Origin of the sequence: Pseudodesulfovibrio thermohalotolerans, assembly GCF_021353295.2 — a bacterium.
GTDB lineage: Bacteria > Desulfobacterota > Desulfovibrionia > Desulfovibrionales > Desulfovibrionaceae > Pseudodesulfovibrio > Pseudodesulfovibrio thermohalotolerans.
Map to the genome: position 1 here is coordinate 226,904 of NZ_CP120635.1, position 113,540 is coordinate 340,443.

The window sequence follows — 113,540 nt, forward strand, 5'->3', positions numbered from 1 at the left end:
AAATCCGACGACGTTCAGGCCGCTGTGGCCCGCATCCCGTTCGAGCGGCTGCTCCTGGAGACCGACTGCCCATACCTCGCCCCCGAGCCCTGGCGCGGCAAGCGAAATCACCCGGCTCTGAGCGTTTTCACGGCCCGCCGTGTAGCCCAGATCAAGGGCCGTCCCGTTGAGGATGTGTGGCGCACGGCAGGCGACAACGCCCGCCGGTTCTTCGGTCTCTAGCCCCGTCTTCGCAGCCCCTTGTCTTCGCTTGACTTGGGGTTGGAAAGGCATAGTGTGCGCTCATGAATTTCCTCACTCCGGGCATGAGGCTCATGCTCCTCGGCACCTTCTTTTTCTCCGTCGGCTCACTGTTCGTGAAGATGGCCGGAAGCCGTTTGCCCACCATGGAGGTGCTCTTCGTGCGCGGGCTTGTCGGCGTGGTGCTCTGCCTCATCATGCTGCGCAAGTCCGGGGCGGGCATGTTCGGCAAACGGAAAATCCTGCTTGCCGCACGCGGTATCCTTGGGTTCGGAGCCATGTTCGCCGACTTTTACGCCATCGTGCATCTTCCCCTTGCGGACGCCCTGGTGCTGATCTTTTCCCACCCCGTGACCGTGGCCCTGCTCGCCTGGGCGCTCATGGGCGAGCGGCTGTCCAAGAGCGCCATGTTTTCGATCATCATGTCCCTGGCGGGCGTGACGCTGGTCTGTCGGCCGGGTTTCCTGTTCGGCGGGGCTCCCGAGCTTGACCCTCTGGGGTTGCTGGCCGCCCTGGTCAGCGTGTTCCTGACTTCCTGGGCCATTCTGTCCGTGCGGGTGCTGGCCAAGACAGAGCCCCCGGCGGTGGTCATGCTCTATCCGCCTATCGCCATCAGCCTGCTCGCGCCGCTTTTCATCGACGGCTGGGTGATGCCGACCGCTTTTGAATGGGGCGTGCTTGTCGGGGTGGGGGTGTTCATGAACATCGGCCAGTTCTTCATGACCAAGGGGTATGCCATCGAGTCCGCGGCGCGCATCAGCGGCGTGTCCACTCTGGAAATAGTGTTTGCGGCCATGTGGGGGATGCTCTTCCTGGGCGAAATCCCCGACCTTTGGACCGTGGGCGGAGGGTCGCTTATCATCTTCGGCGTGCTGGCCCTCGGGCGCAGCGGTATGCGCGAACGGGCCGCCGCCCTGAGAAAGGGAGTGGCGGGCTAAAGCCTCTCGAACACGCGCAGCAGCTCCTCGTCCACCTTTTCGGGACGTTCGGCGTTGAGGGTCACCAGGCGGTGCAGGAAGGTGAAACTCAGCTCGTCCATCTCCCTGAACGACATGGCCGCGGAGTCTCCCTTTGCGCGGACGATCTTACCCGACACCACGATGCGGATGCCCGGCGAAAGCGGCAGGTGCAGTTCGCAGGCGGTCCCCTCGGCGCAGTCTCCGCAACCGTCGAGGAGCGCGCCCTTGAGGCTCAGGTTCCTGGTGGACACGGGGGTGACCACGTCGCCGACGGTTATGTACGCTTCGAAACCGGCGTCGATGCGGGTATTGCGCCGTTTATTGCTGTCCATGCGGCTCTCCTTTCTTGGCGGATCATATCACAACAGTCGTTGGGGGCTCAATCGTATCAATGAATGATTGACTGGTTTTCGATATCGGTTTTATTGGAAGTCATGAATATCAACCAACTTTCTTCCATTGTTGCCGAGTGGATGGCCGTCCCCGGGAACAATTCCATCGCCCCCGGAATGCCGCTGCCCGCCTTCGACACCCCGCTGATCGGGTGTGCCGCAGGCGACGATTCGCTTTTCGATTTCCTTAAGCGGGATATCGGGCCGGATTTCTACTGGACCCCGGCGGAAGCCTTTGCCCTGGCTTTTCCCGAGGCCGGAGCGACCGGCGCGGATCTCAGCGTGGTATCCTGGGTGCTGCCTCAGACGAAGAATACCCGCCAGGCGCACGCCCTCAACAAGGAGTTTCCGAGCATCGAGTGGAGCCGCGCCCGTCATTACGGCGAGAAGGTCAACGAAGCGTTGCGCCGGTTCGTGGTCCGGTCGTTTGAGGGGGAAGGGGTGCGCGCTTGCGCGCCCGCGCTGCTGCCCACGTGGACGCGGGCCGAATCCCCCAAATACGGATTCGCTTCCACCTGGTCCGAGCGGCACACGGCCCATGTGTGCGGGCTGGGCACCTTCGGTCTTTCGGACGGCCTGATTACGGCCAGGGGAAAGGCCATTCGCGTCGGATCGGTCATCGTGCAGGCGCGGCTGACTCCCACTCCCCGGACCTATACCCATCACAACGAATGGTGTCTTTTTCACGCCAAGGGGAAATGCCGGGCGTGCATCAAGCGGTGTCCGGCCGGAGCCATTTCCGAGAAAGGTCACGACAAGGCCAAGTGCAAGGCGTATATCCGCACCATTACGGCCGCGCACGTGGAGGAGCATCAACTCGGCTTCCGCGTCAACAGTTGCGGCCTGTGCCAGGTCAAGGTCCCGTGCGAGAGCAGGAACCCCACGGCCCCGAAATCGGAATAGCCCAGCACTATGGCATAGCCGCTTCGGAAGTTGCCTCTTCGAACAGGGGCTCCCCTGGTAGCTGGCTTTCGCGCGCGGAATGCGGCCGAGAAAGTTCGCAAAAAAAGGCCGGACCCCGTACAGGGTCCGGCCTTTTGATGTCTTGTCGAATGCGGCCTAGTCGTATTCCACGGCGGAGAAGCGCATCAGCGCATCCCAGTTGTGGATGGCTTCGACGTAGCGGATGGTGCCGGTCTTGCCGCGCATGACCAGGGAAGAGGTCTCGGCTCCGTGGCCGTGGTAGGTGACGCCCTTGAGGAAGGTGCCGCCGGAGATGCCGGTTGCGGCGAAGAAGAGGTCCTCGGACTTCACCAGGTCGGATACGGTGAGCACCCGGCGGATGTCCATGCCGAATTCGGCCAGGGCGTTCTTTTCCTTCTGCTTCTGCGGGTCGAGCTTGGCGAACATCTCGCCGCCCATGATACGGATGGCGATGGCCGAGAGCACGCCCTCGGGGGTGCCGCCGGTGCCCATCATGACGTCAACCTCGCTGCGCGGGTCGATGGCCATGAGAGAGCCGGTGATGTCGCCGTCGGTGTGCAGCTGGATGCGTGCGCCCGCCTCGCGGATTTCAGAGATGAGCTTCTTGTGGCGCGGCTTGTCCAGCACGAAGACGACCAGGTCGTCCACGTCCTTGTCCAGGGCGCGCGCGATGAGCTTGAGGTTGTGGCCGGTGGGGGCTTCGATATCCACCACGTCCTTGGCGTGGGCCGGGACGACCAGCTTCTGCATGTAGAAGCTCGGGCCCGGATCGAACATGGCGCCCGCCGGGCAGACGCCCACGACGGAGATGGCGTTGGGGCGGCCGTTGGCAAGCAGGTTGGTGCCCTCCAGCGGGTCCACGGCGATGTCCACCTTGGGGCCGATGCCCAGGCCGAGCTTTTCACCGGCGTAGAGCATGGGCGCTTCGTCCTTCTCGCCTTCGCCGATCTTGATCTCGCCTTCGATTTCCAGGGTGTTGAAGCACAGGCGCATGGCGTCGACGGCCGCCTGATCGGCGGCTATCTTGTCGCCTTTGCCGAGCCAGCGGGCGCAGGCCAGGGCAGCGGCTTCAGTGACACGGACCAGGTCCAGTGCGAGGTTTTTCTGTGGGGCTTCCATGTTCGTCTCCTAGTATTTCTCCCGGATCATCCGGGCGAAGTTCTCCGGGGTGAACCCGTACTTGTCGGACAGGATCTTGCCGGGGGCGCTGGCGCCGAAGTGGTCAACGCCGAGAACGACGCCGTCCAGGCCGACATATTTGTGCCAGAGGGTCGTCCGTCCGGCTTCGGCCGCGGCGCGTGCGGTGACTTCCGGCGGCAAAACTTCATTTTTATACGATTCAGGCTGATCGTCAAACAGTTTGGTCGACGGCATGGATACCACGCGGACCTTGCGCTTGAGGAGCTTGGCCGTTTCGAGGCAGAGGGAGACCTCCGAGCCGGAGGCGATGAGAATCAGGTCCGGGGTGCCTTCGCAGTCCTTGAGCACGTAACCGCCGCGGCGCGGGCCGTCGGCAAGCGCCGGGTATTCGGCCGGATCGAGGATGGGCAGGCCCTGGCGGGTCAGGAACAGGGTGGAGGGCATCTTCTCCTGCTTGAGCGCGATGTCCAGGCAGGTCCGGGTCTCGTTGGCGTCGGCGGGACGCAGATCGATGAGGTCCGGGATGAGCCGCAGGGAGCTGACATGCTCGATGGGCTGGTGCGTGGGACCGTCCTCGCCCACCCAGAAAGAGTCGTGGGTGAAGACGTACAGGACGGGCAGCTCCTGCAGGGCGGACATGCGGATGGCATTGCGGCAGTAGTCGGAGAAGGTCAGGAAGGTGGCGCCGAACGGGAGCAGGCCGCCGTGCAGCTGCATACCGTTCATGATCGCCGCCATGTTGAACTCGCGCACGCCGAAGGCGAGGTTGCGCGCTCCGTAGCCGTCCACGGCGAAGTCGCCGTAGGTGTTCCGGAAATTGGCGGTCTGGTTGGACGGGTCGAGGTCGGCGGAGCCGCCCACCAGGGTGGGCAGGGAGTCCATGACGGCGTCCAGGCAGGTGCCCCACGCCTTGCGGGTGGCCATGCTTTCGCCGGGGGTGAACTCGGGCCAGTCGATGGACAGCTCGGAGCGGGAGCGGATTACGTGGGCCCACATCTCGGCGAAGGCCGTGTCGTTCAACTTGGCGTCCAGCATGGACTGCCAGTCGGCGGCGTTCTTGCGCAGGCCGTCGAACCGGGCGCGGTAGGAGGCGACCACGTCCTCGGGGACATGGAAGGACTCTTCGGGCAGGCCGAGCTTCTTCTTGGTGGCCGCGATCTCGTCGGCCTTGAGGGGCTCGCCGTGGGTCTTGTGGCTGCCTTCCAGGGAGGCGCAGCCCTTGGCCATGACCGTGTGGCCGATAATCAGGGTGGGCTTGCCGGTTTCGAGCTGCGCGGCCTTGATGGCTTCGCGGATTTCATCGTGGTTGTGGCCGTCCACTTCCAGGACCTGCCAGCAGAGTCCCTCGAAGACCTTGCGATGGTCGGTGCAGTCCGCCTTGCAGGTGGGACCGGCCAACTGGATCTTGTTGGAGTCGTAAAAAACGATGAGCTTGCCCAGCTTCCACAGACCGGCCAGGGAGGCCGCGCCCATGGCGATGGGCTCCTGGAGATCGCCGTCGGAGGAGAGTACGTAGGTGTAGTGGTCCATGACGTCCGCGCCGAGCTTGTCGCGCAGGTACGCCTCGGCCGAGGCGAAGCCCACGGACATGGCGAGGCCCTGGCCCAGCGGGCCGGTGGTGGCTTCGACGCCGGGAGTCAGGTGCACCTCGGGGTGGCCCGGGGTCAGGGAACCGAACTGGCGGAAATTCTTGATGTCGTCCATGGAGATGAAGCCGTTCAGGTGCAGAAGGCTATAGAGCAGCATGGACTCGTGTCCGGCGGAGAGGATGAAGCGGTCGCGGTTGAACCACTGGGAATCGTCGGGGTTGAAGTTCAGGAATTCGGAAAAGAGGATGGTGGCGTAGTCGGCCGAGGACATGGCCCCGCCCGGGTGGCCCGAGTTGGCCTTGGCCACGCCGTCCATGATCAGTCCCTTGACCACGGCGATGGTCTTGTCCGTCTGTGTCATTGTTGGATACCTTTTTTTAGTGAGGTTATTGGGAGACAGTGTCGATGAGGTCGATGCGCCGCTTGTGCCGCTCGCCACCAAACTGCGTGTCGAGAAAGGCCTTCAGGATCTCCAGGGCGAGGCCCTGGCCGGTGACGCGTTCGCCCATGCACAGGCAGCGGGCGTCATTGTGCTCGCGGGCCATGCGGGCGAGAAATTCGTTGGTGCACAGGGCCGCCCGGACGCCCATGCGGTTGGCGGTCATGGTCATGCCCTGGCCCGTGCCGCAGATGAGCACGCCGAGCTTTTCGTCGTCCGCCTTGAGCTTGTTGCACACCTTGGCCGCAAAGACCGGGTAGTCGCAGGAGTCCAGGCAGTCCGGCCCTTCGTCCTCCACGGCAAAGCCCCATTCCTTGAGAGCCTTGATGCAGGCGGTCTTGAGATGATAGCCCCCGTGATCGGAGCCGATGACGATGGTCTTGCTCACAGTTCTCCCCCTTGGGATGCGTCGCCTTCCCGGCGGACGCGCTTCATGCGTTCTTCGCGGTCGTTGGACAGTTCTTCCCTGAGGGCCGCGATCTCCTCCTTGAGGAAGCTGATCTGCTTGAGGCAGAGTTCCTTTTCGTCCTTTCTGCCGCGGGGCGCCTCGGCGATGCGACCGAGGATGCCATATTCCCGATCCAGTTCTTTTTCAAGCCTGCCGACCTCGAAGCGTCCCGATATGGACCGGGCAAGCCATTTCATCTCGGCAAGCCACGTCTTCAGTCCGAGCAGAAAAATGTCCAAGACCGTTTCCTTCGGCTGTGTGCTCATTGCTCGTCCTCGCGGATAGTGGGGAGTTCCCCTGTTTTTTCGTCAGTGTATCCGTTGTCCAGACGGATGGGGGTGATGTTCCCGGGCAGTTCCAGGGCCAGGGACCGGGCAGGCCAGGGGGCAATCATAAGCTCCCGGCTCTTTATGTGCAAGACGCCCTGCTCCCCGTTATCCAGCGACAGGGTCAGCCTGTCGGGCAGGGCGATCACGCCGGGCGCGGCGTCCTCGAAGCGGTCCATGGTGAAGGACCACCGGACTTCCCCGCCGGTTTGGTTGATAGTCCCTTCCAGCAGAAGCGGGCGGCCGAGGCGGTCCAGCTCGATGCGGCGGACAGCCCCCTTGTCGAATTCGTAGACGTAGCGTTCGCCGTCCTGTGCGGCCTGCGCGTAGCGGCGCGGGGCCAGTCCCGAGAAGTAGCCCATGACGGCGTGGGCGAGCCGGGACAGGGAAAAGGGAAAGGGCATCCCCAGGCGGGTGGCCCCGAGAACCGGGTTGCGGTGGGCGTATGCCTCGCCTTCGGCCGGATAGAAGACCAGCAGGCCGTCCCCGTCCTCGCGGATATGCGCCAGGAGCTTGCCGATGGAGGCGGATACGTCGAGCCGCATGGGGCCGTCAAAGTCTCCCCACAGGGAGACCAGGGTGCGGTTGGTTCGCCGGATGGGTTCGGTCCTGGAATAGTGCAGGCTGGCCCGGACCTTGAGCGCTTCGCCCTCCGGCCGGATGCAGTAGTGCTGTCGGAAGGCGTTCCAGGCGGCTCGGGGAGTGTCCAGTTCCATGCCGGGCGGTATCCTGGTGGCGCAACCCGAGAGGACCGTCAGGATCAAGACGGCCACGGTCGCCGCCGGAACGTGCGTCGATCCGAGTCGGCTCATAGCTTTTTCAGCTTCTCCCTGACGGCGTCGGATTGGGGCGAATGGTATTTCAGGGCGAAATTGTACCCCTTGCGCGCTTCCTTGGTCTTGCCAAGGGCAGCGGCGATGTCGCCGTAGTGTTCCCAGATGGTCGGGTCCTTCTCGATCACGTCCACGGCGTAGCCGATGTACTCCCAGGCCTTTTCCAGGTTCCGTTTCTTGAAGTGGACCCACGCAACGGAATCGAGGATGTAGCCGTTCTCGGGATCGAGGGAGGAGGCCTTGGTCACCAGAACCAGGGCGCGGTCCAGCTCGCGGTTTTCCTCGGCCAGGGTGTAGCCTACGTAGTTGAGCGCGTTGGCGTGGTCGGTGTGGGTGCGGATCAGGCTTTCCATCAGGGCCATCCCTTCGGGACGGCGGCCCATGGCCTCGTAGACCATGGCCAGCTCGTAGGTCAGTTCGGGGTTGTCCTCAAGCAGCGACAGCCCTTCCTTGAGAGAGGCTTCGGCACCGGGCAGGTCGCCCGTCTGCCTGCGCAGTCCGGCTTCGAGGATGTAGAAAACTTCGGCCCTGGGATAGAGCTTCTTGCCCTTGGCGGCCACGGCGAGCGCCTCGTCTGTCTTGCCTTGCGCCGCGAGTAGTTGCGCCTTGAAGCGCAGGGCGTGGGGGTAGAGTCGGTCCGTCTCCTTGACCTCGCCGAGGTAGGACATGGCCTTTGCCGGATCGTTTTCACCCTCGTCGGCGATGACCGCCTTGTAGAAGTAGTATTCGGCGGGCACCGTGCCGCCGGCGGTGAGCATGTCGAGGACGGTGGAGCCCTGGGCGAAGAAGCCCTCGTTGATGAACATGAGCACCGCGTCCAGGATGAAGCTCTTGGAGGGCGGGCCGGACAGGGCCAGATCAAGAGCCTTGTCCGGGTCGTTCAGCTTGAGGTTCAGATTGATGAGCCGGAGTCGCGCCTCGGGAAAGGAATCGCTCTGTTCCAGGATCGTGCCGTAAATGCCTTCGGCGGCCACGTAGTCCTTGGCCAGCTCATACTGGTAGGCCAGTTCCACCATGGCCTCGGTGAACTCCGGGTCCATGGCCACGGCCTTCTTCAGGTTGGCGATGGCCGCATTGCGCATTCCCAGGTTGCCCTGGACCCGTCCCATTGCGTAAAGGGCGTCGGCGGAGCGTTCCTTTTCGGGAATCTGCGTGAGCACGTCCAAAGCCCTGGCGTCCTGCCCTGCGTCCATGAGCATCTGGCCCAGCCGCTCGCGGGCCTCAAGGTCGTCGGGATGGCGTTCGAGGAAGCCGTCCATGATCGAGATGGCGTCGTTCGCGCGGTGGTCGGCGACGTAGGAATTGGCCAGGTACAAGGTCAGCAGCCGGTTGTCCGGAAATTTGTCGAGCCCCTCCTTGAGGGCGGCGCGGGACCGGCTCGTGCCGTCGGGATGGTTCCAGTACAGGCCCGCTTTTTCCACATAGAGATGGGGGGAGGGCGCCTGGGCCAGGATACGGTCCAGCGCGGCTGCGGCCCGGGCATGGATTTCGGCGGCCTCCTTGGTGGTCATGGTGCTGCGGGGGCCCTCCTGGGCGCGGCGCTGCAACTGATGAAGGAGGTCCTGATAGACCAGATAGTCGTAGTCGAGTTGGGCCGATTCGGTCATGGGCGGCGCGGGCATGGGCTCGGCCGTGTGCCTTCCGGCGGCGCATCCGGCAACGGCCAGGAGCGCGAGGAGCGCCAGGGCAGCCAGTGCGGTGTGAGAGTCATGCCTAGAAAGTCGTTTCATCCGTCCGTCCCGGTTGGCGTCGCCGCCGATTAATCGTGCTCCAGCACCCAATCGCTGGAAAAATCCTTGACCTTGTCCGTCAGATGCTCGCGAATCTTGGCCATGAGCCGGGCTTCGATTTGCCGGACGCGCTCTCTGGTGACGCCGAATTCCTCGCCGATTTCCCGCAGGGTCACGGGATCGTCGGAGAGCAGCCTGCGGTCCAGGATGGCCACTTCCTTTTCGTTCAGGGACGAGCGGATTTCCCTGATGTTGTTCAGGAGCAGTTCGACGATCTGGTCGTTGGCGATGGATTCCTCCACACCCGGCGCCAGAGAGGGCAGAAAGTCCATCTTGGTGGCGTCGGAGTCGTCGGCCAGCGGGGTGTTCAGGGACATGTCGTTCTTGGACAGCCGCTGGTCCATCTCGTCGATCTCGGCCTCGGACACGCCGAGCCGCTCGCTCAGGGCCTCGGTGGAGGGGTCGAACCCCAGGGTCTGGAGGCGCTGACGCTCCTTGTTCAGGTTGTAGAACAGCTTGCGTTGGGTCTGGGTGGTCCCGATCTTGACCATGCGCCAGTTGTCCATGATGTACTTCAGGATGTACGCCTTGATCCAGAAGGCCGCGTAGTAGGAGAACTTGATCCCCTTCTCCGGGTCGAACTTGGTCACGGCCTTGAGCAGCCCCACGTTGCCCTCCTGGATGAGGTCGAGGCCGTTCTGCATCCATCGCCGCTGGAAGTCCATGGCGATTTTGACCACCAGGCGGAGGTGCGAGGACACCAGCTTGAAGGCCGCGTCCTGGTCGTTGTCCTCCTGGACCCGCTTGGCCAGGGCGTATTCCTCTTCCGGGGCCAGCATGGGAAACCTGGCGATTTCCTTGAGGTACAGCTGCAACGGATCACGAATCCGCACCGCCTTGGATGAAGGAGCGGGATTCAGCGCCGGGAGCTTGTTCCTCCGTTCATCGACTTTGGCGGGAGGGCTGGAGGGAGTGTCGGCCGTCACGTCCTCGCAGTCGTCGCCGAAGTCGTCTTCGTTGAAGTCGGTCTCTTCGAAATCGTCTTCTTCGACGATTTCCGGTTCGACCACCTCGGTCGTTTTTTCAGATGTCATCGCAAATTATGGATTCGGCGCCGCAGCGCACGGTTCAATACAAATTATAAGAGCAAGAAGGCCACACTATAGATTTTGACCGACCTTATCAATGATTTTCAGGGAAGCGCAACTTGTGCAAGACCCTGCGCAGCCGTAGCCGGAAAACACCGAATTTCGCCTCAATAAAAGGCTTGATTTCCGCCCGGGTCGCCGCTATATCGAGATATCTTGATATATGAATACATCGGCCGGGGCGCAATCTCTGCGCATCCCGCCCGTGCGGAGGGTACCAGTGCGCGATTTCAGGTCAATACTCGACGACGACAGAATTTATTACTTTGACGGCGGCTACGGTACGCTGCTTCAGGGCAGGGGGCTGCCCGCCGGGCTTTCCCCCGAGTTGTGGGGGCTCAAGGAGCCCGACGTCATCCGCTCCGTGCATCGCGATTACCTGGAGGCCGGGGCGGACATTCTGACCACCAACACCTTTGGCGGGTCCAAGCCCAAACTCGGCTTGAACGCCGATCCCTTCGAGCTGAACCGGGCCATGACCGCCATCGCCCGCGAAGTGGCGGGCGACCGCGCCTTTGTGGCGGCCTCCATCGGCCCCACCGGGCATTTTGTCAAGCCGCTGGGCGACATGACTTTCCGCGAGCTGGTGGAAATCTTCAAGGAACAGATCAAGGGCTGCGTGGCCGGAGGCGCGGACTTCATCCTGGGCGAGACCCTTTTCGACCTGGCCGAAGCCAAGGCCGTGGTCATCGCCGCGCGCATGGTCTGCGACCTGCCCGTGGCCGTCTCCATGACCTTCGAGGGTGAAGCGTCCCTGACCGGCACCTCGCCGCAGACCTTTGTGGACACCATGCAGAACATGGGCGTGGACCTCATCGGCACCAACTGTTCCGCCGGGCCGGAGCAGATGCGCGACACCCTGCGCGCCTGGGCTCCCCGGCTGGAGACGCCGACCTTTGCCGAGGCCAACGCCGGACTGCCCGAGCTGGACGGAGACGGCAACACCGTGTTCCGTCTGCAACCGGAACCGTTCGCCGAGCAGGCGGCCGGGTTCGCGGAGCTGGGGGTCAAGTTCATCGGCGGCTGCTGCGGCACCACCCCTGACCATATCCGCGCCTTGCGCAAGCGCGTCGGCGACGTCCGCTGGCAACGGCCCGAGAAGACCGACAACGCCCAACTGGTCCTCACCTCGCGTTCCGTCTCCGTGCCCATCGGTTTTGACCACCCCGGCGTCATTATCGGCGAGCGCATCAACCCCACAGGCAAGAAGCAGCTCACCGCCGAGCTTCAGGATTCCATTTTCGCCGAGGCGCACCGTTTCGCCGCCGAACAGGTGGAGCAGGGCGCGCCGGTGCTCGACGTCAATGTGGGCGCGCCCCTGGTCGACGAAGTCCAGCTCCTGCCCGAGTTGATCGTCTCCCTGCTGGGCCGGACGACCGCGCCGCTCTCCATCGACTCCAACGATCCGGCGGCAGTCGAGGCCGGGCTGTGGGCCTATCCCGGCTCTCCCCTGGTCAACTCCATCTCCGGCGAGCCCGGCAAGATGGAACGGCTCGGTCCGCTGTGCAAGCTCTTCGGCGCGCCGTTCATTCTCCTGCCCATTGTGGGCAAGAAGCTCCCGGTGACAGCGTCCGAACGGCTCAAGGTCATCGAGGACCTCCTGGCCCGGGCGGACGCCCTGGGCATTCCACGCCGCCTCATCATGGTCGACGCCCTGGCCCTGACCGTTTCGTCCAAGCCCGAGGCCGCCCGTCACTCCATGGAGGTCATGCGCCATTGCCGTGACGAGTGGGGCCTGCCCACCACCATCGGCCTGTCCAACATCTCTTTCGGCCTCCCGGCGCGTGAGCTTCTCAACTCCACCTTCCTCGCCCTGTCCATGGGCGCGGGGCTGTGCTCGTTCATCTCCAACCCCAACTCCGCGCGCATCCAGGAGTCCCTGCACGCCGCCGAAGTCCTGCTCGGCCGCGATCCCCAGGCCGCCCGCTACATCGACAAGTTCTCCGGCTGGGTCGGGGGAGGCGGGGCGCAGGCCGGTTCGGCTCCGGCCGCCAAGCCCGGCGAGCCGTCCCTGCCGCCGGTCCAGGCCGCCGTGGTCAAGGGCGACAAGGACAATGTCGTCAAGCTGGTGGAGGGGGAGCTGGAAAAGGGCATGACCGCCATGGACATTGTCAACGACCTGCTCATCCCCGGCATCCTCGTGGTCGGCGACAAGTACGAGGCCAAGGAATACTTTCTGCCCCAGCTCCTGCAGTCCGCCGAGACCATGCAGACCGCTTTTCAGCGGCTCAAGCCGCTTCTTGAGGAGGACGGCGGGGCTGGAGAGCGGCCGGTGGTGATAATGGCCACGGTGGAGGGCGACATTCACGACATCGGCAAGAATATCGTCTGCCTCATGCTCAAGAACTACGGCTTCGAGGTCGTGGACCTGGGCAAGGACGTGCCCGCCGCCAGGATCGTGGACGCTGCCGAGGAACACAACGCCGCCCTCATCGGGCTGTCCGCGCTCATGACCACCACCATGGTCCGCATGGAGGACACCGTGAAGATGGTCGCCGAACGCGGTCTCTCCGCCAAGGTCATCATCGGCGGGGCCGTGGTCACCGAAAAATTCTGCAACGCCATCGGCGCGCACGGCTGGTCCACGGACGCCGTGGCCGCCGTCAAGCTCGCGCAACGGCTGACGCAGTAGCCCCCGTGTCCGGGAAGGGCGGCTGAGCCTCTTTGCGAAAAGGTTCTCATCCGCTTCCCGGCCCCATCCCCCCGTATGGCGGATGGTTTCCGCCGGTCCGGCCCGAAGCTGATCGGCGGGAAGGATGGGGAGAGCCGGGTGGATTTCGTTCGTTCGGCGTTGTGTTGCGTGAAAGTTTCTTGACCTCTGCCGCCCCAAGTGTTTTGAGAGAGGGCCTCTCGCTTTTATTTGGCATTCAACTCTGCTAGAGTGCCGAAAATTCACTCCCGAGGTGTTTCATGAAAAGAATGTGGCTCTCCTTCGCCCTTGCCCTGGGTCTTTTGGCCATGACGGCGTGTTCGGGCGAATCCGGCAACGATGCCGACAAGACGGGCGGCGAGGCCCAGTCCTCCGCCGCGAAGAGCGTTCCGGCGGACTCCGGCTCCATCCCCTTCATGGGACGGGCCGAGCTTGACCAGTATCTCAAGGACAATGCCGAAAGGCCCACCATGCTTTTCTTCTGGGCCACATGGTGCCCCTCCTGCAAGCAGCAGATTCCCGAGTTGGAGGCGTTGCGCAAGGTCAGGGGAGACAAGGTGAACATCATCGCCCTGTCCATGGATGAGCGCGTCGAAGCGCTGGAGCGGTATTTGGAGAAGAACCCCATGGACGTTTCCGTCTACCTGGGCGACCGGGAGCTGGCGCGCGAATTCCGCGTCGAGGCCATCCCGACCCTGGTGATCTTCGACAAGACCGGCAAGCATATCTTCTCCCAGGCCGGTGTCTTCCCTGGCTCCATGCTTGGAGCCATGGTGGACAAGCTGAACTAGCAGGAAGTCATGATACGCAAGGCACGCATCGAGGACGTCAAGTCCATCCACGGGCTGCTCATGTTGACCGATCAGCATGACGGCCTGGTCCTTCCCCGCTCCTTCAGTCAACTGTATTCCCATCTGCGGGACTTCGTGATCGCCCTTGACGATGACGGCACGGTCATCGGCTGCTGCGCCCTGAACATAATCTGGGACAACCTGGCGGAAATCCGCTCCCTGGTGGTGGAATCCTCCCATCGGGGCAAGAAGCTCGGCCGCAAGCTGGTCGAGACCTGCCTGTCCGAAGCCGTGACCCTCGGCATTTACCGGGTGTACACCCTGACCGAGGTGCCCGGCTTTTTCGAGCGGGTGGGCTTCGAGCCCGAGGAAATGGACAACCTGAACCAGAAGATATTTCTGGACTGTCTCAACTGCCCGAGGTTCCCCGACCTCTGCAACGAGGTGGCCATGACAATCAACCTGTAACCCGAACAGCGCAATGGCACACAAACTGAAACCTTTCATCACCGACGAGCAGATCGCAGGACGCAATGCGGAGCTTGGCCGTGAAATCACCGAGTCCTACTCCGGCGAAGGTCCGCTGGTCTGCATCTGCGTGCTCAAGGGCGCGTTTCTCTTTTTTGCGGACATCATCCGCCGTATCGAACGTGAGATCGAGATCGATTTCGTGAGGCTGGCCAGCTACGGCTCGGCCACTTCCCGCTCCGAGGACATCGTCTTTTCCAAGGACCTGGAAATTTCCATCGAGGGCAAGGATGTCCTGGTCATCGAGGATATCGTGGACACCGGGCATTCCATGGACTTTCTGCTTCATGTACTCAAGCGTAGAAATCCAAAGAGTTTGAAAATTTGTGCGCTTATTGATAAACAGGAACGACGGGAAAAGGCCGTGACCGTCGATTTCGCCGGTTTCAAGCTGAACGACGGGTTCATCGTCGGCTATGGCCTGGATTATGCCGAGCGGTACAGGGAACTGGGCGGCATTTTCGAGCTGTCCAACGAATCTTAGAGCCAACCAACCGGACTTTCTGGAGATCGAATTATGATCGTCACCTGCCCGAATTGCGAGACCAGCTACAACCTGCCCGATGAAAAAGTTCCGGCCGGCGGGGCCAAGGTCAAGTGCTCAAAGTGCGCGCACGTATTCAAGGTGGAGTTGCCTCCGGCCACTCCCGAGGAAGAGGTCGAGGCGCTGCTTGAGGACAACGAGCGAGGTGTGGACACCGCTGCGGGCGAGGATTTCGACAAGACGTTCGACGACGTTGCCGCCGGTGACGCCGAAGTCGCCGCCGAGGCTGCCGAAGTGGCCGGGGCGCCCGACGAGGAAGAGTTCCCGGCATCGGATGCGGCCGACGAGATCGTCGAGGAAATGCCCGATACGGACGATCTGTTCGAAGAGGAAGCCCCCGCCGCCGATGGCGTGGAGGTTCCGGCCGAAGCGGAGGACGACCTGTTCGCCGACCTGGGCGGCGGAAAGGACGAAGAATCCGACGACCTGTTCGCCGAAGAGGAAGACGTGGAAGACGCCGAGTCCGACGGTCTGTTCGTCGACGAGGGCGAACGCGGCGACGATCTGTTCGCGGACGAGGGCGACGAGGATGACGGAGACCTGTTCGAGGACGCCGACGAGGCGGAGATCGATGATTCACGGGCGCTTTTCCCTTCCGAAGACGAGGGGGACGAGGCGGCCGCCGACCTGGGCGGAAGCCTGGAGCTCGACGAGAAGTCGAAGCCCGGCAGCAGCAAGTCCCTGGGCTGTTTGATCGTTCTGCTTATCCTTGCCGTGGCCATCGGCGCGGCCATCTATTTCCGGGTCTGGACCTTCGCGGGCGTCAACCTTGGCGCCATGCTCAAGGACGTGCCCTTCGTGGGGCAGTTGTTCGCGGAGGACAACGGCGGCGAAGCGCCCGCTCCGGGCGAGTCCCCGGCCGAGCGAGTGCGCAAGATCGAGCTGAAGAACGTCAAGCAGTATTACGTGGCCAACGAGAAGGTGGGCAACCTGTTCGTGGTCGAGGGCAAGGCCGTCAACAAGTTTTCCAAGCCCAAGGAAAGGGTCGAGGTCGAGGTGGTTCTCTACGACGCGGGAAACAACGTCCTGACCTCCCAGTCGCTCCTGTGCGGCAATGTGCTGTCGCAGTTCCAGCTTCAGGTGCAGAGCGAAAATGAGATCAAGGAGGGGTTGGCCTCGGATGTGGGCATTCTCTCCAACAACACGTTCATCAGGCCCGGCGCGTCCACGCCCTTCATGGCCGTATTCTTCGAGCCCCCGGCAGGGGTCAAGGAGTTCCTGGTCAAGGTTGTGGACGTGAGCGACCCGAAATAGGGGAGTCCGAGCCTTGAGAAACGGACGATTCAGCGGATGGATACGCCACTCCATCCGCTTTTTCATGGGGCCGTTACAAAAATCGGGATATTTTTCACATATAGGGTGTGCGTATGCCCCAAACTGCCGGATTTTAGGTCTTTTTAGCTATTGCGGAAAGTTCGAAAAAGGGTCATCGTTTCTGAAAAAGACGTTGACGGGAATTGGCGGCGTATGCTACTCCTCCTCCACTTGTGAAGGATTGCACGAAATGCCTGAGCGGGGTGGCAAGCCACTGCCGACGCTCGTGTATCCCAGCCTTTGCGAGGTGTAAACATGTTCTTTTCAAAAGACGATCGGTGGGTGAACATCACTCAGCTGGGGGGCACCGCCGGAACGATGGGGCTGCACATCGTATCGGCAACCGTCGTCGGCCTGACCTTCGGGTATTTTCTGGATAAATACTTCGGGACCAGGCCTTGGCTGATAATGATCTTTTTCTTTCTGGGGATCATCGCCGGGTTCAAGATGGTTTTCGAGGATTTCAGGCGTCTCCAGAGGCGTGAAGAAGCTAAAAGAGCTGGTTCTTTGAAACAGGACGGAGAAAAGAGTGCTGGGCAGGATGAACCAAGGGCTTGAACGGCTGCTTGTCAGAAGCGGCTTCGCCAAGCCGGATGTGCGCATCGTTGTCCGCAACCAGATTTATGTGTCGCTGGGGACCTCTCTAGTGATCATGCTGGCAACACTGTTTTCCCGGTGGTCTCTGGCCTATCTGGCGGGGGCGGTAATCGCCCTGGTCAACTTCTGGACGCTCGCCCGCGTGACCCAGTCGTTGGTCTACGACCAGAAGAGGGGACCATATCTGCTGTTTGTCATATTCATGGGAAAGATGGCTCTGAGCGGGCTGGCCCTGTGGTGGCTGATCGGAGTCGAACGAGTTCCTCACTGGGGGTTGATTGCGGGGCTCGGCACCGTGGTGGTCAACATCACCGCGACCGGCCTGAGTCAGTTGGGGAAGAAATAGCCGAACTGCTTAAGGAGGCTTTGATATGGGTTTTTCGGGCGGATTGCCGCATCCTCTCTTGTACATGGACATGCTGAAAAGCATCGGCCATTGGGGCGCCCAAGTTGAACACGCTCTCGGCGTGGAAAGCATCAACCACGTGCTCTACATGTGGCTGGTCATGGCCATCATCCTGGGTCTGGGCCTGATGGTCCGCAGCCGCCTGCAGTTGGTTCCCGGCGGCCTCCAGAACGTCTTCGAGACGATCATCGGGGGGCTGGAGGACTTTGTCGTCGCCAACCTCGGCGAGGAAGGCCGTCAGTTCATGCCGCTGCTGTGCACCATTTTCATTTTCATCCTGGGCATGAACTGGCTTGGCCTCGTGCCGGGCTGCGACGCGCCCACCGCGAACATCAACACGCCGGCTTCCATGGCCATCATCGTGTTCTGTTTCTATCAGTTCGTCGGCATCAAGAAATGGGGCTTCGGCTACATCAAGCATTTCATGGGCCCGGTCGGCTTCCTGGCTCCGCTCATGCTTATCCTTGAGCCCATTTCTCACCTTGCCCGTCCGCTCAGCCTGACTCTTCGTCTTTTCGGTAATATCCGCGGCGAGGAAATCGTTTTGATCCTGATGTTCTTCCTGGCGCCGATCCTCGGCTCCCTGCCGATGTACTTCCTGTTCATCCTGGCGAAGACCATCCAGGCATTCATCTTCTTCATGCTGACCATGCTGTACCTGCAGGGTGCCATCGAGCACGCTCACTAGACGAAGTCTGCTTAATTTGGGGAAATGGTCCTTGGACCACAACAATATTACGTAATCCATTTGGAGGATTAACATGAAAATCGCGAAGATTCTGTTTTCCACCCTGGCAATGGTTCTGGTCGCGTCCGTCGCCTTCGCCGCTGAAGGTGCCGATCCCGTCATGTCCGCCAAGGCCTACGCCACCGCCATCGGCATGGGCATCGCCGCCGGTCTCTGCGGTATCGGTCAGGGCATGGGTGTGAAGGGCGCCTGTGAAGGCATCGCCCGCAACCCCGAAGCCGGTGGTCAGCTGTCCACTACCCTGATTCTCGGCCTGGCCTTCATCGAGTCCCTGGCCATTTACGCCCTGGTCGTCAACCTGATCCTGCTCTTCGTCGTCTAGTTTCAGGTTTACGGAGTCCTTTCAAAGGGAGGCCTCGGCCTCCCTTTTTCAGCCTCTTTCATGTTAAGAATTTCACATACCGGAAAGCCTCTTGACCGGAAAGAGCCCAAAGTTATGAAAAGCGAACACATCCCTAAAGCAACCATCGGACGGCTCGCCGTCTACATTCAGGTCCTCGAAAACCTCCTTCGGGACGGCAACGATGTCGTATCCTCGGAGCGCCTGGCCCGGGCCTGCTCGGTCAACTCCTCCCAGATCCGAAAGGACCTTGCGTACTTCGGTGAATTCGGCGTACGCGGCGTTGGCTACTACGTTCAGGAATTGATTACTTCCATCAAGCAGTCGCTCGGCATCGACCGACTCTGGAAGTGCGCCCTCATCGGCGTGGGCAACATGGGCAGCGCCCTGCTTCGGCATCATGATTTCGAGAAGCGCGGGTTCAAGATCTGCGCGGCCTTCGACTGCGACCCGGACAAGATCGGGCTTGAGTTCGAGGGCATGGAGATCGTCTGCCCCACCCATCTCAAGGAACGTGCGCCCGAGCTGAACCTCGAGATCGGTATTATCGCCACGCCGCCGGACCGCGCCCAGCGTGCGGCCAACCACCTGGTGGAGGCCAACATCCGCGGTATCATCAACTTCGCGCCGTCGAGGATCAACGTGCCCAAGCACATCCCCGTCGAGTACGTAGACTTTTTTGACCACCTATACTCCATTGCATTCCAGATAACGCTCGGTAGCGATTAGGGTAGAAGACACCCATTCCTTTGTAGGAGTTTGTCCCGACAGCGGGGCAGGCGTCTTGTGTTTGTGGAAAGCCGTCACGCGGCTGGGTCCATAGGCACTGTATTGTCTTGCGCCAGGTATGCGCCTGTCACGGACGTTGCCATTGCCCGTTCATCTCGCGGATTGCCGCTCCTCCTCGCGCCGGACTCCAGTAGGCATCGTTTTGCCTTGTGCTCCGGGTTAGTCGGACACGGCCCTTCAGAAGTCCTGGATGATCTCAGGCTTGGTCCTCATGCTTGGGGAGAGCCGTCACGCGGCTGAGCCCTCAAGCCCGACATTCCCCTGCTGCAATGTAATGAAATATCTTCTCGCCGCGGCCCCATCCCGCAGAGCGGCACCAACAAGGATGGGAAGGGAGAAGAGGCGGGAGACTGAGAGTAGAGGAGAGGGCTAGCCCTTTTCAAAGGGTATCCACCATGTTTCTACGCTCTCTTTTCAAGAAGGAAGCGGGCAGTCACCTTTGACCTATTGGGGAGTCAAACGGAGCTATGCGTAATTCACACATGCCGTCTGAAAATACCCCTTGTTCACTGATGGTCGTGTGGACCTCATTTCGGGTCAATTCAACACGCCCATGACGGTCTTTATGGTGCGAAGAAACATTTGATCTAGGCCGATGTTAATATCCTGAAAAGGGCCATTCGGCCTGGAGCGTACTTTTCGGGTGAAAAGTACGATGGGGCTGTCTCTGTTGCAGAGCTACTCGCTTCTTGGCGTACACGGCTGGCCATCCAATATTCCGCATATTGAGTGAGTTGATACAACTGTGAGAGCGTGACAAATGGGATGGCCGCCCCGAGCTTGTTTCGGAAGCAGTTCATTTATGGGGCCATCGACCCGGCGTCGGCTATTATAAGAGGAAAAAAAGCACCTGCCCTGCGGCCGTTTCCCTGGCCGCAGGGCAGGTGCGGATAAAACGGCTATTCTCCGTCCCAGATGTTTTCAAGGGTGTAGGGCGACCCTTTTAGCATCCAGTGTGAACCATCAAGGAAACGGTAGCTCATATCCATAGCCGAAATGATGGCCATGTCGGCCTCGGCAAGTTCAAGATCGGCGGCGGCAAGGTTTTGCCGAAGCCGCTCAGGATTTGTCGACTTGGGAATGACGGACGTTCCCCGGGAGACGGCCCAGCCGAGCAGTATTGACGCCGGCGTGGTGCCGAGTCTTTCCGCCATGGCCAGGATATCCGGATGATTGAGCAGCCCTGGCTCTCCTTCTTTGTGTTGGTGGGCCGGACGGTGCTTGGACCCCAAGGGTGCAAAGCCGGTGATGCCCATGCCGTTGGCCTGGCAATAGGCGCGCATCTTGTTTTGCTGGAGATAGGGATGCATTTCCACTTGGCTGACGGCTGGCAGAATCGAGCCCTTGTCCAGCAGAACCTGAATCTTTTTCATGCTGAAATTGGATGTGCCGATGTGCCGCACGAGTCCCGCTCGTACACAGTCCTCCAGGGCGCTCCACGTCTCCAATGCGTGTTCTTCGGTCCAGGCTATAAGATCACTCCCGGACTGAGGATACATGACCGTGTGTGAAAGCTGCACGGGCCAATGGATGAGATAAAGATCCAGGTAGTCAAGACCGAGAGCCTCAAGGGACCGCTCCAGGGCTGGCCGGACGTCCTTCGGGCACTGGGAGTTGTTCCAGAGCTTGGAAGTGATCCAAAGCTCACGTCGCGGAACAGGCGTTGCGGCAAGGGCCTCGCCGACTTCGTTTTCATTGCCGTATACGTGGGCACAATCCACGTGCCGGTAGCCGATGCGCAAAGCCTCGGTCACGGCGCGGGCGACTTCACCTTTGGCTGCCTGCCATGTCCCCAGACCGAGAGCGGGCATTTTCGCTCCCGTATGCAACATGATGTATTTCATGATGACCTCGACAAAGCGGCTCCGCCAGAGACTGACGGAGCCGGTTGTAATCATTGACGGATAAGGCTACTGCCCTGCGCCGATGGCTGCTGGGAGCCATGTGCTGAGGAACGGGCAGTAAACCACGATAATGATGCATATCGTCAGGACCAGCAGATACGGCAGAACGGCCAGCGAGATCTTTTCCACCGACAGGTTCGCGATACGTGAGGCCACAAAGAGGTTAACGCCCAATGGCGGGGTAAGCATGGCCACCTCGTTGGTGATGACCATAATCACACCGAAGTGGATCGGGTCGATGCCGAGGCCGGTCACCATGGGGAGAAGCACCGGGGCCAGGATAATCATGGTGGACAGCGTCTCCATGAACATGCCCAGGAAGTACAGGATGCCCACGATCATCAGCAGGACGATCGCCGGGTCCTTGGAAACCCCGAGGACCATGTTCGCCAGGCGCAGGGGAGCCTGCTCGTAGGTCAGAATCTTTCCAAAGAGCGTGGATGCGCCCACGATAAGCAGGACCGTACCGGAAAGCATGGCTCCTTCCAGCAGGGACAGCTTTATATGTTTCCATCTCAGGGCCTTGTTGATGACTATGCCGACAAACAGGGCCCAAACGATGGCGATAACCGAAGCCTCAACAGGCGTAGCCATGCCCGAATAGATGGACCCCAGGATGATGAAGGGAGTCGCCAGGGCAAAGCCGCCTTTGGAAAGACTTTTCAAAAAGACTTTCAAATTGAACGGGGGCTGTTCCTCGTTGACTTTGACCCCTTCAAGCTTCGCCTTGATCATGGCCATGGAGGTCATGAAGACGGCGACCATCAGGCCGGGAACGATGCCCGCCGTGAACATGGCGGTCACGGACACGTTGGCCAGAATGGCAAAAATGATCATGGGGTTGCTCGGCGGCAACAAAATGCCGATGGTGCCGCCCGATGATGCCGAAGCAGCGGCATAAGACGGTGTGTACCCGCTGCGCACCATGGACGGAATCATCAGGGTGCCGATGGCTGCCACGGTTCCCGGTCCGGAGCCAGAGATGGCGGCGAAGAAGGTGCAGGCCATGATGGTGGTGATGCCGAGGCCGCCGGGCAGGCGTCCGACAAGCTGCTTCACCACGTCGATGATCTGCTTGGTGATGTTGCCGTGCTCCATGAGGGTACCGGCAATGACGAAGCAGGGAATGGCCAGAAGCGGGAACAGGTTCACGCCGTCGAACAGCGAGTTGTGGATAATGGACAGCGGGAGATAGCCGCAGGTCATGATGGCGACGATGGCTGAAATGATCAACGACATGAAGATGGGCATGCCGATGAAGAAACAGACAACCAAAGACACGATGGTTATGGAGAGAGTGGACATTACGCATCCCCTCCAGTGATTTTAGCAAGACTCATCAATTCATGGTTTTTGATAAGGTGCCAATATTTTATGATCAATCTTACGTTCATCAGCAAAAAGCTGGCGGGCAGCATGGCTTCCACATAGCCCTTGACGATCCCCAGTGTCGGGGAGACCTCGGGAAACGCGAAGGCATCCCGGAGAACCAGAACCGACTGATAAGCGATAAAGAAGTTTGCCACCATCCAGAGCGTGTCCGTGAACATGAGGAGAGCCACTCTGCACTTGGGCGGTAGGACCATAAACTGGGCGCTGATGCGTACGTGTTGGGAATGTTTTACGGCCAGTACGCCCCCCATGTACACGGACCAGATGAAGCTGTAGCGGGACAACTCCTCGGTCCATGCCAGGGACGAACTGAGTACAAAACGCATAAAGACCTGCAACGTGAGGGCAAACACCATTGTCGCAATCAAAATCATGCAGGCGCCTTCCTCAAAGTTGGTAAAGAATTTTTTAATCATAGACATTCTCGAATTACCATTGGGGGAGATTATGGGCGGGCCGCAACCCGCCCGTTTGCTTTCAAGTCTAGTCCTGGCCCATGATCTTCAATGCGTTGTCGATCTTGTCCTTTCCACCCACGGTTTCATAATATTCAGGCCACAAGGACCGCGCCTTGTTCATCCATACGTCCTCGTCGCTGAGTTCCTTGAGGACCATGCCGTGCTTGAGACAGTTGTCCAGAGCGGTCTTGTTCTGCTGGGCAACCCATTCCCATTCATGCTCGCAGGCTTCTTTGGCGGCCTTCTTGACCAGGGCCTGGGTGTTGGCGGGCAAGCGTTGGAACCATTTTTCCGAAACCAGCAGGGGGCCCACCCAGAGCATGTAATGCAGATCGGTAATATACTTTTGCACTTCCCAAAACTTCTGGTCCTGGTTGATGGAGTGGGGATTTTCCTGACCGTCGGCAACGCCTTGTTGCAAGGCGTTGAAGGTCTCAGACCACGCCAACGGATGCGGCTCTACGCCCCAGGAGCGGAAAGAGTCGAGCTGGATACGCACCTTGGGCACCCGAATCTTGAGGCCTTGGAGGTCGTCAATCTTGGTGATGTCGTGCTTGGAGTTGGTCAGCACGCGGTAGCCGCCGATGAGCCAGCCCAAGGGGCGGGTCATGCTCTGAGTGGCGACCGTGTCGCCCAGATCTGAAACAAAGCCGTCATTTCTGAAGAGGCTGTATGCATTTTCAATCTGGGGGAAGAGGTAGGGCAGAATGGTAATGGTGGCTGCGGGCGCAAAGGGGGTCAGGTTGCCTGCCGCCAGGACTGCAACGTGGAGCTCGGCGTCGCGGAGCTGCTTCACATTCGCTTGTTCCGATCCCATGGAGCCGCCCAGGAATAGATTTACCCGAACCTTGCCGCCCGACTCCTTTTCAACGATTTCCTTGAATTTTTCCAATGCGACGGCATGAAGGCTTCCGGAGGGATTGGCCGTAGCGGCCATGATCATGGTTCCCTTGTAGTTTTCCGCAAAAGCTGAGGTGGAAAATAGGAACAATGCTGCGGTCATAATCAGGATCAATGTTTTTTTCATTATAGGCTCCAGATTGACAGGTTTTGAGCGGGCTTATGGAAAAGCCCCTTGGCTGCGATGCCTGGGCATCGCGGGCCATCCAGTCGTTTCATTGGTTGACGATTTTACATTTGATTTTCGAAAAGGCTGTAAAATCACAATCTGACTGTATTTAAATAGAACTTACCAGTAGCCATACTGAGCTATGGTCAGAGTCGCGTCTTGAATTGGGCTCCACACCAATTGAGGATACGACGGCAACTCCAGTTCGGCAGAACCCTCACCCGCACGAACTGGTTTATAAATTTGCAAGGAGGGTGCCTCTCTTGTGAAAACAAGAACAATAGCTTGCACAAAGTGTGTGGCTAAGCCACAGCTAATAAGGATAACTACAAGCGTTATTTATACAACATACTAAAAGACTTAGACTATGAATGAGAAAAGGAGTTTCCAAGTCTTTAATAAAAATTTTGAATTTTTCAGATCGTCCAGAATCATCACTTGTGAATTGTAAAACAATTTGAAAAAGGCAAAGGCGACCGTATGTTTCCGCAGTGCAACAAATAGTTTTTTTGCCCGGAAACTAAGTTGTATCCTACTGTTTTTTAGGAATAAAACGTTGGAATGTTGCACGGCGGAAACGGTTGCGCGGCAGCAACAGACAGCTAGAATTTTGGCGTATCAGACTCAGGCGGGGCAAGCAACTTTACCCCTTTCCTGAGACAAATTTCACATGGATGCAGGTGCCGATCCCGGATTGCTTGTCTTTGCTTCGGGCACAAAAAAGGGACGTTTTCACGTCCCTTTGGATAGTGGGTGGGTGCTGGACCTCTATAGGCCGAGCACCTTCTTGGCGTTTTTGAACATGATGGCTTCAAAGACATCATCAGGCAGGCCGAAACCCTTGTACATGGCTATGGCATCGCGGAAGTCGGCCCCGGGATGGGCGCTGGCGAAAAGCAGCTTGTCGCCTATAAGATTGACCGCTGCCTTCACGTACGCTTCTCCGCCGGGATGGCGCTCGTATTCGGACAACTCCATGTACACATTCTCATTGCGCTCGGTGACCATGATGGCCTCTTCGACCCAGGGGTATCCGCCGTGGCTGATGACAATCTTCAGTTCAGGGAAATCGCGCGCGACGTAGTCGATATAACGGGGGGCGGCGTGCTCCATGACGGCGCCCGGCACCAGCGTGCCCGGGCCGGTGGAGACGACAATGGGGATATCCAATTCGCAACACTTGGCATAGATCGGATAATACTTGGCGTCATTCACGAAAAGTTTGGCCAGGTATGGGTCGATGGCCGCGCCATGCATCCCTTCTTCCTTGATCTGGCGAGTCAGCTCGTAAACGCCGTCCATGCCTTTGTGGGGATCTACGCCCATGAATCCGAGGAACATGTCGGGAAATTCCTTAACGAATGACATGACTCCGGCGTTGTTGGCTGCCGCATCATAGGTCATGGAGCAGTCCCGGCCGGTAATGACGGCCTTTACGACATTGTGCTTCTTGATCATTTCCACAACATCAGGGACTTCCTGGGCCACGAGGCGGGTCAGGTCTATTTTGGCAAACATGCCTTTGAACATGGTGCTGTTTGTAAAGCCGTCAATGGTGGCCTGGGTATTCGGCCGAAAACGAAAATCGATAATCTGCACGAGTATTCTCCTTTGAACGAGTGCGTTCGATTGTTCCAGCCCGTTTTGCAAAGGCAGTGCCATGACTTTTCTCGTCAAGGCGCGGTTTATGAAGCAGGGCGCAGGCAAATCGAGAATGTCTGGCAGTGGAACACCGTGCCCATTTCTTTAAAGAAAGCTCAAAGCGTTCTGACGAAGTGAAAATTCATGTTGAAGGCAAGTCGGGACTTTGTGCTCAATTGCAACAAGCGACTTTGTGCGCAACTGCAACAAGCTTGGTAATCAAATGAAATAAAAGAATAAAAATTGATTATGTTGTCGGTGCGCAACAAGATGGCTGGTTTGCTGTTTTTCCCGTCAATAGGGGTTTTAAACGGATAGGTTAGTAAAAACAGTATGTTGAGTGTTTGGCATGATCGATGCTTATTGTGAAGTGCGCTCTGAGCGCGTGGCTCCACAACCATTATTTTAAGAATAAGCACCAGCTAACATTCATTATTTAGGAGTACTGAAATGACCAATTGTGACTGCTGCCTGTCGCCCCAGGAGGCACGGATTGCGAACAGCGTCGACACCCGTGCCGGCCGCGAACGCATCTATGAAATTCTTGATTCTTTCCACATGACCACGCCTTTTATCGACATTGAGCGCGCCCGGTACTTCACCGAGTCCATGAAGGCCACCGAAGGCCAGCCCATGGTCCTGCGTTGGGCCAAGGCTCTGATGAACTGCGCTGAGAAAATGACCGTATATATTACTCCCGGCTCCCTGATCGCCGGTCGTGCAGGCAAGCTTGGCCGTTACGGCATCCTGTACCCGGAGATCGACGGCGACTTCTATTCCATCCTCGGTGAGCTGGACAAACGCGAAAAGAGCCCCTTCAAGATCACTCCTGAGGAAGTCGATATCGTTGTCAACGAAATCGCTCCTTTCTGGAAGGGCAAGACCTACCACGAGCACCTGAACGGAGCCATGCCCGACGACCTGCGTGGCGTGACTTACGACGATGACATGGGCCTGAAGTCTAAGTTCGTTGTCTCCGAAACTTCCTCTTACCGCTCCGCCCTGCAGTGGGTCCACGATTACGACAAGGTTCTGAAGCGCGGTTTCAATGACATCAAGCGTGAAGCCGAGGAACATCTGGCCGAACTCGACGATCAGAGCCCGGTCCAGATGTGGGAAAAGCGTCCCTTCTACGAGGCCATGGTCATCATCTGCGATGCCATCACGCTGTGGGCCCGCCGCCACGCCGATCTCGCCCGCGATCTGGCCGCCAAGGAGACCGACAAGATCCGCAAGGCCGAGCTGCTGGCCATGGCGGACCGTTGTGAGCGTATGCCCGCCGAGCCCGCCAAGGACTTCCGCGACGCCATCCAGTCCCAGTGGTTCGTGCAGATGTTCTCTCGCATCGAGCAGAAGGCTTCCGCCATCATCTCCAACGGCCGCATGGACCAGTACCTGTTCCCGTACTACGAGCAGGACCTCGAAGCCGGTACCTTGACCCGCGAACAGGCCAAGGAGCTGCTGGAAATGATGTGGGTTGAGATGGCTCAGTTCATCGACCTCTACATCAACCCCACCGGCAATGAGTTCAATGAAGGCTATGCCCACTGGGAAGCCGTCACCATCGGCGGCCAGACCCCGCAGGGCGAGGACGCCACCAATGACCTGTCCTACCTCTTCCTGGAGTCCAAGCGTGAGTTTCCGTTGAACTACCCCGACCTGGCCGCCCGTATCCACTCCTGTTCCCCGGAGCGGTTCCTGGCCGAAATAGCCGAGACCATCAAGGACGGCTCCGGTTTTCCGAAGCTTATCAACGATGAGGAAGTCATTCCCCTGTACACCGCCAAGGGTGCTCCTTACGACCAGGCCATGGACTACTCCGTCTCCGGCTGCACCGAAGCCCGTATGCCCAACATCGAGACCTACACCTCCGGTTGTGTGTACGTTAACTTCGCCACGGCCGTTGAAATGACCATGCACAACGGACGTATGCTCAAGTACGGTGACGAAGTCATCGGCCTTGAAACCGGCGACGTCACTGAGATGAAGACCTGGGACGAGTTCTACGACGCCTACATCAAGCAGCACAACAACCTGCTCGTGAAGGCCTTCCGCCAGCAGTACATCGTTGACTCCCTGCGCCCCGAGCACTTCGCTACTCCGCTGGCTTCCGTCCTGCACGACCTGTGCATGAAGGAAGGTCTGGACCTCCAGAACCAGTTCATTCCCGGCGGCCTTGAGTACTCCTACTTCGAGTTCCTGGGCTACGGTACCGTGGTCGATTGTCTGTCCGCCATCAAGAAGGTCGTCTTCGAAGACAAGAAGCTGACCATGGAAGAAGTCCTCAAGGCCATCACCGCCAATTTCGATGGATACGAAGACATCCGCGAGATCCTGCGTTCGGCTCCGAGCTACGGCAACAATGATCCGTACGCCGACGCCATCGCCAAGGAAATCGACGCGGTCTGCCAGCGTTACGCCGCGAAGTACTCCAAGGAGCGCGGCGTGAACCTGGATGTGCGCTACGTGCCCATCACCTCCCACGTTCCCTTCGGCAAGGTCGTTTCCGCTCTGCCCAACGGCCGCGAAGCCTGGACCGCTCTTTCCGATGGTTCCTCCGCTTCCCACGGCGCCGACCACATGGGTCCCACTGCCGTCCTGATGTCCAACTACCACTCCAAGAATCGCGGCATGAAAAACCGTGCTTCCCGCCTGTTGAACGTCAAGCTCTCCCCGAAGGTTGTCGAAGGCGAGGCCGGCACCCAGAAGATCGTGGATATGATCCGTTCTTGGTGCGACCTGCATCTGTGGCACATTCAGTTCAACATCATCAACAAGCAGACCCTGCTGGCCGCTCAGAAAGATCCTGACAAGTACCGCAGCCTGCTCGTTCGTATCGCCGGATACTCCGCATACTTCTGCGACCTGTCCCGCGACCTGCAGAACGACATCATCAACCGTACTGAACACGAACATATGTAGTTTGTGAAAAACACGCGGGGAACGGGATTTCCCGTTCCCCGCATTTCACGAACACGACTCTTTCAATTCACAACTTTTCCAAAGGACCCCGCAATGAGCGCCAATGAAGGTATCGTTTTCAACATCCAGAATTTTTCCGTCCACGACGGCACCGGCATTCGTACCATTGTTTTTTTGAAAGGATGTCCACTTCGTTGCGCCTGGTGCAGCAACCCTGAATCGCAGATGAGGAAGCCCCAGCTGGGCTTCAACCCGATGAAGTGCCTGACCACCGATAAGTGTACGCGTTGCATAGATAATTGTCCCCAGGGAGCCATTTCCCCCGCGGAAGGCGGCCTTATCGCCATGGATCCGGAAAAATGCGTCCGGTGCCACACCTGCGCCGAACATTGCGCGGCAAATGCGCTGAATGTTTATGGTAAGACGATGACCGTCAAGGAGGTCATCCGCGAGGTGGAAAAGGAAGCGGCCTTCTACGCCAGATCCGGCGGCGGGATGACGCTGAGCGGCGGCGAAGCCATGTCTCAGCCCAAGTTTGCCGTGGCCCTGCTCAAGGAGGCCAAGAGGCATCGTATCAAGACGGCCATGGAGACATGCAGCTATGCGCACTATGACGATCTGAAGGCCGCCTGCGAGTATCTTGACGAAGTGATCATGGACATCAAGGCCATTGATGACGGGAAGCACAAGCAGGGCACCGGGGTCAGCAACCAGCGCATCTTGGAAAACATCAAATGCGTAGTGGCTGAGTTCCCCAATAAACCCATCTTGATACGCACGCCGGTCATTCCCGGATTCAACGATACCGAGGAAGAGATTCGCGGCATTGTTGACTTTATCCCTGTGCAGTCCAACATCAGATACGAACTGTTGCCCTATCACCGCATGGGGCAGCCCAAGTACTCCTACCTGGGCATGGAGTATCCTTATGAGGGCAAGGCGCTCGATAAGGGCGTGATGGAAAGGTTGCGTGTTCTGGAACGGGAAGCCAACGAACGATTTAAAAATGCACAATAACTACCCCCTGCGGTAGCAGAGGAAAGCCTCCTCCCCTAAACAGATGTGCCCTCGGTTCGATCAGACCCGGGGGCACACTGCTTTGAGTGGTTCGTCAAATCTATTCGGCTTCGTATTTCTTGAGCTTGCGGAAGACCGTGGTTCGGTCGAGTTTCAGCTCCTCGGCCAGCTTGGCAATATTGCCAACGCGTTTCATACCATTCAGAATTATGGCTTTTTCCACTTCGCCCAGGATTTCCTTCATGGATTTTCCGGAAACCTCCATGCCCGTGAGCCCGTCCTTGGCTCCCACACAAATCTTCGTGGAGGGGGAAAAGGGGAGATCCGCCACGTCGATCACGTTTTTCTTGGAGGTGACCACGCAACCGAGCACCAGATTTTCCAGCTCCCGGACGTTACCGGGCCAGGAATGCTTGAGCAGGGCATTTTCGGCTTCCTGGGAAAAGGTGATTTCACGCCGATACTTCTGGCAGAAGAATTTCAGAAAGGTTTTGACGAACGGCAGAATATCCACCTTGCGCTTCCTGAGCGGCGGAATGTCGATGACGGCAACCTTGAGCCGGTAATATAGGTCACTGCGGAATCGGCCCGCTTCGACTTCCTTTTCCAAATTTTTGTTGGTGGCGGCAACAATGCGGACCTTCACCTTTTGGGGAACCGTCGCCCCCACTCGCACAATCTCGCGGTCCTGCAACAAGCGCAGCAACCGGGTTTGCATGAGCAATGGCAACTCGCCTATTTCGTCGAGAAAAAGGGTTCCACCGGAAGCGGCCTCGATAAGGCCTATCTTCCCTCCTTTGTTGCCACCGGAAAATGTGCCGGGCGCATAGCCGAACAGTTCGGTTTCAATAAGATTTTTCGGCATGCTGCCGCAGTCGGCCTTGATGAAGGCCTTGTCCGCGTGGGGGCTGAGCTTGTGCAGCCGCCTGGCAAAGACATCCTTGCCGACTCCGGTTTCCCCCAAAAGCAGCACCGTCGCATCGGTTTCCGCAATAATGCTCAGTTGGCCGAAGAGCTGCTTCATGGTCTTGCTTTGGACCATGATCGGCATGTGATCCGCCGTCATGTCGATGCCTTGCATCTTTTGAAAGGCCTTGAGCAGTTCCTGCTGAGACGACAACTGCTCTCGCAGTTCCGAGAGCTTGGTGACGTCGCGAAGATAGGTGATTACAAGGGCGACATTGCCGTCCTCGTCAAAAACGGGATGGCCTTCCAGGACGAGTTTCTGTCCGCTGGCCAGTTCCTGGACCTGGGTTTCCGGCTGTTTGCTGCGGAGAATGCCTGGATTAAGGACAACGTCGAACAGGCCGCGTCGCACAAGGTCATGTACCGATTTGCCGATGAGTTCTTGCCTCGGGATGCCGGTCAACTCCTCATGGCGTTTATTGGCATATAGGATGATCCCGTCAGGATCACTAATGGAAACAGCCTCATCAAACGTTTCGATAATTTGTGACCAATATTTTTTTACAGTCATAAAAGCCCTTATTTTAAGGGGGGAATGTGTCATTTATTGATGTAAATGGTAAACCTGAAAAATCTAAGTTAAGCCTCTCACAAACAGTAGTCTAGGGTAAAAAATGATGCCTCTGTGAGGCTGTTTGGCAAATTCCTTGCTGTCCAGCACACCCTGTGCAGGGTGCTTCCGGTTTTTTACCGGCGCATGGTTCTTTGCCCCACAGGTAAACAACACAACCGGATTTGGAGCGGCCCTGGCGGCCATGTTCTTTAAAGCAAATTTTGTGCCTTTTGAGATCGCAATTTCGGCATCCAAGACATCCAAACCGTCACCGAATATATGGACTGCCCAGTGCTTGTTGGACTACTCCGGCAAGGTGTCGATGACGGGAAAGCTAGACGAGATTCTTTTGGACCTCTGAGCAAAACATGATCCCGGCAAGAAATGGGTGTCCCTCTCGTTTTTCCCTGTCGCCGACGGCACAACAAGGCCCCCGCAAGGGTTGCTTGCGGGGGCCTTGTTCTTGGCAATGAAAGGTCGCGATTCGGGCTATGCCTTGAAGCGGTAGCCCACGCCGCGGATGGTTTCGATCCAGGAGGCGTAGGGGCCGAGTTTCTGGCGCAGGCGTCGAACGTGGGTGTCGACGGTGCGGGAGTAGCCCTCGAAATGGGTGTCCCAGACGGTGTCCAGGAGGTTGTCGCGGGTCTGGACTTTGCCCGCGCCCGAGACGAGAACGGTCAGAAGCTTGAATTCGGTGGCGGTGAGGGCTGTTTCCTCGCCGTCGATGGTGATTTGGTGCGCTTCGAAGTCGATGCGCAGGCCTTCGCGTTCCCAGAGTTTGGGGGCGTTGGGCTCGGGCGCGCCGTAGCGGCGCAGGATGGCCTTGATGCGCAGGACGAGTTCGCGCGGAGAGAAGGGTTTGACCACGTAGTCGTCGGCGCCGAGCTCCAGGCCGACGATCTTGTCGACTTCTTCGCCCTTAGCCGTGAGCATGATGACGGGAATGCGGGCCGTGGCAGGATCGCCTTTGAGCTGGCGACAGACCTCAAGGCCGTCGGTGCCGGGCATCATCAGGTCCAGCAGGATGATGTCGGGCTTGAAGGCGTGGGCCAGGTTGAGGCCGAGTTGACCGTCTTCTGCGGCGGCCACGTCGAACCCGGCGGCGGTGAGGTTGTATTTCAGCAGTTCACGCGTGTCTCTGTGGTCTTCGACCACCAGGATTTTCTGGGCTGACACTGTAGGCTCCTTTCGGTGTGATTGGGACTGCTATACCCCATGTCTGTAACATTCAGTGTTACATGTGGGCAACAATTTCGCAACTTGGCGGTCCTGTGGGGACCCGTTCGGAATGCGTGGGAGTGGGACTGGACGTAACGGATGGGGTTGGGCAACCTGTTGAATTAATATGGCGACAATCTTGTTTCAAGGCATAAAGCGACGGGACCGCATGGCCGATAAGTAGGCAACGGAAGGAACCCTTCAGCCACCACCGGAGCGACGATGTATTACCACGGATTCGATAAGAAATTTCCCTCTGGGAGCAAATACTGGACCTTGTATGATGACCAGCTCATCGGGATGTTGTTCTTCAAGATCGTGAACAAGACCGTCAGCGTCGAAGCAGGGGATGCGGGTCCTGAAGGCATGGTGGACGAAATGGTGCAGAATCTGTTCGACCTCTGTTTCTACATCAACAAGGACTTCCACGACTGTTAGACGCTCCCGGACTGGAAATATCGTCGCAACGGCCCGGTCATCCGGGCCTTTTTTGTGGGGAAGCGTGTGGTTATTGACTCGTCGATGGGATTAGTGAAGTATAGGCATCATTGGGATAGCCTTATCTATAGTCAGCCGGGAGGCTCCTTAAATGCATATGCAATCCAAATTGACCGTGAGCTACGTAGTCGTCGGCCTTGTAGGCTGTCTGGCGGCAATTCTCGTCGCCCGGCAGCTTATTCGGAGCGATTTTACGGAGTATGTCTCGGCCCGCGAGTTCGCATTGTTCAAATCGGACCTCGCCGATTATGCCGCCCGGCACGGCGGACTGGACAAGGCCATGCTCGCCGAACCGTTCGGCGTTTTTTTATCTCCGGTCGATGGGGCGTCCAAGCTGTGGCAGGGCGGACCGTTTCGTTTTCTTGTGATGGATGAACGCGGCACTGTTTTGCATCCGGCCGGTCCCTTCAAGGTCGGGCAGACCGTGTCCGGCGAAGTGCTGGAACGCGCCGAGCCCGTGACTGTGGGCGGGCGCGTGGCGGCGTTGGTCGCGCAAACTGGCGCGGAGCGGCTGACCGAGGCTGACGCGGCTTTCATGGGCATGACGGACGCGTCCATGGGCGTGGGAATGGCGGTGGCGGCGGCGTTTGTCGGGCTGTTCGGTCTGGGCCTGGCATGGCGGCAATCCGCTGCGGCCCGCGATCTGGTCGCGGCCGTCCGCCTGGGGCGCGAGCAGGGCGGAGAGCCCCATCGCGTCGAGGCGATGTCGGACGACGAACTGGGAGAGCTGGCCGACGCCTACAACGCCGTGAACGAGGAGTTGGCCCGTTGCCGGGGCGAACTCGACGAACTGGCCGTGACCGATCCGCAGACGAATTTGTACAACCGCCGCCATTTCGACGAGCAGGCGCGGCAGTTTTTCGAGAGCGCGAAGCGGTACGATCAGCCCCTGTCCGTCATGATGGGCAGCCTGGACAGGTTCCGGGCCCTGAACGAAACCTTCACCAGAGAGGTGGGCGACCTGGTCCTGGAGAAGGTCGCGGAGCTGTTTTCCCGGCATACCCGCAAGAGCGACGTGGTCGCGCGATACGGTGACGAGGATTTCGTGGTTCTGTTCACCAATACCGCCCGGGAACGGGCGGCCGTGGCCTGCGAAAACATACGGCAGGCCGTGGAGCGGTATCCGTGGGACGAAATCCATCCCGAGCTGACGGTGACCGTCTCCATGGGCCTCGCGGGCAACGGGGAACTGAGCAGCGCGGCGTCCATGGTCGCCAGGGCGGAGCAATATCTGGCCGCGGCCAAGGCGGGCGGGCGCAACAGGCTGGCCGGGGACGAGTAGCGGGCCGGAGCCGGGGGCTTTTACGCCCCCAGGCAGATATTCACGGCTTTTATAACGTCGGCCACGTCGTCGTCGGTAAGTTTCGCGGACAGCGGCAGGCTGATGGTCTCGCGGCCCAGGGCGACGGCGTGCGGGGTGTCTTCCAGCTTCCAGCCGTACCGCTCCTGGTAGTAGGGATGCTCGGGGATGGCCAGGTAGTGGACGCCTGCCCCGATGTTCTCCTTGGTCAGCCGCACCAGGAACTGGTCGCGGTCGATGCCGCAGGCCACGGGGTCGAGCATAATGGTGTACAGATGCCGCGCGTGGCGGGTGTCCGGCTCCTCGGGGGCGGGGATGCCCACGGGCAGGGCGCGGAACGCCTCCTGATACATGTCCCAGATTTCGCAGCGCCGCTTGAAGTTTTCTTCCACCCGGTTGAGCTGATGGATGCCGATGGCGGCCTGGATGTCCATCATGTTGTACTTGAACCCGGCGTGGACCACCTCGTAATGCTTGTATCCCTCGTCAGAGAACCGTTTCCACGCGTCGGCGGACATGCCGTGGAGACCGAGCACCTTGACGGTGCGGATGTCCTCCTCGTCGCGGGCGATAACCATGCCGCCCTCGCCGGTGCAGACGTTCTTGGTCACGTAGAAGGAGAAGCAACCGAAGTTGCCGAACGTGCCGGCGTGGCGGCCCTTGTAGGTGGTCTCGATGGCGTGGGCGCAGTCCTCCACCACCTTGAGGCCGTGCTGGTCGGCGATGGCCATGATGGAATCCATGTCGCAGGGCCGTCCCGCGAAGTGCACGGGCAGGATGGCCCGGGTGCGCGGGGTGATCTTCTCTCGGATGCTGACCGGGTCGATGTTCTGGGTGACCGGGTCCACATCGGCCAGCACGGGCGTGCACCCGGCGTGGATGATTGCGTTGACCGAGGCGCAGAAGGTAAGCGGCGTGGTGATGACCTCGTCGCCGGGCTTGAGGCCGAGGGCAACCAGGGAGAGGTGCAGGGCGGCGGTGCAGGAGTTGCAAGCCGCGGCGTAGGGGGCGTCCACGTATTGCGAGAAGTCCTTCTCGAACCGGGCCACCTTGGGGCCGGTGCCGATCCAGCCCGACTTCATGGAGGCCACTACCTCGTCGATCTCGTCCTGCTCTATGCGGGGTGCGCCGAAAACCAGAAAATTATCTTTGGAACGAACGGGCATGTCCGTGTTCTCCTTGTATGGGTTACGTGTGGCGAGGTGTAGCAGATAATGATTCGGCGGTAAATGTCGACAGCGTCGCGGGCGGCAGGGACGCGCCCGGCAAAGGGAGGGGATGGGCCCCGCGCGAACCGTCTGTGGGAGGCCTTATCCTCAGCCTGTCCGACGCGTCAAACGGCATTGACCGCACGGTGCGCGGTCGGCTATCCAATATGGGTCGCAAACAAACCTGACGAGGCCCTCCGTGGAAATCCTGCTCTTCCTCATGGCCGTGGTGCCGTCCGCCGTGCTCCTGTGGCTGTTCCTGTCGAACGACAGGTATCCCGAACCGGCCGGGGCGTTGATCTCGACCTTTCTTCTCGGGGTTCTCATCGTCCTCGGCATCTACCTGCTTTATCCGTTTCTCTCCCTGATAGCCTCGGCCCTGCCTTCGGACAATCCCTACCTCATGGGCGCGGGGCAGGCGTTTCTCATGGCCGCCCTGCCCGAGGAGTGCTTCAAGCTCATCGCGCTCAGGCGGTACTGCGTCAATCATCCGGCTTTTGACGAGCCCATGGACGGTATCGTCTACGGGGTGACCGTGTCGCTTGGCTTCGCCACGGCCGAAAACCTTCTCTACGTCCTGGACGGCGGCTTGAACGTGGCCGTTGGGCGCGCGTTTCTGGCCGTGCCGTGCCACGCGCTGGTGGGAGCGGTGATGGGCTACCACGTGGGCTTGGCCGCATTCTCGCGCGGTGAGCGCGCGGGGCGGTATCTCAAGGCCCTGGGGCTGGCCGTCCTGTTCCATGGCTTGTACGATTTCGTCCCGCTGACCTTCCGGGCCGCCGATTCCATGAACGTGGCCGTTCCGGGAACCGTGACCGTGGGGTTGAATGTGTTTTTCGGCGTGGTCATGTTCGTGCTGATCCGCTACGTGGCGGTGCTGACCCGCTCCATGCGGACCATGCAGCGTGAGGACGCGCCTCCGAGCTTCGGTTTCAGCCGGGTTTTGCCCAACAGGCAGCGCACCCTGGACCCCGCCCTCAAGCGCAGCCGCTTCCGGCGTTGGCTCAAGGCGTGTCGCGACGAGACCGGCCCCATGGACCTGCTGTTCGCCGCATTGTGTCTGGTGGGCGTGTTCTGCGCCCTGGCGGGAGCGGCCCATTTGGGCAATCCGGGCGACCCCATGTCCAGCATATCTCTCGCCGTGGCCGTGATTTTTTTCGTTTACGGCCTCGGGTTCGCGGCTCGCGGCATGGGCAAGCTGACGGCCGGACTGCTCCGGAACCGGGACGGCAAATGACAATCGGGTGACGTCCGGGCGCGCCGGTTGCGCTTTGGCACGGTATTGGCTATATAGCCCCCGGCCCAATCCCGGGCCCAGAAACACCATCTGATACGAGGTACCGCAAGTGATCAGACCAGATTTCGAAAAGATGAATGGGCTTGTGCCCGCCATCGCTCAGGACGCCGAAACCGGCGAGGTCCTGATGATGGCCTACATGAACGAAGAGTCATGGGACAAAACACTGGAAACCGGCGAGGCCCATTACTGGAGCCGCAGCCGACAGGAGCTGTGGCATAAGGGCGGTACCTCGGGCCATACGCAGAAGGTGAAGTCCATCCGCATTGACTGCGACGACGACACCTTGGTACTTCTCATCGAACAGATCGGCGGCGCGGCCTGCCACAAGGGCTACCGCTCCTGCTTCTACCGCGAACTCAAGGACGGCGAGGAGAGCTTGTGCTCGCCCCTCGTCTTCGACCCCAAAGAGGTTTATAAATAATGAGTGAACAGTTCCTTCGACTCGGCGTACCCAAAGGCTCCCTTCAGGATGCGACCCTCAAGCTCTTCGAAAAGGCGGGCTGGAAGATCAAGTTGCACGAGCGCAACTACTTCCCCGACATCGACGACAACCGCATTAAATGTTCTCTGGCGCGTGCCCAGGAAATGTCCATGTACGTCGAAAACGGCACGTTTGACGTCGGCCTGACCGGCATGGACTGGATTCGCGAGAACAAGTCCGACGTGGTGGTGGTCGACGACCTCATCTACTCCAAGGTCTCCAACCGCAAGGCCCGCTGGGTCCTGTGCGTGCGCGGCGACTCCCCGTACAAGCGGCCCGAGGATCTTGAAGGCAAGAAGATATCCACCGAGCTCATGGGCTTCACCAAGGAGTATTTCGAGTCCATCGGCGTGAACGTGGACGTTTCCTTCTCCTGGGGCACCACCGAGGCCAAGGTGGTCGAAGGGTTGTGCGACGGCATCGTCGAGATCACCGAGACCGGCACGACCATCAAGGCCAACGGGCTGCGGATCATCGCCGAGCTGATGCAGACCAATACCCAGATCATCGCCAACAAGGATGCCTGGGCCAACCCGGAAAAGCGGCAGCTTATCGAGGAGATCAACATGCTCCTCCAGGGCGCGCTGCGCGCGGGCAAGATGGTCGGGCTCAAGATGAACCTGCCCAAGGACAAGCTGTCCGAACTCAACGGCACCCTGCCCTCCCTGAACTCGCCCACCGTGGCCGAGTTGCAGGACCCCAACTGGCTGTCCGTCGAGGTCATGGTCGAGGAGAAGATCGTTCGCGAGCTTATCCCGAAACTGGTCAGCTTCGGTGCCGAGGGCATCATTGAATATCCGCTGAACAAGGTTATCTAGCCGTTCGGCGCGGCAACGCGAAATCAAGACGCGGTCCATTGCGGGCCGCGTCTTTTTTTGCGCTCGAACAACGAGGCGGGAAGCGTCCGCCGGATGCGAAGTCACCCGACACCACGCCAAAGGCGGCTTCCTTCTTTTTTCTGTCTTTCCCCGCGCCGGCTAAGACCCGGAGGCCGCCCTCCGCCGCTTGCGGACCTTCAGGTTCAGGAATTCAACGAACAGTGAAAACGCCATGGCGAAGTAGATGTAGCCCCGGTCGATGTGCTTGTGCATCCCCTCGGCCATAAGGAAGATGCCCACCAGGAGCAGGAAGGAGAAGGCGAGCATTTGCACTGTGGGGTGGGCGGAGACGAAGTCCGAGACAGGCCCGGCGAAGATGAGCATGACGCCCACGGCGATGACGATGGCCGCGATCATGACGGTCAGGTGCTGGGCCATGCCCACGGCGGTGATGACGGAATCGAGGGAGAAGACCACGTCCAGGAGCACGATCTGGACGATGGCCCCTGCGTAGGAGTGCACGGCCTTGGCCACGCCTTTGCCCGGGGGCGGCCCTTCGAGCTTGTCGTGAATCTCGTGGGTGGCCTTGGCCAGCAGGAACAGGCCGCCCGTGAGCAGCACCAGATCGCGGCCCGAGACCACGTGGCCGAGGACGGAAAAGATCGGCGCGGTCAATCCCATGATGGCCGAGATGGCCAGCAGGAGCACGATACGGGTCAGCATGGCCAGCCCTATGCCGAGCCTTCTGGCCGTGTCCCGCGATGCCTCGGGCAGCTTGTTGGTGACCACCACAACAAAGACGATGTTGTCGATGCCGAGCACGATCTCCAGCCCGGAAAGGGTAATCAGCGCGATAAGGTTTTCCAGTGTCCAGAGTCCTTCGAACATGACGCTCCCTCGGGTCGTGGGTTGTTATCCGCAACTATGAAGAAAGCCAATGGCGAAATCAATGCGCTCGGGCCGGGACCGCCGCGTAAAGTCCGACCCAGCCGCCCATGAAGGTCCGCTCGCAACCGGCGGAAAGCCCCGCGTTCTTGAGGAGCGGGACCGCGCCGCCGCCGTCCATGTACCGGTGGAACAGGTCGTGATGGGAACGCCCGGCCAGCCGTTCGACAATGCGGATGGCCGCGCCCGTGAGCAGGGACCGGCCAGGCGCGGGCGGCAGATAGTCGGCCACGAGGATGAAGCCGCCCGGACGGACCGCGCGGCGCGCCTCGGCCAGGATGGCGCGGGCGGTGGGGAGGGGCTTCTCGTGCAGAGCGAAGCTTACGGTCGCGCAGGCGAATGCGTTGTCCGGCAGGGGCAGGGCCGAGGCGTCGGCCAGGATGTAGCGCGCGCCGGGCCGTTTCCTCCGCGCCACGGCCAGCATGTGCGGCGAGATGTCCACGCCGGTCACGGCCAGTCCCATCCGAAGGGCCTGCGCCGCCAGCAATCCCGTGCCGCAGCACAGGTCCAGGACCGGGCCGCCGCATGGGGCCAGCCGCTCGGCCATGGCCCGATGGATCGGGAGCAGGGCCGGGCCCACGATAGGGTCGTACAGGGCGGCGATGGAACCGTATTCATCCATGCCGCGCACGATAGCATCCCCTGCGCGTCGCGTCATCAGTTCCGGCGACCCGCGCGGTCCGAACCGGCAGCGCCGTCATGAAGGAGGGGAGAGAATGTTCCCGAAAAAGCGGAAAACCCCCGGAATATTCTTCGCGGGGGTTTTGTCCGGGATCGCATGGCGGGACCGTAGCGGACCGCCTGGCAGCGCGGTGCCGTTACGGCTTGATGTACTTGAAGCCCTTGTCTTGCAATTCCACGATTTCCACGATTCCGGCAGGGACCACAACGCACTCGGAACAGAGCTGTTCCGGATCGATCTTGAAGCTGTTCAGGGCGTTGTTGCAGACCTTGATTTCCGCGCCAAGCTCGTGGACCTCACGGATTTGCCCGGCGTATTCGCCGTCCTTGAGCAGGAGCTGCACGCCCGGGCCGTTGACGACCAGCGACACCGCAGGCTTGTCCCCGGTGAAATGCGCCATGTAGTTCTTGATGTTGTTGAAGGATATCTTCAACGCCTTCGGGTCATGGTCGAAATGAAAAACAACATCGTAACTCATACGGACTCCTTGGCTATATTGGGTGGAGGAATTGGATTCTATACGGAAAAAAGATGATCGTCTCAATCCGCTCCGGGACCTGCCCCGGAGGAAAATGAGTCTGTACCCGCTTTGCCGGGTCTGTCCAGTGGTTAGGCCGCGGCGGGGGCGGATTTCTGGAGAAGAAGTCCTGTGAGGGCTTTCTCCCTTTTCAGGCGCGTGTCAGCTCCCATCTGTGAGCAAGGTTTCCGGCACCTTGGCGGGGCAGATTTGGCTGGCTGCCTCAAAGGCGGCTGCTTTTGTCTTTTTGCTTATGACAGCCTGCTTTCCCTGGAAGTTGTCCGAGGCCGGGGCGTCGCTTCGGATGGGTTTTCCATTAGCCGATATCTGCACATGCCTGATGATGAAACGGCATCCATCAACCATGAACGGCGTCTCCTCGGTAGATGCATAGACCTTGGCCATTCGTTCCTGCGCCTCTTTCGTAAGGTAGACGATGACGGCATAGCTATACCCCTCTTTGGAGGGGCAGTGCCAAGCCTCCCCGCGCAAACGCCATATTTCGATTTTGGTTACGTCGGAGCAGGAGAGCGGCAGGATGGACTGAGCCCAGGCGTTGAGGGGCAGCAGCAAAATGATGCTTAAAAGGATGGCTGAACGTTTCAATTTAACCTCGGCAGGAGTTTTCCTGACAAATCGAAAGGTCCTAAAAAGTATTTCTTGAAGCTTCTTCAGTCTGTTTGCACACAGATAATATATAGCAAAATCAAAGCGGTTACGACAGAATGCCGTAACCGCTTAAAATGTTTGGTGCGCCAGGTAGGATTCGAACCCACGGCCGTCGGCTTAGAAGGCCGATGCTCTATCCACCTGAGCTACTGGCGCGCGTGGGACATTCCATAATCAAGGGGGGCGGCTGAGGTCAAGGATATTCGTTGGGAGGTGCCCGCCTGTGATCCCGGCCCGGAGCCGTTTTTGGCGGCTACAGCCGGGGAGGCGGGTTAGCCGGCGGCGATCTCCTCCCAGAGAAGCTCCATGATCTGCGACTTGACCCGCGAGAATTCCGGGGTCAGCGAGGCCTTGTGGTCGCGGGGGCGCGGAATGTTCACAGGGACGCGCGCCTTGAGACGGCCCGGCCGCCTGGACATGATGTAGACGTTGTCGGCCAGCAGGATGGCTTCGTCGATGTCGTGGGTGATGAACAGGATGGTGCTGGACTCTTTGCGCCAGACGTCAAGGAGTAGCTCCTGAAGCAGCAGCCGGGTCTGGGCGTCCAGGGCTCCGAACGGTTCGTCCATGAGCAGCATGGCCGGTTTGTTGGCCAATACGCGGGCGATGGCCACGCGCTGCTTCATGCCGCCCGAGAGTTCCTTGGGCAGGGAGTTCTCGAACCCGGACAGGCCGACCATTTCGATATAGCGTCTGGCGGTCTGGGCGCGTTCGGCCGTGGGCACTCCCTTGAGGCGCAGGCCGAACTCCACGTTCTTTTGCACGGTCAGCCAGGGGAAAAGCGTGTAGGACTGGAAGACCATGCCCCGATCCGCGCCCGGCTCGGTGATGGGGCTGCCTTCGAGTGCGGCTTCGCCCGACGAGGCGTGTTCCAGTCCGGCCACGATGTTCAGCAGCGTGGACTTGCCGCAGCCGCTCGGTCCGACGATGACCGCCAGCTCGCCCCGGTCCACGGTCAGGTTGATGTCTTCAAGCGCGGTCACGACCCCCTTGTTGGAGTCGAAGACCTTGCCCAGGTTGGTTATGGAGAGCATGGTCATTGCTTGTCGCTCCAGGGGGTTATGATGCGGCCGAGCAGTTTGAACAGGTAGTCGGTCAGCAGGCCGAGCACGCCGATGATGATGAGTCCGGCGAATATCCGGTCAATGGCCAGGAAGCGTTGGGCGCGCAGGATCATGTAGCCCAGGCCCGAGTTGGCGGCTACCAGTTCGGCCACCACCAGATAGGTCCAGGCCCAGCCAACGGTGATGCGCAGGTCGTCCATGATGCCCGGCAGCGCGCCGGGGAACAGGACCAGCCGGTACGTCTGCATCCGGTTCGCGCCGAGGGTGGCCGCTGCCCGGCTCAGGTCGGCGGGCACGGAGGCTACGCTGTCCGCGACCATCAGGACCAGTTGGAAAAAGGTGCCCAAAAAGATGATGGCGAATTTTTGGGCGTCGCCGATGCCGAAATAGAGCAGGGTGAGCGGCACCAGGGCGACCACCGGCAGGTATCGGGCGAATTCCATGACCGGGGCGATCATGTGCGAGGCCCGGCGCGACGTGCCGATAAACAGCCCCAGGGGAACTGCGGTCACGGCCGCCAGGGACCAGCCGACCATGACCCGATACACGCTGTCCCAGGTGTAGGAGAAGAGAATCCCTTCGTCGAACATTTCCCCAAAGGAAAGGAAGACCTTGTGGGGCGGCGGAAGAAACAGCGGCTTGACCGAACCCGTGTAGGCCAGGCCGGCCCAGATGCAGAAGACGGCGGACAGGGACGCGGCCGCCAGCCACGCCCCTTTTCGCACCGGATTTTTTTGTCTCATGTTAATCGGCGTTGACGTAGTCGGCGCTGATGAGCTTGTCCACGCTCACGTCCTTGGTGATGATTCCCTTGGACTTCCAGAAGGAGATGGCGCGTTCGGCGACTTCGTAGATGCTGTTGGCCTTGGTCTTGTCGAAGAAGGCCTTGTTGTCGTCCTTGCCGATGAAGGTCACGCCCGCGGCCATGTCGGCCATTTCCTGGATTTTGAGGCCCATGGCCTTGGCCATGATTTCGTTGCCCTTTTCCGGGTTCTGGGCGTACCAGGCGATGGCTTCGTTCCAGCACTTGGTCATCTTGGCCGGGACCTCGGGGTGCTCGGCGACGTAGTCGGCGTTGAGCACGAAGACGTCCACGATGGTCTTGGGCATGTCCTTGGAGGAGACGAGCACGTGGCCGCCTTCGCGCTGGCCAGCGTTGGCCAGCCAGGGCTCCCAGGTCACGGCGGCGTCGATGCGTCCCGCCACGAAAGCCGCGCCAGCGTCAGAAGCGCCCATTTCCATGATGGTGATGTCCTTTTCGTCCACGCCGTACTTGGCGAGGATGGACAGGAAGAAGAAATAGGAAGTGGAGGACTTGTCCATGCCCACGGTCTTGCCCTTGAGGTCGGCCACGGTCTTGATCTCGCCGGAGGCGATCACGCCGTCTCCGCCCGAGGACTCGTCCATGCCGAAGACCACTATTTCGGGAGTGCCCTTGGCGTAGTGGATGACCTCGCGGTCGAGCACGTTGCCCAAACCGTCGATGTTGCCGGAGGCGAGCGCCGCGGCGTACTGGGCCTCATCTTCGATGATGACCATGTCCACATCCAGGCCTTCCCTGTCGAAGCACCCGAGCTCCTTGGCTATGTAGAGCGGGCCGTAGCCGACCCAGGTGGCGTGGGCCACTTTGACGGGTGTGCCGGCAAAGGCGGTGGAAGCACAGAGAACGAGTGCGCAGGCCAACAGGACAATGCGTTTCATAGTATCCCCCTCCAGGGCGTTCGGGTCGAGAAATTCTCACGACAGGGCGTCGCCGGAAATCCTCTATGCACGTATCGGCCCGGATTTCCGGCAAGCCGCATTTTGTCACGTGATAGTTCACTTCCGTTTCACGTGCAACAATTTCGATCATTAGCCGTCGATATGGGCTATGTGAAAAGCGCGAAAATCACGAATTTCGCATTTTCGACGGAATTGTCATGGCCGCGACGGCCTGAACGGTGTTGGGGGGCTAGCGGATCTCCCAGTCCCGCACGTCTCCGGCTTCGAGGACGAAGAGGGGGTGGGGTGCCGGGCTCTGGTCGCGCAGTTCCTCGAAGCGGTCCGGGGCGCGCCGCTGGAGCTTTTCGAGCAGGTGCCGCCATTCGTAGTCGAGCTGTCCGGTGGTTTCCGCAATGGGGATCGCGCGGGCGCGTTCATCTATTTTGGAGGCGTCAAAGTTGTAGCCCCGTTCGCGAGCCTCGCCGAGGATGCCCGCGAGATAGGCGTCGATGGCGGCCAACGGGTCGGGGTGGGCGCGGAAACGGATGAGCTGAGGGTGTCTCGTGTACCCCTTGGTCCCGCCGCGAAGGACCTTGCGGGCGAGGAGTCCCTCGCGCCAGACGGCGGTCAGCCCCTTGGTGTCGAGGAAGCGGGGATGGAGGGTCCACAGCCGCAAGGAGGCGCTACCTCGTCTCGGCCAGGTAGCCCAGCTCGCGGGAAAAGTCGTTGGTGTCGACCGAACGGTCGTGGAGCAGGTGGCCCAGGCGCATCATGTCCCCGGCCGGGAAATCCTTCTGCCACCGGGCATAATAGCCGGTGAAGCCGTACATCCAGAGCATTTCCGAGGCCTGGGTGAAGACCTGCGCGGCAAGCTCGTTCCAGGTGGTCGAAGTCTCGATCTTCCAGACCGGGTATTCCTCGCCGCCCACTTCGCGCTTGCCTTTGAAATCAACCGCGATGTCGAGCACGCCGTTTGGCCTGGGGGTGATGATCCAGTAGTAGAGCCATCCCTCGCCGCCCCATTCGAATTCGGTGTGTCGATAGTCCACTTCCATATCGGTGGGCGCATCCAGGCCGTGGACGTCACACAGGCAGCGGAAGAGGTCCTTGATGGGCTCGGAGAAATTGGAGTTGACGCTCAGGTCGAAATGGGAATCGCCCGAAACCAGGCGGGCTTCCAGCCATCCGGCCCGCGCTTCGGTCAGGAAGATTTGAAATTGATCGTCAGACATTCCGCCCTCCATATCTCGTTACGACGGCATATTACATGACTCGCCCCGGTTAGGCAAAGGGTGCGTGTCCGGAAGGTTGTCGTGTGCCGGAACCTTGTCAAAAAAAGGTTTACAGGGTGCGCTATTTCCGATACGTACATGGCTCTTCTTATAATGGGAGAATGACTGTTTTATAACTTGTTTGAATTGCAGGTTTTCCTATTAAAGAACGTAAGGATGTCGGGATCGGCCGCAAGTGCCGACCGTGCGAACGGGGCTCGCCTGCCTCGGAAACGATGACCCGCCAGCACGGAACCCTCATCTTGAAAATATACGTTAATACTACTTTGTCCGAGGTCCGTTGTGGAGGTAACCCATGGAAAAAACTAATGAATCTGTTGAAATGCCCGAAATGGAGATGAATTTCGCCGATGCTCTTGACGAGTATCTGAATTCCGATTTCGGTGATCTGGACGAAGGGACTATTGTTTCCGGTGAAGTCGTCAAGGTCGACAAGGACTACGTGCTCGTCGACGTGAACTTCAAGTCCGAAGGACAAATCCCCGTTTCCGAATTCACCGAGGCTGACGGCACCGTGACCGTGTCCGTCGGCGAGAAGGTCGACGTTTTCGTCGCCCGCAAGAACGAAGCCGAAGGCACCATCTACTTGTCCCGCGACAAGGCCAAGCGGATGCAGCTTTTTGATAAACTGGAAGAACTCCAGGAGAAGGACGGCGAAGTCGTCGGCCGGATCATTCGCCGCATCAAGGGCGGCTACACCGTCGACCTGGGTGGCGTCGAGGCGTTCCTGCCCGGTTCCCACGTCGACCTGCGTCCCGTCCCCGACATGGACGCCCTGGTCAACCAGGAGTTCGATTTCAAGATCCTCAAGATCAACCGCCGCCGTTCCAACGTCATCGTGTCCCGCCGCGTGCTTCTCGAAGAGATGCGCAGCGAACAGCGCGAGAAGCTGCTGGAAACCCTCGAAGAGGGTCAGGTTGTGCAGGGCAAGGTCAAGAACATCACCGAGTACGGCGTGTTCATCGACCTGGGCGGTCTCGACGGCCTGCTGCACATCACCGACATGTCCTGGAAGCGCATCAAGCATCCCAAGGAAATGGTCGGCCTGGGCGACGATCTCGAACTGAAGATCCTGAACTTCGACCGCGAAGGCCAGAAGGTTTCCCTCGGCCTCAAGCAGCTCGTTCCCGATCCGTGGGAGAACATCGCCGAGAAGTACCCCGAGGGTTCCCGCTTCACCGGCGTCATCACCAACCTGGCCGACTACGGCGCATTCGTCGAGCTGGAGAACGGCGTCGAGGGCCTGGTCCACATCTCCGAGATGTCCTGGACCCGCAAGCTCCGTCACCCGTCCCAGATGGTCAAGGTCGGCGAGGAAGTCGACGTTGTCGTCCTCGGCGTGGACCCGGACAAGAAGCGCATCTCCCTCGGCATGAAGCAGATCTCCCCGAACCCGTGGGATGTCGTGGCCGAGAAGTACCCCGAGGGCACCGTCCTTGAGGGCGCCATCAAGAACATCACCGAGTTCGGTGTGTTCATCGGCATCGAGGAAGGCATCGACGGCCTGATCCACGTGTCCGACATCTCCTGGACCAAGAAGATCCGCCACCCCTCCGAGGTCTACAAGGTCGGTGATTCCGTCCAGGCCAAGGTCCTCACCGTGGACAAGGAGAACGAGAAGTTCACCCTGGGCGTGAAGCAGCTCACCGAAGACCCGTGGACCCATGTCCCGGCCAAGTACCCCGTGGGCCAGAAGGTCTCCGGCGTTGTCACCAACATCACCGACTTCGGTCTCTTCGTCGAGGTCGAGGAAGGTATCGAAGGCCTGGTTCACGTTTCCGAGATCAGCCGCAAGAAGATCAAGTCCCCCTCCGAGATGTTCAAGGAAGGCGACACCATCGAAGCCAAGGTCATCCACGTGTCCGCCGACGAGCGTCGTCTGGGCCTGTCCATCAAGCAGACCAAGGAAGAGCCTGTCCGCTCCGGCGGCGGCAAGTCCAAGTCCTTTGGCGGCGACAGCGTGAGCGCTGGCTCCACCCTGGGCGACCTGCTCCGCGAAAAGCTTGAGGAAGCCGCCGGCGATGCCCTGGCCGCTGCCGAAAAGGAAGAAGCCGCTGCAGCCGAAGAGGTTGTCGAAGCCGAGGCTCCGGCCGAGGAAGAAGAAACCAAGTAGGTTGAAGTGTCATGCGCATGGCAGGAACCAAAGACCGTTTCTCCCAGCGCCACCCCTTCTTGTTTGGGGTGATGATGATTATATTGGCCATGGCCCTCATAACGGGGGTCATGGCCTTTTTCCGCGCCATGGGGTGGATGCCCGGCTCCTTCGCCCTGTCCGGCGACAAGATCGGCGTCGTCCATGTGGACGGCATGATCCTCGACTCTTCGCGGGTCGTCGATTTCATCCGCACGCTTGAGGATGACGGTTCCGTCAAGGGCGTGCTTTTGCGCGTCGATTCACCCGGCGGGGCCATCGCGCCCTCCCAGGAAATATACGCGGCGGTCAAGAAGTTGAACGCCATCAAGCCGGTAATCGCTTCCTACGGCTCCATGGCCGCGTCCGGCGGCTATTACTGTTCCTGTCCGGCCCGGATCATCTACGCCAACTCCGGGTCCATCACCGCGTCCATCGGCGTCATGGCCGAGTTTGTCACCGTGGCGGACGCCATGGAAAAATTCGGCATCAAGCCGGAGGTCCTCACCACCGGCAAGTACAAGGCCGCGGGCACTCCTCTGCGGAATCTGACCGACGCGCAGCGTGAACAGATGCTCGACCTCATGCACGACCTTCACGATCAGTTCGTGGATCACGTCGCCGAGGCGCGCGGTATGGACCGGGCCCGCGTGGCCGCCATTGCCGACGGCCGGGCCGTCACCGGCAGGCAGGCCCTCTCCCTGGGGCTCGTGGACCGCATCGGCACCCAGTCGGACGCCATCGCCGAACTCAAGCGGGAAGCGGGCATCGAAGGCCGCGCCGCTCTCCTCGAAGGCCCCGTCACCAAACAATCCTTTGTTCGGGAACTTATGGGCGCCTTCAAGATCGATCTCACCTCCAGCCTTCAGCAGGGCTGGACCTTCTCCTTTAAATAAGCCGGTCGTCCGGCGGTGAGGGGCGTCAGGCCCCGATGGGCCAGTTCCCCGACGGGGCGAGCCCCTTTTCCGTTTGCCACAGACAGCCGGACCCCGGGGTGCGCCGGATGAACGCATTGCCCTTTGTCCTGCCCATGGCGAACAGGGCCGTGGCCAGGGCGTCCGCCTGGACGCAGGAGGACGAGACCACTGTGACGGCGCGCGCCGCAGCGTTGTCGGAAGCGACCGGGACCAGATGGTCATATCCCCTGGACGCCCGGCTCTCGTAGTTGCCGGATGTCGCGACCGCGCCCGAGCGCAGGCGGAAGACCGTGAGGTTTCGGGCTGGATCGGACGCGTTCTGGATGCCCACAGCCCAACCGCTATGGGCGTTGGCTGAGCCGGTTCGCATGTCGCCGCCCGCGTCGACCAGAAAGTCGGTTACGCCGTGTTTCTCCAGTTCCCCGGCCGCCATGTCCACGATGTGCCCCTTGGCGATGCCGTCCAGGGAGAGGCCCATGCCGGGCTGAGCCAGGCGGATGGCCAATCCGTCCATGATGACGCCCTTGGGGGAAGCCAGGACGCCGACGTCTTTGCGCACCGAGGCGGGAAGCTCCTCGATGGTCCGTGCGCCGTAGGCCGAGAGGGCTTCGAGGACGGGAGCCGTCGCCGGATTGAATCCGCCCCGGGTCTGCTCCGACAGGCGAAGTGCGTGCCTGAGCAGTTCGGCCACGGGCTCGGGAGCGTCCCGCAATATGCCCTGGCCGTTGAGCACTCCCAGCGGCGAGGAGCCGCTGCGACGGGTGAACAGCGTCTCTGCGCGGCTCATCGCCGCAAAGGCGCGCTCCATTGCCTCGTCCAGCCGGGCGCGGCTTTCGCTGCGGGCAGAAATCGCCGCATAGGTGCCCATCATCAACCGGGTTTCGGTGCGTTTGTGAAGCGGCCGTCCTTGGGCCGCGCTGGTCAGCCCGGCGATGGGGGCGGCGCAGGCGAGCGCGCCGAGTGCGCCGATCGCGCCGAGAAATCCGCGTCTGCTAACCATCGAGATCGGTCTCCTTCAAGATGTCATCCAAGTTGAAATCCTGGTTTTTTTTCGGCGTGGCGCCGGATGGGGCCTGTCCCTGTGCGGGAGCGTCCGTCTCCGAGGCGATGCCGCGCACATAGCGAACTGACGCCAGGTCCCGCTCCGCGCTTTCCCTGATCTGGTTCGTCAGCTCGAAGCCGCAGAGGCCGACAAAGGCGATGAATATCGCCAGGCTGAACACTTTTTTGAAAGTCATGACTGTTTCTCCTTCTTCCTGCCGCGCGTGAGCCAGTTGCGCATGAAGGCGAGGTAATCGAACACGGGCGTGGCCGGGCACAGGAGCGCGCACCAGGGCCGCTTCACTACGAGGGAGGCCACCAGGATCAGAACGGTGAGGGCGAAGATCGCCGTGGAGCCGATGAAGGAGAAGGCCATCCCGAACGGCGTGTACTCGGCGTCGGACGGATTGCGGAAGTAGAGCGCGGCGCTCAGGGCCGTCAGGGCGAAGCCGCGCGAAATCCATTTCATCCAGGCGGTTCTCTCGGGCGGTGAGCGTTTGGTGATTCTGCCCAGCCCTTCCTGCAGGCCGCCGAAGGGGCAGATCATGGCGCAGTACAAATTCTTTTTCGTGGCGAAGAATACGACGAAGGCCAGGACGAGGCAGATCAGTGCCGTATAGGACGCCAACCCCTTGGTCCAGAAACCGGCCAGAAGCAGTGCGAGGGAGGCGAGGGACGGCTGGGTGCCGTACAGGAAACCGAGTATCACGGTGGCCGCTGTCAGCAGGCCCAGCCGGGCGTATGTCTTGTTCCATCGGAAGAATCGGCTGGAGATGAGGAGTGCGGCGAGGAACAGCGCAGCGGTCAGGCCCGCCTTCACCATTTCGTCGGGAGAGACCGCGACCGGGCCGCTTTCCCCGGCGGTGCCCTTGATGTGCGCGGCGGCTTTGTTGGCGGCTTTTATCATGGCCGTGGAGGACAGGGTTGCGCCGGTGACGGCGTCGACCTTGGGCGGCCGGGACGCGCTCGTGCCGAGGAAGGCGTCCAGTACGCCCGCATCCAGCACGCGGCTGACGTAGGTGGTGGTGTCGGTGGTGTCGACGAGAGCGATCCGCTCAATTATCCCGGCCGAGTTCATCACCACTGCGACCTGGACCGGCCCGCCGTAGCCGGGATGTTCGGCGACGGCGATGCAGAGCTTGTCCCCGGCGTCGCCACGGCGGTGTCCTTCGTAGACCGAGGGGCCGACCTGCCTGACGTCGACGATTTCCTCGGAAATGTTTCCGATGCGCTCCAGGGTCGCCCCCTTGGAGCGCACCCCGCCCGCGATCCAGGCCGCGAGCAGGATGATGAGGGCGGCGATGGCCGATATGCGTTCGACGGTCTTTCCGGACAATCTCGCGTCTCCTTGGGAAAATGTCGGCGGCCCGCACGAGGGGCGGGCCGCCGGTTGTGTTTTTAGCCCTGGGTCGGTTTTTTCATGACGAAGAGGCGGACGGCGATGGCCAGGCAAATGACCACCGGCAGGCCGAGGACGCCGATGAAGTACCATCCCGCGATGGTTTCGAATTCGCCCATGAGGGTCGTGCCCCCCGCGACGACGGCGCACAGGAAGGCGAAGCCTGCGTAGAGCAGGGCCACCTGCCACCAGACCGGCTTGCGGCCGCGGGATTTGAGCCACTCCACAAGTCCCATGACAATCAGGACCTGCAACGCGCCCATGACCATCCAGAATATGTAGTTGAGCATCGTGGTTCCGGGAAACATATGTTGACTCCTTGTTGATTTCGTCCCGATGGAAGCCCTGCGGCCTACTCCATCCCGTGGTATTCCCAATCCTTTTCGATTTCGAGGAAGTTTTCGGCCCGCATCCACCACGGCGGATTGTGGTACGAGGCTTCCTTGCCGCCGTCCCAGTCGGAGCGGTAGTCCTCGGCCTCATGGAACTTGAAGAAGTTCTTCTGCATGGCCAGCAACCCCTGGGAAACCAGTCCCGTGGGGTCGCGGGGCTCCATCTCGCGCGAGATGGCGTGAATCCAGGTGTTTTTGCGCGAATACGGGCAGACGCCGATGCAGACGCGGCAGCCGAGGCCGTCCTGGGTGGGACCGCTGGCCCACTGCTGGTAGCACTTCTCTTCGTTGAGCTTCCAACGCTTGAAGCCGCGCACCACGGTCTGTGGTTCGTCGTCGAAGGGGATGGCCCCTGACGGGCATTGCTCGGCGCAGATCTTACATTTCTTGCAGAAGTCGGCCATCTTGACGTCGATGGGCTTGTCGTACTCGAACTCGATGTTGGTCACGATGGCGGCCGGGCGGAAGTTGGCGCCCAGCTCCGGCACCATGACCACGCCCGCGCGGCTGTACTGGCCGAGACCGGCGAGCTGGACATATGGGCTCATCATGATCTCGTAGTTGGAGCCGGGGAACTGCGCCCGCGCCGGGTAGCCGAGTTCGCGTATGAACCGCTCCATGAGGCTTGCCGCCACGCGAGAGCGGAAGTACGCGTCGAACGAGGTGGAATACCCCACGGCCGCGTATGTGCCGTCCCAGTTCATGGGCACGCCGAAGATGATGATGGACTTCCAGTGTTCGGGCACCTTGTCGCCCCAGGTGTAGTGTCCCTTGTCGGGCATACCGCGCATGACGCCCTTGAACATGAAGCGCGGGTCGAACTTGGTGATGCCCACCAGGGACATGCCGAATTGGTGCGCCATGCGCTTGATGAGCACGGACGCGTGTTTGGGCGACTTGAACTCCATCGGCTTCTCACGCCAGATGCCCCGGTAGTCCCAGTCCTCGGGCGGAATGGGCTTGCCGGTGCGCATGTGCTCGTCATGCGGGTCCTCCGGGATGCGCTGGACGTGGCCGGGCAACTCCATGCCGCCGAGGCGCAGGGCCATGTTGTAGGCTCCGGCCAGGGCGTACCGCTTGTTCTTCCCCTTCTTCCACGCTTCGGCGCGCTTGACGTTGCGCTGGAGGGATTCGAGCATGATCTCCAGCTCGCCGGGGCGCGCGCGGTAGTGGTCGCCGACCGGGCCGGGCAACGCCTCCACGCCCATGTCCGGGGTCCACTTTCCGCTCTTGATGATGTCCACCAGCGCCCGCAGCCGCAGGAAGAGATACTCGGTCCATTCGGGCCGCACCACCTTGCCCACCGGCTCCATCATCACCGGGACATCGCAGCGGAACGGTTCGCGGTTGAAGAACTGGTCGCCGCCCTGGAAGGTGCGCCCGTACCCTGTGTAGGCGTCGTCGGAGCGGCCCACCGCGAACCCCGCGCCGGCGGCTCCGGCCATGGTGGCCGCTGCCGCTGCCACGCCGCCGAATTTCAGGAAGTTGCGTCGGGAGACCCCCTTGTTCTCCCCGCTGGGTTCACCGACGTCGTTTCCGTTTTCCCCGGCTCCCGCGTTGCCGGCGTCCGTCACGCGGTTTTTCGGGTCGTTGATGATATCCAATGCGTTGTGCTCATTTGCCATGTCGTACCTCCTGGGCAAAATGAAGTCGGCATCTCTGCGTTCGAAGTTCTATTGTTGTTCCGGGAGCAGTTCGAGAAAATCGGCGTCCATCCCCCGGAGATGGTCGGCGATGGTTTTGGCGTATATCTCCGCTTGATCGCTGCCTTGTTCGGCAAGGTCTCTTGAACGGAGATGCAGGTATTCGCGGGCGTCGAAGTCGAGTTCGGCCATGCCGAGGTGGCACAATGCGGCCTTTTCGCCCTGGCCCAGAGCCAGGAGCACGTCGCCCTTGACGCGCAGGGCTAGGTATTCGGCTCCGCCGCCCCGTGCGATGAGCGTGTCGCAGGCGGTCAGCGCCTCCGTGTATTCCCTGGTCTCGTACAGGCAGATGGCCAGCCCCCGGATGGATTCCGTGTGGTCGGGCATGATTTCCAGGGCGCGCCTGAAATGGGGAAGAGCGCGTTCGAAGTTGCCGAGCCGGACAAGGCATTCCCCGGCCCAGAAGTCCGGCCCCATGACGCCGGGCGCGGCTTCGGCGCTGCGCTCGAAGTAGGGCAGGGCCTCCTCGAACCGGTCCTGCATGGCGCAGCACAGCCCGGCGTGGTGCAGCGCGCCCGCATGGGCCGGGTCGATTTCGAGAATTTTCCGGAACAGCTCCAGTCCTCGGATATAGTTGCGGGCGTATAGAGCGAGGTTGGCCAGGTTGAAGCGCGGATTCACGCTCTGCGGGTTGCGCTCGATGGCGGCGTGGAAGGCCCTTGCCGCTTCGGCGGGTTTTTCCAGTTGCAGCTCGGCCAGGCCAAGCTCGTTGTATGCCTTGGCCTGCGTTGCGGTCGGCATGTCATCCGAGGCCAGGGTGTCGGCCAGGAATGCCGCCAGTCCGGCGAAGTCCCGCCGCGACTTGAAGTTTTGGACGGCCTCGCCGAATCGTTGTTCGCCAATAAATGATTGAAGTGTTTGCATCGTCTCCTCTCTGTGAATGTATTAACAAACAACATGCCATAAAATATAGTCAACAAATACAAGATATTGTAATGGCGATGGGCCAGGAAAGCTACTTATTGCGTGAAATGAGACGAATTGTGATGTGGTATTTAACGGGATTACGTTATATAAAACGATGGCGTGATCTATTTTTCACAAAGGAGCGCACAAAGTGGTTTGGACCAATTCCGATGATCTCGCCTTTCTCCGCAAGACGATGGACTGCATGGCCGGGAGCCTGAATATCCCGGAGGCCCTGGTGAACACCTTCGGCCACCTGCAAAAGTATTTCCCCATCGACGCTATATCCCTGCATCAGTATTCCGTGCCGTTGAAAAGCCTGAAGCTTTTCTTTCTGATTACCAAGGGCCGGTTCCATTTCGTGGAAACGACGGTCCCCGTGGACGAGGCGCATATTCCCATACAGATACTGCATCAGCGGGGGCTGGAGCTTTTCAAGTCGATTCCGGTGAACCGGGACAATGCGGTGACCTACGCCCACAGCAAGGCGCTCGAATCGTTCCTGCCCTACAAGGACCGGGCCTATCTCATCGCCATGATGCAGTCCGAGGGCGAGGTCATTGGCCACCTGTGCCTGATGGGTGCGCATGTGGGCTGTTTCAACGAGGAACACCTGAAAAAGCTCGCCCTGCTCGTCAAGCCGTTCACCCTGGTCATGTCGAACCTGTTGAAGGACAAGCGGAGCATTTATTTTCAGGAGAAGCTGTATTCGGGGGGAGACCGGCCGGAATCGGACGCGGGCTGTTTCCGGGAGAAGCGCATTCTGGGCGAGCAGGCGGGGCTCAAGGCCACCATGGATACGGTCTATCAACTGCGCGGCAGCGAGATTCCGGCGTTGATTCTCGGGGAGACGGGCACGGGCAAGGAACTCATCGCCGATGTCATTCAACGCATTTCGCCCCGCAAGGACAAGCCGTTCATCAAGGTCAACTGCGGGGCCATACCGGACACGCTCGTGGACAGCGAACTGTTCGGCTATGAGAAGGGCGCGTTCACCGGAGCCACCGCGTCCCGGCCGGGCAAGTTCGAGCAGGCGCACGGCGGCACGCTGTTTCTGGATGAAATAGGCGAATTGCCCATGTCGGTGCAGGTCCGCCTTCTGCGGGTGCTCCAGGACAACGTGGTCGTCCGGTTGGGCAGCACCCGGTCCATTGCGGTGGACGTCCGAATCATCGCGGCCACCAACCGGAACCTTGAGCAGATGATGCAGGAGGGCACGTTCCGGGAGGACCTCTACTACCGTCTGTACGTTTACCCCGTGCGCGTACCGCCGCTCCGGGACCGGCCGCACGATCTGCCGGAGCTGATCCATTTCTTTGCCCAACGCGCGTACGCCAAGCTCGGGGTGAAGGGGTATCCCGTGGTGCCTACCCAGACGCTCCAGCGTATGCTCCAGTACTCTTGGCCCGGGAACGTCCGGGAATTGGAAAACCTGGTCAAGCGCGGCGTGACCATGAACCCGGGCGCTCCCCTGCTTCTGGACAAGCTTCTCCCGGAGGACGAGGGCTGGTACCTCTCCCCGGAAGAGGAGCCGAGCTATTTCGAGAAGGCCATCGACGCCCGGGTGCAGGCCGCATTGGACAGGCATCTCGTTTCGATGCACGGCGTCAAGGGCGAAACCGATCCGTGCGCCGTTGCCCCGGCCGAGACTGTCGGGATGCGTACCCTTGCCGAGACCGTCAGGGAAGCCATCCTCGCGGCGCTTGAACGCGCGGGCGGCAAGATCAGCGGTCCCGGGGGAGCCGCCGAGCTGCTGGATGTCAATCCGAGTACGCTGCGGAGCAAGATGCGCAGGTTGGGGCTGCTGGACGCGCCGCCGGAGTAGGAGTCGTCTTCCGGGCGGCCGCGAATGGCCGTTTGGGTCGCACGCCCGTTAGGCGATGTCGGGAAATCGGGAAAGGATGGCGGGGCCGGGAGGAAGGGCTTGCGCCTTCCCCCCGGCCGCCGGGAATGTTTTTAGAATCCGTACCGGACGTATTCCTTGTCCAGCCGGTTGATGAGCTGGGTGTATCGGTAGGCGCCCTTGACCTGGGCGTCCTCGATGGCCTTGTAGCCCATGTCCCGGCAGTGCGGGCAGGCGTCGATGGGAATTTCGACGCCGAGGCACAGCGGGCCGGAGTCGGCGCGGGTTTCGACCTTGTAGAGGCCCCGGCAGTGCTTGCACAGGGTAACGGACTCCTGCTGGACTTCGTTGATGCCGTCGGTGTCGTAATAGATCTGCTTGTGGCGGATGAACTTGTCGCCGGAGATGACGCCCTGGCGGCTGTCGTCCTTGGAGACGAATTTTGGCGGATCGAAGTAGAGCTTCGGGAGCTGCTTGCAGAGTTCGTCGATGTAGGCGGTGGTGCGGGCGTCCTGGCGGATGCGCTCGGCGTTGTAGTTGGGCTCGCGCACGTGGGAGTAGTCCACTCCGGCCATGGCGAGGCAGATGCCGAGGTTGATGTAGGGCAGGGCTCCCTGGATGGAGTAGCCGCCTTCGAGCACGGCGATGTCCGGCTTGAGCATGTCGTTCATGGCCGCATAGCCGCCCGCCGAAAAGTTCATGTTGGTGATCGGGTCGGTGTAGTGGTTGTCCTGTCCGGCGGAATTGATAATCAGGTCGGGCTTGAAGTCTTCGAGGATGGGCATGACCACGCGCTCGACGGCCATGAGAAACCCTTCGTCCGAGGTGCCGGGAGGCAAGGGGATGTTCAGGGTGCGGCCCATGGCGTTCGGTCCGCCCAGATCGCGGGGGAAGCCGGTGCCGGGATAGAGGGTCCTGCCGTCCTGGTGCAGCGAGATGAACAGGGTGTCCGGGTCGTGCCAGTAGATGTCCTGGGTGCCGTCGCCGTGGTGGCAGTCGGTATCCACGATGGCGATGCGCTTGCGGCCGTATTTTTCCCGGATGCGCTCGATCATGATCGCTTCGATGTTGATGGTGCAGAAGCCCCGCGAGCCGTGGACCACCTTCATGGCGTGGTGGCCGGGCGGGCGGACCATGGCGAAGGCGCGTTCGCAGACGCCCTCCATAATCAGGTCGGCGGCCTTCATGGCTCCGCCAGCCGAAATGAGATGGGAGCGCGTGGCCACGGAGGGCACGTCCGGAAAGCAGAAATGGACTCGCTCGACGTCTTCGACCGAAGCCACGTCCGGTTTGTATTCGCTGATGCCTTCGATGTCGAAGAGGCCTTCCTCGCGCAGTTGGTCCTGGGTGTAGAGCAGCCGCTCCTGCCGTTCCGGGTGGGTCGGCGAGATGGCCCAGTCAAAGGCCGGGAAGAAGATGATGCCGAGGGTGTTCTTGGATTTGAGCATGGGTTAGCGCCCCTCCCCGAAAGTCTTGATTACGCCGGGACGGACCTGGCACTTGACGCGGATGTTCCGGCCCACCTGGTCGTAGCCTTCGACCATGTTGAAGCTTGACGCGTGGGTGATCTGGGCGTCCTCGGTCTTGAGGAACACGCCCATGGAGTCGAGCTGCATGGTGAGTTGGTTGACGGCGTCGCGTTTGGCGTCCTCCAGGTCGTAGCTGGAGGGAACGTTTTCCCTGTACGAAAGGGTGGGGATGAACAGGACGTGCCGCTGGGTGTCCGCGAAGAGCTCCAGTTCCCAGGTGGTCCGCGTGAGGGCCGCGCCGATGGCGTTGGCCACGTCGAAGTTGGCAGGCACTTCGGTGGAGAGCTGGAAGCAGTCGCGGAGTTCGTCCTTGAGGGCTTCGGCCGGTCCGCCCATGAGGTAGACCTTTTTGGGCACGATCTTCTTGCCTTCGAGAAGCTCGTGGATGGTGTAGACGGGCTTGGAGTTGATCTCCTCCACCAGGTCGCGGGTGGCGTTCTGGATCGTCTTGGCCGCGTACATCACGGCGTCTCCGGCGAGTTTTTCGACGCTCAGGCCGCGGGCCGAGGCGTAAGCTTCCATGGCGGCTCGGGAAGCCTGGACGTCGCCCACGGCGCAAGCGCCCTTGCAGTTCAGGGCGTCGGTCAGGGTGACGTGTTCTCCGCCCAGACAGACGGATGGGCCGAGCCGGTTGGGACCGACGCGGACGTCCTTTCCGGCCACGGAAATGGCCGAATCGCCGCCGATGCCGATGGAGTGGACCTTCAGCGCGGAGACCAGGGTGGGGTGGGAGCCGATGTCGATGCCCTCGCGCTCGATGAGCGGCGCGCCGTCGGCAAAGACCGCGATGTCTGTGGTGGTGCCGCCGATGTCGAGGATGATCGAGTCGTGGAAGATGTCGGTCAGGGCGATGATGCCCATGACCGAGGCGGCCGGACCGGAAAAAATGGACTGTACGGGCATGGTCCGGGACTGGGGCAGGGGCATGGTCCCGCCGTCGGCCTTGAGGATGTTGACCTTGACCTTGGCCAGGCCCATGTCGGCCAGGGCGTTTTCCACGGCGGAGGCGAACTCGTTGTAGATCCGCCAGACCGCGCAGTTGAAGTAGGCGGTCGCCACGCGGCGCGGGAAATTCAGCGCGCCGCCGAGCTGGTGCCCCAGGGTGACGAAGTCGGCGTGTTCGCAGATGTCCACGCTCTTGCAGTTGCAGACCGTGCGCCGGATAAGGTTCTCGTGGCGCGGGTTGCGGGTGGAGAACTTGGATACCGCGGCGAAGACGCGCACGCCGTTTTCGCGGCAGCGGTCGACGGCCTCGGCGAGCTGGCGCGTGGACAGCGCGCGGACCTCGTTGCCCCGGTGGTCGATGGACCCCTCGATGACGTGAAAATCCTTGCAGGGCATGAAATTGTGCGGGTCTATGCCCGGCCCCGACGAGACTATGACGCCCACGTCCTCGGTCTTGTTCTGGACGATGGCGTTGGTGGACAGGGTGGTGGACAGATTGAGCTGGGTAACCGCGTCCTTGTCCACCTGGCCGAGGATGGCGGCCAGGGCCTCGGTGACCGAGGAGAGCAGGTCGTCATGCCGGGTGGGCACTTTGCATGAGGCGGCCACCGAAGGGACGTCCGTAAGGTCGATGGCGACCGCATCCGTGTGGGTGCCGCCCACGTCGATTCCTAATAACATTTCCACTCCGTATTTGTTCAGGCTTCCTTTCGAGGTAACCCCCTTGGGCGCGGTGCGCAAGCATCCATTCGGTAAATGGTCGAATCCGGGCGGGGAATGGTACGGTTCGTTTTCATGGGAAGTTCGGGGCGCGCCGTTTGCCTTTCCCTGCCTTCTTCGTGTAGCGTGCGGGAGTCACAAGAAAAATCACCGCGAGCCGATCCGGCCCGCTTGAAAAGGAGCGTTTCCATGAGCAGGATATTCATAGCCGGCGCTGCCGGGAATCTCGGTTCGGCGCTTATCGATACACTTGCCGACAAGTCCGAAATCGTGGCCGGGGTGCGCTCCCCGGAACAGGGCGGACTTCTGGCCGAAAAGGGCGTGGAGGCGAGGGTGTTCGACTTCGGGGACAAGGATTCCATGGTCGCGGCCATGGCCGGGTGCGACCGCATGTTCCTGGTCATTCCCATGCAGGAGAAGCTGGCCCGGTTCGGACGGTTGGCCGTGGACGCGGCCAAGGAGGCGGGCATCGGCTATATCGTCCGGTCCAGCCGGTACGGCGCGTCCTCCGACGCCCACTGGCGGCTGGGACGGGAGCAGGGCATGGTGGACCAGTTCGTGGAGGACTCCAAGATTCCTTTCACTGTCCTGCGCCCCAACACTTTCATGCAGAATTTCAGCACGTTCCTCGCCCCCATGGTCAAGTCCGGGACCATCGCCCTGCCCGAGGAGGACTACAAGGTCAGCTACATCGACGTGCGCGACGTGGCGGCCTGTGCGGCCCGGTTGTTCCGGGACAACGAGGGATTCACGGGCGGTTTCTACGCCATGACCGGCCCCGAGGGACTGACCCTGGCGGACGTGGCTTCGACCATCGCGAAAGCGGCCGGAATCAAGGTGGAATACGTCCCGGCCGACGAGGACGCGTATATCGGGAGCCTTGATGCGGCGGGCGTGCCCGAATGGAACCGGAACATGCTGGTCAGCCTGAGCCGGGTGGTGAAGCTTGGCATGATGGGCAACGTGACCCAGGCCGTGGAATATCTGACCGGCGTTCCGGCGAGGCCCTTCGCGGCTTTTGCCGAAGAGCGCGCTGACGCCTGGAGATAGCATGACCGGGCGCAAGGGGCGGGAGGAGCTGCTTCGGATCATCCGGACCATCTCGGCGGGTGGTTCGGCGAACGGAATCCACGCCCTGACCGGCCCGGAGTACGACCCGGATATCCAGGAGCTGGCCGAGGCCGTGGCCGTGATGCTGGCCAAGATCGAGGCCAGGGAGGACCGGCTGGAGCAGCTCCTGGCCAAGATTCGGCGCGACACCGTGAACACCATCACGGCGGTGGCGCACGCCCTGGGCGCGCGTGACGCCTACACCGAGGGCCATGGCGAGCGCGTGGGAATCTACGCCCGGCGGCTGGCCCAGCGGCTTGGGCTGCCCCCCGACGAGGTGGAGCGCATCCGCATTGCCGGGACGCTGCACGACATAGGCAAGATCGGCTTCAGCGACCGGATATTTTCCGGGGAAGACACGCCCCTGACCAGGGAGATGGTTGATGAAATCCATCGCCACCCTGAGTGGGGCCGCGACATTCTCAAGAATCTCGATTTCCTCGGCCCGGCCCTGGAATACGTCTATGCGCATCACGAACTCATGGACGGGTCGGGCTATCCGCGCGGGTTGGCGGGGGAGGCCATCCCCCTGGGCGCGCGCATCCTCTGCGTGGTCGACTATTTCGACGCCATGACCACGGACCGTCCCTATCAGCGGGGCCGCTCGGCCGAGGACGCGTTCGGCATCCTTCGCAGCCTGGCCGGGGCCACTTTGGACGCGGCTTTGGTGGAGGCCTTCATTCGTGAAGTCGAGGAGGGCGGCATGGCAGGGGACCGGCACGGGGATTGAGCCCATTTTTTCTTTGCCGGCCTTTGTTCAGTGAGGCCGGGAGGTTGTCCGAATCCCGGCCCGCCGGGCGGGAATCGGCACCCGATTATCGTTGACTTTTCGGGGCAGACCCTTAGTTTCTCCTTCGGAGAGACATTCGCAGATGAAGCTGATTCTGATCCTTTCCTGCCTGTTCGTTGCGCTTTTGCCCGATCAGGCTCTAGCTTGGGGACCGGGGGTGCACCTGGCCCTGGGTAATGTCGTGCTCGGCAACCTGGGCTGTCTGCCGCCGTTGCTGGCCGCGCTCCTGTCGCGTCATCGCGAGGCGTTCCTCTACGGCAGCCTGTCCGCCGATATCTTCATCGGCAAGGGAACCCGGATCAAGCCCGGCCACAGCCATAACTGGGTGACCGGCTTCAAGCTCCTCAGGTCCGCCCCGGACCCGCGCGTCACGGCCTATGCCTACGGCTACCTGACCCATCTGGCGGCCGACGTGGTGGCCCACAACTATTTCGTGCCCAATACCCTGGCCGACATGCGGTCCGGTTCCAAGCTTTCCCATGTCTACGTGGAAGCCCAGGCCGACCGTCGTTTCCGCCAGGAACATGAGACCGCCCTGGCCCTGCTTCGGATGCCCAACCGCGCTCCGGACGACACCCTGCTTTCGGCAATGCATCGCCGCCGTCTGCCTTTCCTGGTCAAGAAGCAATTGCTCAAGGGAAGCCTTTCCCTGACCGGGCGCAAGTCCTGGACCGGCTCCCTGCGGCTGGCCGATCGCCTTCTTCATTCCTCGCGGGTCAACCGTGGACTGGACGAGATGTTTTCCCTGTCGGAGAACCTGGTTTTCGATTGCCTGAACGAGCTCGACAACTCCCCGGCCGTGTCCTTCGACCCCATCGGCAGCGGCAATCTCCGCCTGGTTCGCGAGATGCGCATGAAGCGGCAGGCCGTGGAGCAGTTCATTCCGGACGAGGACCTGCTCTCCATCCAGCGTCCTCTCGCGGACAGCGGACAGCCCGTTCTGGGCAGAGTCGGGAGCTAGCCGCGCGGGGATCGGGCGATCCGTTTCATTTCGACCGCCATTTTGCTATGCTTGTAATAATGCTGCGCAGAAAACGGCTGCAATAACGGATAACTGTTCCATGTTCAGACGCATCTCCTACCTCATCCCACCGCTCCTCGGCATTCTCGTGGCCGTGTTCGTCTACGTCGGCTATCGCACGGATCGGGACAACCATACCGAAAGGGTGCGCGGCAAGGTGGTTCAGACCATCAACGAGAGCAAGGCGAGCCTGGATGCGTCCATCGGCACGGGCGTCCGCCTGGCCTCCGCCATGGAGGCGTTCCTCAAGGTCTCCCCGGAGTTGGATCAGGCCCAATTCGTTGTGCTGGCCGAGGCGTTGCTGGCGAACATGCCTGCGGTGCGCTCTCTGCAACTCGCCCGAAACGACGTCGTTTCCCATTCCTATCCTTTCTGGAACACCAACGGCGTGATCGGAACGGACCTGACCAAGATTCAACCTTTGCGAACGCTGATCCAGCGGGCCAAGGTCTCCGGTCGGCGGCAGGTTCTGATCCCTGGCGGCCGTGTCTTTGAGCCGGAGGAGATAGTCATTCTGGCCCCGGTGTTTCTCCCCGGCAACGGTGCCCCGTCCAACTACTGGGGCGTTATCTGCGTTCACCTCGACGCCCCGACGCTGTTTCGGAGCGCGGGCATCGGCGTATCGGGCGGCGTCCTCCTCGCCCTGCGGGACAAGACCCCTCAGGAAGGACAGAACCCCATACTCGCGGGTGATCCCGTGGTCTTCGACATGACCCCCATGGTCCGGAGCATCTCGGTTCCGTCGGGCGAGTGGCTTCTGGCCGGTGCCCCCAGCGGTGGCTGGCGGGTCTCCCCCCACCGCAACGCCATCCTCATCACCGGGCTTCTGGCCGTGGTGATTCTCCCCGCCTCGCTGTGGGCCATCGTCGTCATCGTCATGGGCCGCCTCAAGGACAGGGAGCGTTACTATCAGCTCGTGCACAGCGCCAAGTCCATTATCCTGCGCATCAACATGGACGGTGACATCGTTTTCTGCAACGAATACGCGGAAGACTTCTACGGCTACGCGCCCGGTGAACTCATAGGCAAGCCCCTGGTGGGCACCCTGGTTCCGCGCAAGGCCCTGGAAGGACGCTCCATGCGCCGCTATCTGGACCGGCTGCTTCTCGATCCCTCGGCTCATCCCTTCAACGAAGCCATGAATTTGCGCCGCAACGGCGAAATAGTCTGGGTGGCCTGGGCGAACGACTCGGTCCGCTCCAAGGATGGGGCCACCGTCGGCCTGCTCTGCGTGGGAACCGACATCACCGACCGCAAGCTCATGGAAGAAGCCCTGCGCCAGCGCGAAAAGCAGTATCGGCTTCTGGCCGAGAACGTCACGGACATCATCTGGGGGCTGGACGCGGACTATCACTTCACCTACGTAAGTCCCTCGGACGAGGTCGTGCGCGGCTTCAAGCGGTCCGATGTCCTGGGCCGCCATATTGAGGATTTCCTCACCCCCGCTTCCAAAACCCGGTTCAAGGATATCCTTCGGGTGCTCGACGACCAGGCCGACACCCAGGGCCCCCTTACCTCCGTGACCGAGGACCTGGAATTCACCTGCTTCGACGGAGCCTCCGTCTGGCTTGAATCCCACCTCGGCATCCTCTTCAACGAGGAAGGCGAGCGCATCGGCCTACAGGGCGTCAGCCGCGACATCACCGACCGAAAGCTGGCCGAGGCCCTGCGCGAAGACGTGGAACGCATGGCCCGACACGACCTCAAGACGCCGCTGGGCGCGGTCATCGGCCTGCCCGAAGAGATACGCAAGCGCGGCAATCTCGACGCGGGGCAGGAAACCATGCTCGCCACCATCGAAAACGCGGGCGCGTCCATGCTCGAACTCATCAACCGTTCTCTGGATCTCTACAAGATGGAGTGCGGCACCTATGTCCTCAATCGGACCACCGTGGATGTCCTCGACGTGCTTGAGCAGATCAAGGCCGAATCCCTGCCCCATATCAGCGGAAAGGGGATCAGCGTGGGCATCGAAGTCCTTGGCAGCGAAGTGGTGGGTATCCTGCCTGTTTCCGCCGACGCCGAACTCTTTCGCTCTATGCTCTCCAACCTCGTGACCAATGCCCTCGAAGCCTCCCCCGAAGGCGGGTCCGTGTCTATCGTCATCGAAAAGCGCGGCGGACTGACCATCTCCATCCGAAACCAGGGCGAAGTCCCCCTGTCCGTGCGCGAAACCTTCTTCGACAAATATTCCACCTCCAGCCCGGCCCGGGGCTCCGGCCTCGGCACCTACTCGGCGCGCCTCATCGCCCGCACGCATGGCGGCGATATCACCGTGGAGACCAGCGCGCCGGGCGAGACCCGCGTTATCATCACTCTGCCGCAATAGGGCAGGGCGCTGCCCTGCAACCCGCCGGGGCGCTGCCCCGGACCCCGCCAGAGAACCCTTTGAAAAGGGTTCTCTGGACTCTCCCAAACTTTTTGGTGCCGCTTCGCGGGGGGGAGGGGACTTGAATCGAGCTTGTTTGTTATTGGGGCCGTGGACGGCAGCAATAGGGAAGGGGCTTGGATTATTCGAAGGAAATCGCCCGGTAGGCATCTCTGTGGGGAGAGTCTACCGGGCGGATTCGTTTGGCGTTACGCGTGGATTTTCTGCATGAGCCAGGCCATGTTTTCGCCGAGGATGTCCATGGTGAGCATCCCTTCCTCGTCCTTGAGGACTTCGCCTTTTTCGCGGCCGAAGCCCATGTTCCAGTAGCGGGAGCCTGGGACGATCATTTGCTGGATGAAGAAGAAGGAATTGAGGGTGTTGAAGGTCTGCATGGCTCCGCCGCGCCGGGCGGCGACGATGGCCGCGCCTACCTTGCGGGTGAACATGTTGCCGTTGACCAGGCCGACCATGCCCGCCCGGTCGATGAGCGCGCTCATTTCGGTGGTGATGGTCGCGAAGTAGGTGGGCGAGGCGAGGATGATGCCGTCGGCCGCGTCCATGGCCTCGATGCATTCGTTGAGGAAGTCGTTTTTGACGGCGCAGCGGCGGTCCTTGTTCTCGGCACATTTGTAGCAGGCGATGCAGCCGTGCATTTTCTTGCCCGACAGTTCGATCATTTCGGTTTCGATACCCTGAGCTTCCAGCTTGGCCAGGGCGCGTTTAATCATTTCGGCGGTGTTTCCGCCTTTTCGGGCGGACCCGTTGAACGCGACGACTTTCATGGGCGTCTCCTAGTAGGTGTTGTAGTGAACCCTGTTGGGGTTGAAGCGGCTTTCGGATTTCGGCCGTTGCGCGGGCCAGCCGATGGGGGCGAAGCCGAGGGGAATGACGTGCTCGGGGATGTTGAACATGGCCCGGTATCCCGCCACGCGCTCTTCCTTGGGGTAGATGCCGGTCCAGACCGAACCCAGGCCGAGCGCATGGCCGGCGAGAAGCACGTTTTGCATGGCGGCGGCGCAGTCCTGCACCCAGTAGCCCGGGTATTTTTCCTTGCTCAGGTCGCCGCAGACGATGATGCCCACCTGCGCTTGCAGGACCATCTGCACGTAGGGGTGCAGATTTGCCATGGCGTCGAGCCGTTCTCGTTCGTTGATGACGATGAACTGCCAGGGCTGTCCATTGCCCGCGCTGGGGGCCATCATGGCGGCCTCGAGGATTTGGCGGACCATTTCCTCGGGGACGGGCTTGTCTTCGAATTTACGTACGCTGCGCCGGGTGCACAGTGCTTCCAGGGTATCCATATTCATCCTCCGGGTTCGGGGTGGGCGGTACTGTTTATCTTAGTGATGTTTTCTGCTACTGGGGAAAAAATTTCAAGTACGCACTTCGAAGTTCTATAGTAACCAAAAATATACCGTAAGGTCGACAGCCACTCCGAGAGAGTCCGTCGGGCCGGGAGAAGGATCATGGGCGAGACGTGTTCCCTGAAGGTTTGCGGCGAAAAAAAGTATTATTGCAGCGTGGAACTGACCCTTCAGGTCATCGGCGGCAAATGGAAGCCGATCATCATACATAGGTTGGGGTCCGAGGGGACCATGCGTTTCAGCGAGGTGAAGCGGTCCATCCCGAACATCACCCAGAAGATGCTCACCCAGCAGTTGCGCGAGCTGGAGTCGGACGGCGTGGTCCGGCGCGAGGTGTATGCGCAGGTTCCGCCCAAGGTCGAGTATTCCCTGACGGAGTTGGGGGAGAGCGTCATGCCGGTCATCGGCTACCTCTGCCGTTGGGGCGAGCGGTATGAGGAGTGGTATGCGGAGCGGCCGTCCGAGAGCGGAACGGAGCGTGAGGGGATTTCCCTTTTCTCGCGGTAGGCGGTGGGGTATGGTTGAGAGCAAGGGGGAGACTTATGAACGATGTTTCCAGACGCGAAGGAAATCCGGCCCGGAATGGAGCCGTTTTTGATCCGGCCGAAGCCAGCCGGGCCTTGGGGCTCACCCTTGAGGAATTCGCTCCCCTGCTGGCCAAGGCGGCCGAAGAAATCCGGTGTCGGCTCGATGCCGTGCGGCAGGGGGTGGCCGAGGAGGATTTGCGCGCAGTGGCCCTGAACAGCCATACGTTGAAGAGCGTGGTCGCGACGCTGCGAGCCGAAGCCGTTCGCGAGGCCGCCATCGACATGGAACGGAGCGCCAAGGCGGGCGAGTGCGCGCGTTGCGCCGGGATGCTGGTCTGTCTCGAAGAGTGCGTCGCCGAACTGCTGGCGGAGCTGGATCGCGTCTGAATCAGGTCCGTCCGGAAAAGAGAACCCGCACAGTCCCAAGCCGGACCGTGCGGGTTTTTTTGTGCAATGCGGGAGAGGATCAGCCCCGGCAGTTGTGTTTCATGCTGGTGCCTTCCACGATGAAGACAACGGTTTCGGCCACGTTGGTCGCCAGGTCGCCGATGCGTTCCAGGTGGCGCGCGCCGATGATGGCGTGCACGCCCCGTTCCACGATGCGGGATTCGGCGACCATGTCGGCCACCATCTGCCGCAGGATGGCGATAGTCAGGTCGTCGGCCTTGTCGTCCATGCGGCAGACCTGTCCGGCCAGGGAGACGTCGTCGTCCACGTAGGCCTTGAGCGATTCGGAGAGCATTTTCTTCGCCGTGTTGGACAGGTCTTCCATCTTGGGGTTGTGGGGCATGGGCGGCCTGGTGGACAGGAAGATGGCCCGATGGGCCAGGTTGACCGCCTCGTCGCCGAGCCGCTCCAGGTTGACCGTGATGCGCTGCGCGCCGACGATGGTTCGCAGGTCGACGGCCATGGGCTGGTCAAGGGCGAGGAGTTCCAGGCTGAAGTTGTCGATGTCGTCTTCCATCTCGTTGATGGCTTCGTCGCCGACGATGACCGATTCGGCCAAGTCCGCGTCGTTTTCGAGATAGGCGCGGATGGCCTTGTGCACGGCAGACTCGGACAGGGCCGCCATGCGCAGGACCATGACCTTCAAGTCTTCGAGCTTTTTGGAAAAATGTGCGCGTTGTTCCATGATGCGTTGCGTCCTTTGCCGTCCGGGCTTAACCGAAACGGCCCGTGATATAGTCTTCCGTCTGCTTGTTGGCGGGGTTCGTGAACATGGTCTTGGTGTCATCAACCTCGATCAGCTTGCCCATGTAGAAGAAGGCCGTCCTGTCGGACACGCGGGCCGCCTGCTGCATGGAGTGGGTGACGATGATGATCGTGAATTCCTTTTTGAGCTCGTGGATCAGGTCCTCGATCTTCTGGGTGGCGATGGGGTCCAGGGCGGAAGCGGGTTCGTCCATGAGCAGAACCTCGGGTTCCACGGCCAGGGCGCGGGCTATGCACAGCCGCTGCTGCTGGCCGCCGGACAGTCCCAGCGCGGAGGTGTGCAGACGGTCCTTGACCTCGTCCCACAGGGCCGCGCCCTGTAGGCTCTCCTCGACCTTCTGTTCCATGAACTGCTTGTCCTTCACGCCGTTGACGCGCAGGCCGTAGGCCACGTTCTCGAAAATGGTCTTGGGGAAGGGGTTGGGCTTTTGGAAGACCATTCCGATGCGTCGGCGCAGGGACACCACGTCCAGGCCGGGGGCGTAGATTTCCTGGCCGTCCAGGGTCATCTTGCCGTCCACCCGGGTACCCGGGATGAGGTCGTTCATGCGGTTGATGCAGCGAAGATATGTGGACTTGCCGCACCCGGACGGTCCGATGAGTGCGGTGACCCTGTTGGACTCGAAGTCGATGCTTATGTCTTCCAGCGCTTTGAAGTCTCCGTAGTGGAAATCCAGGTTGGTGGAAGACACTTTTATGGTCGTCGTCATTGTTCGTGCTCCGTGGCAAATAAAAAAGATGTGTTCCGCTTGTGGCGTAACGCAACACGAGTAACCCGATGGAGTTACGAGTCAATGACCCGTTTGTGACAATTGCGTAACAGCCGGGGTTCAGGGCAGGGCGACCAGCACATGAAGCTCCTCTCCCGCTTTCTGGATGTCGGGCCGAACCGGTTCCTCCGGCGGCGTGCGGAAGTGGACGACCATGCGGAAGCGGTCCGGATGTTCGCCCATGACCAGATGTTTGACGACGCCTTCCGACCGGATCACGCTGTCGCCCTTGTGTCGCCACGTACCCAGGATGTCGACCACCAGCCGGTTGGGATCGTTCAGGTTCATGATGGCGGTATCGCCCAGGGCGCGATCGGCGACCACGACGATGCCGAACCCCTGCGAGGTCTCGTTCAGGCTCACGGCACGGATCAGGCCGGGGCCTTCGGAAGGGGCCATGGCCGGGGTCTCGCCCACCACGGGCGCGGGGGCGGGAGCCGGTTCGGCTTTGGGCTTTTCGGTATGTTCGGCGGAGGCTGATTCCTCTGTCTTCACGGAGGATGTGGCAGCGGATGCGTCAGGGGAAAGGCCGGGCGCGACCGGGAATTCGCTGCCGTCGGGCATGACCATGGGCAGGACGGTGAAATCGACGGCCATGCGCACCTGGTGGCGCGCGGCGTTTTCGGCCAGGCCCTGCCGGGCGGAAAGGAGTTCGGCGGCAAGCGCGGTCACGGCGCAGACCGCCAGGAAAAGAAACAAGTGCCTGAACGTTTTGGACATGCGTACCCCTCGCTGATTGAAAACTCTAGAGGGCTATACTGGAATTGTCGTCCAAAGGCAAAGCCGGCCCCTAACTGAGGCTGTCGTAAAAGGCGGCCAGCTCAAGGGCTATGCGCCGGTCCGACCAACATTTTTCCATGAAGCCGCGGCTCTCCTCGCCGGTGCGTTCGCAGAACTCCCGGTCCTTGGCCAGCCTGAGCAGGAGTTCCGCCAGGTCGTCCTGGCCGGTCGCCGTCAGCCAGGGCAGGTCCCCGGTCCCGGCGAACTCGGCGATGCGGGCTCGATTCCAGTCGTCCAGTCCGGCGATGACGGCCAGCCCCTGGGAGAGCCCCTCCAGGCTGGATACGCCGTAGTAGCCCTGCATGTGGTCGAACAGGGCGTGGCAGCGCCGTTTGCGGGCCAGGCAATCCTGGTTGGGCACGTCGTCGATGAGGTCCACGGAAAGATAGACGTTGCGCCGGTTGACGTATTTGACCGCCGCCATGAATTCCTCGGTGTTCTTGAGGTCCCGGCGGGTGGGGGAGTGACAGACCTTGAGCTGGCCGGGGTCGTCGAAGCGGCCCCACATGGGCTTGAGCAGCGGGTCGTCGATGGGCACAAGGTTGGGCTGCCAGCGCGCCTCGGGCAGGAGCTTGAGCAGATCCGGGGTGGACACGAGGAGGTTGGTTCGCTTGAGCCGCCGGTATTTCTCCCGGAAGGATTCGGGATTGGAGCGGAAGTCGTGGTGCCCGTGGTGATGGTGGACCACAGCCTTGCCCTTGATGTGGTCGGCGGGCTTCAGGCCGCCGAAGGACTGGTTCTCGTCGCAGGTCATGTGGAAGTGGAAGACGTCGGCCTCGCGCATGAGGATGGAGACCTCTTCCATGCCGTCGGGGCCGAGGTCCGGGATGTGCAGATCCTTTTCCCAACCGTGGGTGTAACGGGTCTCCAGGGTGACGAGCCGGGCGGAGTGCCCGGTATGACGGTTCAACGCCTTGCAGAACTGGATGGCTGTTCCGGCCGGGTCGTTGATGGCGAACATGAGAATGCGCATGGTCGGCTTGCTTCCTTGATGACTGAGACGTTATCGATTCGCTCCGATCAAAATCCGGAGCCGGTCGGGCCGTTGCCGTCGCCGGAGAATTGGGCCTTGGCCAGTTTCTTGACCCAGACGTCGCCGGTCAGGGTGTTGAACATGAGCTTGCGCCCCTGCGGTCCGCCGATGTCCTGGGCCCGGATGTCCAGGCGGGCGAACTTGAGCAGCTTCTTGGCCATCTCGACGTTGCGCCTGCCGACGTTGTAGGAGCCCGGAGGCTCCACGTTGCCGATCGCCACTCCCTGGCCCCCGCCGAACATCTTGATGACCAGGTCTCTGCGCGGCACGCCGATTTTGTCCATTGTTTCGAGCATGTTTTGCAAGGCCGTGTCCACGAACCGGCAGATTTGCGGCTCCGCGCCATGGGGGTGGTGGGGCGACGCCGTGCTGTCCGGCAGAAAGGCGTGGCAGATCGTGCCGATGCCCATTCCGGGCGCGTGGATGGTCACGGCCAGGCACGACCCGAGAATGGTGGTCACCAGGGTGGGCTGCACCCCGATGAAGCAGTCGCCCGTTTGCAAAAAGACCCTGGGCAGCCCCGGCCCCATTGTATTCATTCGCCTCTCCGGTTCGGGGGCGCGGCCCCCGGTTCATCATGATCTAAAATGCTTCATTTTTGTGCAGGAAGTCAACCGCCCGGCGTAGGACCAATGCTCTTTGTAGCCCTGATCCGTCAGGATTCCAAATAATAAAGGAATAATGACGCGAAGTGTGACATCCTGTCGGGAAGCCCGAGATCGTGGAGGTAGACGGATGCGGGGACGGAATCGCAGGGTGTTGTCGTTGTCGTTCATCATGGTGGCGCTGGTGGCGGCGGTGTCCATATATGGAACGCGGTTTTTGTTTCATACGGCCATGAAGGAGGAGGGAGTCAGGCTTCAGGACGTGGTCCGAAGCCAGGTCGCCCTCGTCGTCGAGATGAGCAGGATGACACCGGCGGGGGGAAATCCGGACGGTTCCGTCGTCACCCGCGAGGCCATTCTCGATCGTTTGGCGCACGCCCAGCGCCGCCTCGGGCTGGAGAGCCGGTCGGGCGAGTTCGCCGTGGCCAGACTCGACGGCGGGAATGTCCGCTACCTGTTGGTCAACGGCAAGGGCGTGAGCGAGTTCGCCTCCGGCACGGGAGTGTCCCCGGCCGCGACCGGGGTGGAGCCCATGATGCGGGCTTTGTCCGGGGAAAGCGGAACTTTTGTGGGGCCGGACCGTATGGGCGGCGAAGTGCTGGCCGCCTACGCGCCTCTGTCCCTGGGCGGGAAACGGTTCGGTCTGGTGGCCCAGATCGACCTGGACAAAATCCGCGCGCCCTTCATCCGGGCCAACCTGAACGTGTTTTTCGTGGGTGTGGGCCTGACCGTGCTCGGCGTTTTTCTGTTCTTCAAGGTCAGCGAGCCGTTCATACGGGACATCGAGGTGAGCGAGGAAAGCTACCGCGACCTGGTGGAGGGCGCGAACAATCTGATCCTGCGCATCAACGAGGAGGGCGAGATTACCTTTGCCAACTCCTTTGCCCGGAGCTTTCTGGCCGGAAAGGACGGAGAGCTTCTGGGGCGCAAGCTCATGCCTTTTTTCATGCTGGACGCTACCGGTGAGGGACTGGAGGCGGTGGTGGAACTCATCGGCGGCGAAGGCCGACAAAACGAGATTCCCGTGCGCATGGCGGACGGGCGGGACGGATATGTCTCCTGGACGGTCAAGCTGGTCATGGACCAGGGCCGTCCCGCCGAGCTGCTGTGCATCGGCAACGACGCCACCCGCATCCATAAGGCGAACAAGGCTCAGCGTGAATCCGAAGAGCGTTTTCGCGGGCTGGCCAAGGCGTCTCCCGTGGCCATCATCATCACGGACATCGCCGGGAATCTGCTGTACGCCAACGAGAAGATGCATGAGATGACCAGGGCCACCGAGGTCCAGTTGGCGGGCCAGGGGTGGCTCAACAGCGTGCATCGCGAAGACCGCAAGCTGGTCTGGAAGCATTGGCTGGAACGGGTCGGCCCGGCCACGGACAAGGTCGAGCTGCGGCTCCTGTCCGGCAACGGGGAATTCGTCTGGGCCCTGTGGCAGGTTGTCGAGATGGGGAACCTCAAGGGCGAGCCTTCCGGGAACATCCATACCTTTACCGACATCACGGAGATCAAGGAGGCCCAGATGGCCATGAGCCGTCTGACAGCGGCCATCGACCAGGCGGCGGAGATGATCGTCATGACCGACCTGAACGGGATCATGACTTATGTGAATCCGGCCTTCGAGGCGGTTTCGGGTTATTCTCGGAGCGAGGCCGTGGGGCGGATATCGGGTCTGCTCCAAGGCGGGGAGCGCACCGGCAAGTTTTCTTCGGAGACATGGGAGACCATCACCGGCGGCAGGGTCTGGAAGGGGCGCATCGTCAACCGGCGCAAGAACGGCGAGCGGTACACCCTGGAATCGAGCATCGGCCCCATCCGCAACCACGCGGGCGAGCTTATCGGGTTCGTGGCCGTGGGGCGCGACATCACCGAGCAGATGGCGGTGGAGTCGCAGCTTCGCCAGTCGCAAAAGCTCGAATCCATCGGCGAGCTGGCCGCGGGCATCGCCCACGAGATCAACACGCCGACTCAGTACGTGACCTCCAACCTCCAGTTCCTGAGCGACGCCTTCGAGACCTATGCCGGAACCATCGAGCGGTGCCGCGAGCTGGCGCGTATGGTCTCCGAGCGGCCGGACCTGTTCCCGGACGAAGGGTACCGGGAGCGGGCTGGGAATGCCCTGGACGAGGAGGAAATGGCGTACCTGGCTGATGACGTGCCGAGCGCCCTTGAGGAATCCTCGGCCGGGCTCAAGCGCATAGCCGAGATCGTCCGCTCCATTCGGCAACTGGCCTATCCCGGCGAGCTGACCAAGGCGTTCCACGACCTCAACGAGATCGTGCGCAACGCCATCACGGTGTCCACCAATGAATGGAAGTATGTGGCGGGCATGGAGTTCGTCCCGGATGAATCCCTGGCTCCGGTGTTCTGTCTCAAGGGCGAGGTCGCCCAGGTGGTCCTGAACCTCATCGTCAACGCGGCCCATGCCATCGAGACCAAGGTGGCCGGGGGCGACCAGCAGGGAACCATCTACATCAGGACCTTCTCGGAAGGGGAGTCCGCCGTGTTGGTGGTCAGGGACACGGGCACGGGCATGTCGGCGGAAGTCGCGGCCAAGGCGTTCGACCCGTTCTTCACCACCAAGGAGGTGGGCAAGGGCACGGGCCAGGGGCTGGCCATCGCCCGGAGCGTGGTGGTCGGAATGCACGGCGGGGCCATCGAAATCGATACCGCCGAGGGCGAGGGCGCGACCTTTACGGTCCGCCTGCCCTTCGAGGAGCCCCCGGCGGGATAGACGCCGTTTTTCCGACCGCGCATCTGCCCGGCCGTCAGCCGTCAGTTCAGGGTCTCCGGCACCAGCACGGTGAACGTCTTGGGGATGCCGACCGTGTGCGCAAACATGTGCATCCGGTCGATCTTGTCCTTGGTCAGCTCCACGCTCTTGCACAGGAGCAGGGCGCCCTGGTTGGAGGACACGTCCTCGTGCAGGACCATGCCGGGGGTGAGCCCTTCGAGCGGGAGGGTGCGGATGGCGTAGCGCGCCTCCACCCCGAGCATCCCTTCCAAATAGTACATGAGTTCCGGATCGTAGGCGTCCAGGTCCCTTTCCAGGCTGAGGAACGCCTTTTGCGGGGTCTTTTCGCGCTGCCGGGCCAGGTCGTAGTCGAGGGATATCTTGAGAATGCGCCCGCCCAGCGGAATGTCGTCCGCCTTGACGCCGTCCCTGGGGGTGCCTGATCCGTCATACCCCTTGAGCTGGTAGGCGATCATGTCCGCGATGGATTGCAGCCGTGGCAGCTTGGCGACCAGGCTTTGGGCCACCGCGGGGTGCATCTCCCACAACTGTGTCTGTTCGGGGGTGAGTTTGCGGCCCTTTTCAAGAATTTCCAGGGTGCCGGGCGGCAGGATGAGCGTGCCGAGCTGGCAGAGCATGGCCGCGATGTCGTACCGCCAGAGGTCCTTGACCCCTTTCTGCTCGGCGAAGTAGCGCACGTAGCGGCGCACCCGGTTGATGCGTTCTCCCGCCTCAGGGTTGACCAGCGAGGTGATCTCGCCGAGCAGGTCCACGCTGCCCTTGAGGGTCTTTTCGAGCAGGACCCGCTTGGCCGTGACCAGCTCGTGCTGGCGGACCGCGTCGGCCACGTTGCCCAGCAGGCCGTCGCGTTCGCAGGGCTTGGTCAGGAAGCGGTAGACGTTGCCGTCGTTGACCGCCCGGATGGCGTTGTCCAGGTCGGCGTAGCCGGTGAGCATGAGCCGGGTGGTGTCCGGGCTGAGTTCCTTGAGCCTGCTGAGAAAGTCGATGCCGTTCATGCCGGGCATCCGGTAGTCCGAGATCGCCGCCGCGTAGGGCCTGGTCTTGTCGATGGTTTTCAAGGCCTCGGCGGGATCGGAGTGGACATCTATTTCGTAGAGTTCGCGCAACTGGCGGCGCAGGGCCGAGAGGACCTTGGGTTCGTCGTCGATAAGCAGAATCCTCGGTTTCATGGCTACCCCCTGTCCAGTATCTCGCCGAGGACGGTCTCGTCCGCGAGGTCGAAGTCGTCGATGGTCTGCCAGCGGTCCGCGATGTAGTCCAGCCAGAGGTGCAGCCGCTTCTCGTCGAACAGGTCCGGGGCCGAGGCCTTGCATATCCTGATCCGCGAGTAATCCTTGTGGAAGACCACGCAGTGATGGTCGATGGCGTTGGCGGCGGTGACCACGTTGGGGATGTACCCGTCGGAAAGCCTGTGGCCGTGGTGGTAGCCGATGGCGTGGACCACATCGTCGGTCATGCCCCACAGCCCCATGAGGTAGGCTCCCATCTCCGCGTGGGTGGTGCCGAATATTTCGCGCTCGATGTCGCAGACCGGGCCGCCGTTTCTCCGGACCGAATCCAGGACCAGTGCATACTTGTCGGGGAAATAGTTTATCAGGATGAGTTTGCCCACGTCGTGCAGCAGCCCGGCCATGCGGCAGTTGGCGATGACGTTCTTGTCCGCCTTGTCGCATTCGGCGATGAGCCGGGCGATGTTGGCCACCCGGAAGCAATGCTCCCAGAGCAGGTTCAGCTTGAGGCCGGACAGGGCGTGCGCGTCGAAGGTGGTGAACAGGTGGGTGGAGAGGATAAGGGCCTTGATGGTTTCGAGCCCCAGCATGGTGATGGCCTTGTGCATGGAATCGATGCGGTTCGGCAGCCCGAAGAAGGGCGAGTTGACCAGCTTGAGAATCTTGGCCATGAGCCCCACGTCGCGGGTGATGGAGGCGGCGATGCGGTCTATGGACGGCTCGGGCTTGGACAGCTCGTCCCGGATTTCCTGGAATATCTTGGGAATGACCGGAAGGGCCTCGATCTCCGTGACCAGGTTGAGCATCTTGCGGTCGGTCAGGACCTCCTTGGAGCGCAGTGCGCCCTCGATGCGGGCTATGAGGACATCGGCGGTGCACGGCTTCGAGATGTACTGGTGCACGGAGCGAATGGAGCGGATGACCTCGTTCAGGTCTACCTGGCCGGACAAGGCGATGCGGATGGTGCCGGGATAGCGGTCCTTTACTCTGGTGAGAAGCTCGGCTCCGTCCATGCCCGGCATCTTGATGTCGGACACGATGACGTCGAAGGGGGCCTTTTCCAGGACCTCCAGCGCAGCCGGGCTTGAGTTGACCAGCGTCATGTCCCAGTCGTTCCTCTTGTTTCGCAACATGCGTCGCAGCGCGGCGAGGACGTTGTCCTCGTCGTCAACGAAGAGCAGTCGTATTTTTGTCATCGGATGGCGATCCTTGTTCGGGTGCTGGCCCCCTCGGGGAGGGGTGCATGTTTTTCAATACACCGTAAACGAATTCACGCGGGAGGAGAATTATAAGATGGCCCCATGGATGGGGAAAATGGGGCGGAAAGGGGGCAAAAAAAGATGCGGAAAAAGCGAAGCCGGGGAGCGGATCAGCCTTCGGAGCGGGCGCGGATTTGTCCGGCGACCAGTTGGGACAGGCCCAGGGAGATCAGGGAGAGGACCACGGCCAACAGGAAGACCAGCCGGTAGTCGGCCAGCCAGATGATTCCGCCTGTGACCGGCACGGCCACGGCGGCGATGTGGTTGATGGTGAAGCCCACGGCCATGCCCGAGGCGATGTCCTGCGGGTCCGCGATCTTCTGGTAGAAGGTCTTGATGGCGATGGCGAAGTTGAAGACGATGTTGTCCAGGATATAGAGGACCCCTGCCAGGACCGCGCTGTCGGTGAGGGCGTAGCCCAGGAAAACAAAGGTCAGGACGGAGTATTCCACGGTCAGTACGGCGCGTTCGCCGTACTTGTTGATGGACCGTCCGATGATCGGGTTGGCGAAGTAGTTGATGACGTTGTTGCAGACGAACAGGATGGTGATCTGCTTGATGGAGTAGCCGAACTTGGAGACCAGCAGGAACACGGCGAAGGCCACGAAAATCTGCCGCCGAGCGCCGCTCAGAAAAGTCAGGGCGTAGAAGAGCCAGTATCTCGGGCGGAAGGTCATCTTCTTGAGCTGGGGCGGCAGGTCCGGGCGGGACGGGTCGCGCGTCAGCGCCCATAGTCCCGCGACCGCGGCCACCCCGCCGAGCAGGGCGAACATCTCGGTGTAGCCCAGGGCCTTGGCCAGGAAATAGATGACCGCGCCCACGGTGATGTTGGTCAGGGCGGTGATGCTCCTGAGCCGGGCCATGACCACGGGCGCCTCGGTTCTGTCGAAGTATTGCAGGGTCAGGGACTGGTTCATGGTTTCGTAATAGTGGAAGCCGAAACTCATGATGAGGGTGGTGAAGACCAGGCCCGTCAGGGACGGCAGCAGCCCGGTCAGGGCCACGCCCAGGCCGAGCACGATCACGGATAGGGCGGCCAGCCGGTGCTCGGAGATGAACAGGATCATGTAGATGGCCAGCAAGGCCAGGAAGCCTGGAATTTCGCGCACGGATTGGACCACGCCCATGCCCAGGCCGTCCAGCCCGGCGGCTTCCACGGCAAAGTTGTTGAGCAGGGTTCGCCAGCCCTGGAAGGCCGCGCCGGAGCAGATGACCAGAACCAGAAGGAAAAGGTACATCCGGCGTTTTTTGTATGCGTCTGTCATGGAGGTCCTTGGTTGCGGGGAGCAAGACAATAGGTCTTTGACCCGGCAAAGATCAAGTGTAGAGTCGGCCCATGAAAGACGCACCTATCATCGTGTCCGCCTGCCTGGCGGGCATCTATTGTCGATACAACGGCGAGGCCCAACCGTTCGAGCCTGTGGTGAATCTGATCCGCCGGGGCCGCGCCATTCCCTTCTGTCCGGAGGCTTTCGGCGGCCTGCCCACACCGCGCAGGGCGTGTGAGATTCTCGGCGACCGGGTGGTGGACGCCGACGGCGTGGACCGCACCGCCGAGTTTCGGCGCGGGGCCGAGGAAGGACTTCGGCTGGCCCGGCTTGCGGGCTGCCGCGAGGCGATTCTCAAGGCGCGTTCACCGTCCTGCGGCTCGGGCGAGGTCTATGACGGCACGTTCTCTTCCACGCGCGTCCCGGGCGACGGGGTTTTCGCCCGTCTGCTCAAGGAGAACGGGATCGCCGTACGCACCGAAGAGGATCTGGCCGGGTGAGCAAAAGCGCGGAATTCGCGGGGCTGCCCCTGGTCGTCAAGGCCAACCCGCGCGCTCGGCGGGTATTGGTCAAGCTGGTGCCGGGTCGAGGTCTTGAGGTGGTCACGCCCAAAAGGTTCGACAGGGCTCTGGTGGCGGACATCTTGGAGGAAAAGCGGTCGTGGATCGAGCGCACCCGGGACCGCATGACCGCCGCCGGGGTTGATCTCTCGGGCGAACCGCCGGAGCCGCCGGAAATCATCGAGTACCGCGCAGTGGACCGGCTCGTCCGGGTGGGCTACCTGGACCGGCCCGGCAAGGTCCGGGTCACGGAGAACGCGGCCCGGCTGTTGGTGTCCGGCCCGCTTGCGGACAGGGACGCGGTCGTCGCTGCCCTGTGCCGCCATACGGTGAGGAAGGCGCGGGAAGCGCTTTTGCCGTGGCTCGATCGGGTCGGCCGGAGGACCGGGCTGACTTACTCCGCCCTGCGTGTGCGCAGCCAGAGGACCCGCTGGGGGAGCTGCTCGTCTCGGGGGACCATTTCCCTCAACGCCAAACTGCTGTTCCTGCCCCCGGAGCTGGTGGACCATCTGCTGCTGCACGAGCTCTGCCACACCCGCCACCTGAACCACTCCGAGGCGTACTGGGCCTTTGTGGCCGGATTCGAGCCTGATTACAGACGGCTTGAGCGCGAGGTCGCTCGCGGCGGCCGCTTCGTGCCCGCCTGGTTCGCCTGACCCGAATCGGATCGCGGCCGCCGGTGACGCCGTCCCCCGCGTGGGGTTTTCCCTTCATTTTGAAATTGGGAAAGGAAGCCGCCATCGGCGCGTATCAGCCGAAAATGTGATTGTTTCAGGACGCCGCGCTTTGGCCCCGGGCAAGCATGTCGAGGAGCCCGTCCATCAATTTGTCCACCATGGCTGTTTCGGGCAGGCCGAGGACCGAGGCGTCGGTCATCTGCCGTCCCATGAGGCCGGGCAGGGGCGGAATGGACACGCGTCGGTCGGGCAGGCCGTCCAGGGCGGGCGGCACGCCGTTTTCATGGCGGTTTAGGACAAGGACCTGGTTGGCGACCCCCAGATCACGGGCCATGCGGCCGACTTCCGCGCCGGTCTGGAGACTGCGCATACTCGGCTCGGAGACCACGACGAGACCGTTCACGTGGGCGGCGGTGCCCCGGCCCAGATGCTCCACTCCGGCCTCCAAATCCACCAGGACCCAGGCGTCTCGTTCCATGACCACATGGGCGAGGAGCGCCTTGAGCAGCGCGTTCGCATCGCAGGCGCAGCCGCCTCCGGCGTTGGTCACGGCACCCATGACCAGCAGCCGTTTGCGGCCCGTTGTCACGTCGGGAGCAACCGGACCGGCTATGGGGATATCCACGGCCAGGGATTCGGGCAGGTCGCCCACGTCCGGGTTGAGGTCGAGGAAGCCGCCCGCGTGAATGCGTTCGCGGATCAGATCGCCGCGGCGGATGAGCGGGACGGGAAGCGCTTCCGGGGAAAGGCCGGATGCCTGGCCCAGGGAAAGGGCCGTGTCCGCATCCACCATCCAGACGTCTTTGCCGTTTCGGGCCAGCCGGTCGGCCAGCCATGCGGTCAGCGATGTCTTGCCTACGCCGCCCTTGCCCGCCATGGCTATCTTCATGCCACCTCTCCTTTTTGTCTTTTTCGATTCGGGGAGGCCCTTTAGGGCCTCCCCGGCCAGGGCGCAGCCTACTCGCCGAGGCCCAGAGCCTTGCGTTTCGCCTTGATGCGCGTGTCGAACATCTCGGCCGTCTTCACCGGATCGGGCTCGATGAAGAAGGTCGCGCCGACCAGGTCCTCCAGTCCGGAAAGGGCGAGGTTGGTCACCGTTTCGGACCCCAGGATGTGCGGCGGATGGCCGAGGTGGGTGTAGATGCCCGACGCAACGGCGTAGAGGCCTATGGCGGCGGCTTTTTCGGAATACCACTCCGGCGAGGAGGCGCCGACAGGCAGGTCCGAAATATCCACCTTCAGTTCATTGGCCAACGCCGCGCAGAGCTGGAGGATGCGGGCATTGTCCACGCAGGAGCCGTAATGCAGCACGGGCGGGATGCCGAGCGCGCCGCATACTTTCTTCAATCCAGGTCCGGCCTGTTCGATGGCTTCCGGGACCAGCAGCCCGGCCTTGCCCGCGGCAGTGGTCACGCAGCCGGTGACGAGGACCAGGATGTCGCGTTTGATGAGCTCCTGGGCCAGGCCGACGTTCAGGGAGTCCTGTTTGATCTTGGGGTTGTTGCAGCCAACGATGCCGACCGCGCCGCGGATGTCTCCTGAGGCGATGGCTTCGATGAGCGGGGTCAGGGAGCCGCCCAGGGCCTGGATGACCGCCTCGTTGGAAAAGCCGGTCATGATCTCCACCGGCTCGCAGGGAATCTCCACGCGGGATTGGTCGCGCTCGGCGAAGCTCTCCACCGCGAGGGAGACGATCTCGCGCGCCTGCTTCATGGCCGTCCTCGGCTGGAAGTCGAAGTGGATGGCCCCTGTGAAGCGTGCCTTGTTGGCCGTGTCGATGAACTTGGTGTGGTAGCACCCCGCTATCTGCACAAGGCTGGGCATGATGCACTGATAGTCCACCACAATGGCTTCCACCGCTCCGGTGATGATGGCCAGCTCGGTCATCAGGTGGTTTCCGGCCATGGGGATGCCCTGACGCATGAGCAGCTCGTTGCCCGTACAGCAGAGTCCGCCGACGTTGATTCCGGTCGCGCCCAGCTCCTTGGCCCGGGCCAGCAGCTCGGGTTCGCGGGCGGCGGCCAGGATCATCTCGGACACCACGGGATTGTGGCCGTGGACCAGCAGGTTGACCTGGTCCTCCTTCAGGATGCCCAGGTTGCACGAGGACCGCTTGGGCGTTGGCGTGCCGAAGATGACGTCCGACAGCTCGGTGCCGATCATCGAGCCGCCCCAACCGTCGGCCAGGGCGGTCCGGGCCGCATGGATCAGGGTGTTGGGCGCGTCGTTGTCGCAGCCCATGTGGGTCCGGTGCATCATTTCGGCGATTTCGCGGTCCACGCCTCGGGGCGTCATGCCCAGCGCGTCCCATTTCTTGCGCCGGACCTCCGGCGCGCGGGCGAGAAAGCCCACGGACTTCTTGCGCGTACCGAAGTCCGCGAAGCAGCACTCCATCACATCTTCGGCCACTTCGTCGAATTCGCGCCCGTCGACTTCGACGCCGAGTTCCCCGGCCAGCCGGAGCAGTTTGTCCTTGTCGGTGATCCGGTAATCATCGGTCTCGTTGGTCACGATGGCTTCCAGCACCTCGATGAGGTCCCGGCCGTGATCGGAGTGACCGGCCGCGCCGCCCGCCACGAATCGGCCGAAATTGCGCGCCACCACGACATCCGCGTCCGCGCCGCAGACGCCTCGCGGCCTTTTCGAGGTGATGCGGCACGGCCCCATGGTACAGTTGCGGCAGGATGTTCCCAATTCGCAAAGTTTGCAGGGGTGTTGCTGGGCGAGCCGTTCGTGCACGGTCTCGATGCCTTCGGCGCGTCCCTTGCGGATCATCGCCTTGGCGTCATCCCAAATAGTCAGTTCGTCGATTGGTTTCGGCTCTTTGCTCATGTGGCCTCCTGATATTTGCATGTTTCGAGAATTGGACCGCTTCATCCAGGTGGCGGGATAAAACGCCACGTAAAACCATCCATAGAATAACGGGGAGGCTGCGTATGTCAGATAACCGACAATTGGCGTATGAAAATCAGAAACAGGTTCAGTTGGAAGCGGAATGCCTTTTGTTGGGTCACCGTTCCGCGCCGGCTGCCCGCTCAAGGGCGTCCATGTCCGGGATGAAGTACTCCCCGCGCGCCCGCTTGAGCACGAGCCCGGCGCGGGCCAGTTCCCCCATGAGCGTGGACACGGTCTGGCGGGATGCCCCCATGTGTTGGGCCAGTTGCTCTATGGTCAGGTTCAGCGAGAGGCGCAGGCCGTCCTCCTCGGGCACGCCTGACTGGCGGGCCTGAGCGAGCATGAAGTCCATGAGTCGGGAGTGGATGTCCTTGAAGGCCAGCCCGCTGATGATGAGAAAGGAGTTCTTGAGGATGTGGCCGAGCACCCGCACCATGGTGCGGGTGAAGGTGGGCACGGTATCCATGACCCGCCTGACCGCATGAACCGGGGCCGTGAGCAGCTCGACGTCGTCCAGGGCCTGGACGAAGCATTCGGCATGGGTGGCGTAGACGTCGCCGGGATTGAGGATGCCGAGGGTGAATTCCTTTTCCGCATAGGCCAGGTAGACGCGCACGCGTCCGCTGGCCACGATGAAAACGAGGTTCGCCGTTTCTTCCGGAGTGTAGATGATGGTCCCGCCGGTATAAGAACGAGCATTGAACAAGTCCCGGAGTTCCTTCAACTCCTTCTTGGCCAGTTCGTCCAGTAGATTGACGCCGGTGAATTTCATGCTCTCTCCCTACAGGCTGGATAGTCCGATTCAAGTATAGAGAAAGGCGGACAAATGGTCCATTCGAATCGGTCTTAAACTGGTTTGTGCAAGGAAAGCCGCACGCGGAAGGGCTGCGCCACCTTGAGCCAGCGGGTTTTCGCGCTCCTGGTTGGCGTATTCGACCGGATGGGCGGAGTGGATATGTCGGCGGTGCAGGGGGGGGACGTTTATTCTGACAACATGTCGAGATTGCAATAAAAACGGGTTGCAGGTTTGGCCTGCAACCCGTTGAGGGCAAAGCTGACGACGGGCAGCCGCACGGGGCGGTGCGACTCTTCCGTGGGATGTTGGCTGGGCCGCCAGGGACGAGCCCGGCTAGCTCTCGGCGTCTTCGAACCTGGCTTGGATGACGGCCGCGTCTTCGGGACCGGACTCAAGCTGGAGGGACTTGGACTGACCGTGGCAGCGCACCCCCTCATGGGTGAGGGTGATATACCCGGCGGACAGGGCCCTGGTGTAGGGCATCTGCTCGCGCATCTCGTCGAAGTTGATGCGGCTGGGGAATATGATGGGCACGGGCGCGCCGGAAAAGTCTTCGAACATGATGTACTTCATGAATGGCTCCTTTTGTTCGGCCAGAGTATCTGTTGGGCGGCCGCAGATCAAGATGTTGCCTCAACCTGCGCGACAGGATACACGTACACCCCATGCGCGAATACAAAAAAATCGGCGTCTGGCAGACCGCCTTTCTTGGCGACGCCGTGTTGACCCTGCCCCTGTTGAGGGCGCTCAAGGACCGCTACCCCGATGCGGAGATTCATTTCTTCGTGCGAGCCGGGGTGGAGCCTGTGTTCACTGGCCAGCCAGAAATCGCGCGGGTGCGCCCCTTTGCCAAGCGCGGGGCGCAGAAGTCGCTGAAGGCGGCCGTGCGTATCGGGCGGGATTTCGGCCGGGAGGGCTTCGATCTGTGGATCTCCGCTCACGCGAGCCTGCGTTCGGCCGTTGTGGCCCGGGCCACCGGCATCAGCAGGCGTATCGGCTACCGCGCGCCGTGGTATAACCGTTTCGCGTACACCGAGACCGTGGACCGTCGTTTTGACGAGCTTGCCGAAATTGAGCGGCTCATGGAGCTGGTCAGGCCGCTGGGCATCGACGGCCCCGCGCCCGAGGCGCGGCTTGTCTTGCCGAGCGGAGCCATGCGCGCGGCGGAGCGCATCCGGGGAGGCATCGACGCCGACCGGCCGGTGCTCGGCATTCATCCCGGCTCCACCTGGCCGACAAAGTGTTGGCCCGAAGAATATTTCAGCGAGATCGTGCGCAGGGCCTCGGACGGCGGCGCGCATGTGCTCGTCTTTGCAGGTCCGGGCGAAGAGGAGGTGGCCGAGCGGATCATCGACGGGGCCGAAGTCGCGCCGCACCACGTGACCAACCTCGCGGGAAAGTTGTCCCTGCCCAAGCTCGCGGCCTGTCTCGGCAAGCTTGACGCCTACCTGACCAACGATTCCGGCCCCATGCACCTGGCCTGGACACAGGACGTGCCCCTGGTGGCCCTGTTCGGTCCCACCGTGGAATCCCTGGGCTTCTTTCCGCGCGGCGCGAACTCGACGGTCCTTGAAACCGAGTTGAATTGCCGCCCCTGCGGACTGCACGGACCTCGGAAATGTCCCAAGGGCCATTTCCGGTGCATGAAGGAATTGACCCCCGACCGGGTCTGGTCCGAACTGAGAAAAAAGCTCTGGCCCTAGGTGGCCCTTTCGGGCCTGGGGGAAAGTGCCGATCCGATTTGCGCGAGCCTTTTTCGAGAGGGTCGCGCTTTTTTGTTCATGAGCCTTAGGCGTATTCTTTACGTGCGTCGGCAGAAAACCGTGCGGATGACTTGTCCGTATGGGCAGGGCTTACCCTTCTTGCGGATTTACGGGCAAGCCTTGCTGAGGTCGCTGTTTGCTCCGGCCAATTCCCATCACTTATCTGCTTCATACCCATAGGACGTTTGCGTTTCTCGGTGTTTTCCCCCTCGAAAAATCGGTCGCTGTGGACGGGAACGCGAGGTTTCAGTCGAAGTGGGATACAAGGCCGTTTGGGCCGGGATGTTTTATCGGATAAGGCTGGGAGCAATGAAAAGGGGCGGTTCCTTGCGGAACCGCCCCTTTGTTGTGTGTGAGTGGGGAGGTCGAGGTTAGCAGGTGCCTGCGTTCTGACCGCTGGACTTGCAGCTGATGCGCGAGATGGCGCGTTTCAGAGCGGCCTGGTTGCGGGCGGCCTCGATCTTTTCCTTGGAGGCCGTGGAACGCTGTTCTGCGCGGTCCTTGGCCTTCATGGCGCGATCGACGTCGATCTCGATGGCCTTTTCGGCAACCTCAGCCAGGATGGTGACCTGGTTGTTGCTGACTTCGGCAAAGCCACCGGAGACGAAGACGTAGAACGCCTTGCCGTCTTGTTTGTAGTGAAGATTGCCGATCCCGAGAGCGGACAGGAAAGGCACGTGGTTCGGCAGTACGCCGAACTCGCCCATGATGCCGGGCGCGCCCACGTATTCCACGTCCTCGGAAAGAACCTTCCGATCGGGAGTGACAATTTCAAGCTTCAATGTGGCCATGAGGTACCTCGCTTACTGCTTGGCCTTTTCGATGGCTTCCTCGATGGGGCCGCACATGTAGAAGGCCTGTTCCGGCAGGTCGTCGTACTTGCCGTCCAGGATGTCGCGGAACGCCTTAACGGTGTCCTCGGTCTTGACGTACACGCCCGGGACGCCGGTGAAGACTTCAGCCACGTGGAAGGGCTGGGACAGGAAACGCTGGACGCGACGAGCGCGGGCAACGGTCAGCTTGTCCTCGTCGGACAGTTCGTCCATGCCGAGAATGGCGATGATGTCCTGCAGGTCCTTGTACTTCTGGAGTACGGACTGGACTTCACGAGCCGTGTTGTAGTGTTCCGCGCCCAGAACGTCCGGGGAGAGGATGCGGGACGTGGAGTCCAGCGGATCAACCGCGGGGTAGATGCCGAGCTCGGCGATCTGGCGGGACAGAACCAGCGTACCGTCAAGGTGCGCGAAGGTCGTGGCCGGCGCGGGGTCGGTCAAGTCATCGGCGGGCACGTAAACGGCCTGGACCGAGGTGATCGAACCCTTGTTGGTGGAGGTGATGCGCTCCTGCAGGCCACCGAGGTCGGTGCCCAGGGTCGGCTGGTAACCAACCGCCGAAGGCATACGGCCGAGCAGTGCGGACACCTCGGAACCAGCCTGGGTGAAGCGGAAGATGTTGTCGACGAACAGAAGCACGTCCTGGCCTTCCTCATCGCGGAAGTACTCGGCGCAGGTCAGAGCGGTCAGGGCGACGCGAGCGCGGGCTCCCGGAGGCTCGTTCATCTGGCCGTAGACCAACGCGGCTTTCTCCAGAACGCCGGCTTCCTTCATTTCGTGGTAGAGGTCGTTGCCCTCACGGGTACGCTCACCAACACCGGCGAACACGGAGATACCGCCGTGCTGCTTGGCGATGTTGTTGATCATCTCCATGAGAATAACGGTCTTGCCGACGCCTGCGCCGCCGAACAGGCCCATCTTGCCGCCCTTGGGGAACGGGATGAGCAGGTCGACGACCTTGATGCCGGTTTCGAGCAGTTCGACCTTGGTGGACTGGTCTGTGAAAGCGGGAGCCTCACGGTGAATGGGCAGACGCTTTTCACAGGGCACCTCGCCCAGCTCGTCAACGGGGTTGCCGACGACGTTCATGATGCGGCCCAGGGAACCGGAGCCCACAGGAACGGTGATGGGCGACTCGGTGTCCACCGCGTCCATGCCGCGGACCAGACCTTCGGTGGCGTCCATGGCGATGGTGCGGACCACGTTGTTGCCCAGATGCTGGGCGACTTCGCAGATCAGATCGGGTGCGTCCGTATTGTTGGGGTTTTTAATCTCCAACGCGGACAGAATGTTGGGAAGATTCCCTTCGGCAAATTCGACGTCGACGACGGCGCCGATTACCTGAACGATTTTACCAGTATTAGCCATTTTTCATAGCCCCCTTTTATCCTTTCAGCGCTTCCACGCCGCCGACAATGTCCATGAGATCGCCAGTGATGGCGGCCTGCCTCGTCTTGTTGTAAAGCAAGGTCAGCGTATTTGTCAGTTCGTCGCAAGCCTTGGTGGCGTTGTCCATTGCCGCCATGCGGGCTGCGTGTTCGGATGCGGAAGTATCCAGCAGGCCGCGGTACACCTGGACCTTGATGAACCGGGGGAGGAGTTCGGCGAGCAAACCCTCCACGGACGGTTCGTACAGATAGTCCCCGGAGGACCCGGACTGTTCCTCGTCTCCGCTCTCTTCGTGGGTCGCCATGGGCAGCACCGTCAGGTCGACGGGCGGCTGTTTGGCCATGCTTTGGAATTCTCCGAAGCACACGTGGACCTCATCGAGCTCGCCTTCGATGTACCCGGCGATCAGCTCGTTGCCGACGCTGGCCGCAAGGGTGAAGTCGAAGTGGGTCATGGCGTCGGCTTCTGCGCGCACGATTTCGAAATCGTGCTTGCGGAAGGCGTCGCGCGCCTTCTTGCCGATGCACCAGAGCTTGACAGTCTTACCCTCGGCCGCTTTGGCCTCTGCCAGCCTCTTGGCCGTGTTGATGATATTGATATTGAACGCGCCGCACAGCCCGCGATCGGAGGTGACGACCATGATGCCCACGGTCTTCACTTCGTCCCGGACTTCCAGCAGCGGATGCACCGATTCGTCAGCACCGGCCGCCAAGTCCCCGAGCATCTCATAAAACTTGTTCGCATACGGACGGAAGCGTTCGATACGCTCCTGTGCGTTGCGCAGTTTTGCCGAGGCCACCATGTTCATGGCCTTGGTGATCTGCTTGGTTTTCTTGACGCCAGTGATCTGGTTCTGGACGTCTCTTAACGAAGCCATTCAACTACCCCTTGGTTAAGCGCTGAAGCCTTTCTTGAACTCTTCGATGGCAGCCTTGAGGTCGGCTTCGACGGCGTCGTCGATTTTCTCCTTCTCGGCGATGGCGTCGAGAACGGCGGTTTTGGCGTTGCGCATGAATTCGAGGAACTCGGCTTCGAACCTGACCACGGCCTCAAGCGGAACGTCGTCGACAAAGCCGCGGGTTCCGGCGTACAGCACGGCAACCTGCTCCTGAACGGTCAGGGGCTGGTACTGGGGCTGCTTCAGCAGCTCGACCATGCGGGCGCCGCGGTTGAGCTTGGCCTGGGTGGCTTTGTCCAGATCGGAGCCGAAGGAGGCGAACGCCGCCAGCTCGCGGTACTGGGCGAGGTCGAGGCGCAGGGTGCCCGCAACCTGTTTCATGGCTTTGATCTGGGCGGAACCGCCGACTCGGGAGACCGAGAGGCCGACGTTGATGGCCGGACGGACGCCGGACAGGAACAGGTTGGGCTCCAGGTAGATCTGGCCGTCGGTGATGGAGATAACGTTGGTCGGGATGAACGCCGACACGTCACCGGCCTGGGTTTCGATGACCGGCAGGGCGGTCAGGGAACCGGCGCCCAGGGAATCGTTGACCTTGCAGGCGCGCTCAAGCAGCCTGGAGTGCAGGTAGAAGACGTCGCCGGGGAAAGCTTCACGTCCCGGGGGGCGGCGGAGCAGCAGCGACATTTCGCGGTAGGCGGTGGCCTGCTTGGAAAGGTCATCGTAGCAGATCAGGGCGTGCTTGCCGTTGTCGCGGTAGAACTCGGCCATGGTCGCGCCGGTGTAGGCCGCGATGTACTGCAACGGGGCAGGCTCGGAAGCGGTGGCCGAAACGATGGTGGTATATTCCATGGCGCCGTGCTGGCGGAGCACGTCGGCGACCAGGGCGACGGAGGCCTTCTTCTGGCCGATGGCCACGTAGAAGCAATGCACGTCGGTGGTCTTCTGGGCCAGGATGGCGTCGACACAGACGGCGGTTTTGCCGGTCTGGCGGTCGCCGATGACCAGTTCGCGCTGACCGCGGCCGACCGGGGTCATGGCGTCGATGGCCTTCAGGCCGGTGTAGCAGGGCTCGTGGACGGACTTACGGGCGATGATGCCGGGGGCCTTCAACTCAACGGGGCGAACCTCGGTGGCGTCGATGGGGCCCAGACCGTCGATGGGCTGGCCCAGGGGGTTGACGACGCGGCCCATGACGGCGTCGCCGACCGGGACGGAGTAGATCTGGCCGGTACGCTTGACCGGGTCGCCTTCCTTAACGCCGGTGTCGGAACCCAGCAGGGCGACACCCACGTTGTCCTCTTCCAGGTTGAGGACCATGCCCATCAGGCCGCCGGGGAACTCCAGCAGCTCCATGGCCATGACGTTCTCGACGCCGTGCACGCGAGCGATGCCGTCGCCCACGTAGAGGACGGTGCCGGTCTCGCTCATTTCAACACGAGATTCGTAATTCTGAATCTGGTCCTGAATGATTTTGCTGATTTCTTCTGCTTTGATCTGCATTGCCCTACTCACCCCTTTTAATATTTTCTTTCAAAATCTGCAGCTGAGCCTTGAGGCTGGCGTCCAGGACCTTGTCCCCGACCTTGAGGACGATACCGCCGAGAATGGACTCGTCGGTGGAGAAGGACAGCTCCAGCTTTTTGCCGGCCTGCTCCTCAAGCTTTGCCTGGATTGCGGATTTTCTTTCCTCGTTGAGTTCGCTCACCGTGACGAGTTCACCGGTGACGACGCCGGACACGGCGTCCATCATAGCCTTGTAGTCGGCGGCGATGGCGGGGAGCATCTCGACCCGGCCCCGATCGGCCAGCAGATCACAGAAGTTCCTGACCATCGTATCCAGCGACAACTTCTCAACCAGCTTGGTCACGACGGCTTTCTTCTCTTCGGCGCTGAAGGCCGGGTTCTTGAAGAAGGCCATGGCTTCGGGGGCCTCCTCGATGGAGGAAGCGACGGCCGCCAGCTGTTCGCCGTATTTCGCCTGTTCGGCCTCGCCCTTGGCGGCGCCGACGGCAAAGAGTGCCTTGGCGTAACGGCGGGAAACTACGTTACCGATCAATTGAGCACCACCTTTGTTAAATAGTCATCCACGAGCTTGTCGTGGTCCTGGGCGCTCAGCTTCTCGGCAACGATCTTTTCCGCGGCCGCGACGACCATTTCGGCCATTTCGGCGCGGATGGATTCGACGGCGGCTTGCGCTTCGTTGGAAGCGGTGCGCTTTGCCTGTTCGGTGAGAGCTTCGGCGTCACGTTTCGCCTTCTCGATGATGGCGGTCTTGATGGCTTCGCCCTGGGCCGCGGCGTCTTCGAGAATCTGCTTCTTCTCCTGCGCCAGGTTGGCGATGCCGGCTTCGACTTCCTTGAGCTTCCGCTCGGCCTCGACCTTGCGGGTCTGCAGGTCGTCCAGATCCTGCTTGATGCCGTCGCGGCGGCCAACGAAGAACTCCTTCACCTTGGCCCCGGCGAACTTGTAGAGCACCCAGGCAAAGATGATGAAGTTGACGATGCGCAGGCCGTAGTCCTTGAGGTTCTCGGCCGTGAAGAGCGCATGGCCCCCGCTCTCGCTGGCAAAGGCGACAGAGGAGACAGCCAGGGCGGTCGTCAGGACCGCAAAAAACACATACGTACGTTTCAAGATCAACCCCTCCTCTCGTCTAAGCCTGGCCCAGGATCTTGCCTGTCGCCTGCTCAGCGTAGTCGTACACATCCTTGGACAGCTGCTCCATGGCGACCTTGGCCTCGGCCTGAATCTCGGCACGGGCGGCCTTGATCCGGTCGGAAGCCTCTCTGCCTGCTTCGGAAAGAATGGCCTGTTCCTGGGCCACGCCTTCGTCCTTGGCGGCGCTGCGGATATCTCCGGCTTCCTTGCGCGCCTGGGTGAGCTGGGTCTCGTAGTCCACCAGCTTTTCTTCAGCGCCTGCATTGAACCCTTCGATCTTTTCCAGCTGGTCAGCCATCAAGCCCTTGCGCTTCTTGATGATTTCGCGGACCGGGCGGATCAGCACGACATTCAGCAAGAAGATCATGACAACGAAGTTCAGACCTTGGATAAAAATTGTTTTGTCAGGTAAAACCATACCATATGCCCCCGATGAGGTTGTGAATTTTGGCGCAAAGTCACTGCGAATTACCCAATTTCGCGGGTTGTGTCAAAGGCTTTTTCTCTTTGAACCTACGCGAATTCACGCATTCAAAACCGGTCAGGACTATTCGGCGTCCTGCTGCGGCTTTGCGCTCGAAGCGGCGTCCATGTTGCCCATGGCGAGTTCACCTTGGAGCACCGCGCCTTCCTCGACGACCAGGACCGGAGTCCTGATATTGCCCTGCAAATCCGCAGTCTTGTGCAGGACAACTTTGTTCCTCGCTTCCACTTCGCCCTTGAGCTTGCCGGAGAGTACCAGTTGGCCGACCTTGACTTGGCCGTCCACCGAGGCTTCCTGGCCGACGACGAGCGTTCCTTCGGAAACCACTTCGCCCTGAAAGTTGCCGTCGATGCGCACCGCACCTTGGAAATGCAACTTTCCGTGGTAGTTGGTTCCCGCCCCCAAAAACGCGTTGATCTCATCTCTGGCCATGAAAACCTGCTCCTGCAAAAAACCGGGTTGTGAAAAAATGGGCTTGTAGCGGTCGGATCAGGATTGTTTGAACATGAACCTACGCATGGATACGTTGAGTACCAGCCCGACGAGGCAAAAGTTTACCAGGGTGGCGCTGCCCCCGTAACTGATGAACGGGAGGGGTATGCCGACCACTGGCATCAGCCCGAGGACCATACCTGTATTGATCAGGATTTGCCAGAAAAAATAGAAGAACACGCCTGCTGCCAGGTAGGATCCGAACAGCCCCCTGGCGTCCCTGGCGATGACCACCATCTGGTAGAGGAACACGCAGAAAAGGGTGAGCAGGGCCATGGTTCCGACAAACCCCCATTCCTCGCCCAGGACGGCCACGGCGAAGTCGGTGTGGCGCTCCGGCAGGAAGCGCAACTGGGACTGCGTGCCTTCCAGAAATCCCTTGCCCCAGAATCCGCCGGAACCGATGGCGATTTCGGACTGGATGATGTGGTAGCCCGCGCCGAGCGGGTCGGTGGTCGGGTCCAGGAAAGTCATGATCCGCTGTTTCTGGTAGTCGTGGAGAAAGAACCAGGAGAGGGGGAGCAGGCAGGGGATGATGAACAGGCAGGTCTTGAAGACCCGGGCGGTCACGCCGCGGAAGAGGGTCATTCCGCCCAGGATCATGAGGATGGACAGCCCGGAGCCGAGGTCGGGCTGCTTGATGATGAGTCCGGCCAGGACCAGCCCCACGCCCAGGACATAGGCCAGCCGAATGAAGTTCAGCGGCTCCCGCTCCTTGGAGAGAATGCGTGCGCCCACGATGAGTATGGCGATTTTGGCCAGTTCCGAGGGCTGGAAGTTCATGAATCCGAGGTCGAGCCAGCGCCGCGCGCCGTAGATGGTCTTGCCCATGAAGAACACGGCCACAAGGAGGATCACCGTGGTCCAGAACAGGGGCCAGGCCAGGGTTTTTAGGTGGCGGTAGTCGAAGAGCATGAAGACCACCATGCCGACCATACCCATGAGGCCCCAGAGGAGCTGGCGGTGGTAGAAGGGGGCCATGTTCATGCCTTCCTCCAGTCGGGTGCCGCTGGCGGAGTAGAGATTGAGCACGCCCACCAGAAAGAGGATCACGGCCAGGCCGAAGAGGGGCCAGTTGATGTACAAAAGCAGCCTGCGATCAATTGGCACGTGGTTTCTCCTTGTGCTTGAGGGACAGGGCGCGCACGGCGCGGGCCTTGGCTTTCCGTTCCTCGGGCTTGGGCGTCACCTTGCCGTTGAAGAGGTAGTCGATGACCGCCTTGACGATGGGGCCGGAACCGGAGCCGCCATGGAGTCCGTGCTCAACGAGGCAGGCGATGGCGAACCGTTTGCCGTCCTTTTCGGCGGTGGCGGCCATCCATGCGTGATCCCGGAACCTGTAGGGAATTTCGTCGTCCTTGAGTTCCTTGAGTTCGTCGGTCAGCCGGACCACCTGGGCCGTGCCGGTCTTGCCGCCCACGACAACACCCTTGGTGCGGATGCGGCGGCAGGTGCCGTGCCGGTCTTCCACGGTGTCGATAAGAGCCTTGTGCAGCAATTCGAGACGGGCGTCGTCAAGGGGAATCCGTGACTGGACCACGGGGTTTTCGTCCTTGAGCAGCAGGGGCTTGAGCAGTTTGCCGCCATTGATTACCCCGGCAAAGAATCGGACCACCTGCAAGGGCGTGACCAGCGTGAACCCCTGGCCGATGGACATGTTCAGGTTGTCGCCGCCCTGCCAGGATTCGCCGAACCGCTTGAGCTTCCATTCGCGGGTGGGGATGTTGCCCGCCTTTTCGTGCGGCAGTCGGATTCCGGTCTTGTGTCCGAAGCCGACGGCGTGAGCGAATTCGCTCATGCGGTCCACGGTGAGTTTCTTGCCGAGCTTGTAAAAATACACGTCGCAGGATTCGACCAGGGCGCGGTTGAGGTCCACCTTGCCGTGACCCCAGTGTTTCCAGCAGCGGAAGACCCTGCGCCCGAGTTTCATGGACCCGGAGCAGAACACGGTCTCGTTGGGATCGAGCATGTCGTAATGCAGCCCGGCTCCGGCCACCACGTGCTTGAAGATGGAGCCGGGAGGATAGACCGACTGGATGACCCGGTTCTGCATGGGGTGCAGGGGGTTGTCGCGGAGCTTGGCCCACTGCTTGGAACTCAGGCCCGAGGAGAAGTCGTTGGAGTCGTATGACGGAGCCGTGGCCAGGGCCCACAACTGGCCGGTGTCGGCGTCCATGACGGCCACGCCGCCCGCTTCTTCCGAGAGCCAGTCCATGCAGAGCTGCTGAAGGCCCAGGTCGATGGAGAGGGATATTTCGTGACCGGCCTGGGGGTGTTTGAGGACGCGCTCCTTGAGCCGCCTGCCGTTGACGTCCACCTGGTACTGGGTCAGCCCCTTGGCGCCGCGCATACGGTCTTCGAGCATCAGCTCTATGCCTTGCTTGCCCACATAGTCGCCCAGCGCGAGTTCGGGGCGCTTGCCCATGTCCTCTTCGTCCGCCTCGGCCACGTAGCCGATGACGTGCGCGAACAGGGTGCCGTATCGGTACAGCCTGCGGGGCCGGAACTGAATTTCCAGGCCTGGCCAGCGCAGCTTGTTTGTCTCCACCACGGCCAGTTGGGCGAAGGTCAGGTCCGGGACGATGATGAGCGGCTCGAACGGTTTCACCCGTTTGCGGTTCTTGTTGTAGAGGGTCTTGAGCTCGAAATAGTCCTTGCCGGTCCAGGTCGCGATCTGGTGTACCAGCCGGTCCACGTCCGGGCAGTCCTCGCGGATGATGCCAAGGGCGTATGCGGGTTCGTTCACGGCGAGCAGGTCGCCGTTCCGGTCGCGGATCAGTCCGCGCGGCGAGGGGATGGACTCCTGCCGCAACTGGTTTTCCAGAGCCTGAATCTTGTAATCCTCGCCCCGGTGGATTTGCAGGTACCACAGCCGGATGGCGAACAGGCAGAACAAGCCCAGGATGAGCGCCTGGAGCAGGACCAGGCCCGAGCGCGGGGCCTGCTGTTCGGATTCGTTATAAAGGTCGGACATCCTGGCGCAACCTCTCGGGGAAGAAATGGTCGGTCAGGAACCATATGACCGGGAAGATCGCCATCTGAACGGCGCCCTGGACGAGCACGGGCCGCATGTCCACCTGGAGGTTGGCCAGTGAGGACACGCTGTAGATGAGGATGGGATGGATCGCGCCTGTCCACAGGCCGAGCAGGGCCATGAACAGGTATGAGCGCGCTTCGAAAAGACTACGCCCCATGAAGTAGGCTGCGGTCAGCAGGCCGCACTGGGCCAGGCCGTAGCCGAAGGGCAGGTTGCCTGCGCCCTCGGCGAGCAGAATCCAGAGCACGGCGAGCAGCACGGTGCGCTGCGGGCTCTGCTCCTGGAGGGAGACGATGAACCCGGGAGCGAAGAAGTCGATGCCCGGCGCGGTCCGTTGGGCCCATATGCCGAGAATGGTGTACACGCCCCACCAGAGCAGGGACAGGGCGCTATTGGTCGGCAGCACCGTTCGCGTCCTCCTTGGCGGTTTCGGTTCCGGCCTCCGTGTCCGCGGCATTGGCGGCGGGGACGGCCTGCTCGCCCGGCTTCAGGCTGAGGAGCAGAACTTCCTCAAGTCCGGCCATGTCCACCAGGGGCTCGGCCTGAACCGTCAGGAACAGGGAAATGTCGGACCGTTGTATCTTGGTCACGCGGGCCACGGGCAGTCCCTTGGGGTAGATGCCGGACAGGCCCGAGGAGAGCAGCAGTTCGCCGGGGTCCACGGTCGCGTTCTGGTTGACGTAGCGCAAAATCAGCGGTTTTCCGTACCCCTGGCCAGAGAGCATTCCGGGCGAGCGGTTGTTGGCCCCGATCACGGCGATGCGGCTGTTGGAATCGGTCAGGAGCAGGACCGTGGAAGTGGCCGCGCCCGAGCGCAGGATGCGTCCGACCACGCCCTTCAGGGAGGCGACCGGCATGTCGTCGGTCACGCCCTGGGCCTTGCCCTTGTCCACGACCAAAGTGTTCAGCGCGGCAGCGGGACCCATGCGGTGGCCGATGACCCGCGCCCCGGAAAAGGCCCATTTCTCGGGCGGGCGGAAATCGAGCAGGGATTCCAGACGCGCGGCGGATCGGGCCTGCGAGCCAAGGAGCATGTTCGTCCGGCGCAGCTCGGCGTCCTCGGCCTTGAGCCTGTCATTTTCCTGCTTCAGGCCGACCAGGTAGATGTACCTGTACCAGAAGCCGGTGACCTGCTCCGTCACCCATATGCCGGGCTTGAGGACGATGCCGGAGATGTCCAGGCCGGTGTGGGACGACAGGGCGTCCAGATGGCCGGTCCTGAGATTCCACGTGAACAGGGACAGGTACACGAACAGGCTGGCCACGACGAGGATGGCGATCTTCTTTTTCCCTCTCATGCGTCCTTCCCCGCAAACTTATGAAAGCGCACAATTGCGGCTTTCGGCAATCGTGCGCTTTCGGATAACCGGTATCGGATCATGTCGTGCCGTTAGTCGGTGGTGATGTCCTTGTACAAGTCGATATTGTCGAGCGCCTTGCCCGAGCCGAGGACGACCGCAGTGAGCGGGTCCTCCACCACGGTGATGGGCAGTTGAGTCTCGTGCTGCAACAACTGGTCGAGACCCTTGAGCAGCGCGCCGCCGCCGGTCAGGACGATGCCACGGTCCACGATGTCCGCCGCCAGTTCGGGCGGGGTCTGCTCCAGAGCGATACGCACGCCCTGGACGATGCCTTCCACCTGTTCGCTGATGGCCTCGCGGACCTCTTCGGCGGTGATGGGGCGGTTCTGCGGAATGCCGGTGACCAGGTCGCGGCCCTTGACCTCCATGATCGGCTCCTCGTCTCCGAAGGGATAGGCCGAGCCGATATGAATCTTGATCTGTTCGGCCGTGGATTCACCGATGAGCATGTTGTACTTGCGTTTGACATGCTGCATGATCGCCTCGTCCATCTTGTCGCCGCCGATGCGGACGCTTCGGGCGTAGACGATGCCGGACAGGGAGATGACCGCGATCTCGGTGGTGCCGCCGCCGATGTCCACGATCATGTTCGAGGTGGGTTCGGTGATGGGCAGGTTGGCGCCGATGGCCGCGGCCATGGGCTCCTCGATGAGGTACACCTCGCGGGCTCCGGCGGACTGCGCCGATTCCCTGACCGCCCGCTTTTCCACCTGGGTGATGCCGGTGGGCACGCAGATCATGATCCGGGGACGGACCAGGCGGCGGGAGTTGTGCACCTTGGAGATGAAGTGGCGCAACATGGCCTCGGTGACCTCGAAGTCGGCGATGACGCCGTCCTTCATGGGCCGGATGGCGACGATGTTGCCGGGCGTGCGGCCGAGCATCTTCTTGGCCTCGCCGCCAACGGCCAGGACGGTCTTTCCGCCCCGCGAGTCCTTTTTGACCGCTACCACGGACGGCTCGGAGAGCATGACGCCCTTGCCCTTGACGTAGACCAGCGTGTTGGCGGTGCCAAGGTCGATGGCCAGGTCATTGGAAAATGAGCCTATGATTTTGTTGAGCAGGTTACCCATGTACCCCCCGTTCGAAATTCGAAAATATGTCAGAAGCCTATGCGAGAAACGCGCTTTCCAAGAGGCGAGAAGTGCGCTAGCGTACAATATGAACTGCAGATTCGTACCAAATGAAACCGGGTCTAGCAACATGCCAGCACTGGGTTGCCATTTTTTTCTTGAGATTTTCTAAAAAATCATGGTTCGCATTCATCGACTTTCCGCCCACCTCAGGAGGCGGTTCGGCGAGCGGGTCCAGAAAATACCCCTGGATGCCGGATTCTCCTGCCCGAACCGGGATGGAACCCTGTCCCGCGAAGGGTGTGTGTTCTGCAATCCGCAGGGCTCGGGTTCAGGCCTGCTCGACAGAGGGCTCTCCATACCCGAGCAATGGGCCTTCTGGCGTGACATTCATGTGAAGAAGCACGGCCTGCGCCTGTTCACCGCCTACCTTCAATCCTACTCGAACACCCACGGTCCGGCCGCAAGGCTGGCCGACGTCCTGAACCGGCTGTCCGGGCTGCCCGGCCTGTGCTGCCTGGCCATCGGCACCCGGCCCGACTGTCTGGACGACGAGAAGCTCGACCTCCTGGCCGACAGCCGGGAGCGGCTCGGGCTGGGCGAGGTTTTTCTGGAGCTTGGCCTACAGACCGCGAGCGACGAAACGCTCCGCCACATCAACCGGGGCCACGACACGGCCGCCTTTGCCCGGGCCGCGCAAGCCGCCGCCGAACGCGGCCTGACAGTCGTGGCGCATGTCATGGCCGGATTGCCCGCGCCGCACGGCCGCGAGGGACTCCCCGAGCTGCTCGACACCGTGGCGTTCGTCAACGATCTGCCGGTCGGCGGGGTCAAATTCCACAACGTCTACGTCTGTCGGGGCACGAGGCTGGCCCGCTGGCATGACGAGGGGCGATACGTCCCGCTCACGCAGGCGGAATACCTGCACTGGCTCGGCGAGGCGGTCATGCGGCTTGATCCGCGCACCGTCCTCCATCGCCTGAACGGCAACCCGGCCCAAGGCGAGTTGGTCACCCCGGCCTGGGCGGGCAACATGCGCAAGGTGCACAACGCCATCCGCGACCATTTCGAGCGCGAGGATGTCTGGCAGGGCAGGCTGAACGGGGCCGAGGACGGGCCGCCCGAGTGGTTCGGTGCCGAGGTGCCCGAAAAGGGGGCCTCTTGAGCGGTTCCCGGAGCGAATGGGTGTGCGGCGCTCAGATAGCCCTGTGCCTGCGCTGGGAGGACGGCCTTGTCGTGCGCATCGAAACGGCCTGGGCCGAAGACGTTCGGGAGACCGATCCGCTGTCCGAGGCGGCCTCGGGACTCCAAGCGGCCCTGCTGCGCTACGAAGCGCGGCTCAAGCCGGACTGGCCCGATCTGCCGCTGGATTTCTCGGGCATGAGCGATTTTCTGAGGAACGCCCTGGAGGAACTGCGCCGCATCCCTTCCGGGACCACCCGGACTTACGGCGAAATGGCCGCCATTCTCGGCCGGCCCGGCGGCGCGCAGGCCGTTGGCCGGGCCATGGGCGCCAATCCGTTCCCCGTGCTCTATCCCTGCCACCGCGTGGTCGGTGCGGGTGGAGCCATGACCGGCTTCTCCGCCTCGGGCGGCATTGAAATGAAAAAGGCCCTGCTCCGCCTCGAAGGCGCGGAGCAGGGCCTTTTGCCCGGGCTGGAATAGGAGAATGCCTCCGGCGGCCAGAGGGGAAACTTTTGAAAAAGTTTCCCCTCTGGACTCCCCTTCAAAACTTCTTGTCGCCGCTTCGCGGGATACGGCCATTGCGCCAGTCTCAACCTCTCAACAGACGTTTGTTTAAATCTGCCCAGATACAATGCGTTGCTGGCCCCCCCTATTTCATTGCGAAGCGATATAAAAAGTTTGGGAAAAGAAGAGGATGGGGGTTCGGGGGAAGGGGAGGAACTAATCCTTTTCAAAGGGTTTTTCCTCCCCTTCCCCCGGCCGCCGGAGGTATTCTTCTACCCCACGTATTCGAAGCCGATCTTGTCGATGGCGTCTTTGACGGCGTCCTTGTCGATGGGGGACGGTTCCTCGTAGGTCACGTTGCCGGTGAGCAGGTCGACGGACACGTTTTCCGCGCCCAGTTTTTCCATGGCTTCGGTGACGGACTTCACGCAATGCTGGCAGCTCATGCCTTTGACTTTCACGGTTGTCATGACGACTCCTTGTGTGCTGAGGTTTATCCCTTGAAAAAGCGCAGCCTGAGGGCGTTGGTGACCACGGTCACCGAGCTCATGGCCATGGCCGTGCCCGCGATCATCGGGTTGAGCGTGGGGCCGCCGAAGACGTGCAGGACGCCTGCGGCCACCGGGATGCCGATGACGTTGAAGGCGAAGGCCCAGAACAGGTTTTCCTTGATATTGCGCATGGTCGCCCTGGACAGGTTCAGGGCGGTCAAAATGGCGCGAAGGTCCGAGTGCATAAGGACCACGTCGCCGGATTCCACGGCCACGTCGATGCCCGAGCCCATGGCGATGCCGATGTCCGCGCGCGCCAGGGCGGGCGCGTCGTTGATGCCGTCGCCGACCATGGCCACCTTGCGGCCTTCGGCCTGAAGCCGGGCCACTTCCTCGGCCTTGCGGTCGGGCAGGACCCCGGCGACGACCTCTTTGATGCCCGCGCGTTCGGCGATGACCTCGGCGTTGACCTTGCTGTCGCCGGTGAGCATGACCGGGGCGATCCCGGCCCGTTTCAGGGCCTCCACCACCTCGGGGGTCTCGTCGCGCATTTCGTCGGCAATGGCGAACAGGGCGTTGAGTTTGTTCTCCGAGGCGAAGTAGACCACGGTTGCTCCCTGCTTTTCGTAATGGCCCACGGCCTCCTCGGCAAAGCCGTCCTCGCCGAAGCCGAGCCCGTGCTCGCGCATGAGGGTCCAGTTGCCGATCATGACCTCACGGTAGCCGATTTTGGCCTTGATGCCCTTGCCGGGGATGGCCTCGAAGTCATCGGGTTCGGGAAATTCCAGGTCCTTTTCCTCGGCGTAGCGCACGATGGCCCGGGCAAGGGGATGCTCGGACCGGCTTTCGGCGGCGGCCGCGAGGTAGACGGCTTCGGTCTGGGCCATGGTCCCCCTGACCATGGTTATGGCTGCCAGCTCGGGCCGCCCGTGGGTCAGGGTGCCGGTCTTGTCGAAGACCACGGTGTCGAGGGAACCTGCTTCCTCCAGGGCGCGGCCTGATTTGATGAGCACGCCGAGCTGCGCACCCCGTCCGGCGGAGACCATGATGGACATGGGCGTGGCCAGTCCCATGGCGCAGGGGCAGGCGATGACCATGACGGCCACGAAGATGCGCAGGGAGAACGGGAAGCCCGCCTGGCCGATGAAGTACCAGGCCAGTCCTGCGGCGAGGGCGGTGAGCATGACCGCGGGCACGAAATAATAGCTGATTCGGTCCGCTAGGCTGGCGATGGGGGCCTTGGACCCCTGGGCCTCCTGCACGAGCCGGATGATCCGGGCGAGCACGGTGTCGCTGCCAACGTGGTCGGCGCGCATGGTCAAGGCGCCTGAGGCGTTCAGGGTGCCGCCCGCCACGGTGTCGCCCGGCTGCTTGCCGACGGGCATGGGCTCGCCGGTGAGCATGGATTCGTCCACCGATGAACGTCCCTCCGTGACGGTGCCGTCCACCGGGATGCGTTCGCCTGGCCTGATGAGCAGCAGGTCGCCCGGCTCCACCTCGTCGAGGGAAATGGATATCTGTTCGCCGTCGCGGACCAGGGTGGCCGTGTCCGGGGCGAGCTGCATGAGCGCCCGGATGGCGTCCGAGGTCTTGAGCTTGCTCCGCGCCTCGAAATACTTGCCCAGGGAGATCATGGCGATGAGCACGGCGGCGGATTCGAAGTACAGGTCCATGGCCAGGACGTGCGGATCGCCCATGCCGAGCAGGAGCGCGATGGTGTTCCACAGGGAATAGAGGAACGCCGCGCCCGTGCCCATGGCCACCAGGGAGTCCATGTTCGGACCGCCGCGCAGCAGGGCCGGGATGCCCTGGAGGTAGAAGTTGCGGCCCGACCAGACGACCGGGAGAGTCAGCAGGAGCTGGACCAGGGCGAAAGTTGCCGGGGAGTGCATGGGGTCGAGAAAGGCGGGCAGGGGCATGCCCCACATGTGTCCCATGGACAGGACCAGCAGGGGTAGGGCGAAGCAGAACGCCGGGATGAGGGCCCGTTTCTGGGCATTCAGCCGTTCCTCGGCCTCGCGGCGGCGTTTTTCGAAGAGGTCGGACGCCTCGCTGCGCACCTCGGAAGAAAAGCCCGCGCCCGAGATGGCCTCGCGAATTTCCCGGCGGGAGACCAGGGAGGGGTCGAAGACGAAATTGCCGGTCTCGGCCGCCAGATTGACCGAGGCCGAGGACACGCCGCCCAGACCTCCGACCACCCGCTCGATGCGTGCGGAACAGGCCGCGCAGTGCATCCCGCCGAGATCGAGATCCAGGGTGGACAAGCCGCCAGCTTCGGCCTCGGGCTCATCCCGGAATTCGGCTTCGAAGCCAAGCCCCTTTATCCGCTCGCCCACCTGCTCGGCGGTCACGACGTCCGGATCGTAGGAGAGTTCCATGGTCTCGGCGGCCAGGTTCACGGACACCTCGTCCACACCCTCCATCTTGCCGACCACCTTTTCGATGCGCGCCGAGCAGGCCGCGCAGTGCATTCCCTTTACCTGTGCCGATGCTTTCTTCATGTTGATAACCTTTTTCAATTGGTGAACCCAATATGGACACTCGGGCCGGGTTTGGCAAGGGGGAATGGGAACTGGGACGTCCGGGCGGGGCGGTTTGCGCTGTCAGCGCGCCCTTTGTGGCCGTTTGATGGCGGGCGCGGGGAAAGCCAGATGAAGGATGCCGCCAGATGCGGGTCGACGCGTCGGACGGGCCGATGAAAAAGCAGGGCGGAAGGACCTGTGCGGACGGGCTAGGCCCGGTCCAGGCCCGCCTTGACCAGTCGAAGCAGGTCGTAGGGAACCGCGCCTTCCAGGGTTTCGAAGACCGGATTGAGGGCCGAGACGCCCTTGGAGCGGAATTCACGCAGCGTCGATTCCACCTTTTCCAGTTCGGCGTCCGGCAGGTTGACCGCGCGGCGGTAGTCGATTTTGTCCATGTTCACGGCCAGGATGAGATGCCGCCAGATGGACGATGCCTTGAGACCGCGCTTTTCGGCCACCGCCTCGATGTCGCCGAGTTCGAGAAAGAGGTCCAGGGTGGCCTGGGCCGTGGCCGTGAAATCAGGTTTCTCCGCCGCCTCCCGTTTGCGTGCGTCGCGCACGTCCTGGGGTATTTCAGGGATGTTCGCGGGCCTGCCGTGTTCCTCCTCATGGGCCTTGAGGCATTCCAGGAACGTCTGGCCGAATCGCTCCAGCTTGCTCGCGCCCACGCCCGACATGCAGCCGAACTCCTCCAGGTCGCGGGGCCGGTAGCGCACGAATTCAAGCAGGGTCTTGTCCGCGAAGATGGCGTAAGGTGGCACGGATTGGGTCTCGGCCAGGGACAGGCGCAGTTCGCGCAGCCGGTCGAACAGCGTCTCGGCCTCCCAACTCGTCAGGATATCCTCGGCCAGGACCGGCTTCCGGCTTTTCTTCTTTCGAGTCCGCGAGGGCAGGACGGGGTCCTTGCGCAGCCGCACCGGCCGTTCGCCCTTGAGCACGGGCCAGGACCGTTCGTTCAGGGCCAGGGCGTTGAACCTGTCGAGGTCCACGGAGACCAGCCCGGCGGCCAGCAGTTGGCGGTACACGGACTTCCATTCGTCCCGGCTCAGGTCCTTGCCGATGCCGTAGGTGGACACCTTGTCGTGATTGAAGCGGATGACCTGGTCGGTCCGCGCCCCGGTCAGGACCTGGGCCAGGTGTTCGACGCCGAACCGCTGTTCGGTGCGGAAGATATTGGACAGGGCCTTTTGGGCGGTCACGGTGCCGTCGTAGGTTTCCACCGGGGTCAGGCAGTTGTCGCAGTTGCCGCACGGCTCGATGTGTTCGCCGAAATAGGCCAGCAGGGCCTGGCGGCGGCACGAGGCGGTTTCGAGGTAGGCGAAGAGCGAACCGAGCTTGGCGTGTTCCAGCCGCTTGCGCGTCTCTCCCGCCTCTCCGGCGTCGATCATGGAGCGCAGGACCGCGATGTCCTGCATCCCGTAGCACATCCAGGCCGAGGCGGGCAGGCCGTCACGCCCGGCGCGGCCCGTTTCCTGATGGTACGCCTCAAGGGACTTGGGCGGCTCCAGGTGACAGACGAAGCGCACGTTGGGTTTGTCCACGCCCATGCCGAAGGCCACAGTGGCGACCATTATCACCCCTTCCTCGCGCATGAATCGTTCCTGGTTCTCGAACCGTTCCGTCGCGGACAATCCGGCGTGGTAGGGCAGGGCGTTGAATCCGTTGTTGCACAGGAACTCGGCGGTCTGCTCCACCTTCTTCCGGGAGAGGCGGTAGACGATGCCCGCGTCGTTCGGATGGTTCTCGTCGAGGAACCGTTTCAACATGCGCGTGGGGTTCTTCTTGGGGACCACTGTGTAGGTGATGTTGGGCCGGTCGAATCCCGTGGCGAAGACTCGCGCGTTCTCCAGGCGCAGGTTGTGCACGATGTCCGCCTGGGTCGGTTCGTCCGCGGTAGCGGTCAGGGCCAGCCTCGGCACGTCCGGGAAACGTTCCCCGATGACGGACAGCCGGGTGTATTCCGGCCGGAAGTCGTGTCCCCATTGGGACACGCAGTGGGCTTCGTCGATGGCGAAAAGTGAGGGGTTGCAGCGGGCGATCAGGTCGAGGAAGCCGGGTTTGCACAGTCGCTCCGGGGCCACGTAGAGCAGGTCGAGCTGCCCGTTCAGGGCCATCTGCTCGATGTCGCGGGCCGTTCCCGGGTCCATGGCGGAATTGAGGCAGGCGGCGCGTACCCCCATTTGGGTCAGTCCCTGGACCTGGTCCTGCATGAGCGCGATGAGCGGCGAGATGCAGACGCCCACGCCGGGCCGCAGGATGGCCGGGATCTGGTAGCACAGGGATTTGCCGCCGCCCGTGGGCATGAGCACCAGGGAGTCGCCGCCGTTCATGACGTGGTCGATGACGGCCTCCTGCAACCCGATGAAGGCGGGAAAGCCGAATACCGAGGAGAGGACGTCGCGCGGGGTGGGAGCGGAACCGGACATGGGGAGTCAACCTAGGGCAAAGGGGCGGGGATGGCAATGCCTCGGCGTGGGGGGCGATCCCGTGACGACGCCGCGTTCGGCCAACCGGGGCGCGGGCACTCTCCGCCCTTGCCAGGGGCGGCGGGCATGTATATCCTCTCTATTCTTCGGCACTGTGCGAGGCCCCGGGGCCGCCATGCCGCCGCTTCGTCCGCCACCATTCAACCTTCGGGATACTCCGCGCATATGTTTCAATTCACTCGCGACGACAGGACCGCCGGTCTTTACACCATCACCGTCTCCCAGTTCGCCCTGGTCTTCATGCTTTCGGCCGTGGCCGTGGCCGTGCCTGCCCTGGGCCGGGAGTTCGGCGCCAGCGCGTCCCAGCTCGGCCTGGTGGAATCGGGCTACATCTCGGCCGTGGCCATGCTCCTCTTTCCGGTGACCCGGCTGTCGGACAAAATCGGGCGCGGCAGCACCTTTGCCTTCGGCATGGGGCTGTTTACGGTCCTGAGCATGATCCTGCCCCTGAGCAACACCATTTCCCAGTTCATCGTCCTGCGCGTGTTCCAAGGCTGCGGCGGGGCCATGATGGTATCCACCGGCCTGGCCCTCATCGCGGATATGTATTCTGGTCCGGGACGGGCCAAGGCCATGGGCATCGCTTCGGCCGGGGTCTATCTGGGGCTTTCCATGGGGCCGTGGCTTGGCGGGCTCATCGTCACCCACCTCGGGTGGCGCTGGATATTCTACGGCGGGGCCATCCCCTGCGCCGTCGGCCTGTTCCTCTCGATAAGAACCCTGCCGGTAAAGCCGGTCATCAGGCACGGCGTGCGCTTCGACTTCGGCGGGGCGATTTTCATCGCTCTGGGCATGATCCTGCTCTCCCAGGGCGGTTCGCACCTGGACGGATCGAGCGGCGCGCTCATGCTCGTGGGCGGCATCTTCTTCCTTCTCTGCTTCGCCTTCTGGGAGGGGAGGGCCAAGGCGCCGCTTCTCAGCCTGGCCCTGTTCAGCGGCAATCCGGCGTTTTCTCTGGGATCGGCCGCCCAGTTCATCAGCTACGCGGCCATTTACGGCATCACCTTTCTGCTTTCGCTGTACCTCCAGGTGGCCCAGGGCATGACCGCCAGCGACGCCGGGCTTCTTCTTATGGTCCAGCCGGTCATGCAGGTCATTCTTTCGCTCGTGAGCGGCAAGTGGTGCGAGCGGTGGTCCCCCCACCTCGTGGCCACGGTCGGCATGGGCATAGCCACGGCGGGACTGGGCGCGGCCATCTTTCTGGGCGTGTTCCCGTCGTTGTGGTTCGCGGGCCTGATTCTGGCCTTGTGCGGCGCGGGAAGCGCCATGTTCGCCACGGCCAACATGGCGGTCATCATGGGCGCGGTCACCCGTGAGAACTACGGCGTGGCCTCGGCTGTGGTGGCGGCTATGCGGACCACGGGCATGACCGTCAGCCTGGTCTTCATCAGCGGCGTGTTCGCCGTCATCATCGGCCCGGCGGCCCTGACGGCCGAGAACGCCGACGTGTTCATCAGGGCCATGTACACGGCCTTCATCGCCCTGACCGTGTTCAGCGCGTTGGGCGTGCTCATGTCTGCCAAGGGGCGGCTGCGCACCCGAGCGGGCGGGGGCGGTCCGGACGCGGGAAATTAGGAAGCGTTTCATGAAAAAAGGCCGCCCCGTCAGGGGCGGCCTCGTTGTTTCTAGACCACGCCGGTAAGCATGTTGCCCGGCGGCGGAAGGATTTGGGCTCTGGCCTTGGCATAAGCGGCCAGGGCGGACTTGATCCGGCCGGGCGAGGGTGCGCCGCTGCCGACGCCGTCCATCTTCCGATCGCGGAAGGCGGCCCCGTCCACGCCGATCTCGGCGCGCAGGTTCTCCACCTCGGCCTCGGTCATGAAGGCCCGCGCCTTTTGCTCCTGCTCGCGCACGGAGCGCGACAGGGACGGGTCGAGGACCGTGGTTTCCTCGCGGTAGTCCAGGCCGAACCTGCCCAGCCGGAAGCCGAACGACGTTGTCGTCGTCCTGGCCTGGGGGCGCACCGTCTTCCGTTCCATCCGGCGTTCGGCCAGGGAATCGGTCTTGCGGTATTGTTCGGCAGCCTGCGAGGGTATCCTCATGCCCGTCTCCCGTGTCCGGCCTCTTTTTGGCGACAAAAAAAGGCCGAGGCATTGCATAAGGCAGCCCGGCCGTCCCTGTGACCCATGTCACGCTCTGTCCAGAGGGACCCGTGGTTTTCCGTCTCCCGTCCATGGGAGTTGGCAAATCCAAATCGATCAGTCGATTTAACCATAGTCTTTTGGCCCGATTTTGACAACCCTGGCCGTTTGGAGCTACTAGCTTAGACCCTGCCGCTGAATTTTTTTCGGTGTCCCGAAGGGATGGGGATTTGTCATTCCAACAACGAGAGAGTCCACATGGGTTACAAGATTCTGAAAAAAGAGGAGCTGATCCCGGGGCAGACCACCATGATGGTCATTGAGGCCCCCCAGGTCGCCCTCAAGGCCAAGCCCGGTAATTTCGTCATGCTCCGCGTGAGCTCAAACGGCGAGCGCATTCCCCTGACCATAGCGGATTGCGACAGGGAAAAAGGAACTATAACAATAGTCTATCTGGTCGTGGGCAAGACCACGGCCGAGATGAACACCCTGTCCGAGGGCGGCGAGTTCCTGGACGTCTGCGGCCCCCTCGGGCGGCCCACCCACATCGAGAAGTCCGGCACCGTGGTCTGCGTCGGCGGCGGCACCGGCATCGCGGCCATGCACCACATCGCCAAGGGCCACGTGGAGGCGGGCAATCGGGTCATCGCCATCATCGGCGCGCGCTCCAAGAACCTCCTCCTGTTCTGTTCCGAACTTTCTTCGTTCTGCCCCGAGGTGCGCATCGCCACGGACGACGGTTCCGAGGGCCACAAGGGGTTCGTCACCGAAGTCCTGCAGGACATCCTGGAAACTGAGGACGAGGTCGCCGAGGTCGTCGCCATCGGCCCGGTTCCCATGATGGAGGCGGTCTGCCGCGTGACCCTGCCCTTCCAGGTCAAGACCACGGTGTCGCTCAACTCCATCATGGTGGACGGGATCGGCATGTGCGGCGCCTGCCGCTGCACCGTGGGCGGCAAGACCCTTTTCGCCTGCGTGGACGGGCCGGAATTCGACGGCCACAAGGTGGATTTCGCCGAGCTCAAGACCCGGCTGTGGCAGTTCAAGGAGCAGGAAGAGGAATCCATGGAATTGTTCAGCAAGGAGTGTCAGTGCCATGGCCGATAAGAAAAAGAAGAAAATTCGCAGCCGTACCCCCATGCCCCATCAGGACCCCATGGTCAGGGGCGGAAATTTCGACGAAGTGGCCCTGGGCTACTCCCGCGAGCAGGCCCTGATCGAGGCCGAGCGGTGTCTGCAATGCAAGAAGCCCACCTGCCAGGACGGCTGTCCGGTAAATATCGACATCAAGACCTTCATCGGCTGCATCGTGGACGACGACCTGCAAGGCGCTTTCGACACCATCCGCCGGACCAACTCCCTGCCCGCGGTCTGCGGCCGGGTCTGTCCCCAGGAGAACCAGTGCGAGGGCAGTTGCGTCCTCGGCAAGAAGCACGAGCCCGTGGCCATCGGACGGCTGGAACGCTACGTGGCCGATACCTACGCGGCCCGGTCCGCCTGCGAGGAAGTCACCGACCTTTCCACTTGCGCGCTTGAGCGCGAGGATATCAAGGTGGCCTGCATCGGCTCCGGCCCCTCCTCCCTGACCGTGGCCGGATATCTGGCCGGGCGCGGCATCAAGGTGGACGTGTTCGAGGCCCTGCACGAGCCGGGCGGGGTGCTTCTCTACGGCATCCCGGAATTCCGTCTGCCCAAGGCCGTGGTCGCCCGCGAGCTGGACGGCCTGCGCAAGCTCGGTGTGACCTTCCGCACCAACTGGGTGGGCGGCAAGACCATCACCGTCCGCGACATGTTCGAACAGGGATACGCCGCCGTGTTTATCGGCGTGGGCGCGGGACTGCCCCGTTTCCTGAACGTGTCGGGCGAAAATCTGGTGGGCGTGTTCTCGGCCAACGAGTATCTGACCCGCGTTAATCTCGGGCGGTCCTACGATTTTCCCAATTACGACACCCCGGCCTACAAGGCCCGGCGCGTGGCCGTCATCGGCGCGGGCAACGTGGCCATGGACGCGGCCCGCACCGCCCTGCGCATGGGCGCGAAGGAAGTCTCCATCGTCTATCGCCGGAGCGAGGACGAAATGCCCGCCCGCCGCGAGGAAATCCAACACGCCGTGGAAGAGGGCGTCAAAATCCGCTGCCTGTGCGGGCCGCTGTCCTTCCATGGAGACAACCAGGGCAGGATCAAAGCCATGACCGTGCAGAAAATGGCCCTTGGCGAACCCGACGATTCCGGCCGCTGCTCCCCGGTCTGTCTTGAGGGCGAAACCGAGCAGATCTCCTGCGACATGGCCGTCATCGCCGTGGGCACCCGGCCCAATCCCATCCTCTTGGAAGCCACCCCGCAACTCGCGCTGAACAAATGGGGCTATGTCGAGGCCGATCCCGAGACCGGCGAAACCTCCATCCCCAATGTCTTCGCCGGAGGCGATATCGTCACCGGCGCGGCCACCGTCATCTCCGCCATGGGCGCGGGACGCCGGGCCGCAAAAGCCATCGCCGACCGCCTGCTGTAACGGGCTGCGGCGTTTACGCTGTAAGAAAACCCCCCCGCACCTAGGTGCGGGGGTTTTGCCTCCGGCGGCCGGGGGAAGGGGAGGAAAAACCCTTTGAAAAGGGTTCTTTCCTCCCCTTCCCCGACCCCCAACCCCTCCTTTTCCCAAACTTTTTATGCCGCTTCGCGGTGAAACAGGGGGAGAGAACCCAGCAGCGCATTATATCTGGGCAGGTTTAAACAAACGTCTGTTGAGAGGTTGAGACTGGCGCGGTGGCCGTATTCCGCGAAGCGGCTATAAAAAGTTTTGAAGGGGAGTCCAGAGGGGAAACTTTTTCAAAAGTTACCCCTCTGGCCGCCGGAGGCATTCTTAATCAATCAATTCATCGGGTGCCCGGTGTCCTGGACTTCGTGCCCGGCGATGCGCTCCAGGCGTTGGCGGATCATGCGGATGTGCAGTCGCAGGGAGTAGATGTAGTCCGTGTATGACAGGGGTACCGAGGTTTCGAGGACAAGGCGGTCCATCTCTTCGAGTTTGGCGAGCATGTCGCGGGCCTTGTCCGGGTCGGTCAGATCGAAGGCTTCCATGTCCAGCCGCTTGAGCTGTTTGTACCACTTGAAGATGCGCCGCCGTATCTGCCAGCGGTAGGCGGGCGGGGTGATCTTGAACAGGGGGAAGAGCAGGGTCAGCAGGGGGATGAGCAGGATCTTGAGCCGTTCCACGGTGATGGCCGCCTGGAAGGGCAGGTAGCGCATGAGGAAGGGCGGGCCTGACTTGTAGAAGTTCCGGGCCTCGTCGCTCAGTGGGAAGAGCAGGGCCTCGTCGCTGGGGAATTCTCCGGTAGCCGCGAACATGTCGCCCTGGCCGTGTATTTCGGCCGCGGCCAGGAGAAAGAGGTACTTGAGGGCCGGGTGGAGGTCTTCCCGGACCACCAGGTTGGCGGTGGGTGCGAGCAGGGCCACGTCGTGGGCGGGCAGATCGAGCATGAGGTCGACGCCGCCCCGGGGCAGGGTCAGTTTTTCGAGGAAGTGGCGGGTGCGCGCGTAGGTCTCGGCCCGGACAAAGGAGTATGGGGTCACGGTCTTGTACGCCTCGCACAGGGTGCGCACGTCCTTGGAGTTTACCCCGGCTATGACGAACAGGGCGTCGATCCTGCCGCCGAGCAGTTCCGGGACGCTCTGGGCGGAGCCTTGGGGAAGCAGGTTGGCGGTTTCCGGGGTGACGCCGTTTGCGTCGAGGAGCTGGCGGACCAGGTGGCTGGTGCCGCTGCCTTCGGGCCCGACCGCGATCTTGCGGCCCTTGAGGTCGGTCAGCGTCTTGGGCTTGAACCGCCGGGTGGTGAACAGCCAGACGGGCTCGTAGTAGAGGCTGCCAAGGCTTTCCAGGTCCGGGTGTTCCTCGGGAGAGGCTATGCCTCCCTGCATGAATGCGGCCTGTACCCCGGATTTGGGATCATCGATGATGGAGAGGTTGTCCATGGACCCGTTGGAAGTGCGCACTTCCAGTTCGAATCCGTGTTTGTGGAAGAACTCGGCATAGCGCGCGGCAAAGGCGTAATACGCGCCGCTCTCGCCGCCGGTGACGATGGTTACCTTGTCCGGCGGCAAGGGCTTGACGAACTGGAAGGTGACCCACAGGGCCAGGGCGAGCAGGCCCGCCGCAGCACCATAGATCAGGAGCGACATGAGCACGTGGGACCGCAGAAACGCTACGAGCTGCTTGATATAGGGATTGCGCATAATAATCGAATGTAGAGAAAAGCGGGTTTTCGGGCAAGAAGGGAGATGCAATTTTCGGCACATCCTTTTCGAGGCGGAGCGGGCCGTGTCTTGCGAAGCGCGCGGAATATGGGTAGAGATTAAACGAGTTGGAGTTTTTCGTCTCGCAACACGGACCGGACACGCCATGCCCAAGCTGAAAACCCTGTTGATCCATCCAGACCCCGAGGTCCGAACGGCCCTGCGCGATGCGCTGGACGAGGTGCCTTTCGTCCAGGTCCTGGGCGAGGCGGTTTCGGCCTTCGAGGCGTTGGAGATGCTTGAGGCCATTCCCTACGGGGTGTTTTTCGTGGGTGTCGATCTGCCGGGCGGGACTTCGGGCATCGAGATGGCCCAGATGCTCGCAGGGCGCAGGAACAAGCCCGCGCTGGTGTTCATTTCCGATTCCGAGAATCAGGCCTATGCCGCCTTCGAGCTGGGGGCCACGGATTATCTGCTCTGGCCGCCAGCGGCCGGCCGCATGGCCCGGACCATGGACCGCCTCCAGACCTTCAAGACCCGGTTCCGGGAGGTGCCGCCGCCGGTGCCGTATCCGGACGACCCGGACGACGATTCCGGGGAGGGCGGTGAGCAGACCGTGAAGGTGCCCCTGCCCGAGGAGGAACAGGACACCTTCCTGGCCGCATTGCAGGCCGCCTGGGACCAGACCACGGGCCGACGGCCCGAGATCGACAAGCTGGCCGTGAACCAGGACGGGCGGACCATCCTCATTCCATACGATCAGATCATCTTCGTCGAGGCGTTCGAGGATTATTCCTACGTGCACACGGCGACCCAGAAATTTCTTTCGTCCTACAGGCTCAAGAACCTGGAGGACCGGCTAGGCCCGCATCGTTTCTTCCGCGTGCACCGCAAGTACCTGGTGAACCTGGACATGGTCACCGAGATCGCCAGTATGCCCGGTTCGAACTTCATGTTGCGCACCGCCGGGCGCACGCGCATCGAGCTGCCCATCAGCAGGAGGCGCATCGCCGAGTTGAAGAAGATCATCGGGCTGTGAGGGGATAGTTTGGCACCCGGGCCGGGCCGTGGGCCGCGGCCCGACCGTTTAACCCGCCGCTGCTACCGCTGGCCGAATAAGCCGGGAGTTGCGGGACGAAAATGCTATGAGTGAGACTCGCAAGACCGGGTTCCCCCGGTCGACCCTGCGAGGAGGGCATATGGACCGGTCAGGCGCGATAGATAGTTTATTGCAGGAGGAACGGGTTTTCCGTCCGCTTCCGCAATTGGTCATTGAGGCCAACGTCAACCCCCAGGAGCTGGAGGGGGCGCGCAGGTTCGCGGCCGCCGATCCCACCGGGTACTGGGAGGAGGCCGCCGACGAGCTGGATTGGTTCAAGAAGTGGGATCAGGTTCTGGACGACAAGGACGCGCCCTTCTACCGCTGGTTTCCGGGCGCGCGCTGCAACATCGTCTACAATGCGCTCGACCGTCATATCGAGACCGCCAACAAGAACAAGCTCGCCCTCATCTGGGAAGGGGAGCCGGGCGATCAGCGCAAGTACACCTATTTCGAGCTTTACCGCGAGGTCAACCGCTTCGCCAACGCCCTGCGTTCGCTGGGTGTGCGCAAGGGCGACCGCGTGGTCATCTACATGCCGCCCCTGCCCGAGACGGTCATCGCCATGCTCGCTTCGGCCAAGATCGGTGCGGTCCATTCCGTGGTCTTTGCCGGGTTCTCTGCCAAGGCGTTGCGCAAGCGCATCAACGACGCCCAGGCCAAGCTGGTCATCACCTCCGACGGGTTCTACCGCAACGGGCAGATAATCAGCCTGAAGGACACCGCCGACGAGGCCCTGATCGGGGCGTGCGCCGACTGCGTGGAGGCCATGGTCGTGGTCCGGCGGTGCAACCTGAGCGTGGACATGGTCGACGGCCGCGACTTCCAGTACGAGGACCTGGTCCGCCAGGAGCGGAACGAGGCTCCCACCGAGGTCATGGATGCCGACGACCCGCTCTTTCTGCTCTATACCTCCGGGACCACGGGTACGCCCAAGGGGGTGATTCATTCCCACGGCGGCTACATGGTCGGTGTCCACCGCACCCTGACCACGGTTTTCGACATCAAGCCCACGGACATTTTCTGGTGCACCGCCGATCCCGGCTGGGTCACCGGCCACTCGGCGGGCATCTATGGCCCGCTCATGGCCGGGACCACCTCGGTCATGTACGAGGGGCATCCCAACTATCCCCAGGCCGACCGCCTGTGGTCCGTGGTCGCCAAGTACGGGGTGACCATCTTTTACACCGCGCCGACCATGATCCGGATGCTCATGCGTTTCGGAACCCAGTACCCCAAGCAGCACGACCTATCCAGCCTGCGCCTGCTCGGCACCGTGGGCGAGTCCATTTCGCCCGAGGCGTGGATATGGCTCTACAAAAACGTGGGCCGCTCCGAGTGCCCGGTGCTCGATACCTGGTGGCAGACCGAGACCGGCATGTTCATGATTTCGCCCATGCCCATCTCGGTGCTCAAGCCCGGTTCCGTGACCAAGCCTCTGCCCGGAGTGGCGGTGGACGTGGTGGACCCGGACGGCAATCCCGTGCCGCCGGGCAAGGGCGGGCTGCTTGTCGTCACAGCGCCCTGGCCATCCATGATGACCGGCATGTGGAACGACGACGACCGCTACAAGGAATACTGGTCCCGCATTCCCGGCATGTATTACGCGGGCGACGTGGCCCGTCGAGACGAGGACGGCTATCTCTGGATACAGGGGCGGGCCGACGACGTCATCAATATCGCCGGGCACCGCATCGGCTCGGCCGAGCTGGAGGCCGCCTTCGGGGTGCATCCGGCGGTTTCGGAATGCGCCGTCATCGGCGTTCCCGACCAGATCAAGGGCGAGGCCGCCAAGGCGTTCGTCATGCTTAACGAGGGCTTCGCCCCCGGCGACGATCTCATCAAGGACCTCAAAAAGACCATCCGCAACGAGCTTGGCCCCGTGGCCGTCATCAAGTCCGTCGAGTTCCGCGACAAGCTGCCCAAGACGCGTTCCGGCAAGCTCATGCGCCGCGTGCTCAAGGCCGAGGAATCCGGTTTCGAGATCGGCGATCTGACCGGGCTCGACGAGGATTGACGCCCGACGGGCGGGCTGAAGAAGAGGGCGTTCCCCGGGAGAAGGGGGCTTTTCGGAAATTCCCATGCTTTTCCGCACCTCCGCGAGAGGATGAGGGCGGTATCCGCGTGACTGCGGGCTAGAGGCCGAGGGGCTGGTCTATGAGGACGACCTTTATGCGACCCTTGGGCCAGCTCTTTTCCGTGATCGTCCAGACGTTGCAGATGCGGTCCGGGCTTTTGCAGTCCGCGCACCGGCCCGTCTTGGCACAGGGTGTTTTGGCGTGATGGCGCGCGGCGTTTTGCGGGGCCGCGATCTCGCGGACTCGGCACGCGGCGGCCGCTTCGTCGTCCACGATCTTGTTCGCGCTCACGGTGATGATGACGTGCTCCGGGCCGAACACGATGCCGCCCACCCGGTTGCCTACCATGTCCAGGTTGACCAGCTTGCCGCTTTTGGTCACCGCGTTGGTCCCGGTCAGGAACAGGTCGGCCAGGAGCGCCCGCCTGCGCCGCTGGAGAATTTCCGCGCGGTCCACACCCGGCTCGAAGGTGTCGATGAAGGTCAGGGACGGGTCCGTGCGCAGGGCGTCCAGCACCCCGGTGGCCGTCAGGGTCATGGAGTCCCCGAAGGATACCACGCCGGGCGCGATGTCAGGCAGCAGCTCGCAGAGGATGAGTTCACGCGCTTCGGCCGCGTCAGGCACGGAATAAGCCTTGAATCCATTTCCGGACAGCGCCTTCATGGTCTCCGTGATCGTGTTTCTGTGCATATGACCTCCCTTTGCGGCGTCCGGGCAGTACAGCCCAGCAGGGCGGGGATTGCAAGCGTCGTCTTGCGCGGCGGCTGGGGAAAGGGTAGATTAACAATATGACCCGTATCGCCATCATGTCCGACGTACACGGCAATTTCGAGGCCCTGAAGGAGGTCCTGGCCGACCTCGATACGCAGGGCGTGATCGCGACCTACTGTCTGGGGGACATGGTCGGGTACGGGCCGCAGCCCGCCGAATGCGTGAACCTGCTGCGGGCGCGCGGAGTCCACTGCACCATGGGCAACCATGAGCAGGGGCTCATCAACATTCATTACCTGCGCGGTTTCAACCAGCCCGCCGCCGACGTCCTGCGGCGCACGCGGGAAATGATCTCCGAGGAGATGTTCCATTGGCTCATCTCCCGGCCCAAGTCGCTGGTGGCACATGGCTGCCGTTTCGTGCACGGGCTGCCGCCGGACTCCATCACCGAATATCTCTGGAAGCACGAAAAGGAGATGGCTCCGGTCTTTTCCGGCTATGCCGAGGACCTCTGCTTCGTGGGCCATACCCACGACCTCATGCGTTTCGTCAGTCTCAGGGGCGAACCTGAGCGGTTCCCCCTGCCCGAGGGTGAAACCCTGCTCGAACCGGCTGTCCGGCATCTGCTCAATATCGGGTCCGTGGGCCAGCCGCGCGACGGGGACAACCGGGCCAAGTACGGGGTGCTCGATCTTGAAACCGGCGTCCTGACCATGCGTTTCATTCCCTACGACATCAAGAAGACCGCCGACCTCATTCTGGCCCACGGCTTCCATCGCGCTTTCGCCGACCGTCTCTGGTAGGGCGTTCGTTTTCGCGACAACGACAGCCCCCGCGCACCTGTGCGCGGGGGCTGTCGTTGTTTTCGGCCTGGGGCGTTTTGCGGCCGCGAGACGCTCAGGGTGGATTTTAGCCGCGCCTTTTGACGGTGAAAAAGAAAATTTGTCCGGCTATCTGATTTTAATAATTATAATTATCGAAAATTAAGCCAATTCCGGACCTTTTTTATCGAAAATTTCCATATGGCCCTATTGACACCCATACCCCGTATGGGTATATGGAAATTGAAGGCTGATACAGAGTGCAGGTTATAATGTCCAAGAATTTTAACAGGCCATAAGGTCTGC

Annotated in this window: 107 protein-coding genes, 1 tRNA gene and 1 riboswitch (1 of these 109 cut by a window edge); of the genes, 41 read left to right on the top strand and 67 right to left on the bottom strand. The window is 61.7% G+C overall.

What is annotated here, in order from left to right; genetic code table 11:
* Together LF599_RS01070 and LF599_RS01075 are read left to right on the top strand one after the other, a co-directional pair.
* Positions 1–222, top strand: the 3' end of a protein-coding gene (locus LF599_RS01070; RefSeq protein WP_279521959.1) for a TatD family hydrolase. Its footprint begins 597 nt before the window's first position; the window shows 222 of its 819 coding nt (coding positions 598–819); the start codon falls outside the window, past its left edge; the stop codon is at positions 220–222.
* Positions 223–284: 62 nt separating this feature from the next.
* On the top strand, positions 285–1,178 hold the full coding sequence (locus LF599_RS01075) for a DMT family transporter (protein ID WP_279521960.1): 894 nt from the start codon (positions 285–287) through the stop codon (positions 1,176–1,178).
* On the opposite strand, the gene LF599_RS01080 is transcribed toward LF599_RS01075, so the two are convergent.
* Positions 1,175–1,531, bottom strand: coding sequence for a PilZ domain-containing protein (locus LF599_RS01080; protein WP_279521961.1), 357 nt, complete (start codon positions 1,529–1,531; stop codon positions 1,175–1,177). The genes LF599_RS01075 and LF599_RS01080 overlap by 4 nt on opposite strands.
* A 102-nt stretch (positions 1,532–1,633) precedes the next feature.
* On the opposite strand from LF599_RS01080, the gene LF599_RS01085 reads away from it, so the two are divergent.
* Positions 1,634–2,494 (top strand): 4Fe-4S ferredoxin, encoded by an 861-nt coding sequence (locus LF599_RS01085; RefSeq protein ID WP_279521962.1) that lies wholly within the window; start codon positions 1,634–1,636, stop codon positions 2,492–2,494.
* Between the two features lie 156 nt (positions 2,495–2,650).
* Here LF599_RS01085 and glpX read toward each other — a convergent pair whose 3' ends face one another.
* From glpX to LF599_RS01120, 7 genes are read right to left on the bottom strand one after another with little or no spacing between them, the layout of a single operon-like run.
* Positions 2,651–3,634, bottom strand: a complete 984-nt coding sequence (gene glpX / locus LF599_RS01090; RefSeq protein ID WP_279521963.1) for a class II fructose-bisphosphatase — start codon at positions 3,632–3,634, stop codon at positions 2,651–2,653.
* A 9-nt stretch (positions 3,635–3,643) separates the two neighbouring features.
* Positions 3,644–5,605 carry a transketolase gene (gene tkt / locus LF599_RS01095; protein ID WP_279521964.1) on the bottom strand — a complete coding sequence of 654 codons (1,962 nt, stop codon included), beginning with the start codon at positions 5,603–5,605 and terminating at the stop codon, positions 3,644–3,646.
* Between the two features lie 25 nt (positions 5,606–5,630).
* Positions 5,631–6,071, bottom strand: a complete 441-nt coding sequence (gene rpiB, locus LF599_RS01100) for a ribose 5-phosphate isomerase B (RefSeq protein WP_279521965.1) — start codon at positions 6,069–6,071, stop codon at positions 5,631–5,633.
* Positions 6,068–6,397: a hypothetical protein gene (locus tag LF599_RS01105; RefSeq protein WP_279521966.1), complete on the bottom strand. Its 330-nt coding sequence runs from the start codon at positions 6,395–6,397 to the stop codon at positions 6,068–6,070. The genes rpiB and LF599_RS01105 overlap by 4 nt, the downstream gene beginning before the upstream one ends.
* Positions 6,394–7,269 (bottom strand): hypothetical protein, encoded by an 876-nt coding sequence (locus LF599_RS01110; protein ID WP_279521967.1) that lies wholly within the window; start codon positions 7,267–7,269, stop codon positions 6,394–6,396. Before LF599_RS01110 ends, LF599_RS01105 begins: the two co-directional genes overlap by 4 nt.
* Entirely contained in the window at positions 7,266–9,020 is a 1,755-nt protein-coding gene (locus tag LF599_RS01115; protein WP_279521968.1) for a tetratricopeptide repeat protein, read from the bottom strand. The genes LF599_RS01110 and LF599_RS01115 overlap by 4 nt, the downstream gene beginning before the upstream one ends.
* Before the next feature lie 29 nt (positions 9,021–9,049).
* Positions 9,050–10,114, bottom strand: a complete 1,065-nt coding sequence (locus LF599_RS01120; protein WP_279521969.1) for a sigma-70 family RNA polymerase sigma factor — start codon at positions 10,112–10,114, stop codon at positions 9,050–9,052.
* 274 nt (positions 10,115–10,388) lie between these two features.
* Here LF599_RS01120 and LF599_RS01125 point away from each other — a divergent pair, with 274 nt between their 5' ends.
* The 10 genes from LF599_RS01125 to LF599_RS01170 all read left to right on the top strand — a co-directional run bounded on the left by LF599_RS01125 (position 10,389) and on the right by LF599_RS01170 (position 18,815).
* Entirely contained in the window at positions 10,389–12,800 is a 2,412-nt protein-coding gene (locus tag LF599_RS01125) for a homocysteine S-methyltransferase family protein (protein WP_279521970.1), read from the top strand.
* Positions 12,801–13,078: 278 nt separating this feature from the next.
* Positions 13,079–13,609, top strand: a complete 531-nt coding sequence (locus LF599_RS01130) for a TlpA family protein disulfide reductase (RefSeq protein WP_269940849.1) — start codon at positions 13,079–13,081, stop codon at positions 13,607–13,609.
* 9 nt (positions 13,610–13,618) lie between these two features.
* Entirely contained in the window at positions 13,619–14,077 is a 459-nt protein-coding gene (locus LF599_RS01135; RefSeq protein ID WP_279521971.1) for an N-acetyltransferase, read from the top strand.
* Positions 14,078–14,090: 13 nt separating this feature from the next.
* Positions 14,091–14,621 carry a hypoxanthine phosphoribosyltransferase gene (hpt, locus tag LF599_RS01140; protein WP_279521972.1) on the top strand — a complete coding sequence of 177 codons (531 nt, stop codon included), beginning with the start codon at positions 14,091–14,093 and terminating at the stop codon, positions 14,619–14,621.
* Positions 14,622–14,654: 33 nt separating this feature from the next.
* A complete protein-coding gene (locus LF599_RS01145; RefSeq protein WP_279521973.1) occupies positions 14,655–15,935 on the top strand; it encodes a DUF3426 domain-containing protein in 1,281 nt (426 codons plus the stop codon).
* A 315-nt stretch (positions 15,936–16,250) separates the two neighbouring features.
* Complete coding sequence (locus tag LF599_RS01150) at positions 16,251–16,553, top strand: AtpZ/AtpI family protein (RefSeq protein ID WP_279521974.1); 303 nt, start codon at positions 16,251–16,253, stop codon at positions 16,551–16,553.
* Positions 16,525–16,938: an ATP synthase subunit I gene (locus LF599_RS01155; protein WP_279521975.1), complete on the top strand. Its 414-nt coding sequence runs from the start codon at positions 16,525–16,527 to the stop codon at positions 16,936–16,938. The genes LF599_RS01150 and LF599_RS01155 overlap by 29 nt, the downstream gene beginning before the upstream one ends.
* 25 nt (positions 16,939–16,963) lie before the next feature.
* The gene (gene atpB / locus LF599_RS01160; RefSeq protein WP_279521976.1) at positions 16,964–17,686 is read left to right on the top strand and encodes a F0F1 ATP synthase subunit A; all 723 of its coding nucleotides are present in this window, start codon (positions 16,964–16,966) and stop codon (positions 17,684–17,686) included.
* A 73-nt stretch (positions 17,687–17,759) separates the two neighbouring features.
* Complete coding sequence (locus LF599_RS01165) at positions 17,760–18,068, top strand: ATP synthase F0 subunit C (protein ID WP_269940854.1); 309 nt, start codon at positions 17,760–17,762, stop codon at positions 18,066–18,068.
* Positions 18,069–18,182: 114 nt separating this feature from the next.
* On the top strand, positions 18,183–18,815 hold the full coding sequence (locus tag LF599_RS01170; RefSeq protein WP_272699203.1) for a redox-sensing transcriptional repressor Rex: 633 nt from the start codon (positions 18,183–18,185) through the stop codon (positions 18,813–18,815).
* A 959-nt stretch (positions 18,816–19,774) separates the two neighbouring features.
* Here the strand turns inward: LF599_RS01170 and LF599_RS01175 are convergent.
* The 5 genes from LF599_RS01175 to LF599_RS01195 all read right to left on the bottom strand — a co-directional run bounded on the left by LF599_RS01175 (position 19,775) and on the right by LF599_RS01195 (position 25,297).
* A complete protein-coding gene (locus tag LF599_RS01175) occupies positions 19,775–20,719 on the bottom strand; it encodes an aldo/keto reductase (RefSeq protein WP_279521977.1) in 945 nt (314 codons plus the stop codon).
* Between the two features lie 66 nt (positions 20,720–20,785).
* Positions 20,786–22,084 (bottom strand): TRAP transporter large permease, encoded by a 1,299-nt coding sequence (locus LF599_RS01180; protein ID WP_279521978.1) that lies wholly within the window; start codon positions 22,082–22,084, stop codon positions 20,786–20,788.
* On the bottom strand, positions 22,084–22,587 hold the full coding sequence (locus LF599_RS01185; RefSeq protein WP_279521979.1) for a TRAP transporter small permease: 504 nt from the start codon (positions 22,585–22,587) through the stop codon (positions 22,084–22,086). The genes LF599_RS01180 and LF599_RS01185 overlap by 1 nt, the downstream gene beginning before the upstream one ends.
* 67 nt (positions 22,588–22,654) lie before the next feature.
* Positions 22,655–23,656, bottom strand: a complete 1,002-nt coding sequence (locus LF599_RS01190) for a TRAP transporter substrate-binding protein (RefSeq protein WP_279521980.1) — start codon at positions 23,654–23,656, stop codon at positions 22,655–22,657.
* Between the two features lie 810 nt (positions 23,657–24,466).
* Positions 24,467–25,297: an amidohydrolase family protein gene (locus LF599_RS01195; RefSeq protein ID WP_279521981.1), complete on the bottom strand. Its 831-nt coding sequence runs from the start codon at positions 25,295–25,297 to the stop codon at positions 24,467–24,469.
* A 492-nt stretch (positions 25,298–25,789) separates the two neighbouring features.
* Between LF599_RS01195 and hpsG the strand changes: the two genes are divergently transcribed.
* Entirely contained in the window at positions 25,790–28,261 is a 2,472-nt protein-coding gene (gene hpsG, locus LF599_RS01200; RefSeq protein WP_279521982.1) for a (2S)-3-sulfopropanediol dehydratase, read from the top strand.
* Positions 28,262–28,354: 93 nt separating this feature from the next.
* A complete protein-coding gene (gene hpsH / locus LF599_RS01205; RefSeq protein ID WP_279521983.1) occupies positions 28,355–29,278 on the top strand; it encodes a (2S)-3-sulfopropanediol dehydratase activating enzyme in 924 nt (307 codons plus the stop codon).
* A gap of 100 nt (positions 29,279–29,378) precedes the next feature.
* On the opposite strand, the gene LF599_RS01210 is transcribed toward hpsH, so the two are convergent.
* Together LF599_RS01210 and LF599_RS01215 are read right to left on the bottom strand one after the other, a co-directional pair.
* Complete coding sequence (locus LF599_RS01210) at positions 29,379–30,788, bottom strand: sigma-54 interaction domain-containing protein (protein ID WP_319023426.1); 1,410 nt, start codon at positions 30,786–30,788, stop codon at positions 29,379–29,381.
* Between the two features lie 498 nt (positions 30,789–31,286).
* Entirely contained in the window at positions 31,287–31,973 is a 687-nt protein-coding gene (locus LF599_RS01215) for a response regulator transcription factor (RefSeq protein WP_279521985.1), read from the bottom strand.
* Positions 31,974–32,237: 264 nt separating this feature from the next.
* Between LF599_RS01215 and LF599_RS01220 the strand changes: the two genes are divergently transcribed.
* Complete coding sequence (locus tag LF599_RS01220) at positions 32,238–32,453, top strand: hypothetical protein (RefSeq protein ID WP_269940864.1); 216 nt, start codon at positions 32,238–32,240, stop codon at positions 32,451–32,453.
* Between the two features lie 157 nt (positions 32,454–32,610).
* The gene (locus tag LF599_RS01225; RefSeq protein WP_279521986.1) at positions 32,611–33,795 is read left to right on the top strand and encodes a GGDEF domain-containing protein; all 1,185 of its coding nucleotides are present in this window, start codon (positions 32,611–32,613) and stop codon (positions 33,793–33,795) included.
* A 20-nt stretch (positions 33,796–33,815) separates the two neighbouring features.
* Here LF599_RS01225 and LF599_RS01230 read toward each other — a convergent pair whose 3' ends face one another.
* Positions 33,816–34,979: a DegT/DnrJ/EryC1/StrS family aminotransferase gene (locus tag LF599_RS01230; protein WP_279521987.1), complete on the bottom strand. Its 1,164-nt coding sequence runs from the start codon at positions 34,977–34,979 to the stop codon at positions 33,816–33,818.
* A gap of 241 nt (positions 34,980–35,220) precedes the next feature.
* Between LF599_RS01230 and LF599_RS01235 the strand changes: the two genes are divergently transcribed.
* The 3 genes from LF599_RS01235 to hisG all read left to right on the top strand — a co-directional run bounded on the left by LF599_RS01235 (position 35,221) and on the right by hisG (position 37,620).
* A complete protein-coding gene (locus tag LF599_RS01235; RefSeq protein ID WP_279521988.1) occupies positions 35,221–36,258 on the top strand; it encodes a PrsW family glutamic-type intramembrane protease in 1,038 nt (345 codons plus the stop codon).
* A gap of 133 nt (positions 36,259–36,391) precedes the next feature.
* Positions 36,392–36,742, top strand: coding sequence for a phosphoribosyl-AMP cyclohydrolase (hisI, locus tag LF599_RS01240; protein WP_269941110.1), 351 nt, complete (start codon positions 36,392–36,394; stop codon positions 36,740–36,742).
* Positions 36,742–37,620, top strand: coding sequence for an ATP phosphoribosyltransferase (hisG, locus tag LF599_RS01245; protein ID WP_279521989.1), 879 nt, complete (start codon positions 36,742–36,744; stop codon positions 37,618–37,620). The genes hisI and hisG overlap by 1 nt, the downstream gene beginning before the upstream one ends.
* Before the next feature lie 159 nt (positions 37,621–37,779).
* Here hisG and LF599_RS01250 read toward each other — a convergent pair whose 3' ends face one another.
* From LF599_RS01250 to LF599_RS01295, 10 genes are all read right to left on the bottom strand, one after another.
* Entirely contained in the window at positions 37,780–38,508 is a 729-nt protein-coding gene (locus LF599_RS01250) for a TerC family protein (protein ID WP_269940868.1), read from the bottom strand.
* A 58-nt stretch (positions 38,509–38,566) separates the two neighbouring features.
* Positions 38,567–39,223 (bottom strand): class I SAM-dependent methyltransferase, encoded by a 657-nt coding sequence (locus LF599_RS01255; RefSeq protein WP_279521990.1) that lies wholly within the window; start codon positions 39,221–39,223, stop codon positions 38,567–38,569.
* A gap of 160 nt (positions 39,224–39,383) precedes the next feature.
* Positions 39,384–39,725 carry a DsrE family protein gene (locus LF599_RS01260; protein WP_269940869.1) on the bottom strand — a complete coding sequence of 114 codons (342 nt, stop codon included), beginning with the start codon at positions 39,723–39,725 and terminating at the stop codon, positions 39,384–39,386.
* Positions 39,726–39,926: 201 nt separating this feature from the next.
* Positions 39,927–40,370 carry a hypothetical protein gene (locus tag LF599_RS01265; protein ID WP_279521991.1) on the bottom strand — a complete coding sequence of 148 codons (444 nt, stop codon included), beginning with the start codon at positions 40,368–40,370 and terminating at the stop codon, positions 39,927–39,929.
* Positions 40,371–40,512: 142 nt separating this feature from the next.
* Positions 40,513–40,589: transfer RNA gene (locus tag LF599_RS01270), tRNA-Arg, on the bottom strand.
* Positions 40,590–40,705: 116 nt separating this feature from the next.
* The gene (locus tag LF599_RS01275) at positions 40,706–41,473 is read right to left on the bottom strand and encodes an ABC transporter ATP-binding protein (protein ID WP_279521992.1); all 768 of its coding nucleotides are present in this window, start codon (positions 41,471–41,473) and stop codon (positions 40,706–40,708) included.
* On the bottom strand, positions 41,470–42,240 hold the full coding sequence (locus LF599_RS01280; RefSeq protein ID WP_279521993.1) for an ABC transporter permease: 771 nt from the start codon (positions 42,238–42,240) through the stop codon (positions 41,470–41,472). Before LF599_RS01280 ends, LF599_RS01275 begins: the two co-directional genes overlap by 4 nt.
* Position 42,241: 1 nt before the next feature.
* Entirely contained in the window at positions 42,242–43,198 is a 957-nt protein-coding gene (locus tag LF599_RS01285; protein ID WP_269940872.1) for an ABC transporter substrate-binding protein, read from the bottom strand.
* 250 nt (positions 43,199–43,448) lie between these two features.
* The gene (locus tag LF599_RS01290; RefSeq protein WP_279521994.1) at positions 43,449–43,874 is read right to left on the bottom strand and encodes a pyrimidine dimer DNA glycosylase/endonuclease V; all 426 of its coding nucleotides are present in this window, start codon (positions 43,872–43,874) and stop codon (positions 43,449–43,451) included.
* A gap of 7 nt (positions 43,875–43,881) precedes the next feature.
* A complete protein-coding gene (locus LF599_RS01295) occupies positions 43,882–44,430 on the bottom strand; it encodes a hypothetical protein (protein WP_279521995.1) in 549 nt (182 codons plus the stop codon).
* A gap of 355 nt (positions 44,431–44,785) precedes the next feature.
* On the opposite strand from LF599_RS01295, the gene LF599_RS01300 reads away from it, so the two are divergent.
* Together LF599_RS01300 and sppA are read left to right on the top strand one after the other, a co-directional pair.
* Positions 44,786–46,603 (top strand): 30S ribosomal protein S1, encoded by a 1,818-nt coding sequence (locus LF599_RS01300; RefSeq protein WP_279521996.1) that lies wholly within the window; start codon positions 44,786–44,788, stop codon positions 46,601–46,603.
* A gap of 17 nt (positions 46,604–46,620) precedes the next feature.
* A complete protein-coding gene (sppA, locus tag LF599_RS01305; RefSeq protein WP_319023427.1) occupies positions 46,621–47,517 on the top strand; it encodes a signal peptide peptidase SppA in 897 nt (298 codons plus the stop codon).
* A gap of 25 nt (positions 47,518–47,542) precedes the next feature.
* Here the strand turns inward: sppA and LF599_RS01310 are convergent, their stop codons facing one another.
* The 6 genes from LF599_RS01310 to LF599_RS01335 form a co-directional block, all read right to left on the bottom strand.
* Entirely contained in the window at positions 47,543–48,538 is a 996-nt protein-coding gene (locus LF599_RS01310) for an FAD:protein FMN transferase (RefSeq protein WP_279521998.1), read from the bottom strand.
* Positions 48,531–48,776, bottom strand: a complete 246-nt coding sequence (locus LF599_RS01315) for a hypothetical protein (protein ID WP_279521999.1) — start codon at positions 48,774–48,776, stop codon at positions 48,531–48,533. The genes LF599_RS01310 and LF599_RS01315 overlap by 8 nt, the downstream gene beginning before the upstream one ends.
* Complete coding sequence (locus LF599_RS01320; protein WP_279522000.1) at positions 48,773–49,915, bottom strand: FMN-binding protein; 1,143 nt, start codon at positions 49,913–49,915, stop codon at positions 48,773–48,775. Before LF599_RS01320 ends, LF599_RS01315 begins: the two co-directional genes overlap by 4 nt.
* 62 nt (positions 49,916–49,977) lie before the next feature.
* On the bottom strand, positions 49,978–50,286 hold the full coding sequence (locus tag LF599_RS01325; protein ID WP_279522001.1) for a hypothetical protein: 309 nt from the start codon (positions 50,284–50,286) through the stop codon (positions 49,978–49,980).
* A 44-nt stretch (positions 50,287–50,330) separates the two neighbouring features.
* On the bottom strand, positions 50,331–51,995 hold the full coding sequence (locus LF599_RS01330; RefSeq protein ID WP_279522002.1) for a 4Fe-4S dicluster domain-containing protein: 1,665 nt from the start codon (positions 51,993–51,995) through the stop codon (positions 50,331–50,333).
* A 48-nt stretch (positions 51,996–52,043) separates the two neighbouring features.
* Complete coding sequence (locus LF599_RS01335; RefSeq protein WP_279522003.1) at positions 52,044–52,937, bottom strand: tetratricopeptide repeat protein; 894 nt, start codon at positions 52,935–52,937, stop codon at positions 52,044–52,046.
* Between the two features lie 193 nt (positions 52,938–53,130).
* Between LF599_RS01335 and LF599_RS01340 the strand changes: the two genes are divergently transcribed.
* The gene (locus tag LF599_RS01340) at positions 53,131–54,804 is read left to right on the top strand and encodes a sigma-54 interaction domain-containing protein (protein WP_279522004.1); all 1,674 of its coding nucleotides are present in this window, start codon (positions 53,131–53,133) and stop codon (positions 54,802–54,804) included.
* 131 nt (positions 54,805–54,935) lie between these two features.
* Here LF599_RS01340 and LF599_RS01345 read toward each other — a convergent pair whose 3' ends face one another.
* Entirely contained in the window at positions 54,936–56,270 is a 1,335-nt protein-coding gene (locus tag LF599_RS01345; protein WP_279522005.1) for a histone deacetylase family protein, read from the bottom strand.
* 3 nt (positions 56,271–56,273) lie between these two features.
* The gene (locus LF599_RS01350; RefSeq protein WP_279522006.1) at positions 56,274–57,977 is read right to left on the bottom strand and encodes a hydantoinase/oxoprolinase family protein; all 1,704 of its coding nucleotides are present in this window, start codon (positions 57,975–57,977) and stop codon (positions 56,274–56,276) included.
* Between the two features lie 228 nt (positions 57,978–58,205).
* Between LF599_RS01350 and LF599_RS01355 the strand changes: the two genes are divergently transcribed.
* The 4 genes from LF599_RS01355 (at position 58,206) to LF599_RS01370 (ending at position 63,266) form a co-directional block, all read left to right on the top strand.
* On the top strand, positions 58,206–59,066 hold the full coding sequence (locus LF599_RS01355) for an NmrA family NAD(P)-binding protein (protein ID WP_279522007.1): 861 nt from the start codon (positions 58,206–58,208) through the stop codon (positions 59,064–59,066).
* 1 nt (position 59,067) lies between these two features.
* The gene (locus tag LF599_RS01360; RefSeq protein ID WP_279522008.1) at positions 59,068–59,856 is read left to right on the top strand and encodes an HD-GYP domain-containing protein; all 789 of its coding nucleotides are present in this window, start codon (positions 59,068–59,070) and stop codon (positions 59,854–59,856) included.
* Between the two features lie 142 nt (positions 59,857–59,998).
* Entirely contained in the window at positions 59,999–60,877 is an 879-nt protein-coding gene (locus LF599_RS01365; RefSeq protein ID WP_279522009.1) for a zinc dependent phospholipase C family protein, read from the top strand.
* Between the two features lie 100 nt (positions 60,878–60,977).
* Positions 60,978–63,266 (top strand): PAS domain S-box protein, encoded by a 2,289-nt coding sequence (locus LF599_RS01370; RefSeq protein ID WP_279522010.1) that lies wholly within the window; start codon positions 60,978–60,980, stop codon positions 63,264–63,266.
* Positions 63,267–63,514: 248 nt separating this feature from the next.
* Here the strand turns inward: LF599_RS01370 and LF599_RS01375 are convergent, their stop codons facing one another.
* Positions 63,515–64,090, bottom strand: coding sequence for a flavodoxin family protein (locus tag LF599_RS01375; protein WP_279522011.1), 576 nt, complete (start codon positions 64,088–64,090; stop codon positions 63,515–63,517).
* Between the two features lie 9 nt (positions 64,091–64,099).
* Positions 64,100–64,609 carry a nitroreductase family protein gene (locus tag LF599_RS01380; protein WP_269940894.1) on the bottom strand — a complete coding sequence of 170 codons (510 nt, stop codon included), beginning with the start codon at positions 64,607–64,609 and terminating at the stop codon, positions 64,100–64,102.
* A gap of 165 nt (positions 64,610–64,774) precedes the next feature.
* Here LF599_RS01380 and LF599_RS01385 point away from each other — a divergent pair, with 165 nt between their 5' ends.
* Together LF599_RS01385 and LF599_RS01390 are read left to right on the top strand one after the other, a co-directional pair.
* The gene (locus tag LF599_RS01385; protein WP_279522012.1) at positions 64,775–65,179 is read left to right on the top strand and encodes a winged helix-turn-helix transcriptional regulator; all 405 of its coding nucleotides are present in this window, start codon (positions 64,775–64,777) and stop codon (positions 65,177–65,179) included.
* A gap of 35 nt (positions 65,180–65,214) precedes the next feature.
* Positions 65,215–65,586 (top strand): Hpt domain-containing protein, encoded by a 372-nt coding sequence (locus LF599_RS01390; protein ID WP_269941116.1) that lies wholly within the window; start codon positions 65,215–65,217, stop codon positions 65,584–65,586.
* A 79-nt stretch (positions 65,587–65,665) separates the two neighbouring features.
* Here LF599_RS01390 and phoU read toward each other — a convergent pair whose 3' ends face one another.
* From phoU to LF599_RS01415, 5 genes are all read right to left on the bottom strand, one after another.
* Positions 65,666–66,331, bottom strand: coding sequence for a phosphate signaling complex protein PhoU (gene phoU / locus LF599_RS01395; protein ID WP_279522013.1), 666 nt, complete (start codon positions 66,329–66,331; stop codon positions 65,666–65,668).
* Between the two features lie 28 nt (positions 66,332–66,359).
* The gene (pstB, locus tag LF599_RS01400; protein WP_279522014.1) at positions 66,360–67,121 is read right to left on the bottom strand and encodes a phosphate ABC transporter ATP-binding protein PstB; all 762 of its coding nucleotides are present in this window, start codon (positions 67,119–67,121) and stop codon (positions 66,360–66,362) included.
* Positions 67,122–67,241: 120 nt separating this feature from the next.
* Positions 67,242–67,901 (bottom strand): AMIN domain-containing protein, encoded by a 660-nt coding sequence (locus LF599_RS01405; protein ID WP_269940895.1) that lies wholly within the window; start codon positions 67,899–67,901, stop codon positions 67,242–67,244.
* A gap of 70 nt (positions 67,902–67,971) precedes the next feature.
* On the bottom strand, positions 67,972–68,934 hold the full coding sequence (locus tag LF599_RS01410; RefSeq protein ID WP_269940896.1) for a glycosyltransferase: 963 nt from the start codon (positions 68,932–68,934) through the stop codon (positions 67,972–67,974).
* A 47-nt stretch (positions 68,935–68,981) separates the two neighbouring features.
* Positions 68,982–69,533, bottom strand: coding sequence for a chemotaxis protein CheD (locus LF599_RS01415; protein WP_269940897.1), 552 nt, complete (start codon positions 69,531–69,533; stop codon positions 68,982–68,984).
* A 196-nt stretch (positions 69,534–69,729) separates the two neighbouring features.
* On the opposite strand from LF599_RS01415, the gene LF599_RS01420 reads away from it, so the two are divergent.
* Complete coding sequence (locus LF599_RS01420) at positions 69,730–72,333, top strand: PAS domain-containing sensor histidine kinase (protein WP_279522015.1); 2,604 nt, start codon at positions 69,730–69,732, stop codon at positions 72,331–72,333.
* 41 nt (positions 72,334–72,374) lie between these two features.
* Here the strand turns inward: LF599_RS01420 and LF599_RS01425 are convergent, their stop codons facing one another.
* The 3 genes from LF599_RS01425 to LF599_RS01435 all read right to left on the bottom strand — a co-directional run bounded on the left by LF599_RS01425 (position 72,375) and on the right by LF599_RS01435 (position 76,107).
* Positions 72,375–73,523, bottom strand: a complete 1,149-nt coding sequence (locus tag LF599_RS01425) for an HD domain-containing phosphohydrolase (protein ID WP_279522016.1) — start codon at positions 73,521–73,523, stop codon at positions 72,375–72,377.
* Positions 73,524–73,525: 2 nt separating this feature from the next.
* Entirely contained in the window at positions 73,526–74,779 is a 1,254-nt protein-coding gene (locus tag LF599_RS01430) for a response regulator (protein WP_279522017.1), read from the bottom strand.
* A 173-nt stretch (positions 74,780–74,952) separates the two neighbouring features.
* Complete coding sequence (locus LF599_RS01435) at positions 74,953–76,107, bottom strand: MFS transporter (RefSeq protein ID WP_279522018.1); 1,155 nt, start codon at positions 76,105–76,107, stop codon at positions 74,953–74,955.
* Between the two features lie 71 nt (positions 76,108–76,178).
* Between LF599_RS01435 and LF599_RS01440 the strand changes: the two genes are divergently transcribed.
* Together LF599_RS01440 and LF599_RS01445 are read left to right on the top strand one after the other, a co-directional pair.
* Entirely contained in the window at positions 76,179–76,610 is a 432-nt protein-coding gene (locus tag LF599_RS01440; RefSeq protein ID WP_269940902.1) for a DUF523 domain-containing protein, read from the top strand.
* A complete protein-coding gene (locus tag LF599_RS01445) occupies positions 76,607–77,326 on the top strand; it encodes a M48 family metallopeptidase (RefSeq protein ID WP_279522019.1) in 720 nt (239 codons plus the stop codon). Before LF599_RS01440 ends, LF599_RS01445 begins: the two co-directional genes overlap by 4 nt.
* A 115-nt stretch (positions 77,327–77,441) precedes the next feature.
* On the opposite strand, the gene LF599_RS01450 is transcribed toward LF599_RS01445, so the two are convergent.
* The 4 genes from LF599_RS01450 to LF599_RS01465 all read right to left on the bottom strand — a co-directional run bounded on the left by LF599_RS01450 (position 77,442) and on the right by LF599_RS01465 (position 81,611).
* Positions 77,442–78,236 (bottom strand): ATP-binding protein, encoded by a 795-nt coding sequence (locus LF599_RS01450; RefSeq protein WP_269940903.1) that lies wholly within the window; start codon positions 78,234–78,236, stop codon positions 77,442–77,444.
* Positions 78,237–78,304: 68 nt separating this feature from the next.
* Entirely contained in the window at positions 78,305–80,179 is a 1,875-nt protein-coding gene (gene cooS / locus LF599_RS01455) for an anaerobic carbon-monoxide dehydrogenase catalytic subunit (RefSeq protein ID WP_279522020.1), read from the bottom strand.
* Positions 80,180–80,357: 178 nt separating this feature from the next.
* The gene (locus LF599_RS01460) at positions 80,358–81,014 is read right to left on the bottom strand and encodes a Crp/Fnr family transcriptional regulator (RefSeq protein WP_279522021.1); all 657 of its coding nucleotides are present in this window, start codon (positions 81,012–81,014) and stop codon (positions 80,358–80,360) included.
* A 357-nt stretch (positions 81,015–81,371) separates the two neighbouring features.
* Positions 81,372–81,611, bottom strand: coding sequence for a hypothetical protein (locus LF599_RS01465; protein ID WP_279522022.1), 240 nt, complete (start codon positions 81,609–81,611; stop codon positions 81,372–81,374).
* Positions 81,612–81,703: 92 nt separating this feature from the next.
* On the opposite strand from LF599_RS01465, the gene waaF reads away from it, so the two are divergent.
* Complete coding sequence (waaF, locus tag LF599_RS01470; RefSeq protein WP_279522024.1) at positions 81,704–82,741, top strand: lipopolysaccharide heptosyltransferase II; 1,038 nt, start codon at positions 81,704–81,706, stop codon at positions 82,739–82,741.
* A gap of 431 nt (positions 82,742–83,172) precedes the next feature.
* On the opposite strand, the gene LF599_RS01475 is transcribed toward waaF, so the two are convergent.
* The 13 genes from LF599_RS01475 to LF599_RS01535 all read right to left on the bottom strand — a co-directional run bounded on the left by LF599_RS01475 (position 83,173) and on the right by LF599_RS01535 (position 95,026).
* Complete coding sequence (locus LF599_RS01475; RefSeq protein WP_269940904.1) at positions 83,173–83,592, bottom strand: F0F1 ATP synthase subunit epsilon; 420 nt, start codon at positions 83,590–83,592, stop codon at positions 83,173–83,175.
* Between the two features lie 12 nt (positions 83,593–83,604).
* Positions 83,605–85,002, bottom strand: coding sequence for a F0F1 ATP synthase subunit beta (gene atpD / locus LF599_RS01480; protein ID WP_279522025.1), 1,398 nt, complete (start codon positions 85,000–85,002; stop codon positions 83,605–83,607).
* A gap of 16 nt (positions 85,003–85,018) precedes the next feature.
* The gene (locus LF599_RS01485; RefSeq protein WP_279522026.1) at positions 85,019–85,900 is read right to left on the bottom strand and encodes a F0F1 ATP synthase subunit gamma; all 882 of its coding nucleotides are present in this window, start codon (positions 85,898–85,900) and stop codon (positions 85,019–85,021) included.
* A 15-nt stretch (positions 85,901–85,915) separates the two neighbouring features.
* Positions 85,916–87,424: a F0F1 ATP synthase subunit alpha gene (gene atpA / locus LF599_RS01490; RefSeq protein WP_279522027.1), complete on the bottom strand. Its 1,509-nt coding sequence runs from the start codon at positions 87,422–87,424 to the stop codon at positions 85,916–85,918.
* Positions 87,425–87,428: 4 nt separating this feature from the next.
* Positions 87,429–87,980 (bottom strand): ATP synthase F1 subunit delta, encoded by a 552-nt coding sequence (atpH, locus tag LF599_RS01495; RefSeq protein WP_279522028.1) that lies wholly within the window; start codon positions 87,978–87,980, stop codon positions 87,429–87,431.
* Positions 87,977–88,555 carry a F0F1 ATP synthase subunit B gene (gene atpF, locus LF599_RS01500; protein ID WP_279522029.1) on the bottom strand — a complete coding sequence of 193 codons (579 nt, stop codon included), beginning with the start codon at positions 88,553–88,555 and terminating at the stop codon, positions 87,977–87,979. Before atpF ends, atpH begins: the two co-directional genes overlap by 4 nt.
* A gap of 19 nt (positions 88,556–88,574) precedes the next feature.
* On the bottom strand, positions 88,575–88,997 hold the full coding sequence (locus LF599_RS01505; protein ID WP_269940907.1) for an ATP synthase F0 subunit B: 423 nt from the start codon (positions 88,995–88,997) through the stop codon (positions 88,575–88,577).
* A 129-nt stretch (positions 88,998–89,126) separates the two neighbouring features.
* On the bottom strand, positions 89,127–89,495 hold the full coding sequence (locus tag LF599_RS01510) for a bactofilin family protein (protein WP_279522030.1): 369 nt from the start codon (positions 89,493–89,495) through the stop codon (positions 89,127–89,129).
* Positions 89,496–89,552: 57 nt separating this feature from the next.
* Positions 89,553–90,665 carry a rod shape-determining protein RodA gene (gene rodA / locus LF599_RS01515; RefSeq protein WP_279522031.1) on the bottom strand — a complete coding sequence of 371 codons (1,113 nt, stop codon included), beginning with the start codon at positions 90,663–90,665 and terminating at the stop codon, positions 89,553–89,555.
* The gene (gene mrdA / locus LF599_RS01520) at positions 90,655–92,529 is read right to left on the bottom strand and encodes a penicillin-binding protein 2 (RefSeq protein WP_279522032.1); all 1,875 of its coding nucleotides are present in this window, start codon (positions 92,527–92,529) and stop codon (positions 90,655–90,657) included. Before mrdA ends, rodA begins: the two co-directional genes overlap by 11 nt.
* On the bottom strand, positions 92,513–92,998 hold the full coding sequence (locus LF599_RS01525; protein WP_269940908.1) for a hypothetical protein: 486 nt from the start codon (positions 92,996–92,998) through the stop codon (positions 92,513–92,515). Before LF599_RS01525 ends, mrdA begins: the two co-directional genes overlap by 17 nt.
* Positions 92,982–93,890: a rod shape-determining protein MreC gene (mreC, locus tag LF599_RS01530; protein WP_269940909.1), complete on the bottom strand. Its 909-nt coding sequence runs from the start codon at positions 93,888–93,890 to the stop codon at positions 92,982–92,984. Before mreC ends, LF599_RS01525 begins: the two co-directional genes overlap by 17 nt.
* Positions 93,891–93,982: 92 nt before the next feature.
* Positions 93,983–95,026: a rod shape-determining protein gene (locus LF599_RS01535; RefSeq protein ID WP_269940910.1), complete on the bottom strand. Its 1,044-nt coding sequence runs from the start codon at positions 95,024–95,026 to the stop codon at positions 93,983–93,985.
* A gap of 178 nt (positions 95,027–95,204) precedes the next feature.
* Between LF599_RS01535 and LF599_RS01540 the strand changes: the two genes are divergently transcribed.
* Both LF599_RS01540 and LF599_RS01545 read left to right on the top strand, forming a co-directional pair.
* Positions 95,205–96,191 (top strand): TIGR01212 family radical SAM protein, encoded by a 987-nt coding sequence (locus tag LF599_RS01540; protein WP_279522033.1) that lies wholly within the window; start codon positions 95,205–95,207, stop codon positions 96,189–96,191.
* Entirely contained in the window at positions 96,188–96,691 is a 504-nt protein-coding gene (locus tag LF599_RS01545) for a methylated-DNA--[protein]-cysteine S-methyltransferase (protein ID WP_279522034.1), read from the top strand. The genes LF599_RS01540 and LF599_RS01545 overlap by 4 nt, the downstream gene beginning before the upstream one ends.
* A 296-nt stretch (positions 96,692–96,987) precedes the next feature.
* Here LF599_RS01545 and LF599_RS01550 read toward each other — a convergent pair whose 3' ends face one another.
* From LF599_RS01550 to recQ, 3 genes are all read right to left on the bottom strand, one after another.
* The gene (locus tag LF599_RS01550; protein ID WP_269941118.1) at positions 96,988–97,185 is read right to left on the bottom strand and encodes a heavy-metal-associated domain-containing protein; all 198 of its coding nucleotides are present in this window, start codon (positions 97,183–97,185) and stop codon (positions 96,988–96,990) included.
* Positions 97,186–97,208: 23 nt separating this feature from the next.
* Positions 97,209–99,707, bottom strand: a complete 2,499-nt coding sequence (locus LF599_RS01555) for a heavy metal translocating P-type ATPase (RefSeq protein ID WP_279522035.1) — start codon at positions 99,705–99,707, stop codon at positions 97,209–97,211.
* Positions 99,708–99,937: 230 nt separating this feature from the next.
* Entirely contained in the window at positions 99,938–102,154 is a 2,217-nt protein-coding gene (recQ, locus tag LF599_RS01560) for a DNA helicase RecQ (RefSeq protein ID WP_279522036.1), read from the bottom strand.
* Between the two features lie 225 nt (positions 102,155–102,379).
* Between recQ and LF599_RS01565 the strand changes: the two genes are divergently transcribed.
* Positions 102,380–103,789 carry an MFS transporter gene (locus LF599_RS01565; protein WP_279522037.1) on the top strand — a complete coding sequence of 470 codons (1,410 nt, stop codon included), beginning with the start codon at positions 102,380–102,382 and terminating at the stop codon, positions 103,787–103,789.
* 50 nt (positions 103,790–103,839) lie between these two features.
* Here the strand turns inward: LF599_RS01565 and LF599_RS01570 are convergent, their stop codons facing one another.
* On the bottom strand, positions 103,840–104,256 hold the full coding sequence (locus tag LF599_RS01570) for a hypothetical protein (RefSeq protein ID WP_279522038.1): 417 nt from the start codon (positions 104,254–104,256) through the stop codon (positions 103,840–103,842).
* Between the two features lie 56 nt (positions 104,257–104,312).
* Positions 104,313–104,409: riboswitch (cyclic di-GMP riboswitch) on the bottom strand.
* A 144-nt stretch (positions 104,410–104,553) separates the two neighbouring features.
* Between LF599_RS01570 and LF599_RS01575 the strand changes: the two genes are divergently transcribed.
* Together LF599_RS01575 and gltA are read left to right on the top strand one after the other, a co-directional pair.
* On the top strand, positions 104,554–105,402 hold the full coding sequence (locus LF599_RS01575) for a sulfide/dihydroorotate dehydrogenase-like FAD/NAD-binding protein (RefSeq protein WP_279522039.1): 849 nt from the start codon (positions 104,554–104,556) through the stop codon (positions 105,400–105,402).
* Complete coding sequence (gene gltA, locus LF599_RS01580; RefSeq protein ID WP_279522040.1) at positions 105,392–106,807, top strand: NADPH-dependent glutamate synthase; 1,416 nt, start codon at positions 105,392–105,394, stop codon at positions 106,805–106,807. Before LF599_RS01575 ends, gltA begins: the two co-directional genes overlap by 11 nt.
* Before the next feature lie 356 nt (positions 106,808–107,163).
* On the opposite strand, the gene LF599_RS01585 is transcribed toward gltA, so the two are convergent.
* Positions 107,164–108,525 carry a TAXI family TRAP transporter solute-binding subunit gene (locus LF599_RS01585; RefSeq protein ID WP_269940915.1) on the bottom strand — a complete coding sequence of 454 codons (1,362 nt, stop codon included), beginning with the start codon at positions 108,523–108,525 and terminating at the stop codon, positions 107,164–107,166.
* 166 nt (positions 108,526–108,691) lie between these two features.
* On the opposite strand from LF599_RS01585, the gene LF599_RS01590 reads away from it, so the two are divergent.
* Both LF599_RS01590 and acs read left to right on the top strand, forming a co-directional pair.
* A complete protein-coding gene (locus tag LF599_RS01590) occupies positions 108,692–109,564 on the top strand; it encodes a LytR/AlgR family response regulator transcription factor (RefSeq protein ID WP_279522041.1) in 873 nt (290 codons plus the stop codon).
* A 160-nt stretch (positions 109,565–109,724) separates the two neighbouring features.
* The gene (gene acs, locus LF599_RS01595; RefSeq protein ID WP_279522042.1) at positions 109,725–111,641 is read left to right on the top strand and encodes an acetate--CoA ligase; all 1,917 of its coding nucleotides are present in this window, start codon (positions 109,725–109,727) and stop codon (positions 111,639–111,641) included.
* A gap of 118 nt (positions 111,642–111,759) precedes the next feature.
* Here the strand turns inward: acs and LF599_RS01600 are convergent, their stop codons facing one another.
* Entirely contained in the window at positions 111,760–112,392 is a 633-nt protein-coding gene (locus LF599_RS01600) for a lactate utilization protein (RefSeq protein ID WP_279522043.1), read from the bottom strand.
* Positions 112,393–112,490: 98 nt separating this feature from the next.
* Between LF599_RS01600 and LF599_RS01605 the strand changes: the two genes are divergently transcribed.
* A complete protein-coding gene (locus LF599_RS01605; protein WP_279522044.1) occupies positions 112,491–113,216 on the top strand; it encodes a metallophosphoesterase family protein in 726 nt (241 codons plus the stop codon).
* Positions 113,217–113,540 lie beyond the last annotated feature (324 nt).

Excerpts from the sequence above, each read along its gene's own strand:
- LF599_RS01075 (WP_279521960.1), top strand. The coding sequence starts at position 285 with ATGAATTTCCTCACTCCGGGCATGAGGCTCATGCTCCTCGGCACCTTC.
- LF599_RS01080 (WP_279521961.1), bottom strand. The coding sequence starts at position 1,531 with ATGGACAGCAATAAACGGCGCAATACCCGCATCGACGCCGGTTTCGAA.
- LF599_RS01085 (WP_279521962.1), top strand. The coding sequence starts at position 1,634 with ATGAATATCAACCAACTTTCTTCCATTGTTGCCGAGTGGATGGCCGTC.
- glpX (WP_279521963.1), bottom strand. The coding sequence starts at position 3,634 with ATGGAAGCCCCACAGAAAAACCTCGCACTGGACCTGGTCCGTGTCACT.
- tkt (WP_279521964.1), bottom strand. The coding sequence starts at position 5,605 with ATGACACAGACGGACAAGACCATCGCCGTGGTCAAGGGACTGATCATG.
- LF599_RS01105 (WP_279521966.1), bottom strand. The coding sequence starts at position 6,397 with ATGAGCACACAGCCGAAGGAAACGGTCTTGGACATTTTTCTGCTCGGA.
- LF599_RS01110 (WP_279521967.1), bottom strand. The coding sequence starts at position 7,269 with ATGAGCCGACTCGGATCGACGCACGTTCCGGCGGCGACCGTGGCCGTC.
- LF599_RS01115 (WP_279521968.1), bottom strand. The coding sequence starts at position 9,020 with ATGAAACGACTTTCTAGGCATGACTCTCACACCGCACTGGCTGCCCTG.
- LF599_RS01120 (WP_279521969.1), bottom strand. The coding sequence starts at position 10,114 with ATGACATCTGAAAAAACGACCGAGGTGGTCGAACCGGAAATCGTCGAA.
- LF599_RS01130 (WP_269940849.1), top strand. The coding sequence starts at position 13,079 with ATGAAAAGAATGTGGCTCTCCTTCGCCCTTGCCCTGGGTCTTTTGGCC.
- LF599_RS01135 (WP_279521971.1), top strand. The coding sequence starts at position 13,619 with ATGATACGCAAGGCACGCATCGAGGACGTCAAGTCCATCCACGGGCTG.
- hpt (WP_279521972.1), top strand. The coding sequence starts at position 14,091 with ATGGCACACAAACTGAAACCTTTCATCACCGACGAGCAGATCGCAGGA.
- LF599_RS01145 (WP_279521973.1), top strand. The coding sequence starts at position 14,655 with ATGATCGTCACCTGCCCGAATTGCGAGACCAGCTACAACCTGCCCGAT.
- LF599_RS01150 (WP_279521974.1), top strand. The coding sequence starts at position 16,251 with ATGTTCTTTTCAAAAGACGATCGGTGGGTGAACATCACTCAGCTGGGG.
- atpB (WP_279521976.1), top strand. The coding sequence starts at position 16,964 with ATGGGTTTTTCGGGCGGATTGCCGCATCCTCTCTTGTACATGGACATG.
- LF599_RS01165 (WP_269940854.1), top strand. The coding sequence starts at position 17,760 with ATGAAAATCGCGAAGATTCTGTTTTCCACCCTGGCAATGGTTCTGGTC.
- LF599_RS01170 (WP_272699203.1), top strand. The coding sequence starts at position 18,183 with ATGAAAAGCGAACACATCCCTAAAGCAACCATCGGACGGCTCGCCGTC.
- LF599_RS01175 (WP_279521977.1), bottom strand. The coding sequence starts at position 20,719 with ATGAAATACATCATGTTGCATACGGGAGCGAAAATGCCCGCTCTCGGT.
- LF599_RS01180 (WP_279521978.1), bottom strand. The coding sequence starts at position 22,084 with ATGTCCACTCTCTCCATAACCATCGTGTCTTTGGTTGTCTGTTTCTTC.
- LF599_RS01185 (WP_279521979.1), bottom strand. The coding sequence starts at position 22,587 with ATGATTAAAAAATTCTTTACCAACTTTGAGGAAGGCGCCTGCATGATT.
- LF599_RS01190 (WP_279521980.1), bottom strand. The coding sequence starts at position 23,656 with ATGAAAAAAACATTGATCCTGATTATGACCGCAGCATTGTTCCTATTT.
- hpsG (WP_279521982.1), top strand. The coding sequence starts at position 25,790 with ATGACCAATTGTGACTGCTGCCTGTCGCCCCAGGAGGCACGGATTGCG.
- hpsH (WP_279521983.1), top strand. The coding sequence starts at position 28,355 with ATGAGCGCCAATGAAGGTATCGTTTTCAACATCCAGAATTTTTCCGTC.
- LF599_RS01210 (WP_319023426.1), bottom strand. The coding sequence starts at position 30,788 with ATGACACATTCCCCCCTTAAAATAAGGGCTTTTATGACTGTAAAAAAA.
- LF599_RS01220 (WP_269940864.1), top strand. The coding sequence starts at position 32,238 with ATGTATTACCACGGATTCGATAAGAAATTTCCCTCTGGGAGCAAATAC.
- LF599_RS01225 (WP_279521986.1), top strand. The coding sequence starts at position 32,611 with ATGCAATCCAAATTGACCGTGAGCTACGTAGTCGTCGGCCTTGTAGGC.
- LF599_RS01230 (WP_279521987.1), bottom strand. The coding sequence starts at position 34,979 with ATGCCCGTTCGTTCCAAAGATAATTTTCTGGTTTTCGGCGCACCCCGC.
- hisI (WP_269941110.1), top strand. The coding sequence starts at position 36,392 with ATGAATGGGCTTGTGCCCGCCATCGCTCAGGACGCCGAAACCGGCGAG.
- hisG (WP_279521989.1), top strand. The coding sequence starts at position 36,742 with ATGAGTGAACAGTTCCTTCGACTCGGCGTACCCAAAGGCTCCCTTCAG.
- LF599_RS01250 (WP_269940868.1), bottom strand. The coding sequence starts at position 38,508 with ATGTTCGAAGGACTCTGGACACTGGAAAACCTTATCGCGCTGATTACC.
- LF599_RS01255 (WP_279521990.1), bottom strand. The coding sequence starts at position 39,223 with ATGACGCGACGCGCAGGGGATGCTATCGTGCGCGGCATGGATGAATAC.
- LF599_RS01260 (WP_269940869.1), bottom strand. The coding sequence starts at position 39,725 with ATGAGTTACGATGTTGTTTTTCATTTCGACCATGACCCGAAGGCGTTG.
- LF599_RS01275 (WP_279521992.1), bottom strand. The coding sequence starts at position 41,473 with ATGACCATGCTCTCCATAACCAACCTGGGCAAGGTCTTCGACTCCAAC.
- LF599_RS01280 (WP_279521993.1), bottom strand. The coding sequence starts at position 42,240 with ATGAGACAAAAAAATCCGGTGCGAAAAGGGGCGTGGCTGGCGGCCGCG.
- LF599_RS01285 (WP_269940872.1), bottom strand. The coding sequence starts at position 43,198 with ATGAAACGCATTGTCCTGTTGGCCTGCGCACTCGTTCTCTGTGCTTCC.
- LF599_RS01295 (WP_279521995.1), bottom strand. The coding sequence starts at position 44,430 with ATGTCTGACGATCAATTTCAAATCTTCCTGACCGAAGCGCGGGCCGGA.
- LF599_RS01300 (WP_279521996.1), top strand. The coding sequence starts at position 44,786 with ATGGAAAAAACTAATGAATCTGTTGAAATGCCCGAAATGGAGATGAAT.
- sppA (WP_319023427.1), top strand. The coding sequence starts at position 46,621 with ATGGCAGGAACCAAAGACCGTTTCTCCCAGCGCCACCCCTTCTTGTTT.
- LF599_RS01310 (WP_279521998.1), bottom strand. The coding sequence starts at position 48,538 with ATGGTTAGCAGACGCGGATTTCTCGGCGCGATCGGCGCACTCGGCGCG.
- LF599_RS01315 (WP_279521999.1), bottom strand. The coding sequence starts at position 48,776 with ATGACTTTCAAAAAAGTGTTCAGCCTGGCGATATTCATCGCCTTTGTC.
- LF599_RS01325 (WP_279522001.1), bottom strand. The coding sequence starts at position 50,286 with ATGTTTCCCGGAACCACGATGCTCAACTACATATTCTGGATGGTCATG.
- LF599_RS01330 (WP_279522002.1), bottom strand. The coding sequence starts at position 51,995 with ATGGCAAATGAGCACAACGCATTGGATATCATCAACGACCCGAAAAAC.
- LF599_RS01335 (WP_279522003.1), bottom strand. The coding sequence starts at position 52,937 with ATGCAAACACTTCAATCATTTATTGGCGAACAACGATTCGGCGAGGCC.
- LF599_RS01345 (WP_279522005.1), bottom strand. The coding sequence starts at position 56,270 with ATGCTCAAATCCAAGAACACCCTCGGCATCATCTTCTTCCCGGCCTTT.
- LF599_RS01350 (WP_279522006.1), bottom strand. The coding sequence starts at position 57,977 with ATGTTATTAGGAATCGACGTGGGCGGCACCCACACGGATGCGGTCGCC.
- LF599_RS01355 (WP_279522007.1), top strand. The coding sequence starts at position 58,206 with ATGAGCAGGATATTCATAGCCGGCGCTGCCGGGAATCTCGGTTCGGCG.
- LF599_RS01360 (WP_279522008.1), top strand. The coding sequence starts at position 59,068 with ATGACCGGGCGCAAGGGGCGGGAGGAGCTGCTTCGGATCATCCGGACC.
- LF599_RS01365 (WP_279522009.1), top strand. The coding sequence starts at position 59,999 with ATGAAGCTGATTCTGATCCTTTCCTGCCTGTTCGTTGCGCTTTTGCCC.
- LF599_RS01370 (WP_279522010.1), top strand. The coding sequence starts at position 60,978 with ATGTTCAGACGCATCTCCTACCTCATCCCACCGCTCCTCGGCATTCTC.
- LF599_RS01375 (WP_279522011.1), bottom strand. The coding sequence starts at position 64,090 with ATGAAAGTCGTCGCGTTCAACGGGTCCGCCCGAAAAGGCGGAAACACC.
- LF599_RS01380 (WP_269940894.1), bottom strand. The coding sequence starts at position 64,609 with ATGGATACCCTGGAAGCACTGTGCACCCGGCGCAGCGTACGTAAATTC.
- LF599_RS01385 (WP_279522012.1), top strand. The coding sequence starts at position 64,775 with ATGGGCGAGACGTGTTCCCTGAAGGTTTGCGGCGAAAAAAAGTATTAT.
- LF599_RS01390 (WP_269941116.1), top strand. The coding sequence starts at position 65,215 with ATGAACGATGTTTCCAGACGCGAAGGAAATCCGGCCCGGAATGGAGCC.
- phoU (WP_279522013.1), bottom strand. The coding sequence starts at position 66,331 with ATGGAACAACGCGCACATTTTTCCAAAAAGCTCGAAGACTTGAAGGTC.
- pstB (WP_279522014.1), bottom strand. The coding sequence starts at position 67,121 with ATGACGACGACCATAAAAGTGTCTTCCACCAACCTGGATTTCCACTAC.
- LF599_RS01405 (WP_269940895.1), bottom strand. The coding sequence starts at position 67,901 with ATGTCCAAAACGTTCAGGCACTTGTTTCTTTTCCTGGCGGTCTGCGCC.
- LF599_RS01410 (WP_269940896.1), bottom strand. The coding sequence starts at position 68,934 with ATGCGCATTCTCATGTTCGCCATCAACGACCCGGCCGGAACAGCCATC.
- LF599_RS01415 (WP_269940897.1), bottom strand. The coding sequence starts at position 69,533 with ATGAATACAATGGGGCCGGGGCTGCCCAGGGTCTTTTTGCAAACGGGC.
- LF599_RS01420 (WP_279522015.1), top strand. The coding sequence starts at position 69,730 with ATGCGGGGACGGAATCGCAGGGTGTTGTCGTTGTCGTTCATCATGGTG.
- LF599_RS01425 (WP_279522016.1), bottom strand. The coding sequence starts at position 73,523 with ATGAAACCGAGGATTCTGCTTATCGACGACGAACCCAAGGTCCTCTCG.
- LF599_RS01430 (WP_279522017.1), bottom strand. The coding sequence starts at position 74,779 with ATGACAAAAATACGACTGCTCTTCGTTGACGACGAGGACAACGTCCTC.
- LF599_RS01435 (WP_279522018.1), bottom strand. The coding sequence starts at position 76,107 with ATGACAGACGCATACAAAAAACGCCGGATGTACCTTTTCCTTCTGGTT.
- LF599_RS01440 (WP_269940902.1), top strand. The coding sequence starts at position 76,179 with ATGAAAGACGCACCTATCATCGTGTCCGCCTGCCTGGCGGGCATCTAT.
- LF599_RS01450 (WP_269940903.1), bottom strand. The coding sequence starts at position 78,236 with ATGAAGATAGCCATGGCGGGCAAGGGCGGCGTAGGCAAGACATCGCTG.
- cooS (WP_279522020.1), bottom strand. The coding sequence starts at position 80,179 with ATGAGCAAAGAGCCGAAACCAATCGACGAACTGACTATTTGGGATGAC.
- LF599_RS01460 (WP_279522021.1), bottom strand. The coding sequence starts at position 81,014 with ATGAAATTCACCGGCGTCAATCTACTGGACGAACTGGCCAAGAAGGAG.
- LF599_RS01465 (WP_279522022.1), bottom strand. The coding sequence starts at position 81,611 with ATGAAGTACATCATGTTCGAAGACTTTTCCGGCGCGCCCGTGCCCATC.
- waaF (WP_279522024.1), top strand. The coding sequence starts at position 81,704 with ATGCGCGAATACAAAAAAATCGGCGTCTGGCAGACCGCCTTTCTTGGC.
- LF599_RS01475 (WP_269940904.1), bottom strand. The coding sequence starts at position 83,592 with ATGGCCACATTGAAGCTTGAAATTGTCACTCCCGATCGGAAGGTTCTT.
- atpD (WP_279522025.1), bottom strand. The coding sequence starts at position 85,002 with ATGGCTAATACTGGTAAAATCGTTCAGGTAATCGGCGCCGTCGTCGAC.
- LF599_RS01485 (WP_279522026.1), bottom strand. The coding sequence starts at position 85,900 with ATGGCTTCGTTAAGAGACGTCCAGAACCAGATCACTGGCGTCAAGAAA.
- atpA (WP_279522027.1), bottom strand. The coding sequence starts at position 87,424 with ATGCAGATCAAAGCAGAAGAAATCAGCAAAATCATTCAGGACCAGATT.
- LF599_RS01505 (WP_269940907.1), bottom strand. The coding sequence starts at position 88,997 with ATGGTTTTACCTGACAAAACAATTTTTATCCAAGGTCTGAACTTCGTT.
- LF599_RS01510 (WP_279522030.1), bottom strand. The coding sequence starts at position 89,495 with ATGGCCAGAGATGAGATCAACGCGTTTTTGGGGGCGGGAACCAACTAC.
- mrdA (WP_279522032.1), bottom strand. The coding sequence starts at position 92,529 with ATGTCCGACCTTTATAACGAATCCGAACAGCAGGCCCCGCGCTCGGGC.
- mreC (WP_269940909.1), bottom strand. The coding sequence starts at position 93,890 with ATGAGAGGGAAAAAGAAGATCGCCATCCTCGTCGTGGCCAGCCTGTTC.
- LF599_RS01535 (WP_269940910.1), bottom strand. The coding sequence starts at position 95,026 with ATGGGTAACCTGCTCAACAAAATCATAGGCTCATTTTCCAATGACCTG.
- LF599_RS01540 (WP_279522033.1), top strand. The coding sequence starts at position 95,205 with ATGGTTCGCATTCATCGACTTTCCGCCCACCTCAGGAGGCGGTTCGGC.
- LF599_RS01550 (WP_269941118.1), bottom strand. The coding sequence starts at position 97,185 with ATGACAACCGTGAAAGTCAAAGGCATGAGCTGCCAGCATTGCGTGAAG.
- LF599_RS01555 (WP_279522035.1), bottom strand. The coding sequence starts at position 99,707 with ATGAAGAAAGCATCGGCACAGGTAAAGGGAATGCACTGCGCGGCCTGC.
- recQ (WP_279522036.1), bottom strand. The coding sequence starts at position 102,154 with ATGTCCGGTTCCGCTCCCACCCCGCGCGACGTCCTCTCCTCGGTATTC.
- LF599_RS01565 (WP_279522037.1), top strand. The coding sequence starts at position 102,380 with ATGTTTCAATTCACTCGCGACGACAGGACCGCCGGTCTTTACACCATC.
- LF599_RS01570 (WP_279522038.1), bottom strand. The coding sequence starts at position 104,256 with ATGAGGATACCCTCGCAGGCTGCCGAACAATACCGCAAGACCGATTCC.
- LF599_RS01575 (WP_279522039.1), top strand. The coding sequence starts at position 104,554 with ATGGGTTACAAGATTCTGAAAAAAGAGGAGCTGATCCCGGGGCAGACC.
- gltA (WP_279522040.1), top strand. The coding sequence starts at position 105,392 with ATGGCCGATAAGAAAAAGAAGAAAATTCGCAGCCGTACCCCCATGCCC.
- LF599_RS01585 (WP_269940915.1), bottom strand. The coding sequence starts at position 108,525 with ATGCGCAATCCCTATATCAAGCAGCTCGTAGCGTTTCTGCGGTCCCAC.
- LF599_RS01590 (WP_279522041.1), top strand. The coding sequence starts at position 108,692 with ATGCCCAAGCTGAAAACCCTGTTGATCCATCCAGACCCCGAGGTCCGA.
- acs (WP_279522042.1), top strand. The coding sequence starts at position 109,725 with ATGGACCGGTCAGGCGCGATAGATAGTTTATTGCAGGAGGAACGGGTT.
- LF599_RS01600 (WP_279522043.1), bottom strand. The coding sequence starts at position 112,392 with ATGCACAGAAACACGATCACGGAGACCATGAAGGCGCTGTCCGGAAAT.
- LF599_RS01605 (WP_279522044.1), top strand. The coding sequence starts at position 112,491 with ATGACCCGTATCGCCATCATGTCCGACGTACACGGCAATTTCGAGGCC.